109 protein-coding genes, 2 tRNA genes and 2 pseudogenes (2 of these 113 running past the window's edge) are annotated in these 112112 nt (G+C 61.5%); 59 read left to right on the forward strand and 54 right to left on the reverse strand.

Annotated elements, in window-relative coordinates; genetic code table 11:
• A protein-coding gene (locus MHAR_RS06175) for a bifunctional 5,10-methylenetetrahydrofolate dehydrogenase/5,10-methenyltetrahydrofolate cyclohydrolase (RefSeq protein WP_048144440.1) crosses the window boundary here: on the reverse strand, positions 1-275 show its 5' end (the start). The gene continues 577 nt to the left of window position 1, outside the view; the window shows 275 of its 852 coding nt (coding positions 1-275); the start codon lies at positions 273-275; its stop codon lies off the left edge, out of view.
• Positions 272-1516, reverse strand: coding sequence for a serine hydroxymethyltransferase (locus MHAR_RS06180; protein ID WP_014586757.1), 1245 nt, complete (start codon positions 1514-1516; stop codon positions 272-274). The genes MHAR_RS06175 and MHAR_RS06180 overlap by 4 nt, the downstream gene beginning before the upstream one ends.
• Positions 1517-1649: 133 nt before the next feature.
• Between MHAR_RS06180 and MHAR_RS06185 the strand changes: the two genes are divergently transcribed.
• Positions 1650-2105, forward strand: a complete 456-nt coding sequence (locus tag MHAR_RS06185; RefSeq protein WP_014586758.1) for a PUA domain-containing protein — start codon at positions 1650-1652, stop codon at positions 2103-2105.
• Between the two features lie 67 nt (positions 2106-2172).
• On the opposite strand, the gene MHAR_RS06190 is transcribed toward MHAR_RS06185, so the two are convergent.
• Positions 2173-3339 carry a cysteine desulfurase family protein gene (locus MHAR_RS06190; RefSeq protein ID WP_048144878.1) on the reverse strand — a complete coding sequence of 389 codons (1167 nt, stop codon included), beginning with the start codon at positions 3337-3339 and terminating at the stop codon, positions 2173-2175.
• A 349-nt stretch (positions 3340-3688) separates the two neighbouring features.
• On the opposite strand from MHAR_RS06190, the gene MHAR_RS13365 reads away from it, so the two are divergent.
• Positions 3689-6712 carry a TrlF family AAA-like ATPase gene (locus tag MHAR_RS13365; protein WP_143763316.1) on the forward strand — a complete coding sequence of 1008 codons (3024 nt, stop codon included), beginning with the start codon at positions 3689-3691 and terminating at the stop codon, positions 6710-6712.
• Between the two features lie 121 nt (positions 6713-6833).
• Here the strand turns inward: MHAR_RS13365 and MHAR_RS06200 are convergent, their stop codons facing one another.
• Both MHAR_RS06200 and MHAR_RS12890 read right to left on the reverse strand, forming a co-directional pair.
• Complete coding sequence (locus tag MHAR_RS06200; RefSeq protein ID WP_143763317.1) at positions 6834-7616, reverse strand: hypothetical protein; 783 nt, start codon at positions 7614-7616, stop codon at positions 6834-6836.
• 377 nt (positions 7617-7993) lie between these two features.
• A pseudogene (locus MHAR_RS12890) lies at positions 7994-8248 on the reverse strand (DUF3362 domain-containing protein); the annotation flags it as partial.
• A 185-nt stretch (positions 8249-8433) separates the two neighbouring features.
• On the opposite strand from MHAR_RS12890, the gene MHAR_RS06205 reads away from it, so the two are divergent.
• The 9 genes from MHAR_RS06205 (at position 8434) to MHAR_RS06245 (ending at position 15901) form a co-directional block, all read left to right on the forward strand.
• Positions 8434-8682, forward strand: coding sequence for a hypothetical protein (locus MHAR_RS06205; RefSeq protein WP_014586761.1), 249 nt, complete (start codon positions 8434-8436; stop codon positions 8680-8682).
• Between the two features lie 37 nt (positions 8683-8719).
• Positions 8720-8792 (forward strand) — tRNA-Pro (locus MHAR_RS06210).
• 364 nt (positions 8793-9156) lie between these two features.
• Complete coding sequence (locus MHAR_RS06215) at positions 9157-10383, forward strand: ABC transporter substrate-binding protein (RefSeq protein WP_228369511.1); 1227 nt, start codon at positions 9157-9159, stop codon at positions 10381-10383.
• A 163-nt stretch (positions 10384-10546) separates the two neighbouring features.
• Positions 10547-11311: a class I SAM-dependent methyltransferase gene (locus tag MHAR_RS06220; RefSeq protein ID WP_014586763.1), complete on the forward strand. Its 765-nt coding sequence runs from the start codon at positions 10547-10549 to the stop codon at positions 11309-11311.
• Positions 11312-11365: 54 nt separating this feature from the next.
• A complete protein-coding gene (locus MHAR_RS06225; protein WP_014586764.1) occupies positions 11366-12151 on the forward strand; it encodes a slipin family protein in 786 nt (261 codons plus the stop codon).
• A 14-nt stretch (positions 12152-12165) separates the two neighbouring features.
• Complete coding sequence (locus MHAR_RS06230; protein WP_014586765.1) at positions 12166-13263, forward strand: FecCD family ABC transporter permease; 1098 nt, start codon at positions 12166-12168, stop codon at positions 13261-13263.
• The gene (locus MHAR_RS06235; protein WP_014586766.1) at positions 13260-14141 is read left to right on the forward strand and encodes an ABC transporter ATP-binding protein; all 882 of its coding nucleotides are present in this window, start codon (positions 13260-13262) and stop codon (positions 14139-14141) included. The genes MHAR_RS06230 and MHAR_RS06235 overlap by 4 nt, the downstream gene beginning before the upstream one ends.
• A 12-nt stretch (positions 14142-14153) precedes the next feature.
• Positions 14154-15077 carry an ABC transporter ATP-binding protein gene (locus MHAR_RS06240; RefSeq protein ID WP_014586767.1) on the forward strand — a complete coding sequence of 308 codons (924 nt, stop codon included), beginning with the start codon at positions 14154-14156 and terminating at the stop codon, positions 15075-15077.
• On the forward strand, positions 15074-15901 hold the full coding sequence (locus MHAR_RS06245; protein WP_228369512.1) for an ABC transporter permease: 828 nt from the start codon (positions 15074-15076) through the stop codon (positions 15899-15901). The genes MHAR_RS06240 and MHAR_RS06245 overlap by 4 nt, the downstream gene beginning before the upstream one ends.
• 54 nt (positions 15902-15955) lie before the next feature.
• Here the strand turns inward: MHAR_RS06245 and MHAR_RS12465 are convergent, their stop codons facing one another.
• On the reverse strand, positions 15956-17653 hold the full coding sequence (locus tag MHAR_RS12465; RefSeq protein ID WP_014586769.1) for a HEAT repeat domain-containing protein: 1698 nt from the start codon (positions 17651-17653) through the stop codon (positions 15956-15958).
• A gap of 186 nt (positions 17654-17839) precedes the next feature.
• On the opposite strand from MHAR_RS12465, the gene MHAR_RS06255 reads away from it, so the two are divergent.
• Entirely contained in the window at positions 17840-18160 is a 321-nt protein-coding gene (locus tag MHAR_RS06255) for a nucleotidyltransferase domain-containing protein (RefSeq protein ID WP_014586770.1), read from the forward strand.
• 81 nt (positions 18161-18241) lie between these two features.
• On the opposite strand, the gene MHAR_RS06260 is transcribed toward MHAR_RS06255, so the two are convergent.
• Positions 18242-19114 carry a class I SAM-dependent methyltransferase gene (locus MHAR_RS06260; RefSeq protein ID WP_014586771.1) on the reverse strand — a complete coding sequence of 291 codons (873 nt, stop codon included), beginning with the start codon at positions 19112-19114 and terminating at the stop codon, positions 18242-18244.
• Between the two features lie 452 nt (positions 19115-19566).
• Between MHAR_RS06260 and MHAR_RS06265 the strand changes: the two genes are divergently transcribed.
• The 5 genes from MHAR_RS06265 (at position 19567) to MHAR_RS06290 (ending at position 25881) form a co-directional block, all read left to right on the forward strand.
• Positions 19567-21087: an ABC transporter substrate-binding protein gene (locus MHAR_RS06265; RefSeq protein WP_228369513.1), complete on the forward strand. Its 1521-nt coding sequence runs from the start codon at positions 19567-19569 to the stop codon at positions 21085-21087.
• Between the two features lie 123 nt (positions 21088-21210).
• The gene (locus tag MHAR_RS06275) at positions 21211-22014 is read left to right on the forward strand and encodes a YkgJ family cysteine cluster protein (protein ID WP_014586773.1); all 804 of its coding nucleotides are present in this window, start codon (positions 21211-21213) and stop codon (positions 22012-22014) included.
• A 231-nt stretch (positions 22015-22245) separates the two neighbouring features.
• A complete protein-coding gene (locus MHAR_RS06280; protein ID WP_014586774.1) occupies positions 22246-23301 on the forward strand; it encodes an ABC transporter permease in 1056 nt (351 codons plus the stop codon).
• Positions 23291-24154 (forward strand): ABC transporter permease, encoded by an 864-nt coding sequence (locus MHAR_RS06285; protein ID WP_014586775.1) that lies wholly within the window; start codon positions 23291-23293, stop codon positions 24152-24154. Before MHAR_RS06280 ends, MHAR_RS06285 begins: the two co-directional genes overlap by 11 nt.
• 2 nt (positions 24155-24156) lie before the next feature.
• Complete coding sequence (locus MHAR_RS06290; RefSeq protein ID WP_014586776.1) at positions 24157-25881, forward strand: ABC transporter ATP-binding protein; 1725 nt, start codon at positions 24157-24159, stop codon at positions 25879-25881.
• Positions 25882-25928: 47 nt separating this feature from the next.
• On the opposite strand, the gene MHAR_RS06295 is transcribed toward MHAR_RS06290, so the two are convergent.
• Positions 25929-26273: a hypothetical protein gene (locus MHAR_RS06295; RefSeq protein WP_048144445.1), complete on the reverse strand. Its 345-nt coding sequence runs from the start codon at positions 26271-26273 to the stop codon at positions 25929-25931.
• Positions 26274-26355: 82 nt separating this feature from the next.
• Between MHAR_RS06295 and MHAR_RS06300 the strand changes: the two genes are divergently transcribed.
• From MHAR_RS06300 to glgP, 4 genes are all read left to right on the forward strand, one after another.
• Entirely contained in the window at positions 26356-26712 is a 357-nt protein-coding gene (locus tag MHAR_RS06300; RefSeq protein WP_048144446.1) for a hypothetical protein, read from the forward strand.
• 21 nt (positions 26713-26733) lie between these two features.
• Positions 26734-28500, forward strand: a complete 1767-nt coding sequence (locus MHAR_RS06305; protein WP_014586778.1) for a SagB/ThcOx family dehydrogenase — start codon at positions 26734-26736, stop codon at positions 28498-28500.
• Positions 28501-28662: 162 nt separating this feature from the next.
• Positions 28663-29175 carry a rhodanese-like domain-containing protein gene (locus MHAR_RS12470; RefSeq protein WP_014586779.1) on the forward strand — a complete coding sequence of 171 codons (513 nt, stop codon included), beginning with the start codon at positions 28663-28665 and terminating at the stop codon, positions 29173-29175.
• A 249-nt stretch (positions 29176-29424) separates the two neighbouring features.
• Complete coding sequence (gene glgP / locus MHAR_RS06315) at positions 29425-31596, forward strand: alpha-glucan family phosphorylase (protein WP_014586780.1); 2172 nt, start codon at positions 29425-29427, stop codon at positions 31594-31596.
• Positions 31597-31649: 53 nt separating this feature from the next.
• Here glgP and thsA read toward each other — a convergent pair whose 3' ends face one another.
• Positions 31650-33290 carry a thermosome subunit alpha gene (thsA, locus tag MHAR_RS06320; protein ID WP_014586781.1) on the reverse strand — a complete coding sequence of 547 codons (1641 nt, stop codon included), beginning with the start codon at positions 33288-33290 and terminating at the stop codon, positions 31650-31652.
• 222 nt (positions 33291-33512) lie between these two features.
• On the opposite strand from thsA, the gene MHAR_RS06325 reads away from it, so the two are divergent.
• From MHAR_RS06325 to MHAR_RS06350, 6 genes are all read left to right on the forward strand, one after another.
• Complete coding sequence (locus tag MHAR_RS06325) at positions 33513-33974, forward strand: transcription elongation factor Spt5 (RefSeq protein WP_048144447.1); 462 nt, start codon at positions 33513-33515, stop codon at positions 33972-33974.
• Positions 33975-33979: 5 nt separating this feature from the next.
• Entirely contained in the window at positions 33980-34450 is a 471-nt protein-coding gene (locus MHAR_RS06330; protein WP_048144885.1) for a 50S ribosomal protein L11, read from the forward strand.
• 94 nt (positions 34451-34544) lie between these two features.
• Complete coding sequence (locus MHAR_RS06335; RefSeq protein ID WP_014586784.1) at positions 34545-35183, forward strand: 50S ribosomal protein L1; 639 nt, start codon at positions 34545-34547, stop codon at positions 35181-35183.
• Position 35184: 1 nt separating this feature from the next.
• A complete protein-coding gene (locus tag MHAR_RS06340; RefSeq protein ID WP_014586785.1) occupies positions 35185-36165 on the forward strand; it encodes a 50S ribosomal protein L10 in 981 nt (326 codons plus the stop codon).
• Positions 36166-36188: 23 nt separating this feature from the next.
• Entirely contained in the window at positions 36189-36494 is a 306-nt protein-coding gene (rpl12p, locus tag MHAR_RS06345; RefSeq protein ID WP_014586786.1) for a 50S ribosomal protein P1, read from the forward strand.
• A 171-nt stretch (positions 36495-36665) separates the two neighbouring features.
• Positions 36666-37448, forward strand: coding sequence for a cache domain-containing protein (locus tag MHAR_RS06350; protein WP_143763320.1), 783 nt, complete (start codon positions 36666-36668; stop codon positions 37446-37448).
• A 129-nt stretch (positions 37449-37577) separates the two neighbouring features.
• Here MHAR_RS06350 and MHAR_RS06355 read toward each other — a convergent pair whose 3' ends face one another.
• On the reverse strand, positions 37578-37850 hold the full coding sequence (locus tag MHAR_RS06355) for a non-histone chromosomal MC1 family protein (RefSeq protein ID WP_014586788.1): 273 nt from the start codon (positions 37848-37850) through the stop codon (positions 37578-37580).
• Between the two features lie 240 nt (positions 37851-38090).
• Between MHAR_RS06355 and MHAR_RS06360 the strand changes: the two genes are divergently transcribed.
• From MHAR_RS06360 to MHAR_RS12475, 4 genes are all read left to right on the forward strand, one after another.
• The gene (locus tag MHAR_RS06360) at positions 38091-38633 is read left to right on the forward strand and encodes an adenylyl-sulfate kinase (protein WP_048144449.1); all 543 of its coding nucleotides are present in this window, start codon (positions 38091-38093) and stop codon (positions 38631-38633) included.
• Between the two features lie 88 nt (positions 38634-38721).
• Positions 38722-39876, forward strand: coding sequence for a glyceraldehyde-3-phosphate dehydrogenase (locus MHAR_RS06365; protein WP_143763321.1), 1155 nt, complete (start codon positions 38722-38724; stop codon positions 39874-39876).
• Positions 39877-39889: 13 nt separating this feature from the next.
• Entirely contained in the window at positions 39890-40948 is a 1059-nt protein-coding gene (gene endA, locus MHAR_RS06370; RefSeq protein WP_014586791.1) for a tRNA-intron lyase, read from the forward strand.
• An 8-nt stretch (positions 40949-40956) separates the two neighbouring features.
• A complete protein-coding gene (locus MHAR_RS12475; RefSeq protein WP_014586792.1) occupies positions 40957-41439 on the forward strand; it encodes a tetratricopeptide repeat protein in 483 nt (160 codons plus the stop codon).
• 141 nt (positions 41440-41580) lie between these two features.
• Here MHAR_RS12475 and MHAR_RS06380 read toward each other — a convergent pair.
• The 4 genes from MHAR_RS06380 to MHAR_RS06390 form a co-directional block, all read right to left on the reverse strand.
• Positions 41581-41652: transfer RNA gene (locus tag MHAR_RS06380), tRNA-Ala, on the reverse strand.
• Positions 41653-41678: 26 nt separating this feature from the next.
• Positions 41679-41945, reverse strand: a complete 267-nt coding sequence (locus MHAR_RS06385) for an elongation factor 1-beta (RefSeq protein ID WP_014586793.1) — start codon at positions 41943-41945, stop codon at positions 41679-41681.
• A gap of 9 nt (positions 41946-41954) precedes the next feature.
• Complete coding sequence (locus tag MHAR_RS12895; protein WP_081472291.1) at positions 41955-42122, reverse strand: HVO_2753 family zinc finger protein; 168 nt, start codon at positions 42120-42122, stop codon at positions 41955-41957.
• A gap of 10 nt (positions 42123-42132) precedes the next feature.
• Positions 42133-42816, reverse strand: a complete 684-nt coding sequence (locus tag MHAR_RS06390) for an amino acid kinase family protein (protein WP_014586794.1) — start codon at positions 42814-42816, stop codon at positions 42133-42135.
• Positions 42817-43139: 323 nt separating this feature from the next.
• On the opposite strand from MHAR_RS06390, the gene MHAR_RS06395 reads away from it, so the two are divergent.
• Genes MHAR_RS06395 through MHAR_RS06405 form a run of 3 tightly spaced genes read left to right on the forward strand, consistent with a single transcriptional unit; the run spans position 43140 to position 45790 of the window.
• Positions 43140-43415 carry an NUDIX domain-containing protein gene (locus tag MHAR_RS06395; protein ID WP_014586795.1) on the forward strand — a complete coding sequence of 92 codons (276 nt, stop codon included), beginning with the start codon at positions 43140-43142 and terminating at the stop codon, positions 43413-43415.
• A 28-nt stretch (positions 43416-43443) separates the two neighbouring features.
• Positions 43444-45141, forward strand: coding sequence for a glutamate--tRNA ligase (locus tag MHAR_RS06400; RefSeq protein ID WP_014586796.1), 1698 nt, complete (start codon positions 43444-43446; stop codon positions 45139-45141).
• Positions 45142-45175: 34 nt separating this feature from the next.
• Positions 45176-45790: a hypothetical protein gene (locus MHAR_RS06405; protein WP_014586797.1), complete on the forward strand. Its 615-nt coding sequence runs from the start codon at positions 45176-45178 to the stop codon at positions 45788-45790.
• Between the two features lie 128 nt (positions 45791-45918).
• Here the strand turns inward: MHAR_RS06405 and MHAR_RS06410 are convergent, their stop codons facing one another.
• Positions 45919-46746, reverse strand: coding sequence for a geranylgeranylglycerol-phosphate geranylgeranyltransferase (locus MHAR_RS06410; RefSeq protein ID WP_014586798.1), 828 nt, complete (start codon positions 46744-46746; stop codon positions 45919-45921).
• 250 nt (positions 46747-46996) lie between these two features.
• Here MHAR_RS06410 and MHAR_RS06415 point away from each other — a divergent pair, with 250 nt between their 5' ends.
• Positions 46997-47545 (forward strand): hypothetical protein, encoded by a 549-nt coding sequence (locus MHAR_RS06415; RefSeq protein WP_014586799.1) that lies wholly within the window; start codon positions 46997-46999, stop codon positions 47543-47545.
• A 27-nt stretch (positions 47546-47572) separates the two neighbouring features.
• Here MHAR_RS06415 and trpD read toward each other — a convergent pair whose 3' ends face one another.
• The 7 genes from trpD to MHAR_RS06450 form a co-directional block, all read right to left on the reverse strand.
• The gene (gene trpD, locus MHAR_RS06420) at positions 47573-48688 is read right to left on the reverse strand and encodes an anthranilate phosphoribosyltransferase (RefSeq protein WP_048144451.1); all 1116 of its coding nucleotides are present in this window, start codon (positions 48686-48688) and stop codon (positions 47573-47575) included.
• Positions 48689-48691: 3 nt separating this feature from the next.
• Positions 48692-49729: an alcohol dehydrogenase catalytic domain-containing protein gene (locus MHAR_RS06425; RefSeq protein ID WP_014586801.1), complete on the reverse strand. Its 1038-nt coding sequence runs from the start codon at positions 49727-49729 to the stop codon at positions 48692-48694.
• 287 nt (positions 49730-50016) lie between these two features.
• The gene (locus MHAR_RS06430; protein WP_014586802.1) at positions 50017-50850 is read right to left on the reverse strand and encodes a D-aminoacyl-tRNA deacylase; all 834 of its coding nucleotides are present in this window, start codon (positions 50848-50850) and stop codon (positions 50017-50019) included.
• Positions 50847-51908: an Lrp/AsnC family transcriptional regulator gene (locus tag MHAR_RS06435; protein WP_014586803.1), complete on the reverse strand. Its 1062-nt coding sequence runs from the start codon at positions 51906-51908 to the stop codon at positions 50847-50849. The genes MHAR_RS06430 and MHAR_RS06435 overlap by 4 nt, the downstream gene beginning before the upstream one ends.
• Positions 51909-52034: 126 nt before the next feature.
• Positions 52035-52640 (reverse strand): MBL fold metallo-hydrolase, encoded by a 606-nt coding sequence (locus MHAR_RS06440; protein ID WP_048144888.1) that lies wholly within the window; start codon positions 52638-52640, stop codon positions 52035-52037.
• Positions 52641-52681: 41 nt separating this feature from the next.
• On the reverse strand, positions 52682-54022 hold the full coding sequence (purB, locus tag MHAR_RS06445; protein WP_014586805.1) for an adenylosuccinate lyase: 1341 nt from the start codon (positions 54020-54022) through the stop codon (positions 52682-52684).
• Between the two features lie 128 nt (positions 54023-54150).
• Entirely contained in the window at positions 54151-55938 is a 1788-nt protein-coding gene (locus tag MHAR_RS06450) for a bifunctional metallophosphatase/5'-nucleotidase (RefSeq protein WP_052300997.1), read from the reverse strand.
• Between the two features lie 244 nt (positions 55939-56182).
• On the opposite strand from MHAR_RS06450, the gene MHAR_RS06455 reads away from it, so the two are divergent.
• The 9 genes from MHAR_RS06455 to MHAR_RS06495 all read left to right on the forward strand — a co-directional run bounded on the left by MHAR_RS06455 (position 56183) and on the right by MHAR_RS06495 (position 61975).
• Positions 56183-57463 (forward strand): ArsB/NhaD family transporter, encoded by a 1281-nt coding sequence (locus MHAR_RS06455; protein WP_143763323.1) that lies wholly within the window; start codon positions 56183-56185, stop codon positions 57461-57463.
• A 185-nt stretch (positions 57464-57648) separates the two neighbouring features.
• Positions 57649-58869 (forward strand): YcaO-related McrA-glycine thioamidation protein, encoded by a 1221-nt coding sequence (locus MHAR_RS06460; protein ID WP_014586808.1) that lies wholly within the window; start codon positions 57649-57651, stop codon positions 58867-58869.
• Positions 58823-59476: a TfuA-related McrA-glycine thioamidation protein gene (locus tag MHAR_RS06465; protein WP_014586809.1), complete on the forward strand. Its 654-nt coding sequence runs from the start codon at positions 58823-58825 to the stop codon at positions 59474-59476. The genes MHAR_RS06460 and MHAR_RS06465 overlap by 47 nt, the downstream gene beginning before the upstream one ends.
• On the forward strand, positions 59470-59748 hold the full coding sequence (locus MHAR_RS06470) for a ubiquitin-like small modifier protein 1 (protein WP_014586810.1): 279 nt from the start codon (positions 59470-59472) through the stop codon (positions 59746-59748). The genes MHAR_RS06465 and MHAR_RS06470 overlap by 7 nt, the downstream gene beginning before the upstream one ends.
• A 38-nt stretch (positions 59749-59786) precedes the next feature.
• On the forward strand, positions 59787-60515 hold the full coding sequence (locus tag MHAR_RS06475) for a HesA/MoeB/ThiF family protein (protein ID WP_014586811.1): 729 nt from the start codon (positions 59787-59789) through the stop codon (positions 60513-60515).
• A gap of 23 nt (positions 60516-60538) precedes the next feature.
• On the forward strand, positions 60539-61006 hold the full coding sequence (locus MHAR_RS06480) for a DUF1890 domain-containing protein (RefSeq protein WP_014586812.1): 468 nt from the start codon (positions 60539-60541) through the stop codon (positions 61004-61006).
• Entirely contained in the window at positions 61007-61279 is a 273-nt protein-coding gene (locus MHAR_RS06485) for a DUF1894 domain-containing protein (RefSeq protein WP_014586813.1), read from the forward strand.
• Positions 61276-61554 (forward strand): MoaD/ThiS family protein, encoded by a 279-nt coding sequence (locus MHAR_RS06490; RefSeq protein WP_014586814.1) that lies wholly within the window; start codon positions 61276-61278, stop codon positions 61552-61554. Before MHAR_RS06485 ends, MHAR_RS06490 begins: the two co-directional genes overlap by 4 nt.
• Positions 61555-61582: 28 nt before the next feature.
• A complete protein-coding gene (locus MHAR_RS06495; protein WP_143763324.1) occupies positions 61583-61975 on the forward strand; it encodes a molybdenum cofactor biosynthesis protein MoaE in 393 nt (130 codons plus the stop codon).
• A gap of 57 nt (positions 61976-62032) precedes the next feature.
• Here the strand turns inward: MHAR_RS06495 and MHAR_RS06500 are convergent, their stop codons facing one another.
• A complete protein-coding gene (locus MHAR_RS06500; RefSeq protein WP_014586816.1) occupies positions 62033-63403 on the reverse strand; it encodes an RAD55 family ATPase in 1371 nt (456 codons plus the stop codon).
• A 75-nt stretch (positions 63404-63478) separates the two neighbouring features.
• Positions 63479-63892 carry a FaeA/PapI family transcriptional regulator gene (locus MHAR_RS06505; RefSeq protein ID WP_048144452.1) on the reverse strand — a complete coding sequence of 138 codons (414 nt, stop codon included), beginning with the start codon at positions 63890-63892 and terminating at the stop codon, positions 63479-63481.
• Between the two features lie 274 nt (positions 63893-64166).
• Here MHAR_RS06505 and MHAR_RS06510 point away from each other — a divergent pair, with 274 nt between their 5' ends.
• From MHAR_RS06510 to uvrB, 3 genes are all read left to right on the forward strand, one after another.
• Positions 64167-64736, forward strand: a complete 570-nt coding sequence (locus MHAR_RS06510) for a tetrahydromethanopterin S-methyltransferase subunit A (protein ID WP_394296394.1) — start codon at positions 64167-64169, stop codon at positions 64734-64736.
• A gap of 153 nt (positions 64737-64889) precedes the next feature.
• The gene (locus tag MHAR_RS06515; protein ID WP_014586819.1) at positions 64890-65675 is read left to right on the forward strand and encodes a tetratricopeptide repeat protein; all 786 of its coding nucleotides are present in this window, start codon (positions 64890-64892) and stop codon (positions 65673-65675) included.
• 64 nt (positions 65676-65739) lie between these two features.
• Entirely contained in the window at positions 65740-67731 is a 1992-nt protein-coding gene (uvrB, locus tag MHAR_RS06520; RefSeq protein WP_014586820.1) for an excinuclease ABC subunit UvrB, read from the forward strand.
• Between the two features lie 56 nt (positions 67732-67787).
• Here the strand turns inward: uvrB and MHAR_RS06525 are convergent, their stop codons facing one another.
• The 19 genes from MHAR_RS06525 to MHAR_RS06620 form a co-directional block, all read right to left on the reverse strand.
• A complete protein-coding gene (locus MHAR_RS06525) occupies positions 67788-68102 on the reverse strand; it encodes a carboxymuconolactone decarboxylase family protein (RefSeq protein WP_014586821.1) in 315 nt (104 codons plus the stop codon).
• Between the two features lie 108 nt (positions 68103-68210).
• Positions 68211-70349: a monovalent cation:proton antiporter family protein gene (locus tag MHAR_RS06530; RefSeq protein ID WP_014586822.1), complete on the reverse strand. Its 2139-nt coding sequence runs from the start codon at positions 70347-70349 to the stop codon at positions 68211-68213.
• A gap of 531 nt (positions 70350-70880) precedes the next feature.
• On the reverse strand, positions 70881-72050 hold the full coding sequence (locus tag MHAR_RS06535) for a radical SAM/SPASM domain-containing protein (protein ID WP_014586823.1): 1170 nt from the start codon (positions 72048-72050) through the stop codon (positions 70881-70883).
• Positions 72047-73519 (reverse strand): uroporphyrinogen-III C-methyltransferase, encoded by a 1473-nt coding sequence (gene cobA / locus MHAR_RS06540; protein WP_014586824.1) that lies wholly within the window; start codon positions 73517-73519, stop codon positions 72047-72049. Before cobA ends, MHAR_RS06535 begins: the two co-directional genes overlap by 4 nt.
• Positions 73506-74417: a hydroxymethylbilane synthase gene (hemC, locus tag MHAR_RS06545; RefSeq protein ID WP_048144453.1), complete on the reverse strand. Its 912-nt coding sequence runs from the start codon at positions 74415-74417 to the stop codon at positions 73506-73508. The genes cobA and hemC overlap by 14 nt, the downstream gene beginning before the upstream one ends.
• Positions 74414-75682, reverse strand: coding sequence for a glutamate-1-semialdehyde 2,1-aminomutase (gene hemL / locus MHAR_RS06550; RefSeq protein ID WP_014586826.1), 1269 nt, complete (start codon positions 75680-75682; stop codon positions 74414-74416). The genes hemC and hemL overlap by 4 nt, the downstream gene beginning before the upstream one ends.
• A 118-nt stretch (positions 75683-75800) precedes the next feature.
• On the reverse strand, positions 75801-77042 hold the full coding sequence (gene larC, locus MHAR_RS06555; RefSeq protein WP_014586827.1) for a nickel pincer cofactor biosynthesis protein LarC: 1242 nt from the start codon (positions 77040-77042) through the stop codon (positions 75801-75803).
• A 79-nt stretch (positions 77043-77121) separates the two neighbouring features.
• The gene (fdhF, locus tag MHAR_RS06560) at positions 77122-79878 is read right to left on the reverse strand and encodes a formate dehydrogenase subunit alpha (protein WP_014586828.1); all 2757 of its coding nucleotides are present in this window, start codon (positions 79876-79878) and stop codon (positions 77122-77124) included.
• Positions 79879-79941: 63 nt separating this feature from the next.
• On the reverse strand, positions 79942-80703 hold the full coding sequence (locus MHAR_RS06565) for a Rossmann-like domain-containing protein (RefSeq protein ID WP_143763325.1): 762 nt from the start codon (positions 80701-80703) through the stop codon (positions 79942-79944).
• A gap of 64 nt (positions 80704-80767) precedes the next feature.
• Positions 80768-81538, reverse strand: coding sequence for a formate dehydrogenase accessory sulfurtransferase FdhD (locus MHAR_RS06570; RefSeq protein WP_014586830.1), 771 nt, complete (start codon positions 81536-81538; stop codon positions 80768-80770).
• Between the two features lie 10 nt (positions 81539-81548).
• Positions 81549-83573, reverse strand: coding sequence for a formate dehydrogenase subunit alpha (gene fdhF / locus MHAR_RS06575; protein WP_228369641.1), 2025 nt, complete (start codon positions 83571-83573; stop codon positions 81549-81551).
• 45 nt (positions 83574-83618) lie between these two features.
• A complete protein-coding gene (locus MHAR_RS06580; RefSeq protein ID WP_014586832.1) occupies positions 83619-84938 on the reverse strand; it encodes a formylmethanofuran dehydrogenase subunit B in 1320 nt (439 codons plus the stop codon).
• Positions 84939-84940: 2 nt separating this feature from the next.
• Positions 84941-85333, reverse strand: a complete 393-nt coding sequence (locus MHAR_RS06585; RefSeq protein ID WP_014586833.1) for a molybdopterin dinucleotide binding domain-containing protein — start codon at positions 85331-85333, stop codon at positions 84941-84943.
• Positions 85330-86154: a formylmethanofuran dehydrogenase subunit C gene (locus MHAR_RS06590; protein ID WP_014586834.1), complete on the reverse strand. Its 825-nt coding sequence runs from the start codon at positions 86152-86154 to the stop codon at positions 85330-85332. The genes MHAR_RS06585 and MHAR_RS06590 overlap by 4 nt, the downstream gene beginning before the upstream one ends.
• A complete protein-coding gene (locus MHAR_RS06595) occupies positions 86148-87917 on the reverse strand; it encodes a formylmethanofuran dehydrogenase subunit A (RefSeq protein ID WP_014586835.1) in 1770 nt (589 codons plus the stop codon). Before MHAR_RS06595 ends, MHAR_RS06590 begins: the two co-directional genes overlap by 7 nt.
• On the reverse strand, positions 87917-88945 hold the full coding sequence (locus MHAR_RS06600) for a 4Fe-4S binding protein (RefSeq protein WP_014586836.1): 1029 nt from the start codon (positions 88943-88945) through the stop codon (positions 87917-87919). Before MHAR_RS06600 ends, MHAR_RS06595 begins: the two co-directional genes overlap by 1 nt.
• Positions 88942-89553 (reverse strand): FmdE family protein, encoded by a 612-nt coding sequence (locus tag MHAR_RS06605; RefSeq protein ID WP_014586837.1) that lies wholly within the window; start codon positions 89551-89553, stop codon positions 88942-88944. The genes MHAR_RS06600 and MHAR_RS06605 overlap by 4 nt, the downstream gene beginning before the upstream one ends.
• Before the next feature lie 423 nt (positions 89554-89976).
• Positions 89977-90546, reverse strand: a complete 570-nt coding sequence (locus MHAR_RS06615) for a type 1 glutamine amidotransferase (protein ID WP_014586838.1) — start codon at positions 90544-90546, stop codon at positions 89977-89979.
• The gene (locus MHAR_RS06620) at positions 90543-91223 is read right to left on the reverse strand and encodes a diphthine--ammonia ligase (RefSeq protein ID WP_014586839.1); all 681 of its coding nucleotides are present in this window, start codon (positions 91221-91223) and stop codon (positions 90543-90545) included. Before MHAR_RS06620 ends, MHAR_RS06615 begins: the two co-directional genes overlap by 4 nt.
• Before the next feature lie 360 nt (positions 91224-91583).
• Between MHAR_RS06620 and MHAR_RS06630 the strand changes: the two genes are divergently transcribed.
• Together MHAR_RS06630 and MHAR_RS06635 are read left to right on the forward strand one after the other, a co-directional pair.
• Complete coding sequence (locus MHAR_RS06630; protein ID WP_014586840.1) at positions 91584-93266, forward strand: AMP-binding protein; 1683 nt, start codon at positions 91584-91586, stop codon at positions 93264-93266.
• Between the two features lie 62 nt (positions 93267-93328).
• Entirely contained in the window at positions 93329-94309 is a 981-nt protein-coding gene (locus MHAR_RS06635) for an HPr kinase/phosphorylase (protein WP_014586841.1), read from the forward strand.
• A gap of 57 nt (positions 94310-94366) precedes the next feature.
• On the opposite strand, the gene MHAR_RS06640 is transcribed toward MHAR_RS06635, so the two are convergent.
• On the reverse strand, positions 94367-94708 hold the full coding sequence (locus MHAR_RS06640) for a DsrE family protein (protein WP_014586842.1): 342 nt from the start codon (positions 94706-94708) through the stop codon (positions 94367-94369).
• Positions 94709-94822: 114 nt separating this feature from the next.
• Between MHAR_RS06640 and MHAR_RS14070 the strand changes: the two genes are divergently transcribed.
• The 5 genes from MHAR_RS14070 (at position 94823) to MHAR_RS06660 (ending at position 98343) form a co-directional block, all read left to right on the forward strand.
• Positions 94823-94948: a hypothetical protein gene (locus MHAR_RS14070; protein ID WP_266335501.1), complete on the forward strand. Its 126-nt coding sequence runs from the start codon at positions 94823-94825 to the stop codon at positions 94946-94948.
• A 131-nt stretch (positions 94949-95079) separates the two neighbouring features.
• Positions 95080-95895: an HAD family hydrolase gene (locus MHAR_RS06645; RefSeq protein WP_048144458.1), complete on the forward strand. Its 816-nt coding sequence runs from the start codon at positions 95080-95082 to the stop codon at positions 95893-95895.
• A gap of 273 nt (positions 95896-96168) precedes the next feature.
• On the forward strand, positions 96169-96693 hold the full coding sequence (locus tag MHAR_RS06650) for a hypothetical protein (RefSeq protein WP_228369514.1): 525 nt from the start codon (positions 96169-96171) through the stop codon (positions 96691-96693).
• 316 nt (positions 96694-97009) lie between these two features.
• Positions 97010-97783, forward strand: coding sequence for a TIGR01458 family HAD-type hydrolase (locus MHAR_RS06655; protein ID WP_048144460.1), 774 nt, complete (start codon positions 97010-97012; stop codon positions 97781-97783).
• Positions 97780-98343, forward strand: a complete 564-nt coding sequence (locus tag MHAR_RS06660) for a M23 family metallopeptidase (protein WP_014586846.1) — start codon at positions 97780-97782, stop codon at positions 98341-98343. Before MHAR_RS06655 ends, MHAR_RS06660 begins: the two co-directional genes overlap by 4 nt.
• Before the next feature lie 47 nt (positions 98344-98390).
• Here the strand turns inward: MHAR_RS06660 and MHAR_RS06665 are convergent, their stop codons facing one another.
• From MHAR_RS06665 to MHAR_RS06675, 3 genes are all read right to left on the reverse strand, one after another.
• On the reverse strand, positions 98391-98990 hold the full coding sequence (locus MHAR_RS06665) for a DUF2284 domain-containing protein (RefSeq protein ID WP_014586847.1): 600 nt from the start codon (positions 98988-98990) through the stop codon (positions 98391-98393).
• Positions 98990-99406 carry a hypothetical protein gene (locus tag MHAR_RS06670; protein ID WP_048144461.1) on the reverse strand — a complete coding sequence of 139 codons (417 nt, stop codon included), beginning with the start codon at positions 99404-99406 and terminating at the stop codon, positions 98990-98992. Before MHAR_RS06670 ends, MHAR_RS06665 begins: the two co-directional genes overlap by 1 nt.
• Positions 99407-99518: 112 nt before the next feature.
• A complete protein-coding gene (locus MHAR_RS06675) occupies positions 99519-100034 on the reverse strand; it encodes a helix-turn-helix domain-containing protein (RefSeq protein ID WP_014586849.1) in 516 nt (171 codons plus the stop codon).
• Between the two features lie 106 nt (positions 100035-100140).
• On the opposite strand from MHAR_RS06675, the gene MHAR_RS06680 reads away from it, so the two are divergent.
• The 3 genes from MHAR_RS06680 (at position 100141) to MHAR_RS06690 (ending at position 102432) form a co-directional block, all read left to right on the forward strand.
• A complete protein-coding gene (locus tag MHAR_RS06680) occupies positions 100141-101133 on the forward strand; it encodes an ABC transporter substrate-binding protein (protein WP_014586850.1) in 993 nt (330 codons plus the stop codon).
• 42 nt (positions 101134-101175) lie between these two features.
• Positions 101176-101985, forward strand: a complete 810-nt coding sequence (locus MHAR_RS06685; RefSeq protein ID WP_014586851.1) for an ABC transporter permease — start codon at positions 101176-101178, stop codon at positions 101983-101985.
• Positions 101986-102111: 126 nt separating this feature from the next.
• Positions 102112-102432: a heavy metal-binding domain-containing protein gene (locus MHAR_RS06690; protein ID WP_048144462.1), complete on the forward strand. Its 321-nt coding sequence runs from the start codon at positions 102112-102114 to the stop codon at positions 102430-102432.
• 7 nt (positions 102433-102439) lie between these two features.
• Here MHAR_RS06690 and MHAR_RS06695 read toward each other — a convergent pair whose 3' ends face one another.
• The 6 genes and pseudogenes from MHAR_RS06695 to rimI form a co-directional block, all read right to left on the reverse strand.
• The gene (locus MHAR_RS06695) at positions 102440-103408 is read right to left on the reverse strand and encodes an EF-Tu/IF-2/RF-3 family GTPase (protein WP_048144463.1); all 969 of its coding nucleotides are present in this window, start codon (positions 103406-103408) and stop codon (positions 102440-102442) included.
• Between the two features lie 177 nt (positions 103409-103585).
• Positions 103586-105508 (reverse strand): threonine--tRNA ligase, encoded by a 1923-nt coding sequence (locus MHAR_RS06700; RefSeq protein WP_014586854.1) that lies wholly within the window; start codon positions 105506-105508, stop codon positions 103586-103588.
• 149 nt (positions 105509-105657) lie between these two features.
• Positions 105658-106749 carry a right-handed parallel beta-helix repeat-containing protein gene (locus MHAR_RS06705; RefSeq protein ID WP_048144464.1) on the reverse strand — a complete coding sequence of 364 codons (1092 nt, stop codon included), beginning with the start codon at positions 106747-106749 and terminating at the stop codon, positions 105658-105660.
• 296 nt (positions 106750-107045) lie between these two features.
• The gene (locus tag MHAR_RS06710) at positions 107046-107891 is read right to left on the reverse strand and encodes a hypothetical protein (RefSeq protein ID WP_014586856.1); all 846 of its coding nucleotides are present in this window, start codon (positions 107889-107891) and stop codon (positions 107046-107048) included.
• Between the two features lie 409 nt (positions 107892-108300).
• A pseudogene (locus MHAR_RS06715) lies at positions 108301-109192 on the reverse strand (hypothetical protein).
• 313 nt (positions 109193-109505) lie between these two features.
• Complete coding sequence (gene rimI / locus MHAR_RS06720) at positions 109506-109976, reverse strand: ribosomal protein S18-alanine N-acetyltransferase (protein ID WP_014586858.1); 471 nt, start codon at positions 109974-109976, stop codon at positions 109506-109508.
• A 171-nt stretch (positions 109977-110147) separates the two neighbouring features.
• On the opposite strand from rimI, the gene MHAR_RS06725 reads away from it, so the two are divergent.
• Both MHAR_RS06725 and MHAR_RS06730 read left to right on the forward strand, forming a co-directional pair.
• Positions 110148-110819 (forward strand): DUF5803 family protein, encoded by a 672-nt coding sequence (locus tag MHAR_RS06725; RefSeq protein WP_048144465.1) that lies wholly within the window; start codon positions 110148-110150, stop codon positions 110817-110819.
• Positions 110788-111561 carry an MBL fold metallo-hydrolase gene (locus MHAR_RS06730; RefSeq protein WP_014586860.1) on the forward strand — a complete coding sequence of 258 codons (774 nt, stop codon included), beginning with the start codon at positions 110788-110790 and terminating at the stop codon, positions 111559-111561. The genes MHAR_RS06725 and MHAR_RS06730 overlap by 32 nt, the downstream gene beginning before the upstream one ends.
• A gap of 45 nt (positions 111562-111606) precedes the next feature.
• Here MHAR_RS06730 and rtcA read toward each other — a convergent pair whose 3' ends face one another.
• A protein-coding gene (rtcA, locus tag MHAR_RS06735) for an RNA 3'-terminal phosphate cyclase (RefSeq protein ID WP_014586861.1) crosses the window boundary here: on the reverse strand, positions 111607-112112 show its 3' portion. It continues 490 nt past the right edge of the window; 506 of the gene's 996 nt are visible here — the last part of the coding sequence; its start codon lies off the right edge, out of view — the gene reads right to left on this strand; the stop codon is at positions 111607-111609.

Raw genomic sequence — 112112 nt, forward strand, 5'->3', positions numbered from 1 at the left:
AGGATGCCGCTGACGTCCTCCCTCTCGTTGAGGCCCCGGATCGTCTCCAAGATCTCATCGATCCCCGCGCCCTCCGGGAGGTTCACATTCTCGGACCTTATCCCGACCCGATCGCAGGCGGAGTGCTTGATCCTGACGTACATCGCGGAGGCGGGGTTATCGCCGACGATGATCGTCGCAAGCCCCGGCCTTCCGCCCAGGGCTGCGAGTTCATCGACCCTCACTTTCGTCTCGGCTTCCACCTCGGAGGCGAGGGCCTTGCCGTCGATGATCATCCCAGTTCCGGATATAGGGGGAACTTCAGACAAAGCTCAGCCACCTCGTCTTTCACCCTGGCTATGACCTTCTCGTCGCCTATGTTCCGGAGGACGGAGGCGATCATCTCAGCGATCTGGACCATCTCCGGCTCCTTCATCCCCCGGGTGGTGACGGCTGGGGTCCCGATCCTGATACCGCTGGTGATGAAGGGCGAGGTCGGATCGAAGGGGATGGTGTTCTTGTTGAGGGTGATCCCCCCCCGCTCCAGGGCCGCTTCGGCATCTTTTCCGGAGTAGGGCATCTTCAGGAGCTTGACCAGCATCAGGTGGTTGTCGGTCCCGCCGCTGACGAGCTCGAAGTCCCTCTCAAGGAGGGTCCTGGCGATGACGGCGGCGTTCCTCACGATCTGCTCCTGGTAGACCTTGAACTCGGGGGCCAGGGCCTCCTTGAAGGCGACGGCCTTCGCGGCGATGACGTGCATCAGGGGGCCGCCCTGGACCCCGGGGAAGACCGCCCTGTCGATGGCGGGGGCGATCTCCTGCCTGCACATGACCACGCCGCCCCTCGGGCCCCGGAGGGTCTTGTGGGTGGTGGTGGTGACGACGTCGGCGTGGGGTATCGGCGAGGGGTGGACCCCGGCGGCGACGAGACCTGCGATGTGGGCGATGTCCGCCATCAGGTAGGCTCCCACCTCGTCGGCCACCTCCCGGAGGGCAGCAAAGTCGATGGTCCGCGGGTATGCGGAGGCGCCGGTGACGATCATCTTCGGGGAGCATTCTTTTGCTATATCCAGCATCTCGCCGTAGTCGAGCATCTCGGTCTCTCTATTGACGCCGTAGTGGACGACGTTGTAGATCTTGCCGGAGAAGTTGACGGGGCTTCCGTGGGAGAGGTGGCCGCCGTGGTCGAGGGCCATCCCCATGACGGTGTCGCCGGGCTTGAGGAGGGCGAGGTAGACGGCCATGTTCGCCTGGGAGCCGCTGTGGGGCTGGACGTTGACGTGCTCGGCGCCGAAGAGGGCCCGGCACCGGTCCCTCGCCAGGTTCTCGGCGACGTCGACGAAGGTGCAGCCGCCGTAGTACCGTTTGCCAGGATAGCCCTCGGCGTATTTATTCGTCATCACGTTGTTGTAGGCCTCCATCACCGCGGGGCTGGTGAAGTTCTCGGCGGCGATCAGCTCCAGGCCGTTTCTCTGTCGCTCCAGCTCATCTCTTATGGCGGAGGCGATCTCGGGGTCCACATCATCGAGGAAGTTCAATTAAATCACCGATAAACGATCTTCTGGTGAGGATTGCCTCGGGGGCAAAATAGGTTATGGTGGGTGGGCGGTGCACCGGGGCCCCGGATCGGATCGGCAGCCTTTTTAGCCGGTGGGGCGAAACCCGGGAAGGATGCTAAAAAGGGCGAGGATGATAGCCGACCTCCAGTTCGGCCGCGGCTGCGGGCGGGCCCTCTTCGGGGAAGATACCACCTTCATGCTCTCGAATACCGGAAGGTTGCGGCACCTTCATCGGGACGGAGAGAGGATAGCGACGGTGAGGGCGAGAGACGGCCTTCTCACCTTGAGCGCCCTGGGCGCAAAGCTCCTCTACGACTTTCTTCCTCCCCCCCGGCAGAGGGTCGTGATCAGAAGGGATGTGGCCCCCTACGTGGCGAAGGGGGGGACCGCCTTCGCAAAGCACGTCGTCAGCGTCGACCCCGAGGTGAGGGCCGGAGAGGAGGTCCTGGTCGTAGACGAGGACGGAAGGCTCATCGCCACCGGGAGGGCGGTCCTCGCGCCGGAGGAGATGATGGCAATCCGCCGGGGCCCTGCCGTCCTCGTGAGGTCCGGCCAGGATGAGGACTGAGGGGCCCTTACCTCCCCCCCTCCGGCCGGAGATAATCCATCATTTTTTTATCCTCGGAAGATGGGAATCAAGCTTTTCTGAAGGGCGACATCGCCCGGAGGCTCTCGGCCACGGAGACGATCGCCTCTCCGACGCGGTCGACCTCCTCGTCGGTGTTCTCCCGCCCCAGGGTGATCCGCAGGGACCCGTGGGCCTCCTGGGGCCGCAGGCCGATGGCGGTGAGGACGTGGCTTGCCACCGTCTTCTTCGAGGAGCAGGCGGAGCCGGTGGAGACGGCGATGCCTTTCGCGTCTAGCCGCAGCAGCAGAGCCTCCCCCTCGATGTAAGAGAAGCCGAGGTTGAGGTTATTTGGGAGCCTCTTCGTCCGAGAGCCGTTGACCCAGGTCTCTTCGACCCGCTCCAGGACGTAGTCAGCAAGCCTGTCCCTCATCCCGCTGATCCTCACCATCTCCCCCTCCAGGTTCCTCCCGGCCAGCTCCGAGGCCGCGGCGAGGCCGACGATCCCGGGGACGTTCTCGGTCCCTGACCTCATCCCCCGCTCGTGGCCGCCGCCGAAGACGATCGGCTCGATCGGCGTTTTTTTCCGGATGTAGAGGGCGCCGACCCCCTTGGGGCCGTGGAGCTTGTGGGATGAGATCGAGAGGAGGTCCACCCCCAGGTCGTCGACCTTCGCCGGGATCTTGCCGACGGTCTGGACGGCGTCGGTGTGAAAGACGATCCCTCGATCGGAAGCCAGCTCCGCCGCCTCGGCGATCGGCTGGATCGTCCCGATCTCGTTATTTGCGTGCATGATGGAGATGAGGATCGTATCCTCCCGGATCGCCGCCTCCAGGGCCTCGACCTCCACCAGACCCTCCCGGTTCACCGGGAGATGAGTCACTTCGAACCCCTCCTCCTCCTCCTCCAGCTTCCTGCAGGGCTCGAGGACTGCGGGGTGCTCGATGGAGGTGGTGATGATGTGTCTTCCTCGGTCTCGGTTCGCCAGGGCGGCGCCCCTTATCGCCAGGTTGTCCGACTCGGTCCCGCCGCTGGTGAAGTAGACCTCTCCCGCCTCGGCTCCGATGAGCCGCGCCACCCGCTCTCGGGCCTCCTCCAGGGCGGCCCGGGCTGCTAGCCCCGGCTGGTGGAGGCTGGAGGCGTTGCCGAAGATCTCGACGAAGGCGGCATTCATCGCCTCGATCACCTCCGGGGCCATCGGGGTGGTGGCGGCGTGGTCCATGTAGATCCTCTTCATGGGAAAATCCGAGGAGCCCATAGGGTAAATAGGCGGCGAGGGTTCGGGGCGGGAAATCCCATCGCCTTCTTCTTCAGCGGCCTCCTCGTCCTGCGGCCTCGTGATGGTGGAGGTCGGCGCGAGGCGGGGGGCCATAGGGTAGCCTGGTATCCCACAGATAGGGGGTCCTGCGACCGGCGATCAAATCGCAGTGGCACCATCATTTTCTTATTGGTTAGCGTATTGAGGCTATAACAGCTGTTAGTGTACAGAAATATACCCTAGGATCTTAATTTAGAAGATGAAAATAAATCGAAATCTTATAAGGGGGCAGAACTTATAAATAACGATATAACATTTGACGAATTGGGTGAGCATAAGAATGAATGATCCACGGGGATCTTTATGGCGAAAATGGGATTTGCATGTCCATACCCCAGAATCATTAGTTCAAGGATATGGGGCAAATAATGACGAGACCTGGGAAAGATTCTTAACGGAGCTTGAAAGCCTCCCCCCTGAGTATAAGGTCATTGGAATAAATGATTACATCTTTATAGATGGATACAAGCGAGTTATTAAGGCTAAATCAGATGGCAGACTAAAAAACATAGATTTAATTCTACCAGTAATAGAGCTTAGATTGGATAAATTTGGAGGTACTGATAGTAACTTAAGTAAAATTAATTTCCATATAATATTCTCTAACGAGGTTAATCCTGACATAATTCATGAACAATTTTTAAATGCAATAAAACCAGGGTATCGTCTATCCCCCCAATATGAAGACATACAACAAGAATGGAGCGGACTCGTAACAAAAAATAGCTTAGAAGATTTAGGCAGATTAATAATTGAAAGTGTCCCACATGAGAAACGATCACAATACAGCCCTCCTCTGACGGAGGGATTTAATAATTTAAATTTTTCATATGATAAAATCCTAGATGCACTTAAATCTCCATATTTTAAAGACAGATATCTTACTGCGGTAGGTAAAACAGAATGGGCAGATATCAAATGGAATGACCATTCTATTGCAGAAAAAAAGACGATAATAAACGACTCCAATTTAGTGTTTATCTCTTCGGAGACTATTGAAGCATTTGATAAAGCTAAGCGCAATCTAACAACTTCAAAGGTAAACGATAGATTGCTTGATTGCAGTGATGCTCACTATTTCAATGACGCCTTGAGTAAAGACCGTATAGGAAAATGTTTTACCTGGATAAAAGCAGACACAACATTCGAAGGTTTAATGCATGTGCTCAGTGAATGGGAACGCAGGGTTTACATAGGCGATATTCCTAATAAATTAAATCTAGTCAAGAATCATAGAACAAAGTATATAAAGGGCATAAAAATAAACAAAAAAGCTAATTCACGACTAGATGAAATATGGTTTGAAAATTGTCAATTATCCTTCAATTTTGAATTGGTCGCAATAATCGGGAATAAAGGAATGGGTAAAAGCGCTTTAACAGATATGCTTGCATTGTTGGGAAATACATCGTCTAAAGATTTCAGTTTTTTAAATAAACAGAAATTCAGAGACCCTAAAAATAATAAATCGCTTGATTTTGAAGCTCAAATTATCTGGGAGTCTGGTGAAGAATCCTTAGCTAGATGTTTAGCAGAGGATGTACCAGAACATGAAGTGGAGTTGGTTAAATATATACCGCAGAAGTTTTTTGAAATGATCACCAATGAAAATGCAATTGAAGAAGGCAGTAAATTCGATAAAGAATTGAAAAAAGTTATATTTTCTCACGTAGATGAACCTAATAAGCTAGGTTGTGCTTCATTGGATGAGCTTATAGAGTATAGGACGGAAGAAATCAAAGATGTTATCAATAGTATGCGATCTGAGTTGAAGGATATAAATGAGAAAATTATTAAACTGGAGTATTTAACTTCCGAGGATCATAAGCAAGATCTAGGAAAGCAACTTGAAACAAAAAAACAGGAGTTGAGTGTCCATGATAGTAGTAGACCTACAGAGATTGACAAGCCAATAGTAAGTCCATCAATAGAAGAAGCCTTTAAGGACTTGCGATCTGAAATCGAGACTCTAACCTCTAATATCACAGAAGCAAAGAGCCAGTTAAATAGGTCTGTAAAAATTTTAGCCTCAATTTCTAAAATCAAAGGTAAAATAGAGAATCTTAGGCGAATGTATGACAACTTTGTAATAGAGTCATCTGAAGAGTTCGACAAAATTGGCGTAAAGATGGAGTCAATTGCTAGATTAGATATAAATGAATCGCTAATACAACAATACGAGAGAGAATATTCTAACAAGCAATCGCAATCGGAAGAATTAATAGATAGGTTGGAAAATAATAAAAAAGTGTCTGAAGAAAAGTTGTATTCGCTCCAATCCACATTAGATGAGGCAAACCGGAGTTATCAACATTATCTCGATGAAATTACAAATTGGGATCAATTACGAGAGGTAATTATAGGTAGCCCCGATCAACATGAATCAATTGAATATTATAAAAATGCACTTAACGAATCTAGTACTACTCTTGTTGATGATTTAAGTAAAGCTAAATTGGAGCGAAATAGTAAGGTTGAAGCCATTTTCTTGGAGATAAAAAAGCTTGTAAATATCTATATTGATCTTTATAAACCAGTTCAGGATTTTATAGATAATCATGAATTAATAGATCGATATCAACTGAATTTCAATGTATCGATTATACAGCAAGGATTCATAGACGCCTTTTTATCACATATAAACCAAAGTGCAAAAGGCACTTTTCATGGGACGCAAGATGGTAGAGATAAATTAAAAGAAATTATAGATAAATATGATTTCAATAGTATCTCTAATGTTATGCAATTTATTGCCGAAATTCAAGAGAGTATTGAAATAGATAAAAGAGATTCCATAAATCGAGTCAAAATAGAATCTCAGCTAAGGAAAAGCTTCAAGAAACAAGATTTATATGAGTTTTTATATTCACTCAAATATCTTGAACCTAGGTATATACTGCAGTTAGGCGGAAAAGAGCTGCTCCAGCTATCTCCTGGTGAACGTGGTGTATTACTTCTAATTTTTTACCTATTAGTAGATAAGGATGATTGCCCACTAATTATTGATCAACCAGAGGATAATCTAGATAATCAATCTGTATATGAGCTTATAGCTCCATGCATATCGGAAGCTAGGCTAAGGCGGCAAGTATTTATAATCACACATAATCCTAATTTGGCAGTAGTCTGTGATGCAGAACAAGTTATTGCTGCATCTATCAATAAATTGGATAAAGAAAGAGTCGAATATGTATCAGGCGCAATAGAAAATCCATCTATAAATAAAAAAATTATCGATATTCTAGAGGGAACAAAACCTGCATTCAAAAAACGCGAATCTAAATACTTTTGAATTTTAATGATCCTTTGATATCAATAATTTCCGGCTACACCTTCTCATTAATTCTACTCCCACCTCGCCATGGACGTGGACAGGCTATCCGGAAAAGGATTCGAGACCGCTAAGAAGCGTGTCATTTAAGAATGTTGACTATTTTCTTAATTATGCTAACAACACCCCAATTGAAGATAACTGAGATTATGAATAAAATATATTTTGGTAGTTGAATTGTTATCATTTCATTAACGCCAGGATTAGGCAATTCAATAAATATAAGTGAACCGATGGAAACAAATGTGAATACAAATCCTGAGAAAGTATTTAAGAATGCTAAATTGGCAAGAATAAATACTTTAATTTTTCCAGCGAGCCATGCTCCTGCGATAGCTATTAATATATCTTCTTTATATTTTGCTAAAATAGCTAATATTATAAACGCGAAAATAAGGATTGCCAATATACTCAAGATCAAACCGAAATATAAATAAATATAATAAATAATAAATATTAAACCAATAACGATCCCTGCAACGCCTGCTGCCGATAATGCTATTATAGTGATTACAAAAATTATTTCTATTGACTGTTTTATCTTTTCAGTAAGATATTCGCCTAAATACTTTATTAAAATATCTATTCTATATTGTATCAATATAGCGGCTATAATTAATGGAATTATAATAAAAAGTACTAAGCTCCTCCATAAACCTAACCAAGATAAGAGAAGATATGTGAAGTAAATAATTTCTAAGATGCCAATTACAATAATAATCACTATAAAAAATTGTTTTAAATAATAAATTGAAGTTGCACGTAACTTCATCTCAAAAAATATCCCTGCTAGTATAAAAAGTGACAGACTAAGAAGAAGGGCAAACATCCAATAAGATCCATCGTAACCCATCAGCTGCCACATATAGACAGGAAAGAACTACCTGGTTAAAAAACGTTGCTGTTTGCTTCTGTGGATTCGATGAAGCATTATAAATGTAAGGAGACGTAATCACGTGTCGCGAATATTCCAACTAAACACCCTTTTAGCTTTGTCTAATAGGAGTCTAAAGATATTACCCTTATCTTCAGCTTAGGCATCCGAGTCGTGTGGATCACGACATGATGGTACTTCATCGTTATCCTTTCACTTAATCTTCCGTTCAATGGAATCGCGATTGTTCTATGCCATCAAAGTTAGAGAACGTTCCTCGGTAAGCCATGTAATCTATCTTAGAATTGCAAAAGAACAACTTGCGCCCCCGAAAGGATGTCTCGGTGGTGACCATCATCGGATTAAAGCTATTTACAAGCAAAAGCGCGGGAAATTCTCGTATCAAGTCTCCCTACTCTCCTCGGCACCAGGCACCTCGGCCCGTCGCCGATCAGATCCTCCCGCCCGGCTATGCGGAGCCCCTCCCGGACCAGCCCCCAGTTCCTCCTATCTCGGTACTGGAGGAGCGCCCGCTGGATCTCCTTCTCCCGCCCCCTCGGTACGTTGACGGGCTTTTCTTAGAAGGAATCGAGGCCGGTGTGGTACATGCACGAGGAGACGGTTTGGCCGGGCCAGGGTCGCGAAGGGGGATAATTTCCGGGCCTGACTCCCTGGGCGGTCGGGCTTTCATGGGGAGGGGTGGGGAGGCCGATCGTTCGGGGATCCGGGACCGTGAGGTGGAGGGATATGGCGGCTACGAAGGGCGTCGACGAGAACTTATAAGTAAGCGGCCGCCCGATCTTCGGCCATGTTAGCCTACAACCCGCTGATCATGGCGGGGATCGTCCTCATCACCGTCGGGATCCTCTACACCCTGGTATCGGCCCGGGCGGGGGTCGTCCTGGCAGGCCTGGGGACGGTGGCGGCAGGGGTCTTCCTCTTCACCATCGTCCCAAACCCCCTGAACCCCATCGCCTTCTTCTTCAACGGCCTCCTCGTCCTATGCGGGCTCTGGATGGTGGCCGTCGGCGCTAGAGGCGACGGCGTGGAGCGATAACCTTTATATGGGTGGTATGCGTCCACCAATCCGCAGCGGGGCCATAGGGTAGCCTGGTATCCTACAGGACTGGGGGTCCTGTGACCGGCGTTCAAATCGCCGTGGCCCCACATTTCGCGTTTTCCATCCCGCGTTTCAGGGCTTCTTCATCTTCATTGGTAACGCTGCCTGAATATCTTTTCGATTCGACCGATCTCCAGCTATTCCAGGGAGTCTGACGGATCTTCCCTCTGCCGAAGGCCCGCCAAGAATGGCCGATGCCAGGCCTCACGGATCTCTCACCCTTTCACTTTCATATTCTTGCCACCGCTTCCCTAATACCCTATTTCATATCAATTTAACCAATAGTGATAAATAGAGCCTATTTATTCTATCTTCGTAGGACTAAATCATAAATCTGGAGGTATAAAAATGAGAGAAATATCCAAAAGAATGAGAAAAATCGCAAAATCGCCGTTTCTCCTTTTATTGGCGATGGCGATCTTCTCCGCGATGGTGCCGGCCTTCGGCTATGAGGTGGTGGTCCCAGGGGACGGGGACGGCGACCTGATCGTCTCGGACGGGGAGCTGGAGGCGGCCCAGGCCGCCCTCGCCGCCGGCGAGATCACCGACGAAGAGCTGGCGGAGATCGAGCACATCCACGAGAACTATCCGAGGACCGTCGTCGACACCGAGGGCCGGGAGGTCGTCTTCTACAAGCCCGTCGAGCGGATCATCACCCGGGAGCCCGACACCTGCCGTATAGTCATAGCCCTGGGAGAAGGCGAGAAGGTCGTCGCCTCGGAGCAGGCGGTGAAGTCCTGCCTCTGCCCCACCACCTTCGAGACCTTCGAAGAGGGGTGCCTTGAATGCTACAGTTCCATCCTCGGCGGAAGGCTCGCAGACCTCCCCGAGACGAGCACCCGCTACGACATCTACTACGAGCTGATCGCCTCCCTCAACCCCGACGTCATCATCACCTCGGGCGCCACCAACGTTCCGGACTTCGAGAGCAAAATCGGCTGTCCCGTGGTGGTCGCCGGAGGGGACGGCTGGAACTACACCCGGGATGACGGCCTCTACGGCATGATCGAGGTGATAGGCGACGTCCTGGAGAGGGAGGACGAGGCGGAGGAGCTGATCGGCTTCGTCGAGTCCAAGATCGAGATGGTAAGATCTGTCTCCGACGGCATCCCCGAGGACGAGAAGCCGCTGGTATACTTCGCCCCCCGGGGCGCGAAGCTCGGCTTCTACGACCCGAAAGAGGGGCGGGACTTCACCAGGACCTTCACATCCTATGACCCCCTGGATATCGCCGGCGGAAGGAACGTCGCCGAGGGGGCCGAAGGCTACGAGATAAACGTCGCCGTCGAGCAGATCATCGCCTGGAACCCCGACTACATCTTCGTCGCCTGCAGCACCCCAGAGGACGCCGAGGTGATCGACTGGATCAAGAGCTCACCAGACCTGCAGTCGATAGCCGCGGTCCAGAACGGGAACGTCTACAACTGCTTCTACCCCCACTGCCGGGGAAGGCCCGCCGATAGAAGCCTCATCAACATGATCTACCTGGCGAAGGTCCTCCACCCCGAGAAGTTCCAGGATGTGGACCTGGAGGCTGAGGGGAACGAGATCTTCAAGGCCTTCCTGGGGGTCGACGGCGTCTTCACCGAGTACGCCGACTACCTGGTCTGGCCGAGGGAGGAGCTGAAGACCGAGTAGACCGATCCTGGATGGAGGGTGGGGAAGAGATCGCCCTTCATCCTTTTTATATATTAAAATTAATGGAGGGAAGGCGCTGACCGGATTCATAAACTGGAATGAGCTTCGAAAGGCGATCATCTCCGAGGGGCGAAGGGGAAAGGGGCGCGAAAGCTCCGAAGAGATGTGGGATAAGAGGGCAGAAGAGTTCGACAGGTCTACGAAGGAGAGGAGCCATCGGACGGAGAGGCAGGTGGCAAGCCTCCAGCTCGATCCGGACTGCACCGTCCTGGACGTCGGCGCTGGCACCGGCCGCCTCTCGGTCCCCATCGCCAAGATGGTGAAAAAGGTTACGGCCGTCGATCAATCGAGAGGGATGCTCAATTATCTCGAAGAGAACATGGCCGAGGAGGGGCTCTCCAACTACCGGTGCATCCAGAAGAGGTGGGAGGACGTCCGGCTCGGAGAAGACATCGAGGCTCACGACGTCGTCATAGCGTCTCACTCCCTGGGGATGTTCGACCTCCAGGAGGCGTTGGCGAAGATGGATGCTGCAGCGAAGAGGCGAGTTTACATCTTCACCGCTGCCGGCAAGTGGTTCTTCGATGACTTCGAGGAGGAGCTCTGGGAGCGGATCTACGATAGGCCGCCGAGGCGAGGGCGAGGCGGAGGCTTTCGGTCAGATTACATGATCCTCTACAACATCCTCCACGACATGGGGATCTACGCCAACGTCGAGATAAGAGACGCAGAGCACGTCCAGCGGTACGAAAGCCTCGACGAGGCGGTCGAGCGGTGGAAGCTGAGTAGGGAGATCCCCGAGGAGAGCGAGCCACTTCTGAGGGAGTACCTCGCCAAAAATCTCGAAAGCGAAAACGGCGGAGGTCTGACATTCAGGCGGAGGACGAAGGGCGCCATGATATGGTGGTCCAAGTCGGAAAGCTCGTGATGCGTTGAAATTTATTGATATCAAGCGAGACGAAAATCCAGGGGGACAAAAAAAGTGGAATTTGACATCCGGCTCTTGGCAGGATCATTGGCCATAGGCCTGATACTATTTTCATCCATGAAGATCACAAGGCAGTACGAGCGGGCCGTCGTCTTTCGGTTCGGAAAGCTCCTCGGCGAGAAGGGCCCGGGCCTATTTCTTATAATACCGATCGTCGACAGGATCGTCAAGGTGGACCTGAGGGTCCGGGAGCTGGACGTCCCGAGACAGACGGTGATCTCCAGCGACAACGTCAGCGTCGAGGTGGACGCCGTCATCTACTACAAGGTGACGAGCTCGACGAAGGCGATAGTGGAGGTGGAGGACTACGAGGCGGCTACCGCTCTTCTCGCCCAGACGACCCTGAGGGACGTCCTCGGCCAGAACGAGCTCGACACCATCCTCTCCAACCGGGACGAGCTGAACAAGGAAGTTAAGACGATCCTCGACGAGATGACCGACCCCTGGGGGATAAAGGTCGTCACCGCCACCCTGAGGGACGTGGCCCTCCCCGAGAATATGCTCCGGGCGATAGCGAGGCAGGCGGAGGCGGAGCGAGAGAAGAGGGCGAGGATCATCCTCGCCGAGGGGGAGTATCAGGCCTCCCAGAGGATGAACGATGCCGCCACCCTATACGAGGAGAAGCCCTCCGCCATGAAGCTGAGGGAGTTTCAAACCCTCACCGAGATCGCGAAGGAGAAGAACCTGATCGTGGTATCGACCGGCTCCGACGCCCCCAGGTCTTCGGCCGGAGAGATCTCTGCTACCGTGGGTCTCGCAAAGGCCGTCGTCGATAGGTGATGCAGGGGGCAGATATGGCGAAGACGGTGAGGCGGATCACAAGTCGATCCGGTAAGAGAAGCAAGATGCAGGAGGCCCACGACTCTTTCGTATTCGCTAGATACTTCTTCATGGTGGCGATCATCGCCTCCATCGTCCTCCTTACGGGGGTGATCATAACCCTGGGGCCCCTGGACATCACCGTAGCCGACGCATACCGCGCCCTCATCTCCAAGTTCTATCCAGACTACTTCAACGTGGACCCGCTGACCTCGCGGGTCGTCTGGAACATAAGGTTTCCGAGGATCGTCGGCGGGATCCTCGCCGGGTTCGGCCTCGGGGTATGCGGATGCGTCATGCAGGCGGTCCTCAAAAACCCCCTCGCCAGCCCCTTCACCCTCGGAATATCGTCGGGGGCCCAGTTCGGCATATCCATCGCCGCCGTCCTGGGGGTCTCCGTCGTCGGCGGACCTTACCTCCTCATAGGAAACGCCTTCCTCTTCGCCCTCCTATGCTCTGGCTTCATCATAGGGCTGGCGGCCGTCAAGGGGGCGACCTCTGAGACCCTCATCCTCGCGGGGATCGCCGTCAACTACTTCTTCTCCGCCATGAGCCAGCTCTTCAAGTACTTCGCAAATGACGAGCAGCTCCGGCTGATGACCTCATGGGGGATGGGGGACCTCGCCGCCTTCTCCTGGAGCAAGATCTCAATCCTCCTCGGGGTCTTTGCGATCTGCATCCCCCTTCTGATGCTGAAGGCCTGGGATCTGAACATCATGACCTCGGGGGACGAGACCGCCAAGAGCATCGGCGTCAACGCCGAGCGGGTCAGGGTTTACATAATGCTGATATCGAGCCTGGTGGTGGCGACGGTCGTCTGCTTCACCGGGACGATCGGCTTCATAGGACTGGTGGCACCCCACATGGCCCGGCTGATCCTCGGCGGGGATCATCGGTTCTTGATCCCCGCCTCGGGGATCCTGGGGGCCTCGGTCCTCATCGCCGCCGACGGCGTCGCTATGAACCTCATCGCCCCGACGGTTATACCGACGGGGATCATGACATCGGTGATAGGAGTTCCGTTCTTCATGTATCTTATGTTGAAAGGGAGAAGGAGGGAGTTTTGGACATGATGATCCAGCTTCAGGCAAAGGGAATAGTATTTGGTTACAACAGCTCCCCGATCCTCAAAGACGTCAGCTTTGAGATCGGGCCGTCGAGGCTTGTGACGATAGTCGGGCCCAACGGCTCCGGAAAGTCGACCCTCATCAAGTGCATCGACCGGATCATCGCCCCGGAGAAGGGCAGCATCCTCATCGATAGAAAGGAGGTGACGAAGATGGATCGGATGGAGATCGCCAAAAACCTCTCCTACGTCCCCCAGAGCTCGGCCCGGACCTTCTCCTCCAACGTCTTCGACACCGTCCTGATGGGCAGAAGGCCCCACATCGGCTGGCTTTCCAGCTCCGACGACGAGGAGAGGGTCTGGGAGGTCTTGAGGCTCCTCGGGATCGAGGAGCTGGCCATGAGCGGCTTCGCCGAGCTGAGCGGCGGCCAGCAGCAGAAGGTCCTGATCGCAAGAGCCCTCGTCCAGGAGACGAAGGTGATGCTCCTCGACGAGCCGACGAGCAACCTGGACATCTGGCACCAGCTCGACGTCATGAACATAGTGAGCGACCTCGTGAAGAAGAGGCGGATGACCGTCCTGATGGCCCTCCACGACCTCAACCTCGCCTCGAGGTACTCCGACGGGATCATCATGATGAAGAGGGGAAGGATCATGGCTGCGGGAGACCCCGCCTCCGTCCTCACCCCCGAGAACATCGAGGCGATCTACAACGTCGAGGTGGCGGTCCGGTCCCAGTCGGAGGAGCCCTTCATCGTCCCCATAAAGCAGATCAAGCCGAACGGCCCGCGGCCGCACCCTGGGGGGAGGTTCTTTACGTCCGGGAAGAGGAGGTCCAGACTTCCCCGCACCCTCGCCGAGATGAAGGAGATCAGGCTGTCGTGATCCCGCCTCTTTATGCGGAGATCTTCTGGAGGCGGGATCATCGGAGAGGCGGCTATTGAGACCTGCAAGCTGACCAAGACCTTCGCCTCGCCTAGGGGCCTTCCCGACCTCCTCCGCCGGCGGCCCTCCGCCGGCGGGGTCACCCCCGTCGACGGGGTCGACCTATTGATCAGGAAGGGAGAGGTCTTCGGGATCCTCGGCCCCAACGGGGCGGGGAAGACGACCCTGATCAAGATCCTCTGCACCCTGATCCTCCCGACGGCTGGCAGAGCCAAAGTCAACGGATACGACGTCGAGAGGGAGAGCGGGCGGGTCCGGGAGTCGATTGGCCTGGTCACCACCGACGAACGGTCCTTCTACTGGCGTCTTACGGGGAGGGAGAACCTGGAGTTCTTCGCCTCCCTTCACAACTTCTACTCCGACGAGGCGAGAGATGTGGTCGATGACCTCCTGGGGGTCGTGGATCTGAAGTATGCCGCTGACGAGCGATTTCTCACCTACTCCGCGGGGATGAAGCAGAGGATGGCCATCGCCCGGGGGCTCCTCAACGATCCCGCCGTCCTCTTCATGGACGAGCCGACCAGAAGCCTCGATCCAGGAGCCGCCCAGGGGCTCCGGGATTTCATCAAGGGAGAGATCGTAAGGGAGCGGGGAAAGACGATCTTCATCTCGACCCACAACCTCGAGGAGGCAGAGGAGCTCTGCGATCGGATGGCCATCTTCGACGACGGCAGGATCAAGGTCATAGGAAGCCCCGCCGACTTGAAGGCGAGCCTGGGCGACGGATCGAAGCTCTCCGACGTCTTCCTGCACTACACCGGAAAGAAGTTTGAGGAGCGGGGCGGAGCCGGCGGTGCGGCTCCGGGATTCCGCCAGGACCGGCGGGGCTTTCCCCACCGGGTCGGCGGCCTCGGCCGGAGGAGGGGCGGGGTATGAAGGTGGGTAGTATGTTCGCGACCTATCGGAAGGCCCTCTCCTTCGTAAAGAGGAGCTACATCCTCCAGATGAGCTACAAGTTCGAGTTCTTCCTCCGGCTCTTCTTCATGTTCTTCAACATCCTCACCTACTACTTCGTCGCCAAGCTGATCGGGACCGCCGGGATGAAGTACCTCGAGCCCTACGGCGGCGACTACTTCTCCTTCGTCCTAATCGGGATCGCCTTCTCCGGGTACCTGATGGTATCGCTGCGGGGCTTCTCCGAGAGCGTCCGGGACGAGCAGATGATGGGGACCCTGGAGGCTATGCTCGTCACCCCCACCGACGCCTCGGCGATCATCACCCTCTCGACCCTCTGGAGCTTCATCTTCGCCTCCTTCCGGGTCCTCCTCTACCTCGTCATCGGGGTCCTCCTGGGGGTCAGCCTCGCCGGCGCCAACGTCCTTGCGGCGCTGATCATCCTCGGCCTCACCATCGTGTGCTTCTCCAGCATCGGGATCCTCTCGGCGAGCTTCATCATGATCTTCAAGAGGGGCGACCCCATCAACATGCTCTTCATGAGCACGTCGGAGCTATTCGGGGGGGTCTTCTTCCCCATCTCGGTCCTCCCCAGCTGGCTCCAGACCGTCTCCCACCTCCTCCCGATGACCTACTCCCTCAACGGGATGAGGCACGCCCTCCTCCAGGGGTACACCTTGCGGGAGCTCGCGCCGGAGATAGGAGCCCTCGTCCTCTTCTCCGCGATCCTGGTGCCGGCGAGCCTCCTCGCCTTCCGGTACGCGGTCCGGAAGGCGAAGATGGAGGGGACGCTGGTGCATTACTGAGAGAAAGAGAAAATGCCAGGTTTGGAATTCGGGTGGCTCCGCCGTTTGGCGGCCTTATTTTTTGCCTTTCGCCCGGCCCACCAACCGCCCCCAGGCGGTGCTCAGGTTCAAGCCTTTTTCAAGCGTGATTTCATGTTCGTATTGGAGAAGATAAGGTATGAGGGGTAAGGTGACTTTCAGCTTGTCAGCCGCCCTGAGCCTTGCGTCATCGACCACTTTCGATAAGTGCTCAACATCGTCGGGAGTTACAGGACCTCTGAGCTTTTGATGCTGAATTTTCGCTAATATTTGCTTCACCAGATCTAATATCTCTTCCATTTCCTTCTTTTCGCTATGATCGAGAATTGTGGCGATGATCGCTTTTTCATTTACGTCCAGACGATCGAGGATCTTTTGTTGGAGCTCTTTCATTTCGAGCTTAATCTCATCCAATTCTGATTTTATGTACTCGAACTGCTTGCCGTATCTCTCGATGTCAATCTTGGGTTGGATATAGTTTATAGCAGCTTCGAGCTTGATTATTCGATCTTCAAGGGTGCAACATTTGTATATCTCTTCGGCAAGCTCGCAAGCATGTTCTCTTTTTTTGGGTGGAAGAAAGTCGCACATATCTTCCAGAATCTCAGCAATTCTGAGGATGCTCTTTTCAGATCTTAGATAACTCTCGGGTGATATTTCCTTCGCCTGTTGGTTTACCTCTCGACCCAAAGGTTCGACTTCTGTGCCGACTGTCATCTTACACAGCTCTTTTGCGATCTCCTGAATCTCATCAATCTTCTCTTTTATCTGTTTTTCAACTCGTTTTCCGCCTATTCTGAGCAGCTTCACTGTTCTAGGAGCTTTTTCTTCCGTATCCTCCAGCAGCTCCGCAAAACGAACACAATATTGGCTATAAACTCTTAAATCACGTTGTATCTCATACAAATTCTTCTCTCGTAATCTTTGAGCTTCTTTTAGAGCATTTGACAGATTCTCCACCGCCTCTAGAAGGTCTTCTTTGCTCCTAGATCCTTCAGATGCGTCTTTCGCCTCTTTCAGATACTTTTCTACTTCTCCTTCAGAGATTTCACTCTTGCAGGTCAAGGAATAGAACGATCTGTAAAAAGGAAGGCAGAACTTAGCAGGGTTAGAATACTTAGCTTCTGCTGCGGATCTCTCGAAATATTGCAGTGCGTTTTCCAGCTCTTTTCTGAACTCTTCTTCGCCCTCGGCCTCTGTCGCCCTGAATATCGAGGCCCTGCCCAGAGAATGGTTTGCGGACACTCGCACATAGCTGTCCTCGTCGCCGGATAAACGATGAAGATCTTGCCAAGCGGCCTCTTTGTCGGGAATGGCGGAAAACGCGGCGCCAAGAGCGTCGGCAGCCTCGCTTCGCACATAGCTATCCTCGTCGCCGGTCAATCGATGAAGATCTTGCCAGGCGGACCCTTTGTCGGAAATGGCGGAGAACGCGGCGCCAAGAGCGTTTGCAGCCTCGCTTCGCACATAGCTGTCCTCGTCGCCGGTCAAGCGAATCAGATCTTGCCAAGCGGAATCTTTGTCGGGAACGGCGGAGAACGCGGCGCCAAGAGCGTCGGCAGCCCCGCTTCGCACAAAGCTGTCCTCGTCGCCGGTCAAGCGAATCAGATCTTGCCAGGCGGACTCTTTATTGGGAAGAATGGCAAAATTGGTGCTCAGTCGATCAACCGCCTCTTCGCGGTCTTCAACTTTATCGCTTATGGATTTTCGATGAATCTCCGCCTGGTCGACCAATTCCCTACACCACAGGCCCCTATAGCATTTCGGATTTATAATTGTTTTTCATATTTTTGCTTGAAGAATGTCGATGTTCTGCATCCGAACATATATTTATTTCATTGGCGATCACTATAAGATGCAGTTTCGGCGAGTTTCGAATGACGCCTGCAGACGAAAACACCGCGTTGGAGGAATGAAAGAATGGACCGCAAGGCAGTCCTGAAGCTCCTTGAAGAGCTGAAGGCCGAGATGAAAGAGTCGCTGGGAGATAAGCTGGTCGGGCTCCTCCTCTTCGGCTCCTATTCGAGAGGGGATTATTCGGCGTCCTCAGACGTGGACCTCGTGATCCTCGCCGAGGGGGTGCTGAGCCGGGCGGAGAGGGATCTGATAGACGATCTGATCGCGGAACGCTCCCTGAGGCACGACGTGGTGATCTCGGCCATCGTCTATCCCTCGAAGACCTTTCAGGAGTACAGCACCCCGTTCCTCTTGAGCGTGAAGGAGGATGGGATAGCGATATGATGTACCAGCGAGATATGAAGGCCCTGTTGGAGAAGGCCGCGAGGTCGCCCCCTGCCCTCACCTCATTCAGAAGCCTTTCCTTCATCTCTTGCCCATTCCATTCTCCCCCGACCCCGTCTCCCACCATATCTTCACCCTGATCGACGACGCGGGCAGGCTTAACCCGCCATTCTCCTCTACGAGAACCCGGCCCAGATGCTCCCGAACGATCGCCTCCTGCTCGGGGGTCGTTATGGCGTACTGGCTTCGGAAGTGGGCCATCGCCTCCTCCATGCTGGCGAACCGCTGGCTGTGCCGCAGCCGGAAGGTCCGGACGGAGGGGTAGATCCCCATCGAATAGAGGACGTTGTAGAGGACGTCGCTCTTGGGGCCGGGTTGGTACTCCCGGCCGTGGAGCCTCGGCCAGAGGTCGCGGCAGTCCCGGTCCCAGTGGGTCTCCCCGGCGAAGTGGTAGAGGTAGATGGTGCCGCCCTTTGCTGCGGAAGCGATCATCTTCTCGATCGCCCCCCGGATGTCGGCCATCCCCAGGGAGAAGGAGGCGATGACGACGTCGTAAGGGGTCTTGAGGTCGTCGGCCACGTTCACGTCCTCCCACCGCTTCTGGACTATCTCGATGTTTGAAACTTGCTCCTCGGCCATCTTCTCTTGGAGGACCAAGACCATTCCTTTCGCGGGCTCGACGGCGGTGACGTGTTTGACCCTTTGAGCGAAGGGGATGGCGAGGGTTCCGGGGCCGGCCCCGATGTCCAGGACCCTGGAGTCGGGGGTGATCTCCGTCCCCGCGATCGTCTCCTCGACGCGGTGGCTGTTCTCTTTTGACATATTCCAGAACTTGAGGGCGCTCTCCCTCTTCTCCCAGATCCGGGCGCAGTCCCGGGCGGTGCTCGCCTCCCGGCTTCGTCGCATCTGGTCATTCCATACCTCGTTCCAGTCGATCTCGGTAATCGGGTTCATGGTCAATTACACCTCAGAGGCCCCCGTCACGGAAATAGCAGATAAGCGATCAACCAGCAGATGGGCGAGCCGTCGCCAGGTCGGGGTGGGTGGGTGGGGCGGGGGCGATTGGCGGATTGTGGACGGTTCCATCTCCGGCTTTAAGTCCGATTTCACCTCCGGGTTTAAGAGGTTTACTGTTATTAGTATGACTAAAAGGTCTTATGACACCATAGGAGCCCCATCAGAGCTGTTATTGGGCAAATAATTTCAGTATTCGCCTTGATTTGATCCTGATATATCTAATGAGCAACACAATTTGATATTTAAATCTGTGAAAATTGACATTTAGATACTATAACGGACATTTCTAAAACGAATAAGTTCATAAATAAGCCGAATAGATCCCATCTACATAACATCAGATTCGACTGTTCAGGAAGAGGTGTTTCAAAGTGCTAAAACCGTGGATCTTGATCTCTGGGCTCGCCCTCGCCCTCCTGGCGCTCTTGGCGATCAGCCCCGCCGGAGTCGCCGGATACGAGGTGGCCGAGTACACCATCGCCGATGCGACGGGGGACTGGGGCTTTCCCTCCCCCTACGCCCACTACTCCCGGGGGCCGGGATACGTCAGGATGAGCTTCATCTTCGACACCCTGGTCTGGAAGGACGATGAGGGATATCTTCCGGCCCTCGCTGAGGGCTGGGAGTACCTCGAGGCGGAGAACGCCTACTCCTTCGAGCTTCAGGAGGGCGTCACCTGGCATGACGGCGAACCGTTCACCGCTGAAGACGTCGTCTTCACCGTCGAGTACATCCAGGACCACCCCTACCAGTGGGTCGACTCCAGCATCATCGAGTCGGCGGAGGCGGCCGGCGATTACACCGTTAAGCTCTACTTGACCGAGCCTTACGCCCCCTTCATGGACCTGGTCGCCTGCACCCTCCCCATCCTCCCCCGGCACATCTGGGAGGGGGTCTCCGACCCCGAGGGCGCGAGGGACGATGAGGCCCTGGTGGGGACCGGCCCCTTCAGGCTCGCTGACTACAATAAGGCCCACGGGACCTACCTCTACGAGGCTTACGACGGCTATTATATGGGCGCCCCGAAGGTCGGGCGGATCGTCTTCGTCAAGATCTCCGACCAGACCGCCCCCGCCGCCCTGAGGCAGGGGTCCGCCGCCGCCGCCTCCGTCCCGCCGGAGGCGGTCTCCTCCCTCGAGGGGGCTGGCCTTGAGGTCATCGAGGGGGCTTTCGACTGGAACGCGAAGCTGATGATCAACCACCAGAAGGAGCCCTTCTCCGACCCCGAGTTCAGGCGGGCCCTCGCCTACGCCATAGACCGCGAGGCCCTGGTCGAGATCGTCCTCCGCGGCGAGGGCCTTGCTGGGAGCCCCGGGATGGTGCCTCCAGACAGCGACTGGTACAACCCCGCCGTCGAGGCCTACGAATATGACCCGGACCTGGCGAGGGGGATGATCGAGGATCTCGGCTACTCCGGCACTGAGGTGGAGGTCCTGGTGGCGGAGAGGGGGATCGTCGGCTGGCCCGGCTCTCGGGCAGCAGAGCTGATCGAAGAGCAGCTGGAGGACGCGGGCCTTGAGGTGACCCTCCGGTCCCTCGACGGGGCCACCCTCGACACCTTGGTGATGGCGTGGGACTTCGACCTCGCCCTCCTCGGCCACGGCGGCCTCGGCGCCGACCCCGACTACCTCCGGAGGATGACCCTGGACGAGACCCTCAACAGCGTCCGGTACCGCGAAGACGACCGATTGACGGCCCTCCTGGAGGATCAGAGGACCGAGACCGACGGGGACGACCGGGCCGAGATTATCTCCGAAGCCCAGGTCCTCTACGCCGAGGCCCTCCCCGCCCTCACCCTCTACTACCCCCGCTGGTACTGGGCCCACAACGGGGAAGTCGCCCTCTACTTCACCCGGGGCGGGATCTCCATCGGGGTTCCGATACCCTTGAACAAGATGGCCTTCCTCTAGGCGTCGGGAACGATGCCCCCCTCCGGGGCATACCCCCCCCTTTTTTCGAAGCCGGGATCTTCAGGGATACCTACTTAGAGGACCTCCTCCCACGGGAGGCCATACCCGGGGGCGATCTCCAAGATGGCGGATAGGTTGTTGAAGCGGAGGATCGAGAGGTTCGTCAGCTCAGATAGGCATGTGACCTCGGCCAGGATAGCTAAAGCCTTCGGCGAAGACCCGGCGGGGGCGGTCACCTGCGCCGAGAACCTGGTGGTGGCCCCCGGCCTATCCCGGGAGGTGGCCGAGGCCCTCATCTCCCTGGGGGCCGAGGGGAGGATCCTCTGGTCCCCGATCTCCAGGACCGCCTACCACCTCGACGGCCTCTTTCTCGACCTGCCGGTATCCTACGTCCAGAGGGCCTGCGATCAGCCCACCTGGCTCCCGGCGGCCTTCAACGCTCCCCCGGTCCATCGACGGGTGATGGAGGCGGTCCGGCTGATGGGGGCGGTAGGCCTCTATCCCGGAGTCCCCGACCCGGATCTCGGCGCCCGGCTCTTCGAGGCTCACTCCCACCTCGAATGCAGGATGTGCGGTCTTTGCTGCACCCTCTCCACCCCCATAACCCTGGAGCCCCAGGACGTCGAGAGGCTCTCGGCCCATCTCGGGATCGGCATAAGGGAGACGGTCGAGGTCTACGCCCACCGGGTGGAGGTGGGGGGATATGAGGCCTGGGCCATGAAGACGACCCTCCCGTGCGGCTTCCTCGACGAGGCCGAAGGGCTCTGCAAGATCCATGGGGCCCGGCCGATGATCTGCAGGACCTTCCCCCACCTATCGCCCCTGACCCTCGGGGGGGACCCCCCAGGGGGGTGGTGCCCAGCGGCGGAAGACCGGCGGAGGGGCGGAAGGGGGAGGAGGGGAGCGCCCCCGAATTTGCCACCTTGAACGACGGGGCCGCCTGACCTTCCCCATCGTTCCCTCTTTCTTCCAGGCTCAATTGTTAAATTGGAGCAGATTCTGTGTTATAGATCATCATATCGATTGTTTGATTTACATACGATTCGGGAAAGTTTCATAAATAATGACCCGATTAGATAAACCCTTGAGAATTTGAGCGCTATAATAAGGAGAGTTTATTAAGACGGCCGGAATGAGGCGACGGAGGCGGATCGTTCGATGGAGGACCAGTATGGGCGCCCTCTGGAGGGGCCGAAGGTCGGATGGAGTATCCCGAAGGCGACGGCGCGAGCTTGGGCCCTCCTCCGGCGGGCCGCCTTCTTCACCAACTACGCCGTAGCCTTCCTCCTGATCCTGACCCTCAACTTCGTCCTGCCGAGGTTGATGCCCGGAGACCCCTTCCAGGCGATCTACGGTCAGGAGGCCCTCCTCGCCATGACCCCCCAGCTGAAGGCCCAGCTGATCGAGCGGCTCTCCCTCGACCAGTCGATGGGCTCGCAGTTCGTCGCCTACCTCCTCGCCCTGTTGAGGGGAGACCTCGGCTACTCCTACTACTACAACCAGCAGGTTATGACGGTGATCCTCGACTTCCTCCCCTGGACCCTTCTGCTGACGGGGACGGCGCTCCTCCTATCCACCCTGGGGGGGCTAGTCCTGGGGATCGAGTCCGGCTTCCGCCGTGGTCGCCGCCTCGACAAAGCCCTCCTCGGGGGCCTGATGTTCCTCAACGGCTTTCCCGACTTCTTCATGGGGATCGTCCTCCTCCTCCTCTTCGGGGTGTTGATGGGGGTCGTCCCCCTCTCCGGCGCCCTCACCCCTTACAGCGGCCTGGCGGGGCTGCCCCTGGCCCTGGACATCCTCCACCATCTGATGGCCCCCCTCGCCGCCCTGGTCCTGGTGAGGGTGACCTCCCCTTACCTCCTCACCAGGAACACCATGATCACCACCCTCCGGGAAAGCTTCGTCATGACGGCCAGGGCCAAAGGCTGCTCAGAAGGGAGGATCAAGTACCGGCACGCGGGCAGAAACTCCCTCCTCCCCGTCGTCACCTCCACGGGGATGATGATCCCCCATATGATCACAGGGGCCCTCTTCGTCGAGATCGTATTCTCCTACCCCGGGGTCGGTTGGCTCCTCTACAACTCCCTCCTGACCCGGGACTACCCCCTGATCCAGGGGATCCTTCTCATGGTGACGGTGGCGGTCCTGGCGGCGAACCTTCTGGTGGACCTCCTCTACTCAAGGCTCGATCCGAGGGTGAGCGATGCACGTTGACGTCTGGCGGGAGGTTCTGGGGAGCAACGTCGGGAGGATGGGGCTCCTCCTGATCGCCTTGATGCTCCTCCTCGCCATCTTCGCCCCCCTCCTCACCCCTTACTCCCCCCGGGAGAACACCAGCACCCCGGCCTTCAGCCGCCCATCGGCCGATCACTGGCTGGGGACGAACGACGCCCGCCAGGACATCTGGACCCAGCTCCTCTACGGCGCCAGGACCTCGTTATCCGTCGGCTTCGGAGTCGCCCTCCTCTCGGGTTTCATCAGCGTCCTCATCGGAGGAACGGCGGCGATCTTCGGAGGCCTCTACGACCGGTTCTGGATGAGGGTCGTCGACGCCACCATCGCCATCCCCGACGTGATCGTCATCATTCTGGTGGCGGCGTACCTCAGGCCGAACGTCCTCTTCATGATCCTCCTCCTCTCCGCCCTCTCCTGGCCCGGAGGGGCGAGGGTGATCCGGGCCCAGACCCTCACCCTGAAGGAGAGGATGCACGTCTCCGCCGCCAGGACCTTCGGCGCGGGCTGGCCTCACCTCCTATTCCGCCACATCGTCCCGGACCTGGCGCCGGTGCTGGTGGCCATAATGATCCAGGATGCCAGGAGGGCGGTCTTCATGGAGGCGGGGCTCTCTTTCCTGGGGATCTCCGACCCCTCGGTGATGAGCTGGGGGAAGATGATCCAGTATGCCAGGGTCTTCACCTTCCTGGAGGTCTGGAAGTGGTGGCTTCTGCCGACGGGGATCGCCCTCTCCGCCACCCTCATCGGTCTGAGCTTCACGGGGTACGCCCTGGAGTCGGCCCTCGACCCGCGCCTCCGGGATCGGGACGACCATCATGATGGAGGTATATGACGATGCTCAAGATCCAAGATTTGAAGGTCTCTTACGACGGTGATCTGATCCTGGCGGGGGTCGACCTCGACCTCCTCCGGGGCGACTCCCTCGCCATCATCGGCGAGTCAGGGGCGGGGAAGACGACCCTGGGGCTCGCCCTCATGGGCCTTTTGGAGGGGAAGGTCTCGGGGAGGATCCTCCTGGACGGGAAGGATCTCGTCCCCCTCGACGAGGTAGCCCGCCGGAGGATCCGGGGCAAGGAGATGGCCATGGTCTTCCAGAACGTCGAGGACGCCTTAAACCCCATCATGACCGTCTCCGACCAGGTGGGGGAGGCGATATACGTCCATCGAGAGAGGGCCGATCCCGGAGAGGTCGAGGGCCGGGTGAGCCGTCTCTTCAGGGCCGTGGGGCTGGGCGAGGCGAAGGGCCGATCCTACCCTCACCAGCTGAGCGGGGGGGAGAAGCAGAGGGCCCTCATCGCCATGGCTCTCGCAAACGACCCTCAGGTCCTGATCCTCGACGAGCCGACGGCCTCCCTCGACGCCGTCACCAAGGCCGAGATCACCCGCCTCCTTAAAGAGAGGATGGAGGATAAGATCGCCGTCGTCATAACCCACGACATCTCCACCGCCGCGAGGCTGACGGATAAGATGGCGGTCCTCTACGCCGGCCGGATCGTCGAGCTCGGCGATACCCAGGACCTTCTGGGCTCCCCCCGCCACCCCTACACCCGGGGGCTGATCAGGTCCTCCCCCAACATGACCACCACAAAAGACCTTCAGGGGATCCCGGGGAGGATGGTCCACGGCGTACCCGGCTGCCCCTTCAGCGATCGGTGCACCCAGAGGATAGAGATCTGCTCAGAGGTGGTCCCCCCCCTGGTGGAGGCGGACGGGCGGCAGATCGCCTGCCACCGGGGCGGGATCGTCCCCCTCCTGGAGATCTCGGGGGCGGTGACCAGGTTCGGGGGCCTGGCGGCCGTCGACGGCGTCGACCTCACCCTCTATGAGGGGGAGACGATCGCCCTCGTCGGCGAGAGCGGCTCGGGGAAGACGACTCTGGCGAAGACCGTCATCGGCCTCTTCGACCTCGCCGAGGGGGTGGTCCGGCTGGAGGGGGAGCCCCTCCTCCGGAGGGGGCGGGATTTCTATCAGAAGGTCCAGATGATATACCAGAACCCGAAGGAGTCGATCAGCCACAGGATGACGGTCCTCGAGGCGGTCACCGAGCCCCTCCTCGTCCAGAAGGTCGGAGGCGCCGCGGAGAGGATGAAGATCGCCAAAAAGGTCCTGGAGGAGGTGGAGCTCCCCTCCAACGACGCCTTCCTGAAGAAGTACCCTCACCAGATCAGCGGCGGCGAGGGGCAGAGGGTGGCGATCGCAAGAGCCCTCGTCCTCAACCCCAAGCTCCTCATAGCCGATGAGCCGACCTCGGCCCTCGACCCCTCCGTCCAGGCGAAGATCCTGAAGCTCCTCCTCAACATCCAGGAGGAGAGGGGCCTCGCCATCCTCTTCATAACCCACGACATAGCCCTGGCGAGGAAGGTCTCCGACAGGTTGGCGGTGATGCTGGGAGGGAAGATCGTCGAGGAGGGGCCGGCAGGCGAGGTGACGACGGCGCCCGTCCACCCCTACACCCGAAAACTTCTGGAGGCGGCTCCGGACCTCGACGAGAGGGGCTGGGGGGTCAGCCCCCCCTGGACCCTCCCGGAGGAGATTCCGATCCGGGCAAGGGAGCTATGATGGCGGGATCGGCGGCCGGGCTTTCGGCGTGACCCTCGATCCGGATCTCACGGTTCCTCTTCGATCTCGCCGAGGAGCCGCTCCATGATGACGGAGGCGGTCTTGCAGAGAAAATCGTCCGTCCTCCCCACCGCCGCCTCGCCGGCGAGCCTCCCGGTCACCATCTCCTCCAGGATCCCGTCGCACTCATTTCTGATATCGATAATCTCCTGGGAGGGGTCGAGGCTCCTCAGGCACTCGGAGAGGTCCAGGAGCTGGTCTACCTTCAGGTCCACCGCCCGCTCGACCCAGTCCTCTCCCTCCTCCGCCTCCCGCCCCCCCCGGAGCCTCCGGATCTCGGCGAGGAAGGGGTCGGAGTCATCCCCTGGTGAATCTGCCCTGGAGTTGGACATCTTTTCAGCTTCCGACGTGCTTCTGCTGGATGGATGGAGCTCTTCGGCTAAAACCCTTCTGCAGAAGATGGTTCGGCCGACATTGGGACTGGCCGGCGACCTGGGAGACGATGGCGTCCCAGGAGGCCGGACGGATACCGCCATCAATCCCTCCGCCGTCGGTTCCATCCCGTCGGATCTCGAGCCGGCGGAGCCGCCCTTCCGCGATGGGATAGGAGAGACCGCGGTGAGCGAAGGGTGCCGGGATGAGAGGAAGAGGTATGCCTGGCCCGCCAAGCCCGCCGGCCTCAACCTCGAGAGGATCGCGGAGCTGGAGGCCATCGAGCCGCCCCTCCGGGCGGGTCCGCCGGGTTCGTCGTGGAGGATCTTGCTCGGTTCGCCGACGAGGGCGAGGGGGGTTATCCCGGCGGATGGGTATATGGATATATCGAATGGATGAAAGAAGTGGATAGAAGGTTTGATGGAGGAACCAGTCCCATCACCCGACCCTGCCGCCCGACACGCCCAGGAGGATCTCGAATTGTCCGAAGAGCTCGAATTCGTTCTCGCCTACCACCAGGCGACAAAGCACAGCTTCACCCGGATGGCCCCGGGGCCGATGACGATGGACTGGGCAAACGAGCCCGCCCCCTTTCGGCGCTATCGGGGCGCGGAGCTTGTGGAGCTGGCCCGGCCCGAGCCCTCTCCCGACGAGGAGCCGGACTACGACCTCGCCCTCACCGAGGGGAGCGTCCCGCCCCGGCTTTTGAACTTTGAGACCGTCTCCCAGCTCCTCTTCGACTCCCTCGCCATTTCGGCCTGGAGGCGGGCCGGGGCTGGCGGCGCGGCCTGGGCGCTCCGGGTCAATCCCTCCAGCGGGAACCTCCACCCGACCGAGGGCTACCTCATCTCGGGGCCGGTGCCGGGGCTCTTCGACTTCCCGACCGTCGCCCACTACACCCCCCGGGAGCACGGCCTGGAGGTGAGGTCCCGGTTCTCGGAGGAGGCCTGGCGCGAGACGAGGTTGCCGGAGGGGACGGTCCTCGTCGGCCTAAACTCGATACCCTGGCGGGAGGCCTGGAAGTACGGCGAAAGGGCCTTCCGCTACCTTCATCTCAACGTCGGCCACGCCCTGGCAGCCTTGAGCATCGCCTCGGCGGCCCTGGGGTGGAGAGCGACCCTCCTCGACGGCGTCGGGACCGACGACCTGGCCCTCCTGCTGGGAGTGGCAGGCTCCAGCGGCGCCGAGGGGAGGGATCGGTCCCCGGGGGATGAGGGGGATGGAGAGGGCGAGACCGAGGCTGAGATCGAGGCCGAGATCCCCGACTGCCTCGTCGCGATCCATCCTCAGGTCGGCGGCTCCGGCCCGGATTTGTCAGACTTCGCCCTCCCGGAGAGGGTCCTGGCCGAGTTCGGGGAGGTGGAGTGGCTGGGCAGGCCGGACCGGCTCAGCAGGGGCCACGTCCACTGGCCCCTCCTCGCCGAAATGGCGAGGTCTACAGCAAAACCTCGGGGGGAGCTCGACCGGATGGAGCTGAAGGAGAATGGAACGCCGCCCGGGATCGCTTATCCGTCATCTTCCTTGCGCAATCTGATCCGAGAGCGGAGGAGCGCCATCGTCATGGACCCCGCCTCCGCCATGACCAGGGACGACCTATTCAGAGCCCTGGCCCGGACTCTGCCGGGACGAAGAAGGTTCCCCACCAACCTCCTCTCGTGGAGGCCCCAGGTACACCTCGCTATCTTCGTCCACCGGGTCCTGGGGCTCGATCGGGGGCTGTACTTTCTCGTCCGAAACCCCGACCACGAAGATCTCCTCCAGTCAGCCGCCAGGGAGAGCTTCGACTGGGAGAGGCCAAAAGGATCGCCTCCGGGATTCTACATGCTGGAAGGGGGCGACTTCCGCGACCTGTCTAGGGCCCTCTCCTGCGGCCAGAAGATCGCCTCCGACGGCTGCTTCTCCCTCGCCATGATCGCCAGGCTCCGGCCTTGCCTGGAGGAGCTCGGCCCCTGGTTCTACTGCCGGCTCCTCTGGGAATGTGGAATCGTCGGCCAGACCCTCTACCTGGAGGCGGAGGCCGCAGGGCTGAGGGGGTGCGGCATAGGCTGCTACTTCGACGACCCCCTCTCCTCCGCCCTGGGCCTCTCGGGGACGGAGCTTGCGCCCCTCTACTCCTTCGCCGCTGGAAGAGAGGTGCCTTTATCGAGGATTGAGACTTACCCAGCATATCCGATCCCGGACCGGTGACCGATCCTATTGAAAGTAAATCTATTTTGCATCTCCAGAATATCAGGGTTGGTCGAATCAATTGCATAAGATTAAATTTTAATTTTCGACGAATCATTTAATTCAATATGTCCGCAAACGATATATACCATTATAATAAAATATATACTCAGGTGGTACCGCATGAAGAACGAAACTCTGTTTCTTTTAGTCCTCCTGGGACTATTTGTGGCGGCATTCTCGGTTCAGGCTGGAGACGAGGATGGAGAGATGGCCGAGGTCGAAGAAATGGCTGAAACCGATGAGGCGGCAGAAGTCGACTACATGGCGGAGGCCGACGCCTTCTTTATGAGCCTCCCTGAGAACAACCTCCTCCTGATGGAGATGCAAGACCTTATTGACGCCGTCGACGCCGGTGACGAGAGCATCGTGATCGTGGATGTGAGGCCCGCCGCAGGCTATGACTCGGGTCACATACCAGCCTCGATCAACGTACCCTTCCCGGAGTTGATTCCAAATATGGATATGGTCCCGGAAGACAAGACCATCGCTGTTGTATGTACATTTGACACCAACTCTGCCTTTGCGGTAGCGGCTATGAGAATATTCGGCGACCGGGACGCGTGGGTAGTGGTAGGTGGAATTCCGGCATGGCTCGACGCTGGAAGGGAGCTCGTCCCCACTGAAGGGATGTAGATCTCAGTTTCTCAGCTTCGGTTGACGAAGAAAGACGGTGCTTGGGCTCGGGTGAACCATCGCCCGCCCATACCTATTTCGCGGCTCATCTTCTTCCCCGGTATTTTTTTGTCATGACCGAACTTTCAGGCCTGATCCGAGACTCCAAAGCGGTCGGGAGCCCTTCTCCTTGTTCTCTCCATGGTGGTGGAAAAGGTAAAATCATCCTAGGCCCATGGTAAGCGAGACCGGTGATGGGAAGGAGAGATCATGCACTATAGACCAAGAGACAAATTTCCGAACTTGCCGGCGAGGATCGCCAAGCTCGGCGACCTCGCTTATAACCTCTGGTGGACCTGGCACCCCGAGGGGAGGGAGCTGTTCATGATGCTGGGCGGCAGGGCCGCCTGGAGCCGAAACGGCCACAACCCCGTCAAGATGATGCATGAGCTGGACGACGGGGTTCTGAGGCTCGCCTCCCTCGACCCCCGTTTTTTGAGGTATTACGACGCCGTCATGGCGAGGTTTGAGGGGGACATGGACCCCACCAGCGGCTGGTTCTGTAACAACATAGGAGATCCCAAAGATAAGACGATAGCCTACTTCTCCGCTGAGTACGGCCTCCACCACGCCCTTCCCGTCTACGCCGGAGGCCTCGGGTTTCTCGCCGGCGACTACCTGAAGGAGTGCAGCGACCTGGGGGTACCCGCCGTCGGGGTCGGGTTCATGTACCCGGAGGGGTACCTCCTCCAGAGGATCACCCCCGACGGATGGCAGGCTGGGGCCTGCGAGAAGCTCGACCGAGAGAACGCCCCGATCCGGAGGCTCCGGGACGACGACGGCGAGCCCCTCCTGGTGGAGATACCCCTCCTGGACGGCGAGATCTTCGTCGAGGTCTGGAAGGTCCAGGTGGGAAGGACCGACCTCTACCTGATGGACACCGCCGTCGACGCCAACGACCCCTGGAACCGGACCGTCTCGGACCGGCTCTACACCGGCGACTCCGAGCAGAGGCTGAGGCAGGAGATCGTCCTGGGGATCGGCGGTGTGACGGTCCTGAGGGCGCTGGGGATAGACCCCGCCGTCCTCCACCTGAACGAGGGCCATCCGGCCTTCGCCATCCTGGAGCGGATCCGGGAGGGGGTCGAGAGGGGGATGAGCCTCGACGAGGCGGCCGAGGTGGTTAGGAGGTCGACGGTCTTCACCACCCACACCCCCGTCCCCGCAGGCCACGATAAGTTCCCCCTCTCTCTCATGGAAAAGTACTTCGGCTCGTACCTCGGTCGGCTGGGGATGAGCCGGGACGACTTCTTCCGGCTGGGCTTCGATCCCGGAGACCCCGCCAGCGGCTTCAACATGACCGCCTTCGCCCTGAGGATGTGCCACCACCGAAACTGCGTCAGCAGACGTCACCTGGAGGTGACGAAGGATATGTGGCACCACCTCTGGCCCGACCACTCCACAGAGGACGTACCGATAGATCACGTCACCAACGGCATCCACGTCCCCAGCTGGATCGACCGGCGGCTCGGCAACATCACCTTCAACCGGTACCTCGGCCGCGACTGGCTCGAAAAGCACGACAACCCCCTCATATGGGAGCTTCTCGACGAGATCCCCGACGACGTCCTCTGGGCGGACCACCTCAGGATGAAGCGATCCCTGATAAACAAGATAAAGGACCGGGCGAGGGATAAGTGGAGGGATCCCGAGTCCGAGTCCAGGACTATCATGGCCTTCGGAACCCTCCTCGACCCCACGACCCTGACCCTGGGCTTCGCCCGGAGGTTCGCCTCCTACAAGAGGGCGACTCTCCTCCTCAGAAACCCCGAACGGCTCCGGAGGATCCTCACAGACCCCCAGAGGCCGGTCCAGATCATCTTCGCGGGGAAGGCCCACCCCGACGACCAGCAGTCGAAGCTCCTCCTCCAGCAGGTATTCAACGCCGCCGCCGACAAGGGCTTCGAGGGGAGGATCGCCTTCGTAGAGGACTACGACCAGTACCTCGCCCAGTACCTCGTCCACGGCGTCGACGTCTGGGTTAACAACCCCCGGCCCCCCATGGAGGCCTCGGGGACGAGCGGCATGAAGGCCGCCCTAAACGGCGTACCCCAGCTCAGCGTCTTCGACGGCTGGTGGGTCGAGGGCTACAACGGCAAGAACGGGTGGGGCTTCGAGGGGGGTGAGGGTCCGAGCGAGGATCTCAGGGACGATCGGGATGCGGAGACGATCTACCAGATCCTCGAAGAGGAGGTGATCCCCCTATACTACCGGGTGGACGACAAGGGCGTCCCCCGGGGATGGGTCGGGGTGATGAAGGAGGCGATAAAGGTCACCGGACCCCAGTTCACCTCACGGAGGATGGTGAAGGAGTACACCGAGAAGTTTTACAGGCCTGCCATCGAGGAGGCTTATGAGACCAGAGCCTGCAGGGGGCTCTGAGGCTCATTTTTTAAAACAGACGGCTTATAAAAAATGGTGATTTAGGGAGGGGATCAGAAGTCCTCTCCCATGTCGCCCATGCCGCCCATGCCGCCGGGCATCCCGCCTTCGCCGCCGGGGCCGCCGGACTTGGAGGCGATGACGTCGTCGATCCTGAGGATCATGACGGCGGATTCGGCGGCGGAGTTGATCGCCTGGGTCTTGACCCTCATCGGCTCAACTACGCCCTTCTCCTGCATGTCGGAGGGCTTGCCGGTCTCCATGTCGAGGCCCGCGGTCTTGACCCCCTTCTCGTGGCTGCTCCGGAGGGCGACGAGGGTGTCGATCTGGTCGAAGCCGGCGTTCTCGGCGAGGGTCTTGGGTATGATCTCCAGGGCCTCGGCGAAGGCCTCGATGGCGAGCTGCTCCCGGCCGCCTACGGTGGCCGCGTACTCTCTCAGCCTGAGGGCCAGCTCGATCTCGGGGGCGCCGCCGCCGGGCATCAGCAGGGAGTCTTCCAGGGCCACCCCTACGACCCTGAGGGCGTCCTCCATGGCCCGGTCCAGCTCGTCGACGACGTGCTCGGTCCCGCCCCGGAGGATGATCGATACCGACTTGGGGTTCTCGCACTCCACGACGAAGGTCATGTCGTCGCCGGCGATCTTCTTCTCCTCGACGAGGCCAGCGCGGCCGAGCTCGCTCTCCGCGAGGTCGTGGATGCTGGTGACGATCCTGCCGCCGGTGGCTCGGGCGAGCTTCTCCATGTCGCTCTTCTTGATCCTCCGGATGGTGTAGACTCCGGCCTTGGCCAGGAAGTGCTGGGCGAGGTCGTCGATCCCCTTCTGGCAGAAGACGACGTTGGCCCCGGTGCTGACGATCTTGTTGACCATATCCTTCAGCATCGTCTCTTCCTGGTCCAGGAAGGCCTGGAGCTGGTCGGGGGAGGTGATCTCGATCTTCGCGTCGACCTCGGTCTTCTCGATCTCGATCGCAGTGTTCAGGAGGGCGATCTTGGCGTCCTTCACCTTCTTGGGCATGTTGGGGTGGAGCCTCTCCTTGTCGATGACCATGCCGTAGACGAGCTGAGAGTCGGTGATCCCGCCGCCGACCTTCTTCTCGACGGTGATGTTATCGACGTCCACGGTCCCGTCCTCGTCGACGATCGCCTTGACGGCCTTTACGGAGAGCTCCGCCAGCTCGTTTCGAGCGACGCCAGAGCCCTTCCCGGTCATGGCGGTGATGGCGATCTTCTTCAGAAGCTCGTCGTCGTTGGGGGAGACTTTGATCGCCATCTCCTTCAGGATGTCCATCGCCCTCTCGGCGGCGGCCCGGTATCCTGCGGCGATGACGGTGGGGTGAATCTCCTGGTCGAGGAGCTCTTCCGCCTTCTTGAGGAGCTCTCCCGCCAGGACCACGGCGGTGGTGGTGCCGTCGCCGACCTCGTCGTCCTGGGTCTTGGCGATCTCGACCATCATCTTCGCCGCCGGGTGCTCGATGTCCATCTCCTTGAGGATGGTGACGCCATCGTTGGTTATGACCACGTCGCCGAGGGTGTCGACGAGCATCTTGTCCATCCCCTTGGGGCCGAGGGTGGTCCTGACGGCGGTGGCCACGGCCTTGGCGGCCATGATGTTCGACTTCTGGGCCTCACGGCCGGCAGTCCTCTGACTGCCCTCTCTCAGTATGAGTACAGGGGTTCCCCCTAGTCCTGCCATCTTTTTTCTTCCTCCAGTTGATCTGATGGCTTGCGAGGTGTTTAAACTTCTATATGAACCTTTCGGGATTCCGGCCCCCGGGGTAGGCGGTACAATGGTGGCGGGGGCGGCCTCGTCGCGGCGGCCCTCCCCCCGCCTCCTCGGATTCGATAACGAGCATTCGGCTGTATCGGTGCTGGCTGAAAACCTATATATAGCCGGTTCGACTGTCATTTCGTCAGAATGGCCGAGACCAGCATATTCGTAGTTAAGACCACAGCAAATCAGGAACGGTCCGTGGCAAACCTCATCGCCCAGCTGGCGCGGAAGGAGAAGTACGACATTACAGCGCTTCTGGTTCCGGACGTCCTGAAGGGCTACGTCCTCGTGGAGGCGAAGGCCCCGGAGATCGTCGAGGAGGCGATCCAGGGGGTACCCCACGCCCGCTCTGTCATAAAGGGAGCCTCCAGCTTCGGAGAGGTGGAGCACTTTCTGACGCCCAAGCCCGCGGTGGTCGGGATCAACGAAGGCGCCATTGTGGAGCTGATCTCGGGACCTTTCAAGGGCGAGATGGCGAGGGTCAAGAGGGTGGACATCGGGAAGGAGGAGATCACTGTAGAGCTCTTCGAGGCGATGGTCCCCATCCCCATAACTGTCAGGGGCGACCACGTCCGCGTCCTCAGCAAAGATGAGATTCAGAGGTGAAGTTCTTGGCCAGTTTTGTTGAAGTATTGGTCCCCGGTGGAAAGGCCAGCGCAGGACCACCCCTGGGACCCGCCCTGGGACCTCTAGGGGTCAACGTGGCAGATGTGGTGAAGAAGATAAATGAGGCTACGGCGGATTTGAACGGGATGCAGGTCCCGGTCAAGGTTACGGTGAGGAGCAGGACGGATTACCAGGTGGAAGTGGGAACCCCTCCGACCTCGGCCTTGGTCCTCAAAGAGGTGGGGCTGGAGAAGGGATCCGGCAACGCTCTCCAGATCGTCGGCAACCTGACCATGGAACAGGTGGTCAAGGTCGCAGGGATCAAAAGGAAGAACCTGCTTTCCGTCTCCATGAAGAGCGCCGCGAAGGAGGTCATCGGGACCTGCGGGAGCATGGGCATCACCGTAGAGGGTATGCCCCGGAAGGAGGCCCAGGCGGCGGTTGACGAGGGAAGGTTCGACGAGATCCTCGCATAGACGAAAAGTTATTATAGAGGATTGCAGACGGAATCTGGACTCTCTTTTTGAGATGCCGTAGTAGACTGCAAGTCGCGGACTACGGAGGATTGAGATGAACAAGACGATAGAAGACGCCGTCAGAAAGGCGATCTCCGAGGCCCCCGAGAGGAGGTTCAGTGAGAGCGTCGATCTGGCGATCAACCTGCACAATATCGACATGAGCCAGCCGGCCAACCGGGTGGACGAGGAGATCATCCTCCCCCACGGCCGGGGCAGATCTGCCAAGGTCGCGGTCTTCGCCAGCGGCGAGACCGCCCTTATGGCTCAGCGGGCTGGGGCGGATCTGGTGATATCTCCAGACGAGCTCGGTGAGCTGGGCGACGACAAGAAGCGGGCGCGGAAGATCGCCGATGAGTACACCTACTTCATCGCCGAGACGAGCCTGATGCCGACGATCGGCAAAAAGCTGGGCCCCATCCTGGGAAAGAGGGGGAAGATGCCCCTGCCCCTGCCCCCTAACGTGGACATCACGCCCATAATCAAGAGGCAGAGGAACCTGGTGAGGGTCAGATCCCGGGACCGGCTCACCTTCCACATGGCCGTCGGCTCCAGGGAGATGGAAGTCCAGAAGATCGCAGAGAACGTGGAGGCGGTCACGACCAAGCTCGAGCAGGCTCTCAAGGACGGAAAGCAGAACCTGAAGTCCGTATACGTAAAGACTACCATGGGTCCAGCGATAAAGGTGATCTGAAATGTCCGTCCAGGTACGCCATACAGAGCACGTCCCGAAGTGGAAGATCGAAGAGGTCGAGGAGCTGGTCGAGAGGATAAACAGCACCCAAGTCGTGGGCCTGGTGGGCCTCGCGGAGATCCCGGCAAAGCAGCTCCAGGATCTGCGGTCGGAGCTGAGGGATGTGGCCACCATAAAGATGGTCAGGAACAACATCGCCCGCCGGGCGATAGAGAAGTGCTCCGAGAAGGTCTTCCCCCTGGCCGACGGGATAGACCGTCAGACGGCGTTCATATTCACCGACGTAAACCCCTTCAGGCTCTGTAAGATGCTGGAGGAGAAGAAGCAGCCGATGCCGATAAAGGCCGGCGGCAAGGCCCCCAAAGACATCGTCATCGAGAAGGGTGAGACCTCCTTCTCCCCCGGCCCCATGGTGGGGAAGCTCCAGGCGGCTGGCATCCCCGCCGCCATAAAGAGCGGCAAGGTGGTCATCAACGAGACGAAGGTGGTCGTCGAAGAGGGCGAGACGGTATCGGCCCAGCTCGCAGAAGTTCTCTCGCTGATGGAGATATTCCCGAGGAAGGTGGGGCTTGAGCTTCTGGCCGTCTACGAGGGAGGCCTAGTCTATAAGGCGGTAGATCTCACCATCGACGTCGATAGCATCCTCTCTCAGATGAGCACCGCATCATCCCAGGCCCTGGGCCTCGCCCTGGAGATAGGGTATGCGACGCCGACTACGATCGCTCCCCTCCTCCAGAGGGCTGCCTCTAAGGCCAGGAATCTGGTCCTGGAGTGCGCCATCCCCGTTCCCGGCATGATGGAGGCCCTCCTGGCGAGGGCGGCTGCCGATGCGTCAGTCCTGACGAACCTGGTCGAAGGCGGGCCGGCGGAGGCGCCGGCCGCTGGAGCCCCGGCGGAGAAGGAAGAGGAGAAGGCCGAAGAGGCCGAGAAGGAAGAGAATGAAGAGGCCGGACTTGGCGGACTTTCTGCCCTGTTTGGTTGATCGGAACGAAGAGGTGGATAAAGATGGAATACGTATATGCAGCATTATTGCTTCACAGCTCTGGTAAAGACGTGTCCGAAGAGGGCATAAAGACGATACTCGGCGCCGCAGGCGTCGCCGCCGACGAGGTAAGGATCAAGGCCCTCGTCTCCGCCCTCGAGGGCGTAGACATCGAGGACGTCCTCTCCAAGGCCCCCAGCGTCGCCGTGGCTGCCGCGCCCGCCGCGGCCGCCCCCGCAGCCGCCCCCGCAGCCGCCGAGGAGGCGGAGGAAGATAAGGAAGAGGCTGAGGAGAGCGGTATCGAGGGCCTCGGAGCCCTCTTCGGCTGAGCCCTCTCTCCTTCTCTTTTTTTTCATCCGGCTCCTTGGGGCCGATCTTCAGCCCTGGCGCCCCCTCGGAGGGGAAGGGTATATCCTTTCGGAGGAGATGGCCTTCCGTAATCTGGTGATGCTATGATGCCATCGAAGAATAGGACTTTCATGGGTATATCCTCTGAGAAGATGCGGAAGTTATCTGGAGTCGGGATGGTCTTGGCCCTCCTCCTCCCCGCCGCCATCGCCGGGGGGGAGCCGGTCTGGAACCTCGTCCTGGCGGCCGAGGCCGTCGGCGGGGAGCTTCTGGAGATCGACAGGGCCCTCCTGGGGGCGAGCCTCGCCCTCTCCGAGACGGGGATTGTGGGGGAGGAGGCCCGAAGGGTTCTGGAGGAGCTTGGTGGAGTCGGACCCTGGGTCGTCGACTGCATAACCATCGACCTCAACGGCACGATCCTGGAGGTGGCGCCGGAGGAGTACAGGTATGTGGTGGGCGAGAGGATAGACGACCAGGAGCATATCCAGGAGCTATTGGCCACCCGGCGGCCCGCGGGGCTCGCTTACATTATCTCCGTCGAGGGGATCCCCGCCATGGACTTCGCGTCGCCGGTCTTCGATGAGGATGGCAGGTTGATGGGGGCGGTGACGGTCCTCGTCAACGCGACGGAGCTCTTCGGCGAGGCCCTCGCCCCCCACCAGCCCGAAGGCCACGCCAAGATCTGGGCGATGCTCCCCGACGGGACGATAGTCTATGATGTAGACGGAGAGCAGATCGGTAGGAACACCTTCACTGACCCCCTCTTCGCCGAGTTCACCGAGCTTCTGGAGGTGGCCCGAAAGGTGGAGGTGGAGAGGTCGGGGACCGGAAAGTACGAGATATCCGGGACGGTGAGGGAGGTCCTATGGACCACCGTCGACCATCAGGGGAGGGAGGTGAGGCTCCTCCTCAGCCTCGACGCAGACGAGGCCTGAGGAGATGGATGATAATCGAGCCGAATCGCCTAAAAAAGTGAGCTGCACCGCCGGCCTGGACGGCCAATTTGGAGGATAAGATGGCGGCGGGCGGTCTACCGCCTGCCGCCCCCTGGAGGGACGAGATCCTCAGATCTGGTCCAGCTTCTCTATCCCCACCTTCTTGACGTTCGGCTTCCAGATCTCCTTGGGCATCCAGTCGGGGGCGTTGGAGGGCTTCACCACCAGCTTCCTCTCGCCCTTGAAGAGGTGGACCTTCTTTGTGCCCCTCTCCCGCAGCCTAATGTCGGTATATCCGCGGTTTGCAGCCTTCAAAGCCGCCTGTCTCGGCTGTTTTCCCGTGAAAACGCCGATCTCGGTCCCATCAGCGTCCCTCAACGCGAAGTTTCTTTTATTGGTCATATTTTTATACCTCTGATTATCCCTATGCAGAGATGGATATGTCCCGTTGCATCTCTATATATCGAGAACACTTATATTAATCTTTTGTTCGATCGAATATTTTCTTCGAAGTATTTGCCTTCTGAGGACGATCCTCTGGGGTCTGATGGACCGATATCGGCTCCGGAACGCGACCATCCCCTCAAACTTGTTGGAACCCGGGGGAATGATATTTATTCGCGGGGGGGCGTCTCCTCCTCCATGTCCTGGGTCATCTGGTTCACGGGGCTTCCCGGTTGCGGAAAGACCACCCTTGCCCGGGGGGTCAAGGCCAGGCTCGAAGGGCGGGGGATCAGGGTGAAGGTCCTGGAGCTGGACGAGATCCGCCGGGTCATCACCCCCGAGCCGACTTACACCGATCTCGAGAGGGAGGTGGTCTACGCCAGCCTCGCCTACATGGCCAAGCTCCTCTCGGAGGCGGGGACGAACGTCATCGTCGATGCTACCGCCAACCGCAGGAGGTACCGGGACCTGGCGCGGATGTTAGTCCCCACTTTCGCGGAGGTTTACGTCAAGGCCTCCCTCCCCGCCTGCATCGAGCGGGAGCGGGGGCGGAAGGCGGTCTACTCCCCCAGGGGGATCTACGCGAAGGCGGTGGATGATGGGGCGACGGTACCGGGGGTGAACGTCGCCTACGAGGAGCCGAAGAGCCCCGAGGTGGTGGTGGACGCCGAGGGTCTGGACCCCGATCAGAACGCGGATAAGGTCGTAGCCTGGATCATGGAGACCTTCGAGGGTTCTTGAAGGCCTCCCCCGGCAGGAGATCGAAGAGGGAGCTCAGCAGGAAAGGTTATATCGGGACACTTCTTTCATCAACCCAGGAGGAATGAGATTGAAATCCAATGCAGGCTTCGTCGGATTCGACGGGACGGAGAATAAGCGAACCGTGCTCGCCCTGGACGCGGTCAAGAAGGCCGCCGGGATCGGGGGAGATCTGAACGTCCTCCTCCGCCAGCCCCACGGCAGGGCTAAGAGCATCCTCAGCAAGCTGATCAGGATCTGTGACGTCAAAGCCTACGTCTCCGACGACGCCGATGGGGCGAAGTGGGAGAGGGCGGGCTTCTCGGTCCAGGGAGGATACGCCGACTTCTTCGAGGACTCCGACTTCATCATGATCGGGACCCCAGGGGATCAGGAGACGCCCTACGCCGAGGCGGGTCTCGCCGCCGGCTGCACCGTATCCCTCATGGGAGGTGCCCACCGGGATAAGATAATGGCGGCTCTCCGGGAGAAAGGCGTCGAGATCTCCGGCGACCTCGAGGCGGACTTCAAGAGGGAGTTCTTCTTCGGCCTTGAGAACTATGAGGCCTTCTCTAAGGCGAAGCCGAGGCTGATCCAGTGCACCAGCTGCAACACCACGGGGATCTGCAGGGCATCCCTCGCTGCCCGCCCCCTCGGCCTCAAGATGGTCCTCGGCAACATCGATCGAAGGCACGGCGACCCCCACACCGTCGTCCGGGCATCCCCCTCCGCCGTCTCCATCGGCAAGGGCGTCGGCCACCAGGGGACGGACGCGGGGACGGTCTTCGAGGAGGTCTCCTACAGCATCAGGGCTTCCAAGATCCCGACGACGGTCCCCCACACCAGCTTCCTCGAGTTCGTCTTCGAGGGCGACGTCGCTCCCGAAGACTTCGTAGAGAGCCTCGCGAAGACGAGGGAGGTCGTGGTGATCCCCTACAAGGACGAGGGAGGAAAGAAGCACGAGTGGACGAGCGAGATCATGGAGGCCTTCCTCTCCGGGTTCGAGCGGCCCATCAGCCCCGAGATCTTCGAGCTCCTCGTCTCCGACACCATAATCCCCGTCAAGCTCGGCGACTACACCATCCTCCAGACGGTCTTGATGGTCGAGCAGATGTCCATCGCCGTCCCCAACCACGTCGAGTCCTACCTCCTCAGCGTCGGGTATCCGGCAGAGAAGGTCCACAGCACCGTAGACGAGGCCCTTTCATGCGTCCACGGCGTCTGGCCTGACAGCCTCTCCACCTGAGACCGAACAGATCATGGCCGAAGACCCCATCCTGGGCGAGCTGTCGGGGGATAAGGTCCTCCTGGGCGGAGCGGCGACGGGGGAGCTCTACGAGCAGGGGAGCTTCGGGAGGCCCGTCCCCGGGGGCCTCCACCTCTCCCTGGTGGAGGCAGCCTACCTTCTGGACCGGGGTCGGATATCCGTCCGCGTCGGCGGAGAGGATCTCGACTTCCAGTCCTTCTTTGAGGCGGCGACGGCCCTGGAGGCGGGCTTTGAGTTCCGGTACGTCGTCTACAAGGACCTCCGGGAGAGGGGCTACTACGTCCAGCCGGGGGTCACCGACTTCCGGGTCTACCCCCGGGGGGGGAAGCCCGGGAAGACCCCCGCCGAGTTCTACGTCCACGTCGTATCGGAGAGGGAGCCCGTCCCCCTCAAAGAGCTGGTGGAGCCGGCAAAGATCGCAAGGCAGATGAGAAAGAGGCTGATGCTGGCGGTCGTCGACGAGGAGAGCGACATAACCTTCTACGAGGCGAAGGATAGGGATCTGAAGGGCGAGATGGAGGTCGAGGCCCCGGGCGGCACCGCCACCCTCCTGGAGGATCGGGTGATGCTCTGGGACCCCGAGGCCTCCGAGGCCCTCCACGAGGGGGGGTTCTACGGCAAGCCCGTGGGCGGGAGGCTCCAGCTCTCCCTGGTGGAGTCGGCGTACCTCCTGGAGAAGGGGGTCCTCAGGATCGTCGATCGGTCTGGAGCCCCCCTCACCCCCGAGGAGTTTTCGAGGCGGTCTAGGCTCGTCGAGGAGGAGTTCGATATGAAGAGGCTTGTCTATCGGGACCTCAGGGACCGGAGGCTGGTGGTGAAGACCGGGTTCAAGTTCGGAAGCCACTTCCGGGTCTATAAGAGGGTGGAGGGTTCAAAGAAGGTCCCCCACTCCGAGTACCTCGTCCACTCCGTCCCCGAGGGGCACATATTCCACCTCCCCGTCGTCTCCCGGGCCGTCAGGCTCGCCCATAGCGTCCGAAAGCAGATGGTCTTCGCCCGCCAGGAGGGGGACGAGGTGAAGTACCTGGAGATCAGGCGGCTGAAACCCTGATCCCCGGGATGACCCGAGGCATCATCGGCCTCGGTCGCCTTTTTTCATCCTTTTCGTTCCTCCTCCGGTCGAAGGACGGCCGGGACCGGAAGGTAAACCTCGAAGATCTGATCCTGGAGGGGGACTCACACCTCCGCGAGGGGAACCTCGATCTCGCCCTGAGGGCCTACTTGAGGGCTACAGAGAAGGACCCAGGCAACGCCGCGGCGAAGAGGGCGGCCCGGGTCTACGGGATGATGGGCCGGTACATGGAGGCCATCGCCTCCATCGACCGGGCGGCAGCGATCGATCCTGCCGATGCTGGCCCCTGGATGGGCCGGGGCTTCCTCCTCCTCCGCCTGGAGAGGCGGCGCGACGCCCTCGAATGCTTCGAGCGGGCGGCAGCCCTCGACCCTGAAGATCGGTACGCCCGCTACCTCATCGCCGAGACGGCGGAGGAGATGAGGAGGGCAAACCCGGCGGATGGCCTCGCTCATCGACGGAATAGATAGGAAGGGCCATACCAAGGCGGCAGCCTGTACCGACAAAACCGCCGATACCAAGGGGCGACGTATACCAACGGCCCGGTGTATACCAACGGGACCGACCGAGGGGGACGGCCAATACCGATATCGAAGAGAATAGGAGCCTTATGGACTCGGCGGGATTCGAACCCGCGGCCTCTACCTTGCGAAGGTAGCGATCTACCCCTGATCTACGAGCCCCATCAAAACGGCGAAGAGGGAGGTTTTCAGAGGAGTCCGACCTCTTCCACCTCTACCGACTGGACCCCGTCGACGCCGGCCACCGCCGCCTCCAGCCCCTCAGTCCCGGTGACCCCCTCTGCCAGGATCACGGCGACCATCAGGGCCTTCAGGCCGAAGGCTATCGGCACCTCGGCGAAGCCGTGGAGCCTCGCCCCCTCCGGAAGGGCGGCCTTGATTCCTGCCTTCATCTTCTCCATATCGGCGTCGGCGCCCTCGGGCATCACCTTAAGCTTGGCAGCAACTTCCCCCATCCTCTCACCTCACGGACCCAAAAACCCGCAGCTTGGACAGGTGTAGGGGTTGCTCTGCTTTCTGCACTTGTTGCACCTAATAATTATCTCCCCACAGTTGGGGCAGGGGAACCTGGCGCCACCCGGCCCGATCAGCGTCACTCCGCATGACATACATCTCTCTGATTTTTCCGTCATGTTCCTCTCTCTACCTGCTTTGATCGATCCCAGGGTATAAACTTTCCCTTACGTCAGGACCGCTCCGACCAACACCTCTCCCTCTTATAAGGGTTCCGCCCTCTCCCGCCATCAACTTCGCGATGAACCGGTCCGGGTCCGTGCCGTTCAGGACGAGGCAGCTCCTCCCAGACTCCATCAAAATCCGAAGGGATCCCTGGTCGATGCAGGTCTCGGTCCCGATGAGCTCCTCCGCCAGGACCTCGTCGGCGAGCCGGCCGTGAAGGAAGATCCCGTCGACGTCCGTCGCCTTGACCAGATCGACCTTGAGCCTGCTGGCCACCAGGGCGGCGACGGCGTCGGAGGTGTAATCCCAGCTTTTGCGGAGCTCCCGGTCGTCCTCCAGCAGGGGCCGGTAGGGGAGGAGGACCCAGACCCCCGAGGCGGGCCTGGATATCTCTGCGGTGAGGGCGGCGCCGGTCCCGTCCGCCAGAAGCCGGCCGTACTCCTCCATCGCCAGTATCGCCATCCAGTGGGCCGTCTCCTCCGATAAATGGTATTCATCGTAGAGCCCCCTCACCAGGTCGGCCATGGCCCCTCCCCCGGGCACGATGAGGAAGGGCTCGCCATCCCCCGATAGGGCTCCAAGCCCCCTGACGATATCTCTGGAGACGGAGATCAGGCTTCCGCCGATCTTGATGACGCAGAAGTTCATGGGCACCTCAAGGCCCCACCATGTATATCTCTAGTGGGGATTTGTCTGGAGAAGGTGAAGAGAAGGGCGCAAAAGCCGATATTGGATGTAGGGTAAAGGAGGGAGACTAAATTCCATCGACTTTTGCCAATCCAGCCTACGTCATTTGTCGAATATAAATCTTTCGGTAGGCCACTGCCTTTAAGTGTATAAATACGTTCTGGTCCCCATGGAGACGCCATTGCTGGCGGTGGACGCCCTCATCCTCTACGCCGATGGGATCGTCCTGATCAGGAGGGAGAACCCCCCCATACCAGGGGTTCTACGCCCTCCCCGGGGGCTTCGTGGAGCCGGGCGAGACCGTCGAGGAGGCGGTCCGGCGGGAGGCGAGGGAGGAGACGGGGCTGGATATCCTCCTCATAAAGCTGGTGGGGGTCTACTCCAGCCCCGATCGGGACCCCCGGGGGCACGTCGTCTCCGTCTCTTACCTCGCCTGGGGGCGGGGGGAGCTCGCGGCCGGCTCCGACGCGACCTCTGCAGAGGTCTTCCCCCTCGAAGCGCTCCCGCCCCTCGCCTTCGACCACGCCCTGATCGTCAGAGACGGTCTGGAGAAGCTTTAAGATCTGCGGGTGCAGGAGGGGGTCTTGCATGGCCGACGATATCAGGGAGATCATAGAGAAGTACGCCCTTCAGAACGCAGTGAAGTACAGGGCTATGCCCCAGGCGGGCGCGGTGATGGGAAAGCTGATGGGCGAGCACCCCGAGCTCCGGGGGAGGGCGAAGGAGGTGGCGCCCACGGTCGCCTCGGTCCTCTCGGAGGTGGCGGGGACTGGCCCCCAGGAGTGGGAGGCGAGGCTCGCCGAGATCGCGCCCGAGCTTCTGGCGGAGCTGGGGGCGAGGAAGGACCCGGAGAAGGGGCTCTCTTCCCTGGAGGGCGCAGAGGGGGGGGTCGTCATGAGGTTCGCCCCCAACCCCAACGGACCGCCTACTATCGGCTCAGCCCGGGGGATCATCATCAACTCCGAGTACGTCAGAAGGTACGGCGGAAGGTTCCTCCTCCGTTTCGACGACACCGACCCCGTCAACAAGAGGCCGATGCTGGAGGCCTACGGCTGGTACCTGGAGGACTGCCGGTGGCTCGGCGCCGTCCCCGACGAGGTGGTTGTCGCTAGCGACCGGCTCCCTCTCTACTACGAGGTGGCAGAGGAGCTGATCCGCAATGGAGGCGCCTACGTCTGCCGGTGCGAACAGGCGGCCTTCAAGGCTCTGAAGGACGCGGCGGCGGCGTGCCCTCACCGGAGCCAGAGCCCCCAGGAGAACATCTCCCTATGGCGGGAGATGATCGAAGGCCCCCTCGGACCGGGGGAGGCGGTCCTGAGGGTGAAGACGGAGATCGCCCACAAGGACCCCGCCCTCCGGGACTGGGCCGCCTTTCGGATCGTCACCGCCGACCATCCCCGGGCGGGGCATAAGTACCGGGTCTGGCCCCTCCTCGACTTCGAGTCGGCCGTCGAGGACCACCTTCTGGGGGTGACCCACATCCTCCGGGGAAAGGACCTGATGGACAGCGAGCGGAGGCAAAAGTACCTCTACGACCACATGGGATGGAAGTACCCGACGACGATCCACTGGGGGAGGATCAAGATCCACCAGTTCGGCTCCTTCAGCACCTCGGCTCTCCGGCGGGCCCTGGAGGCGGGGGAGTACTCGGGCTGGGACGACGCCCGGATGCCGACGGTCCGGGCCCTCCGGCGGCGGGGGATCCGCGCAGAAGCGCTCAGGAAGTTCATGATCGAGCTCGGGGTCGGGGAGACGGATATCAGCATCAGCATGGACTCGGTCTATGCCGAGAACCGGAAGATCATCGACCCATCAGCCCGGAGGCGGTTCTTCGTCAAGGACCCCGTACCGCTGGAGATTGATGGCGAGGTCCCCGAGGTGGCGACCGCCCCCTTCCACCCGACCCTGGACCTGGGCCTTCGCGAGATCCCCGCAGGGGCGAAGCTCCTCGTCTCCGCCGACGACCTCCCCGACCTGAAAGTGGGGGGAAAGCTCCGGCTCAAAGACCTCTGCAACCTTGAGTTCATCGCCACCGATCCCCTCCGGGCCCGCGTCATAGGGACCGACCCCCACCAGGCGAAGGAGATGAAGCTTCGGATCATCCACTGGGCCCCCCCCGACGGCGTCCCCGTCCGGGTGATGCGCCCCGACGACGTCGACGCCGGAATAGGCGAGGTAGGCATTCGGGAGGACGATGGAAAGGTCGTCCAGTTCGAGAGGTACGGCTTCGTCCGGATCGACTCCGTCTCGGAGGACGGGGTAGTCGCGTACTTCGCTCACCGGTGAGGTTTCCGGAGATTTGAGGACGAGGCGATTTAGGATGAACTCCAGGGAGGTAGCCCTCTGCGGCGGGTTGATCGCCCTATCGTGGACCGTTCATGGCCTGATGGGGTTTACGGAGCCGATCGCCGGAGATATCCAGTTCGGGATCGCGATATCCGTATACTGCCTCATGCCCCTTCTCTTACGGATCTCGCTAGTGGAGGCGAACGTCGTCGGCGTTGCGACGGGCCTCGCCCTGACGGCCGCCACCGCTTCCCCCTTCCCCCTGGCGAACGTCCCCGCTCACTGGGCGGGGCTCGTCTCCTGCAAGCTCGCCGCCGATAGGTGGCGGGGTGATGATGGCTCCCTCCGGCCGGCGGCGGCCTCGGCCGCTGTCGCCGTCGCCACGGCCGTCAGCTTCTCCGCCTTCGTCCTGGCGAGCTACTTCGGAATCCTCTCCTTTCCCGATCTGGCGAGGGGTGGCGGGGCCGTCGAGGCGATCGTCGATGGGAGGCTCACCTTCGGCAGCTTCGTCGCCGCGTCCCTCCTGAAGGCGGGGGTCCCCACCCTCGCCTCTAACGCCATCCTGGCGCCAATATTTTACTCGTTGGCGAGGTCCCTCCTCTCAAGGCGGAAAGGGGGCGGGAAAGGGCCGATGAGCCGAGGAGGATGAAGCTCCCCCGGAGGAGGGCGAGGGGACCCCTCCGTTTTTAGGGCCGGGGCTCCTCGTATCAAGATCGGGGCGACGGCGGGGCTCGAGTTCCTCCTGCCAGCTCGGCCGTATCCGGTAGGGTCCTCCCATCAGAGGAGGCCCATCCCCGAGGCCGCCGCCACCATGAACGCCACCAAGGCCGCTGCCATCCCCGCCTTCAGCATCTTCTGGGCCCGGGGGGCCTCCCCCCTCAATATGCTGGCCAGAGCCGCGAGGAATAGGAGATCTGCGACGGTGACGGCGGCGAGGTAAGCCCTCCCCAGGGGGGCGAGGTAGCTGAGGAGGATCGCGATGAGGACGAAGGAGGCGGCGAGGTGAGACGCCCGCCGCTCTCCGATGACGATCGGGAGGGTCCGGGCGCCGCTGGCTCGATCCCCGGGGACGTCCTCTATGTCCTTCTCGACCTCCCGGGCGAGGGTCGCCAGGGTCGCGAGGAGGAAGAGGAAGAGGGTGATCCCGACGTCCCCGCCGGCGGCCCCACCGAAGAGGAAGGTCGATCCCGTGAGGTACCCAACGGCGAGGTTTCCGAAGAAGGGCGTCACCTTCAGGTTCCGGGCGTAAAGGTATAAGAGGATCGAGTTCGCGACGGCTATGGCGAAGGCGACGGGGTTTATGAGGAGGGCGACCGCCGACCCTAGGAGGAAGAGGAGGATCGACCAGGCAAAGGCCCTTTCAGGGCTGATCCTTTTGCTCGGTATCGGCCGGCCGGGGCGGTTGACGGCGTCGATCTCCCGGTCGAAGTAGTCGTTGACGGCGTTTCCCGCCCCCGTCACCGCGAAGACCGCGATGAATACCAGGGCCGCCGTAACGGGGAGAGGGCCGCTATCCGCCACCATCAGCCCTATCAGGGCGGCGATCCCCGCCATCAGGCAGTTTCCCGGCCTCATGATCTCCAGAAAGACCCGCACCATCTTCATCAAACCCTCCTGACGACCAGGGCTTACGATCCGTCTTCGGATAAATTTATGCCCCCGAGGAGGCGGTCTCAAATAACTGGGGCCTTCCCGTCCGATGCCAAAGGTATTAAACTGCGAAGATATATAACTCCAAATATGAATGGGTCACGAACCTTCGGTCGGGCGGCTGGCGACGGTCCGAGGCCGCCGTATATGATCCTGGACCTTTGGACGGGGGCCTCCTACGCCTCCTCGGGGGAGGGGTGATGCGGTGGCCATAACCTTCGACCCGTCGACGAGGCTCGACCACATCGAGGAGTACCTGGGCAGGTTTCACCTCAACCTCACCTTTGAGGAGGGGAGGGTTCAGCTCCTCCGGCTCCGGCTGACGGGCTACAAGCTCGCGGCGGAGATCGGGGACGGCGAAGGGAGGGCGAGGGTCGACGCGATGATCAAGAAGGGCTACCAGAAGCTGGGGGAGCACTGGGAGAGAGAGTCCCCCGATCCTTACGACGACCCCTGCACCGCTCAGTACGAGCTCCTGGCGGAGCTCCGGTCCTACGTCTACCGGGACCTCTCCGAGCCGTTCATGGCCTTCATCCGGGCTGAGTTCAAGAAGATCTTCATCCCCACTCTTCGCCTCCTGACGGAGCTTTGCAGATCTCCGAACAAGTACACCTGGGAGCAGGTGAAGCGCCAGCTCCAGGAGATCATGGCGGAGGTCGAGGTCGACGTCGAGTGGGAGGTCTGCGACGCCTACATGAAGGGGTACCTAGCGAAGGTCTCGGGGATCCTCGAGATCGAGGCGGGGGAGGGGTGATCCCCCCATCCCTCTCCTTCCCGGCCTTCAATTTCCTACCCGATCGAGGAGGGCGTTGAGGATCTCGGCCCCGGCGAGGGGATCGGAGTTCTGGGCGGAGATCCACTCGCCGAGCTTCTTCAGGGCGTCTCCCGACCGGAGGATCTCCTTTGAGATCGAATACCCCTCCGGGAGGCTATCGGCCTTCCCGGATAGGAGGAGGATCGGGGCGGAGTTGATGCAGATGGCAGCCTCCCTCGGCCCCCCCTCCCGGCCGGCCAGGACCCGGAGGAGCACCGTCGCCTCCTCCGTTATATCTTCACGAGGGAGGAGATCTCTTTCGTCCACCGGGTCCGCCCCGAAGTCTCGGGGCAGCAGGTCGAAGGTCGCGATCCTGCCATCTCCCCGGAGCTCCGCGACGAGGGTCCTCCCCGAGGGGGATACCTCGTCCATCCCCCTCCGGCCGTCGGCGGAGAGGCCGCAGACGACCATCGCCCTGGAGTAGCCGATCATCCTCATCGCCTCCGCCGTGGGGACTACCAGCTCTTTTGAGTAAACTCCCCTCAGCCCCAGGCGGGGCATGGCGGGGTTGGCGAGGGAGCCGGCTATGTTCAGGACCGTCCCGAACCTGATCTTGGAGAGGATCCGGCCCAGGCCCAGGGGATGGACCAGGGGGCTCATCCCGTTGAAGATCCCTATCCCCGCCCTCTCGATGCTCCTTTTGACCAGGAGGGGGCCTGCCTCCACCTCCACCCCCAGCGCCTCCAGGATGTCGATCGTCCCGCAGCGGGAGGTGATCGCCCTCGCGCCGTGCTTGGCCATGGGGACCCCGGCGGCGGCGGCGACGATCGAAGCCGCCGTGCTGATGTTGAAGGTATCGACGCCGTCCATCCCCGTCCCGCAGTTCTCGAAGAGCTCCCCGGAGACCTGGGGATCGACCTTGACGGTGTCGAGGTCGTATATCGCCTCCCACCCCCCAGCGATCTCCTCGGGGGAAGGCCCCTTGGCGGTGATCGCCGCAAGGAAGGCCCCCTGATGGGCGTCGGTCTGCTCGTCTGACAGCACCGAAGAGAACATACCCTTCGCCTCCTTCCTGGTGAGGCTCTCCCCGGCTATCAGCCGGTTCAGCTTAGATCCAAACTCCTCCATCGAGTCTTTCAATATCCTTCACCTTCCAGATTCCGTCAACACCGCCTTCAGACCCCGGCGCCGCTCGGCGTGATCGAGGCCCGCCGATATCTTCCTGAGGGGGATCCTCATGGTGAATAAGCCGCGGACGTCCACGCCCCTGGAAGTGATCAGCTCCAGGGCCTCGCCGTTCTCGGCCCGGGTGCAGCCGTAGGCCCCGGCGATCAGATGCTCCCGGTAATGGAGCAGGTTCAGATCCAGCCTCGGCCGCTCGAAACTCGGAGGGAGCCCTGAGAAGAGGGAGATCCGGCCCCGGGGGGCGAGGAGAGCGAGGAGGGAGCCGTCGACGGGGCGATCCCGGCTCGCCAGGATCGCGACGTCAAAGCCCCTCCCGTCGGTCGCCTCCATCGCCCCATCCTGGAGATCCTCTCTCCCCGGCCGGAGGACCTGATCCGCCCAGCCCTTCGCGATGCGGGCCCGCTCCTCCAGAGGCTCGGCGATCGCCACCATCGAGGCACCCCTTTCCTGGGCCAGGATGGCGTGGAGGACCCCGGCGGGGCCTGCGCCGAAGATAATAACCGAGTCCCCCTCGGAGACCCCCACCCGGTCCTGGGCGTTGATGGAGCAGGCTAGGGGCTCGGCGAGGGCCGCCTCTTCGAAGGTGGCGGGTTCGGGGATGGGGAAGACGCCCCCATCCCTCACCGACTCCGCCGGGACGGCGAGCCGCTCCGCAAACCCGCCGTCGAGGCTGAACCCGAGGATCCGGACCTTCCCGCAGAGGTTTTCCGCCCCTCTCCTGCAGGAGGGGCACTTTGCGCAGGATACGCCGGGGTATATCTGGACCCGCTCGCCGACCCTGGGTCCGGCCCCGTCCCTCTCGGCGACGACCCCGGAGACCTCGTGGCCGAGGATCCGGGGGCATACCAGGTCCCGCTGCCCCTGCCTCACCATTTTCACGTCGGTGCTGCATATCGAGCAGGCCTCGACCTCCAGGACCAGTCCCCCCGGGGGGCAGGCCGGGTCGTCCACCTCCTGGAGGGAGATCTCTCCCGGCCCCTCCAGCACCGCCGCCATCATGGGAAAAATTCTCCTTTTGTTTTGAATGATCTCTCCATATCTTCCCCCTCTATCAGGGTGAATACCCTTATTGGGACGAGCTTAAAGGGGTCTATCGGGTATATAACATTTGTGTATTATTAGAAAAGATTGACCAAAGATCAAGGAAACTTTAGTTATTTCAATGAATATCTCTAAAAGTCGGAGGGTCGAGGAGAGGAAGGCGGCTGCCGAATCGGATTATAGGGGAGATCCAGCCACTGACCTCCGATGCCTGGGCTGGAGGAGGCCGGGCGGCTCCCCCTGGATTAAGAGGATAGGAGGGGCAGGGGGTACCTCTCCCTTATCTCCCCCTCCCTCAAAGCCTGAAGGCCGATCTCCTCCAGGGCTCCGGATATCTTCTCCCTCTCGGCGGACCGGAGAGACTTCCGGTCGAGGTAAGCTCCCACCGCCTCCGACTTCATCCTCGCCTCCTCGACGATCTCAAGATCGAGGTCTCTCGCCTGGTACTTCGAGAAGAGGTGTCCGAAGGCGATCTTCGTCTCCAGGAGGAGCCGGTTCTGCCTCGTCACGTAATGGCCGCCGCCGAATCCGAGGAAGGCGGGAGGATGAAGCTCCTCTAGGTCCAGGATCGACCTCGCCACCGCCTCGCCGGCGGCGGGGTCCGACCACTCCCGCTCACAGCTTCCGATCTCCGCGAAGAAGGATGGCACGGTCAAATTGGTGGGGCCGTGGTGGGTCGCCTCGAGGGTCACCTCAAACCCCTCTACGGGGTGGGCGACGAGGTTCGATATGAAGGACTTGAGGGCTCCGGGGGCGGCGACGGCCAGCTCCCTCGCCCTCCCTCCCAGGACCGCCTCTCCTGGGTTTCCCGAGAAGTGGCCGCAGAGGCGGGGCGCCCCATCCTTCGCCTGATGCCTCGAGGCGAAGACTATGAGGGCCGGGGAGAGGCCCATCCCCTCCAGCCTCTCCTCCAGCCCCTCGAGGCCGATCAGCCTCTCCTCCAGGAGGACGAGGCGAAAGTTTCGGAGCCGGCGGAAGGCTCCCCCCTCCTCCCAGGATCCTAGCCCCAAGAGATGGTCGGCGATGTTCAGGCTTGCGGGGTCGGCGGTGGTGGCGATGACGGCGATCTCATCATTCATACGTCCGTCTCAACTTCCAGCATAGACTTCACCATGGGGGCGTAGTCGGTCTTCCTAACCTTCAGATCCCGCAGAGGCATGATGACGTAGCTGGGCCTCTCTTCCACCAGCCCCACCTCGCTGAGGGCCTTCACCTCCAGGTCCATCCTCTCCTTCATCTCCACGTAGCACTGGGAGAGGAAGGAGCCGAAGATCTCCCCGGGCTGGATGTAGCTGTATACCGCTGCCCCGATCCGCCTGAAGGAGGAGTAGATCCTCATCATCTCCTCGGCCGTCGCCTTCGGCCGGACGTTTATGTGGTAGAAGATCATCAGCTCGCACCCGATCTTCTTCCAGTTGACGTTCGCCTGCCGGGCTAGGAGCCCGCTCTGGAAGAATTTGTTCCTCTTCCCCGATATGGTGGGCCGAGAGATCCCAGTCCTGCGGGAGAGCTCCAGGTCCGAGAGGGCAGGATACTTGACGAAGGCGAGGAGGGCCAGCCTATCCTTCTCGGTGAGCTTCACCTCCTCCTCGGGGGCCTCCTCCTCGATGGGAGGCTCGTCCAAAAGGTCGGTCCTCCCCAGGTTGAAGGTGTTGTTCACCGCCAGGGCCGAGTCCCAGGAGACCCGGGTCAGGGAGAAGGGATAGTGGTAGCACCGGATATCGTCGACGAAGCCCGCGTCCTTGTAGTCGTCCATGACGGGGTTGAAGACCCTCTTGAAGTCGGTGTAGCTCCTGGAGTAGACCATGGAGACCGAGTCGGAGTCGGTGGCGGAGTGGAAGACGCAGTGGGGATGGTCGACCCACTCACCGAACCCGAGCTTCTTCCCCCTCACCTCCACGGGGGCGTTGGGCCTGTATCGGGTGAAGACCGCGGTCATCATCTCCGCCCCCACCCCCATCCCGGAGGGGACGTTCAGAAGCTGGACCATCTCCCATTCCCTGAACTTCCTTTTGCTCTTGAAGATCGTCGATCGGTCCACCCCGATCTTGCCGGCGAGATCTATGTCGCTCAGGCCGGGGTACCGGGCAAGGCCGTAGAGGACCAGCTTCTCTTTTGATGTAAGTTTCAGAGGCATCTTGCCTCCAATCTACATTTTTTACTATTAATAGATTGCCTTTTTTGCTTTTTGGGTTGAATGTCGCTACATATCAGAGAAATCAGGATGACATTTTTAGCAGGAAAGGGGGAGGCCTCCGGCCCCTCAGTCGAGATCGGCCGTCCTCCTCCTCTCTCGAACGAGGAACGGCGAATCGTGGCCAGGCACCACCACCTCCGCCACCTCCACGATCCTCGCCATGGACCTCAGCGCCATCCCTCGGTCTACATGGAGGCGGGGGGGGACCCACTTCAGATAGTTTCCCATCAGGGGGAGGGCGTCCCCCGCCACCACGATCCGCCGGGGAGATTCGCAGACGACGGATATGCTGTCGGCGGTGTGGCCGGGGGTCTCCATGATCCAGACGCCGGGGGCGATGAGGTCCCCCTCCTCAAGCCCGCCCTTCCCTGAGAGGATCCGGGCTCTGGAGAAGAGGCGGTTATTTCCGGAGTGGTCCGGATGGTCGTGGGTGTTGACGACGATGTCAACATATTCGGGGGCGAGCCCCAGCTCCTTCAGCCGATTCGTGATCGGCTCGCCCTCGCCTTCGCATCCGGTGTCGACGACGATCTTCCTCGAACCTGCGAGGATCAGGGTCGCCGAGGACCGGGCCTCCAGGATCGTCCCATCCTCGTCCCTGACGAGGCGGCCTGGCTTCAGGAGGACCGCCCGAGGCGGGGCCGGGATCTGTGCCGTCACCTCTGCACCCATCAAATTCACCATCCTCCGAGTTTGAGCCTCGGAGAGGACCCTCACCTCAGGAGGGGCGCCAGCTTCGAGACGAGCCGGTCGACCTGCTCGACGGCGGTGCCGATGTACCGGTGGGGGTCGAGGAGCCGGTCGATCTCCTCGGAAGATAGGTGGGCCGCCACCGTCTCCTCCTCGGCCAGGACCGAGGCGAGGGTTCTATCCTCCTCAACGGCCCTCATGGAGGAGCTCCTCATGATCTCGTGGGCCTTCTGCCTTCCGACGCCCCTCTTTGCCAGCTCCACCATCACCGACTCCGCCATGTTCAGACCCCGGAGAAGCTGGAGGTTTCTCTCGACCTGCTCCTCGTTTATCGATAGCCCCTCCAGGATCCGGGCGGTGAGGGCGAGGATGTGGTCGGTGAAGATGAACGCCTCGGGGAAGAGGATCCTCTCGCAGCTGGAGTTGGTGAGGTCCCTCTCGTCCCAGAGGGGGATGTTCGCGAAGGCCGGCTCCATCTGGGCCCGGACGATCCGGGCGAGGCCGCAGACCTGCTCCGACTTGATGGGGTTTCTCTTGTGGGGCATGGTGCTCGATCCGACCTGTCTTTTGCCGAAGACCTCGGAGACCTCGGCGATCTCGGACCTCTGGAGGGTCCTGATCTCAACGCAGATCTTGTCCAGGGTCGAGGCGACCAGCCCCATCCAGCAGATCATCTCGGCGTGGCGGTCCCTCTGGACGACCTGGTTTGAGACGTCCACCTCGGTCAAGTCCAAAAGCTCCATCACCCTCGCCTGGATCTTCATGCCGTCGGCGCCGAAGGCGGCCTGGGTCCCCACGGCTCCGCTCATCTTCCCCACGGCGGCCCGGGGCTTCATCTGGGCGAGCCTCTCCAGGTGGCGGGCCATCTCCGAGGCCCAGACCGCAAACCGGAGGCCGTAGGTGGTGGGAACCCCGATCTGGCCGTGGGTCCTCCCGGCGCAGACGAGCCCCTTATGTTCCTCGGCCCGCGCCAGCAGGACCCTCAAGACCCGCTTCACCTTCTCCTCCAGGACGGCGAGGGAGGCCTTGATCTGAAGCCCCGTCGCCGTGTCCAGGATGTCGTTGGAGGTGGCGCCGAGGTGGACCCACTCCCCCGCCTCCTCGCAGGCCTCGGCGAGGGCGTGGACGACGGCCATCATGTCGTGGCCGATCTCGTCCTCTATCTCTTTCGCCCGCTCGGGGCTTGCCCCCTCGGCGGCCCGGCCGATGTCGTCCGCGGCACCCGGGGGGATCAGGCCCAGCTCCTCCTCGGCCCGGGCGAGGGCCGCCTCGACCCGGAAGAGGCAGCGGAACCTGTACTCCTCCGACCAGAGGTCCTTCATCTCCGGATTTCCGTAACGATACTCGATGGGATGGATCGCCATAAGTAAAGCTCCAGTTGGGGATGGCCGCGGGGATAGAAGGAGGTTTTGGTCGCCCCGACAGAGGTTTTGAAAGGGAGGAAGGAGATCCTGGAGGTCGCCGCCGGGAGGGCTCGCTCCCGGCCGATCAATCAGGCGGAAGCGGCCCGGGGGGCGAAGAGGAGCCTCTCCCTCTCCTGGACCGCGGCTATCCTCCCTTTTTGGGGCGGGGATGCCGGCGAATGCTCCCTCAAATATCCCACCAGAGCCTCCAGGTCGCCGACCCCTTCCACCCGATCTCTCCCTCTGGCGAAGGTGGCAAACCCGTCCCCACCCTCGGCGAGGAAGTGGTTTGCCGCCACCCGGTACGTCCCCTGGGGGTCGATGGGGACTCCGCCGATCTTGATGCTGGAGATATCAACCTTATCTCCCGGCGGAGCCGACCTCCTCCAGGCGTAGATGAGCCCCTCGGAGATATGGAGGATCCGGTTTCGTCCCGGCTCGGGGTTGTCGAACTGCTCCTCGAGGACGGCCTTGATCTCCTCCCCCGTCAGGTTGAGGACGATCAGCTTGTTGTCGAAGGGTTGGACGTTGAAGGCCTCCTGGCGGGTCACCTCCCCCGGCGCCTCCTCTCCCCCCGCCTGATCGAAGAGGAGGTCCGCTCGAATCCCCCCGGGGTTCATGAAGGCGACTACTGCTCCCATCCCATCCGCCTTGCCGCCACCCTCCCCTCCAGCAGAGGTGGCGAAGAGCTGAGCGTCGGCGATCAGGTTTCCCAGGGCCGACTCCCCCGATTCGGAGGCGTCCCTCGTTATGTCGGCGGTGACGGACCCGACGACCTCCTCGGCCAGGGGCCCCATGATCCTTCGGTATTTATCCAGAAGCTCGGATACTGCTCGGTCCTTGGGGACGTCCCTCGTCACCGGCACGTTCTTCGCCCTCGCCTCGACGACGTCGCCGGTCGCCGGGCTGACGACGAGGTCGATGTCGGTTACGAACTTTCCGTGGGATCCGGCCTGGGTGACGAGCCTTCCGTCCACCATAGATATGTAGGCCTGGTGGCTATGGCCGGTGATGAAGAGGTCCACATCTCCATCGGTCCGGCGGATGATATCCTCGAGCTCTTCGCAGGGCTCCATCCCCTCGTTCGGAAGCCCCGCCGAGAAGCCGCCGTCGTGGAGGAGGACGACGAAGATCTCGACCCCCTCCTCCTTCAGGGCTTCGACGCAGCCGTTGATGGCGTCGGCCTCGTCGATGAACTGGAGCCCCGCCACCCCCGAGGGGACGACTATAGCCGGGGTGCTCTTCAAAGAGGCGCCGATGAAGGCCACCGGGACCCCTCCGGCCTCCCTGACCGCGAAGGGCGGGAATATCGTCTCCCCGGTCTCCTCGTCGAGGACGTTGGCGGCGAGGTACCTGAAGCCCGCTCCGACGAACCGGTCGCCGTCCTGGCAGCCTTCCTCTGGATGGCAGCAGCCGTGCTGCATCCTGAAGAGCTCCCCAGCCCCCTCGTCGAACTCGTGGTTTCCGACGGCGGAGTAATCGAACCCCATCAGAGATAAGGCCTCGATCGTCGGCTCGTCGTGGAAGAGGGCGGAGAGGAGGGGGCTTGCTCCGATGTTGTCCCCCGCCGAGACGAGGATCGTATCGGGGTTGGTGGCGACGAGCCCCTTTATGGCGGTCGAGAGATATTCGGCACCCCCGACCTCCACCATCAGGGGCTCACATTTGCTGTCATATCCGACGGTCGCCCTCCCCTGGGGCGGCTCCAGCTGGCCGTGGAGATCGTTTATCGCCAGGATCTGGACCTCGAAGGTCTCGTTCTCCGACCCTCCCGAGGCTTGGCCCGCCAAGGTGAGGGCGATCAGGACCGATAGAAAGATGTCTGCAAATATGGATCGCGACGTTTTACATCCGGGTTTGAAGGCTGGCAGCGTCAAAACTCCTCCTCGAAAGAATCCAGGGGATGGATTATACATATATCTTTGTATCTTTTTAATTTGGCTTATAGTTTAACGGGCGAGCCCGGAGCTCCCCGGAGGGATGGCGGCGGGATCTTCGGGGCGGGCGGTCTTGTGGCCGAACCCCTGGTCTGAGGATGGAAAGGCGTATATAGTCCCCATCCGTCCAGGTAGCGACCCCTGGGCCGCCCCCTCGGGCCGAAGCGACTCGAGCCACCACCCCATGTCCGAAGTAGAAATCGCATCTCATTTCCCCCTCTCTCCCGGAGACCTCTCGATCCTCGTCCTGGCGGCGGTCCTCGCCGCCATCGCCGTCCGGCAGCTCCTCAGGACGAGGGTGATGATCTGGCAGATCATGCTGGCGGGGGCCGTCGCCGTCCTCGTCGCGGGCTCGATCTCCCCGGCCGCCGCCCTGGGGGCGATCAACATGGACGTGATGCTCTTCCTCTTCGGGATGTTCGTCGTCGGGGTGGCCCTGGAGGAGAGCGGCTACCTCGCGAGCCTCTCATACCGGCTCCTGCGGCGGACGAGGAACGTCGACCAGCTCGTCATCGCGGTCCTCTTCGGGGCGGGCCTCCTATCCGCCCTCCTGATGAACGACACCCTGGCGATCATCGGAACCCCCCTTCTGATCCACCTGGCGAATAAGTACGGGATCTCCCCCAGGCTCCTCCTCCTATCCCTCGCCTTCGGGGTGACGATCGGAAGCGTCGCCAGCCCCATCGGCAACCCCCAGAACCTCCTCATCGCCCTCGGCGGCAGCGTCCCAAACCCCTTCGTCACCTTCTTCCGCCACCTCGCCCTCCCGACGGCGGTAAACCTCCTCCTCGCCTACGGGGTTCTGAGGCTCCTCTGCAGGAGGGAGTTTGGCCGGGAGACCTTGAACCACATCCAGGATGCTGTAGTCGACCCGGACCTCGCCCGCCTCTCGAAGCTCTCCCTGGGGGTGGTGACGGCCCTGATCGCCTTCAAGATCGTCTCCGTCTCCTTGGGCCTCCCTTCCCCCCTAGGCCTGACGGAGATCGCCCTCCTCTCGGCCCTCCCCATCCTCCTCGCCAGCCCCCGGAGGCTGGAGCTCGCAAGGAAGGTGGACTGGAGGACCCTCGTCTTCTTCGCCTCCATGTTCGTCCTGATGGAGAGCGTCTGGAACTCCGGCCGCCTCCAGGCGGCGATGAACGGCTCGGGGTTTGAGGCGACCTCGGTCCCGGCGATCCTCGCGACGAGCGCCCTCGCCAGCCAGCTGGTATCGAACGTCCCCTTCGTCGCCCTCTACCTCCCCCTCCTCTCCACCCTCGACTCCTCGGTGGAGGCGATGATGGCCCTCGCCGCCGGCTCCACCATCGCCGGAAACCTGACGATCATCGGGGCGGCGTCGAACGTCATCATCGTCCAGAACGGGGAGCGGAGGGGGGCGGCCCTCACCTTCACCGACTTCATGAAGGTGGGGGCCCCCCTGACTGCCTTAAACCTCCTAGTCTACTGGATCTTTCTATCTCTCCTCTGAGTCTCCATCCATGCTATCGGGGGGCCGGGGAGAAGCCCGACATGTATTTAGGGGCAGAGGGATGAGTTCCCCGGGGCGCTGGCGCTCCCCCCGTCCCGGATCTGCCAGGAGGACCGGCCCCAAGACCACCAGGGCCAGGGGATTCGAAGGTCCAGAACGGTCCCAATCTCAAGAGTTGATACCGGATGATGCTCAGATCCTGCCTAAAGAAGTACAAGACCGACACCCATCGAGCTTTTTCTCCCGAGGAGACCCTCGAGCGGATAGCCCCCAAGATGGAGCTCGCAGGGATCACCAGGGTGGCAGATATAACCAACCTGGACCGGATCGGGATCCCGGTCTTCTCCAGCATCAGGCCCGCAGCGGAGAGGGGGGCGATATCCGTCTACAACGGCAAGGGCGCGACCCCCGCCGAGGCGAGGGTCTCGGCGATGATGGAGGGGATAGAGCGGTACTCCGCCGAGGTCCACGATAGGCAGCTCCTGGTGGAGAGCCATTCGAGGCTCTCAGCCGGGGTCGAGGCCGTCGACCCCAGGGACCTCGCCCTCCCCGATGGGGCGGACCCCGGGATGCCGATGCCCTGGGTCCTCGGCTACGACCTGATCGGCGAGGAGGAGGTGATGCTCCCGGCTAGCGCAGTCTTTCATCCGCTCCCGAGGGAGTACCCGCAGCTCTTCAGGACGAACACCAACGGCCTCGCCTCCGGGAACGTCCTGGAGGAGGCGGTCTTCCACGGCCTCTCCGAGGTGATAGAGCGGGACGCCTGGTCCCTCGCCGAGGCGGTGAAGAGGACGGGGCCCCTCGTCACGGAGGTGGAGGACGGCCTCGCCCGCTCCCTCCTGGATAGGTTTGCCCAGGCGGAGGTGGAGGTGAGGATCAAGGACATCACGAGCGACATTGGGGTCCCCACCATCGCCGCCGCCTCCGACGACCTGAAGCTGAAGGACCCCGCCCTCCTCACCATCGGGATGGGGACCCACACCAACGCCGGGGTGGCCGTCCTCCGGGCCCTGACGGAGGTCGCCCAGTCGAGGCTGACCCAGATCCACGGGGCTAGGGAGGACACGACGACGGCGGACTTCCGGAGGCAGATCGGGTACGAGAGGACGAAGAGGCTGAACCGCCACTGGTTTGAGTCCACCGGGACCGAGCCCTTCCGAGAGATCAGGTCCCAGGACTCCGACGACTTCCTCGACGACATCAACCTCATGCTGAAGCGGCTCGGAGATGCCGGTTTGGATAGAGCCATAGTCGTCGACCTCACCCGCCCGGAGATCGGAGTCCCGGTGGTCCGGGTCGTCGTCCCGGGCCTGGAGATGAGCGCCATGGACCCCGACAGGAGGGGGAGACGGTGGAGAGATGAGGTCAAGAGAAATCGTCGTCTTCCTCGGGCCGAGCCTCGATAGGGCCTCGGCCGAGATGGTCCTCCGGGCCGACTACCGGCCTCCCGCGGCGAGGGGCGACCTCTTGAGGGCGGCGGAGGAGGGGGCGAGGATCGTGGGGCTGATCGACGGGGTCTTCTTCCAGGAGAGCGCCGTCGCCCACAAGGAGGTCCTCCGGGCCCTGGAGATGGGGGTCGCCGTCGTCGGCGCCTCCAGCATGGGGGCGCTCCGGGCGGCGGAGCTCGCGAGCTTCGGGATGGAGGGGGTCGGGGAGATCTTCCGCCTCTACCGGGATGGGGTTCTCATCTCCGACGACGAGGTGGCCCTAATCTTCGATCCGATCAGCTTCGCTCCCTTATCCGAGCCCCTGGTGAACGTCAGGGAGAACGTCCGGGCCGCCAGGGAGAGGGGGTCGATCGACGCCGTCTCCGCGGAGAAGATCCTGGCGGCGGCCTCATCCCTCTACTTCCCCAAAAGGAGCTACGATCAGATCATATCGGCGGCGGACCTCGATGGAGGCAACCGGGAGGGGTTTTTGAGGTTCCTCCGCGACGAGAGGAGGGACCTCAAGAGGGAGGACGCCCTCCGGGCCCTGGAGAGGATCAAGGAGATGGCGGAGCGGTCATGCTGATCAGGATAAAGGCCTTTGCCCGGTATAGGGCCCTCCTCGGGTCGGAGTCGGAGGTCAAGCTTGCTGAGGGGGCCGCCGTCTCCGACCTTCTGGAGAGCCTCGCCTCCCGGTCCGGAGAGCTCCGGGGCCAGCTCTTCGACGACTCTGGAAGGGTCCGGGAGGACTTGAACGTCATGGTCAACGGGAGGCACTTTCTATCCCTGGCCGGGGAGGAGACGCCGCTGGCGGAGGGGGACGAGGTCGCCCTCTTCCCGGCGGTGGTGGGGGGCTGAAGCGGGCAGTCCCATCATCCATCAAGGAGGTGCGATAGTTGAAGGACGCGGCGAGGTACGACCGGCAGATCCCCCTCTTCGGGGAGGAGGGGCAGAGGAGGCTTGCGAGGTCGACGGCCCTCGTCGTCGGGGCGGGGGGGCTCGGCTCCGCCGTCTCGGTCTATCTGGCCGTCGCAGGGGTGGGGAGGATCGTCGTCGTCGACGGCGACGTCGTCGAGGTGAGCAACCTCAACCGGCAGATCCTCCACTGGCCGGAGGACCTGGGCCGTCCCAAGGCCGCCTCGGCAGCGGATACCCTCCGGGGGCTGAACCCCGAGGTGGAGGTGGAGGAGGTCCCCCTCTTCGCCGACGGGAGGAACCTGCCGGGGCTGGTGGCGAAGGCGGACGCAGTGGTGGACGCCCTCGACAACTTCTCCTCCAGGCACCTCCTCAACGGGGCGGCCCTCGACGCCGACGTCCCCCTATTTCACGGGGCGATCTCCGGCCTCGACGGCCAGGCGACGACGATCATCCCCGGCGCGACCCCATGCCTCCGGTGCATCTTCCCCCGGCCGCCGCCGGAGGAGAAGGTCCCCGCCCTCGGCGCCACCTGCGGCGTCATCGGCTCGATCCAGGCGACGGAGGTCGTCAAGCACCTGACGGGTCTGGGGGCTTCCCTGGCGGGGAGGCTCCTCCTCTGGGACGGCCTTCGGGGAGGTGCGACGAGATCCCCCTGGAGAGGAACCCCGGCTGCCCGGACTGCGGCCGACGAAGAGAGCTTTAAGTAGCCCCGGGGCGGATGGGGTCTAGCATGGATAGTTCTGGTGGAGTTTCGCCCGGGAGGAGGCGGTCCCTCATCCTCCTCGGCTGCCCCGAGGTCCCCGTCCAGACCAGCATCGCCCTCTACCTCGCTTATAGGCTGAGGGAGAGGGGGGACGAGGTGGTGGTGGCGGGGACCGGCGCCGCCCTCAAGCTTACGAAGCTCGCAGACCCCCTGGGCCACTACCTCGGGGAGACGACGAACATCGACCGGTGCATCGCCTCCATATCGGAGGGGAAGGCCGACTTCGACCAGTGCTTCGCCTTCGCCCACAGCGACGCCGGGATAACCTACGCCGGGACGATCAGCTACATCTCCAGGGCTCTGCTCTTCGTCCTGATCTTCGGGAGGTCCGCCGAGGAGCTGGCGGAGACGGTGGAGTTCGACTGCAGAAAGCTAGTCGCCAAGGCCGTCCATGACCCCCTGCCCCTGAAGAGGCTTTTAGATGAGGTGATCTGATTGGGCTGCCTAGAGGAGATGAAGTATGAGGTCCTCCTATCCCAGTGCTCCTTCAAAGAGGCGAGAGAGTACATAAAGAAGAACTTCAAGGATACCGTCGAGGTCCCTCCGGGGTACAGGATCCTGAACGTCCATCTGATCGGGGTCCCCCCCCTCCTCATCGGGATCGATGGGGATAGGGTGATCTTCCCCTATACCAAGCCCTGCTACGGGACCTTCGTCCTGAGGGTGGAGGCCGCGGACGAGATAGGGAGGCTGAGGTCGAAGGGATGAGGGTGGTGGTGAGGAGCTTCGCGAGGTTCCGGGAGGTGGTGGGGGAGGAGGCGGCCTTCGACCTCCCGGAGGGGTCCACCCTCGCCGACCTCCTGGAGGAGGTAGCCTCCGCCCACCCCGGCCTTGAGAGAGTCTTATCCGAGCTGGAGGGGGCAGGCGGCATAGGGGTGACGGTCCTCCTGAACCGGCGGGGAGCAGACCCCTCCGACCTCCGAAGGACGGTCCTGGAGGAGGGGGACGAGGTGGCGATCCTCCCCCCCTTCTCCGGCGGATGAGATTCTTCCGGCTCCATGGTGAGGTATTATGGTGATTGAGATAACCGACGGGGAGCTCTCCCTCGAGGATCTGGTGGCCGGGGCGAAGCGGCCCGACGCCGGGGCGGTCGTCGCCTTCCTCGGGACCGTCAGGGACGACGGGATATCCGGGGTCGAGGTGGAGGCCTACCGGGAGGTGGCGGAGGAGGAGCTGGCTAGGATCCGGGACGAGGCGATGGGGACCTTCGACCTCAAGTCCGTCGACGTCGTCCACCGGGTCGGCCGTCTCGGGGTCGGGGAGGATATAGTCCTCATCGTCGCCACCGCACCCCACCGGCAGGCCGCCTTCCGGGGGTGCGAGTTCGTCCTGGAGGAGATAAAGAGGAGGGCTCCGATCTGGAAGAAGGAGATCAGAATAGACGGCGGCGAGAGGTGGGTCTGAAGATTCGGGGTCTCCTGCCTTCCGGAGGCCAGAGCCTCAGAGAGGCCCACGCCAGCGTCAGACTATCGGAACGAGGCGGATGTTTCCTCTATCGTCTCTGACCATGTAGTGGGGCTCGGTCCGGGGTATCAGGCCGTAGAGGCAGAGCCCCCCGTTCAGCTCCTTGATGACGAAGTAGGTGTCGGCGATGTGGGAGGTCATCCGGATGCTCTTCTGCCCCGACTTCACCACCACCACGTTGACGTCGCTCGTCTCCTTCCACTTCTGGAACATCCGGCTGGTGGAGTTGAGCATCCTCTCGTAGCCGAAGGCGAACTCCATCGAGTCGAGCCCCAGGATGTTGAGGATAGGCCGGCCCGTCCTCTCCCGGAGGGAGTCCCAGTGTTTGAAGAGGGTCTCGTACCACTGGTCCCGGTCCCCCCCCGGCTCCAGGACCATCACGTTCGAGGGGACGAAGACGTCTCTGGGGGCGAGCTGGTAGCCTATGCTCGGAACGATGTGGACCGCTCTGCCGTTCTTGACGGAGTTGGACGCCAGGGCCGTCAGGACCTGGTAGTACCTCTTGCCGACGCCGTGATCGATCTCCAGGACGTTGCAGGAGCCGAAGTCGAGCCCCCCCGTGATCCTGTCGAAGTCGTCGATCCCGGTGGAGATGGAGTCCTCCCGGGGGTCGGCGATCCTCTCCAGGTCGCAGACGATCCCGATCTGGGGGCTGAGGTTCTCGAGGGCGGGCTCAAAGTAGCAGAACCTTCCGTCGTGGAGGGTGCAGGTGTATATCTTCTGCTTTATCTCCACCCCCCTCAGCTTGTCCAGCCTGATCTCCCGGGAGTACCGGGTCGTCATGCCTTCGGGGCGGTTATCCCCGGAGAGGGGGGCTGCCATCCTGACGTTCTTTAGGGTGACGACGCCGTCGACGATGTAGTCGAGGGGGAGGAGCTCCGCCGACTCGCTGACGAAGATCAGGTGGATCCCCATATCCCGGGCGAACTCGCAGATGTTCTGCTCCAGGCTGTGCTGGGCGCCGCCGAGGATGGCGGCGGTGTAGTTTATGATGGCGTCCCAGCTGTCGATGACTATCATGGGGTCGTCCATATCCCCGGCCTGGTCGAGGAAGGTCTTGAAGAAGTCGAGGACCGTCTCGTAGCTGGACCCCTCCCGGCCCACGTTCCTGAGGCTTTCGAGGAGCATCTTCTGGGTGGCGTTGACGACGTTGGCGGAAGGGATGATATCGCCGATCCAGGGGAACATGGCGTGGACCCGGCCGGGGCTGACCCGGGTGGAGATGTACATCCCGTTCTCCCTCTCGCAGACGGAGCTCATGATCTCCAGGGCCAGGGTCGTCTTCCCGGTGCCTGGCATCCCCTTGATGAGGAGGGTCTGCCCCTCCTCCACCCGGAAGAAGTCGTGGATCTCAGAAGGTATCCGCATAAATTGAATCCACCATTTTAGAGCTATTTGTTATCCCGTATCTTATATAAGGCTAATTTCCGGGTCCAGCAGGGGCTATAGCCCCTCCTTCTCGGGAAGGTCTCCTCTTATCAGGTCGATGAGGGCCTCGACCTTCTCGGGCCTGACCTTGAAGGAGAGGGAGACGGTCAGATCCTCGGAGATCTCCTCGAGGCGGGCTATGATCGACAGGTTCACCGGTGCCTCGGCGGCTCTGCCCCGCCTCAGGGCGGCCTCCAGGTTCTTCAGCCCTTCTCCGGCCTCGCTGAGATCTCCGGGCAGTTTTCTCCTCCTCCAGAGCTTGGAGGGGCCGACCTCAACAAACTCGCATTTCCCTTCGGACTTGAGGACTGAGAGGTACTTTATCGCCGTCGTCTTGCTCACCCCCGCCACCTTCGCCACGTCCACGGTGGTGAGCCCCACCTCCGAATCCTCTATCGCCTGGAGGATCCGCTCCTCGTAAGATGCCATATCTCTCAGCCCCTGCCTCGGCGACCGTCCATCCCGGTCCGCCGAACTTTCCCAATTAATCATCAGGTGAGCCCTTTTTGTATATAAGCCTCTTGTTGAGGTGCTCCCAAGCCGGCGTGCTACCCCGGTTCAAAGCTTTTAAACCCTGGAGTCCATCTCTCTTACGATGACCTGCGAACATCCCGTCGTTTCGGATGAAGATGACCGCGCCGAAGGGGCTAGGAGGGAGGAGAGGGGAGGGGGGAGGGCGGATGAAGCGGGAAGGTGGCCTCCGTTGAGGGGGGAGTACAGCCTCGGCGACCCCGGCTCGAGGATCGCGGTGGTGACCCTGGCGAGCAGCCTCCGGGCTCCGGGGGCGGCGATCTGGGGCCCCTGCAAGACTGAGAACCTGGGGGTCGAGAAGGTCGTCGGAAATCTCATCTCGAACTCCGAGATCCGGTTCCTCCTGGTCTGCGGAGAGGAGTCGAAGGGGCACCTCCCCGGCGACTCCATCGTCGCCCTCCACAGAAACGGGATCGACAAAGATGGGAGGATCGTGGGGTCGAGGGGAGCGATCCCCTTCATCGAGAACCTGTCGCCGGAGGCGATCGACCGGTTCCAGCGGCAGGTGGAGGTGATCGACCGGATCGGCCTCGTCGACGAGGATGAGATCGAGAGGATCGTCCGGGAGCATCGGTCCCTATCGGAGCCCTTCCCCGAGCCGCCGATGGAGGTGGTGAAGCGGAGGGCGAGGCGGGCGATGGACGAGGCCTCCTCGGGAGACGCCGTCTTCGGCAATGGGGTATACCTCGACGCCTCGGCGTGGCTGGTGGCGGAGGCGGGAGATGGAGCCCCACGAACCTAGATCGGAGGCTCCGGATGGTGGCGGGCGGCCGATAGCCCCGTCGGGCGGGGAAAGAGGCTTTTATAATATGGGTACAGACCGGATCTGTTTGAAGGATGCCGGAGGAGAAGTGGATGAGAAGGACTGAGGCAGGGCCACGGAGGGGCGAGCAGGATGGGAGAAGACAGGTTTGCTGAGGGCATCTTCCTGATGCACACGGACAGGTTCGAGGAGGCGGTGGAGTTCTTCAGGGAGATCGTCGAGGCCGACCCCTCCGACGTCGAGGGGTGGTACAAGCTGGCGGTGGCGTACCTGGGGGCGGGGAGGCTCGATGAGGGGCGAGCCAGCGCCGAGCGGGCCTTCGACCTCCGCCCCGAGGACCCGGAGATCCTCGACCTCCTCGGGGGGATATCCTCCCTCAAGAACGACGACGAGGGGGCCCTGGAGTACTTCGATAGGGCGATCGCAGCGAAGCCCGACCACCTGCGGGGCTGGATCTCGAAGATCATGACCTTGCGGAACCTCGACCGGGTCGAGGAGGCGAAGGAGGCATATCGGCAGGGCGTCGGCGTAGCCCTGACCCTCCGGGACCCCGAGGAGTGGAACGACCTGGCGGGGGCGATCTTCGACCGGGGGGACTGGCAGGCGACGATCGAGTTCCTCGACTTCCTCCTGGATCTGGAGCCGGAGGAGCCGAGCTACAAGTTCAACAAGCTCGGCCCCCTCTCCAAGCTGAAGAGGTACGACGCCGTCGCCGAACTCGCCGAGGAGCTCGTCGAGGCGATGCCCGACTTCGTCCCCGGCTGGATGGTGAGGGGGATCGCCCTCATCGGCCTGGAGAGGTACGATGAGGCGGTGGAGTCCTTCGACCGGGCGATCCTCCTGGACCCCACCGGCAATGAGGCTCGGGAGATGAAGAAGAGAACCCTGGAGTACCTTAAAGAGGCGAAAGGGGGGTGAGGCTGGGAGGCGGTAAACCCCTCCTTTCCACCTCTCCCCTGAAAGAATCTCCGACCCGGCAGCCATGACGAGACAGGCTCAATCTTCTGATCCACCTACAAAGCCAGAGTTTGCCATCGCCTCCGACTTCGAGCCGAAGGGCTCCCAGCCCGAGGCGATCGATAAGCTCGTCAGCGGCCTCGAATCCGGCCAGCGCCTCCAGACCCTCCTCGGAGTCACAGGCTCGGGGAAGACCTACACCGTCGCCAAGGTCATCGACGCCGTCAAGAAGCCGACCCTGGTCATCGCCCATAACAAGACCCTGGCGGCCCAGCTCTATAACGAGTTCCGGGAGTTCTTCCCCGAGAACCGGGTCGAGTACTTCGTCTCCTATTACGACTACTACCAGCCCGAGTCCTACATCCCCGCCAAAGACCAGTACATCGAGAAGGACTCCTCCATCAACCCCAAGATCGAGCAGATGCGGCTTGCGGCGACCGCCTCCCTCCTGTCGCGAAATGACGTCATCGTCGTCGCCTCCGTCTCCTGCATCTACGGTTTGGGTAACCCCGAGAACTTCATGAAGATGGGCTTTGAGCTGAAGGTCGGCGACCGCGTATCCCGCCGGGAGATCCTGGAGCGGCTCGTAGCGAGCCAGTACGAGAGAAACGAGATGGAGCTTGCGCCGGGCCGGTTTCGGGCCAAGGGGGAGACGATCGACCTCGTCCCCGGCTACTTCAACAACATCCTCCGGATCGAGCTCTTCGGCGACGAGGTGGAGCGGATATCCGAGATCGACCGGCAGACCGGCGTCCGTCGCGAGGATATGAGGTACTTCTACGTCTACCCCGCGAGACACTACGTCATCCCCGAGGAGGAGCAGAAGGGCGCCATCGGGTCGATCCTGGCGGAGCTGGAGGAGAGGCTGCCGGATCTCGATATGCTCGAAGCCCACCGCCTCCAGCAGAGGACCCTCTACGACCTCGAGATGATCGAGGAGACCGGCAGCTGCAAGGGGATCGAGAACTACTCCCGCCACTTCGACGGCAGGCGGCCTGGGGAACCGCCCTACTGCCTCCTCGACTACTTCCCCGAGGACTTCCTCCTGGTCATCGACGAGAGCCACCAGACGATCCCCCAGCTCCGCGCCATGTACAAGGGCGACCGGTCCCGAAAGAAGAGCCTCGTCGACTACGGTTTTAGATTACCAAGCGCCTTCGACAACCGGCCCCTGAGGTTCGAGGAGTTCGAGCGGTTCATGAGGAGCGTCATCTTCGTCTCGGCGACCCCCGGCCCCTACGAGCTGGAGCGGTCGGGCCAAGTGGTCGAGCAGATCATCCGGCCGACGGGGCTACTCGACCCCGTCGTCGAGGTCAGGCCCGCAGAGGGGCAGGTCCGGGACGTGATGCTGGAGATAGAACGGGTGGTCGCGGCTGGCGACCGGGCCCTGGTGACGACCCTGACGAAGAAGCTCGCCGAGGAGCTGACCGACTACCTTGCGAAGAACGGGATCCGGGCCCGCTACCTCCACTCTGAGATCCAGACGATCGAGAGGACCGAGATCATCCGCGAGCTCCGCCTGGGCAAGTTCGACGTCCTCGTCGGGATCAACCTCCTCCGGGAGGGGCTGGACATCCCCGAGGTGGGCTTCATCGGAATCCTCGACGCGGACAAGGAGGGCTTCCTCAGGGACGAAAGGAGCCTCATCCAGACCATCGGCCGGGCGTCGCGGAACGCGAGCTCCCGGGTCGTCCTCTACGCCGACAGGATGACCGACTCGGTCCGGGGCGCAGTCGCGAAGACCGAGGAGAGGCGGGCCCTCCAGATGCGGTATAACCAGGAGCACGGGATCGTCCCCCAGACGATCATAAAGCCGATCCGGGAGAAGGAGGTCGAGATCACCGAGACGAGGCATATACCAAAGTCGGATATCCCGAACGTGGTGATCGAGCTCGAAGCCGAGATGAGGGCGGCGGCTGACGCCCTCGACTTCGAGCGGGCTATTCAGCTGAGGGAGACGATAAAGAAGCTGGAGAAGGAGAGTAAGGTTGGAGAAGAGGAGATGAAAGTGGCTTGAGGGGAGCCTCCGCCTCTAGACTTTCCCCTCAAATTCGATCCTGTTAACGCCCTCTACTAAAGCTCGTAGAGGATCTTCATAGCCTTGGTGAAGGGGGGCATCCCCGACGTCAGAAGGACCACCCTCAGGACGTCGACGATCTCGTCTTTGGTGACCCCGAACTCCTTCTTCGCGCTCATCATCTGCTTCTTCGTCGCCCTCTCGTCGGAGGAGGCGGCGGCGATCCCCAGGGCGATCAGCTTCTGGGTTTTGTAGTCGAGAACCTTTCCCGTGTAAGTCGCCTCGTTCAGGCCGACGATCGCCTCGTAGAGGTCGGGGTAATCCTTCTTGACGCCGACCATCCCCTCGCCGAAGAAAACCTCTTCTTTCATCTTTGAGCCTCCTTCATCATCTCTGCTCTCTTATATTTTATAGCTTTCTCCGCCTCCTCCCGGCCTTCCAAAGCTCCCGGGTGGGGCGGCCGGGGGGGAGGATCGCCTTCAGAGCTCCTCCCCGCCCGGGAGTCCCCGGGAGGCTGGGGCCGCCTCGGCGGCGTCCTCGCCACCGGCTTTTGCCTTCCCTTCGCCCTCCATCTCTCTCTCCCTTTCGGCGGGGGCCTCCCGGTCCCTCAGGGGCCCCGACCCCGGCCGGGGGTACCTCATGGGGTCCCGGAAGATGTACCTCGTCTTGGCGATCTGCTCCGAGGTCCCGAGGAGGAGGAGGACGTCTCCGGCCTCGATCTCCGTCTCCCTGACGGGGTTCAGGATGTTCCCCGAGTCCCGGAGGATTCCGATGACGTTCACCCCCAGCTTCTTTCGCAGCTCCAATTCCTCCAGGGCCTTCCCGGAGGCGGGGGCCTTCTCCTCCACCTTGACGGTTACGACCTCGACGTTGGGGAGGTACCGCCTCAGGTCCGAGATTTTCGACGGCTCGATCTCGGCGTTCAGGAACATTTCGTAGCCGAGGGACCGGACCTCCACGATCATCTTCTCGATCTCGGTCCTGGGGACGAGGTACTTGGCGAGGACCCGGGAGAAGATCCCCACCGAGGTCTCGAACTCCTCGGGGACGACCTCGTCCGCCCCCAGGTCGTAGAGGGGCGCCGCCTCGGCGAGGTGGCGGACCCGGGCCATGATGTACACCTTGGGGTTGATCCTCCTCGCCAGCTCGACGATCCTCCGGGTCGCCATCTCGTCGGAGACGGCGACGACGACGACCCTCGCCGTATCGACGTCGGCGTGCCGGAGGACGATCTCCTGGGTGGCATCCCCGTAGTGGATCGGCACCCCGTTCGCCCTCTCCCCCCTCACCTTCTCCGGGTTCATCTCCAGGACCATGTAGGTGAGCTCTCCTACCCTCGCGGCCTTGGCCAGGGTCCTTCCGACGAAGCCGTAGCCGACGATCACCAGGTGGTTCTCCCTCTTCTCAGGGATCGCGGCGAAGGGGAGGCCCGACCTCAGCTTCTCCGGCATGGGGAGGCGATAAATGATCTCTGAGACCTTAGGCGAGGCGGCGATGACGAAGGGGGTTGCCGCCATCGTAAGAATCGAGACCGCCAGGAAGAGCTGGTACTCGCCCCGGCCCATGATCCCGGAGTCGAGGCCGGTCTTGGAGAGGATGAAGGAGAACTCCCCGATCTGGGCGAGGGCGAGCCCCGCCAGGACCCCCGTCCTGATGGGGTAGCCGAGGAGGACGGAGACCCCGCCGGCGACGGCGGCCTTCAACAGAACGACCCCCAGCGCCGCCCCCGCCACCAGCTCAAAACTCTCGAAGAAGAAGCCGACGTCCAGGAGCATCCCGATGGAGACGAAGAAGAAGCTGGTGAAGACGTCCTTGAAGGGGATGACGTTCCCCAGGGCATGATAGCTGTAATCCGACTCGGAGATGATCAGCCCCGCGAGGAACGCCCCCAGGGCAAGGGAGAGGCCGGCGGAGTAGGAGACCCAGGCGACGGCGAGGCAGATGAGGATCACCGTCAGGAGGAAGAGCTCGCTCGACCGGAGGCGGACGACCTGGTAGAGGAGGGCGGGGACCAAGAGCTTCGCGCTGACTATCACCAGGACGACTATTCCAGCGCCCTTCGCCAGCATCATCAGGAGGGCCACCGATAGGCCCGTCGACTCCTCCGCCGCCAGGAGGGGGACGAAGAGCATCATGGGGACGACGGCTATGTCCTGGAATATCAGTATCCCCAGGGTGTTTCCGCCGTGGGGGGTGTCCACCTCGTCCCGATCCTGGAGGATCTTGAGGACCACCGCGGTGCTGCTGAGGGCGATGAGGAATCCGGCGAAGATCGATTCGTTGACGGGGAGCCCAAGTTCGATGCCGATGAGGGTGGTCGCAAGAAGGGTTATGGCGACCTGGAGGGGCCCCCCCACCAGGGCCGCCCTTCTGATCCGCAGGAGCCTCTCGAAGGAGAACTCGATGCCGATGGCGAAGAGGAGGAGGACGACCCCCACCTCGGAGAAGAACTCTATCTGCTCCACCTCGTGGACGAGCCGGAGGCCGTGGGGGCCGGCGACGATCCCCGTCACCAGGAACCCCACCACCACCGGGACCCGAAGCCTCGCCCCTACGAAGATGGCGATGATCGAGATGAGGAAGATGATTATGATGTCGTTGAGGATGGGTATGGGCATCCTTCAGCCCATCATCATCATCCCCGTTAAAGCTTAGGGTCGGAGGATGGATGGGGACGCATATAAGCCGAAGAGAGAAGAAGTCAGGACCGAGGACGCCCCCCTCCAGGGAGGGCGCCACCGGGGCGGGGGACGGGGCCGCCGATAAGATCGATGGTCAGCGGCCGCCGTAACCCGATGTCGTCATCGAGATTATACGCAGCCGTCGAGGAGCCTCTTTCTTCCACCGCGCTTCTCGCTCGGCTTTATCGGGTCCACCTTTGCTACCTCTTCCTCTTTCTTCTCCTTCTTCTTCTCTTCCGCCATGGAAATCACCTCTGTCATTAATTCGGCTGTACTCGTTTATTAAACTTTCCGATACCGTGGCCCTTCTTTCTCGATCCTGAGGTTGGGATCGTCTCAGGCCATCCCGAAAGGGCGATTCTGGGTTTTAAATCCTGCCTCTATTCCGGCGATGGGGAGAGATCTCATATCCGGCCTTGAGATCAATAAAAAAATTGGGTGATGTCACAGGGACTATCCAGGAGGGTCTCACTTCCCCAACAGGTCCTTCACCACGCAGGTCGGATCCTCGCCGCAGATGTCCCCGCAGTAGTACCGAGCCTTCTGTCGGCAGCCGCCGCAGACGTCCAGGTACTCGCAGTCGCCGCAGGCCCCCGTGAGCTTCGACCTGATATCCCTCAGGGCCAGGAGCTCCGGGGACGGATCGTCCATCCAGATCTCCTTGAAGCTCCTCTCCCGGACGTTCCCGACGACCACCTCGGGCATGAAGTGGCAGGGGAGGACGTCCCCCCGATGGTTTATGTTGGCGACCTTCACCCCGGCGGTGCAGCCCCCGGAGTTCTTGAGGAGCTGGCGGACCCGCTCCCGCCTCTCCGGCTCGTCCTTCAGCATCTCCAGGAGGTACGCCCCGTCCATGGGGGAGTCGGTGGAGAGGATCTCGATCTCCCGGTCCTTCAGCTCGACGGCAGCCTCGGCGAGGAACCTGATGACGCTCCGCCTCTCCTCGGCGGAGACGTCCCGGTCGGAGATCTCCGCCCCCCTCCCCACGGGGACGAGGTGGTAGAGGCAGAACCTAGGGACCCCCAGCTCCAGGGCGAGGTCGAGGAGGGCGGGGACCTCGTGCCAGTTGTCCTTGGTGAGGGTGACCCTCAGGCCGGTCTTGAGGCCGGCTTCCCGGGCGTTTGCGAGCCCCTCGATCGCCCTATCGTAGGCGCCCTTCACGCCCCGGAATCTGTCGTGGGCCTCGGGCCTGCAGGAGTCGAGGGAGACCCCGACGTACCTCACCTCCGCCTCCCTGAGGAGGCGTGCCACCTCCGGGGTGATGAGGGTCCCGTTCGTCGAGATGACCGTCCGCAGGCCGACCTCTCTCGCATGAAATGCGTAGGCGTAGAAGTTTCTGCTCAGGAGGGGCTCCCCTCCGGTGAGGATCAGCATCGGTATCTTGAGGGCGGCGAGCTCGTCGATGAGCCTTATCCCCTCTTCGAGCTTCAGCTCCTCCGCCGCTGCCTCCGTAGCGTCGATGTAGCAGTGGTCACAATTGAGGTTGCAGTGGCGGGTGATGTTCCACATCACCACCGGCTTCTTCTCTCCCGAGAACCTGATCATCTCGTCGGGGACGGGCCCTTCCGCCCCTTCTGCTCTCCTGATGGAGTCCCAGACCGTCGCCTGGTCCGCCAGGGCCTTGGAGAATATTATCATCCTCTCCTCCTCAGCTCTTCCAGCATGGCACCGAAGGTGTACCTATCCGGCATCACATCCACCCTCACCCCGAGTTCCTCCAGAGCCGACCTGGTGGGGGGGCCGATCGCCACCACCTTCGCCTCGGAGAGCCTCTCCCGGAGGCGGCCCTCGGCGTCGAGCTCCTTCGCCCTCGCGAGAAGGTTTCTGGCGGTGGAGCCGCTGGTGAAGGCGAAGACGTCCGGGGTCCCCCGGAGGATCAGCCAGTCGAGCCTGGAGTCGCCGGAGGGGGCGATGTCGTAGAGGTGGACCTCGTCCACCTCCACCCCCGCCTCTTCGAGGATCTCCACCAGCTCGGGGCTTCCCTTGGCGCTCCGGAGGAGGAGGACCTTCTTGAACCGGGGCGCGAGAGCGAGGGCGAGCCCCCGGGAGCTGAAGCTCTCGGGGACGATGGACGCCGAGAGCCCCCGTTCCGCCAGAGCCTCCTCCGTCCGGGGTCCGATGGTGGCGAGGACCGACCTCCTCAGAAGGGCCGCGAGCCCCTCGTCCCGGAGGGCGATCTCCGCCCCGGTGGCGCTGGTGAAGACGACGCAGTCGGCCGCCTCGATCCTCTCGGGGAGGTCCTTAGGCAGGGGAAGCTCCAAGAAGGCTATGGAGGGGGCGAGGATCGGCCTGAAGCCGAGGGATATGGCGATCCTCTCGGACTCCTCCCCCCGGTTGTCCGGCCTCAGGATGGCGATCGTCGGCCGCCTCAGCTCCTCTGATAGGGCTACCACCTCCCCCACCACCAGGATCGCCGGGGCCTGGACGTCCTCCTCCTTCGCCCTCTCGACTACGTCTCCAAGGGTTCCGACGACGACCCTCTCCTCGGGGCTCCACCCCCTCTCGATGAGGGCGGCCGGGGTCTTTGGGTCGCGGCCACCCCGGAGGAGGGCGGAGACGTTCTCTGCGAGCCTCGATACCCCCATCAGGACGACGATGGTCCCGCCGACCCGGGCCAGGGCCTCCCAGTCCAGCTCCTCCTCCTTCCCCGGCTCCTCGTGGCCGGTGACGACGGTGAAGGCGGTGGCTACGCCCCGATGGGTGACGGGGATCCCCGCCCCCGCCGGGACGGATATCGCTGAGGTGACCCCCGGGACGACCTCGAAAGGCACCCTCGCCGCGGCGAGGGCTAGCCCCTCCTCCCCGCCCCTCCCGAAGACGAAGGGATCGCCCCCCTTCAGTCTGACGACGACCTTCCCCTCCCTCCCCTTCTCCACCAGGAGGGCATTGATCTCCTCCTGAGAGAGCTTGTGGCGGCCGGGGAGCTTTCCGACGTCGATCATCTCCGCCCCCTCCCCCGCCCATCCGAGGATCTCGGAGGATAGGAGCCGGTCGAACAAGATCACATCGGCCTCTTCAAGGAGCCTCCTCGCCTTCAGCGTCAACAGCTCCGGGTCCCCGGGGCCGGCGCCGACGAGCCATACCTTACCGCATTCAGTCCGATCCAACTTCCCTCACCGCCTCTTCTGCCAGATCCCGGCCGCCCATCGCCACCAGCCTTCGGGAGAGCTCCCTCGCCCCTTCCAGGTGGTCGGCGGCGGAGATCCGTCCCTCCGCCCTCACCGACCTCGCCCCATCCAGGGACAAGACCTCCGCCAGGACCGAGATCTCGTCCCCGGAGAGCCGGGCGAAGGCGGCCATGGGGACGACACAGGAGCCGCCTATCTCCTCCAGGAATACCCGCTCGCACTCCGCCTCCCTCCTCGTCGGGAGGTGGTCGATCCCACCGACGAGCTCCTCCGCCCACCCTTCCGTCGCCACCACGGCGATCGCCCCCTGGTTTGCGGAAGGTACGAACCTCTCGGGGTCCAGGACGGCGTAGTTGGGACTGTACCCCATCCTCTCGATCCCCGCCAGGGCGAGGACGATCGCCCGGTACCTCCCCTCCTCCAGCTTCCGGAGCCTCGTCTCCAGGTTTCCCCGGAGGGACTCGATGACGAGGTCGGGCCTCGCCCGCCGCAGCTGCGCCGCCCTCCTCATGCTGCAGGTCCCGACGACCGCCCCCTCCTCCAGCCCGTCGATGGAGACGCCGTCGTCGCTCACCAGGACGTCCAGGGGCGAGTCCCGGGGGAGGACGGCTCCGATGACGAGCCCCTCGGGCCTCTTGGAGGGGAGGTCCTTCATGCTGTGGACGGCGACGTCGATCTCCCCCGCCAGCATCAGGTCGTCGATCTCCTTGACGAAGAGCCCCCTCCCCGAGACCCGGTGGAGGGGGAGGTCCAGGACGTGGTCTCCCTTCGTCTTGACGACCTTCATCTCCGCCTCGATCCCCCTCGCCTCCAGGAGGGAGATGGCGGTCCTCGTCTGCCGCAGAGCGAGAGGGCTTCCGCGGCTTCCTACGATCAGCCTAGCAGGTTTGACTTGTAAGCCTCCAGAGTCTCGTTTATGACGTCGTCGGTGTGGGCGGCGGATATGAAGTTCGTCTCATACTGGCTCGGCGGCAGAAATACCCCGGCCTTCAGCATCCTCCGGAAGAAGGCGAGGTATCCCGCCTTGTCGCACCTCAGCGCCTCAGCGTAGTTCTTTGGAGCGGCGCCGAAGAAGATCTTGAAGATGGAGGCCGTCCCCACCACCGAGTAGCTGAGGCCGAGGTCCTCAACGATCTGGGCGAGGGCCTTCCGGAGATCCTCCCCCACGGAGTCCAGCCTCTCCAGGGTCCTCTCCCCCTCCAGGACGTCGAGGGTCGCCATCCCGGCGGCTAGAGAGACGGGGCTGCCGTTGAAGGTCCCCGCCTGGTAGATCCCGCCGCTGGGGGCGACCATCTCCATCAGCTCACGCCTCCCGCCCACCACCCCGATGGGGAAGCCTCCGCCGATGATCTTCCCCAGGGTGGTCATGTCCGGGACGACGCCGTACCGGGCCTGGGCGCCTCCGAGGCTGAGCCGGAAACCGGTTATCACCTCGTCGAAGATGAGAAGTACGCCGTGCTCCTCTGTGAGCCTTCTCGCCCCCTCCAGGTACCCCGGCTCGGGGAGGACGGGGCCGATGTTTCCCAGGACCGGCTCCATGATCACCGCCGCCACCTCGCCGTCGAAGCCCGTCAGGGCCGCCTCCATCGCCCCAAGGTCGTTGTAGGGGACCTGGATGGTGTTCTTGGCCGTATCCTTCGGCACCCCCAGGGAGTCGGGAACCCCCAGGGTCGTCGCCCCGGACCCCGCCTTCACCAGGACGGCGTCGTGGGCGCCGTGGAACCCCCCCTCCACCTTGACGATCCTATCTCTGCCGGTGTAGCCCCGGGCGATCCTGAGGGCGGCCATCGTCGCCTCCGTCCCGGTGCTGACGAACCTGAGCATATCGATGCTGGGGTAGTGGCCGACGATCCTTTTTGCGAGGGAGACCTCCAGCTCCGAGGGGGTGCCGTAGAGCCAGCCTTGCTCCAGCTGTTTCACGACTCGCTCCATCACCAGGGGGTGCCTGTGGCCGAGGATCATGGGTCCGTAGGCGAGGCAGTAGTCGATGAGCCTTTGGCCTTCCTTCGTCCAGAGGTGAGGGCCCTCGGCCCTGGAGACGTAGAAGGGGTAGGGGGATATAGCCCGGACGGGGCTGCTGACGCCCCCCGGCATCAGCCGCTTGGCGACCTCGAAGAGCTGGCTAGAGGCATCAGAAGTCATGAACCATCCACCGGATTGATGGACCCGCTATAGATAGAAGAACCTTGCGATTAGATCGGATCCTCGTAATAAGATCTGATTATCCCTTATGGGAAAGAGTATAACAATCCGGGATATGTCAGGGCCTCGACGGATGGGCCGGGGCCGGGGGCCGGCCGAGCTCTTCCCAGGCCGCCTCCTCCGCCCTCCTCGCCACCTCCCTCAGGGGAAGGCCGCTCTCTCGCGCGATCCGCCGGCAGTCGTCGTGCTCAGCCTTGATCCGGAGGATCTCCCCATCGATGAGGCTCACCTTCAATCTCACCCTGAAAGGCCGGCCTTCTATCTCGAAGCCGACCTCCCTCTCTTCCCTCTCGGCGACGAACCGGTGGAGGGACGGAAAGACCCTGACCCCGAGGCTTCCCGTCTCCTTCATCACGATCCGGGCGAGCCGCTCTGCCTCCTCCTTCTTCGCCAGGACCTGGATGAGGCTTGCGGGCCTTCCCTTCTTCATCAGAGCCGGGACGATGGTGACGTCCAGGGCCCCCGCCTCCATCAGGATCTCTAAAAGGCCGCCCAGGACCTCCCCGGTGACGTCGTCGACGTTCGTCTCCAGCTGGACGACCCGGTCGTGGTGAGGATGGGGATGGCTTTCGCCAGGGCCCTTCGGTGCCGCCGGCTCACCGATGACGGTCCGCAGGAGGTTTGGGACCGCCAAATCCTTCGATCCGGCTCCGTAGCCCGAGGCCCCGGCCCGGATCAGAGGATATTCGGCGGCGGCCTCGTCCGCGAACGCCGCCAGGATCGCCGCCCCCGTGGGGGTCAAGAGCTCCCCTTCGACGGGCCCGCCCCTCCAGAGGAGGGCCGACCCCTTCAGGATCTCCAGGGTCGCCGGCGCTGGGACCGGGAGGCGGCCGTGGGCGGCGACGACGGTTCCCGAGCCGACGGATATCGGGAGGACGACGACCCGATCGGCCCCCAGGCTCTCCCAGGCAGCGGCGCTTCCGGCGATGTCCGCGAGGGCGTCCAGGGCCCCGATCTCGTGGAACCGCACCTCCTCTCCGGAGACGCCGTGGACCCTCCCCTCCGCCTCGGCCAGGATCTCCATGATCTTCATCGAACGGTCGCGGGCCTGGGGGGCGAGGGCTGCCGCCGCCAGGACCGATCTCGCCTCCGCGAGGGTCCTGTACCTCTTCCCGCCGGCATGGATCCTCACCCTCGCGGCGGAGATGTGGTGCTTCTCCGCCCTGGAGATCTCAAGGGTGCAGCCGACCGACTCGACGGCTTTTCTTACCGCATCCGGGTCGGCCCCCAGGTCCAGGAGGGAGGCCATGATCATGTCGCCGGAGGCGCCCGAAGATGGGTCGAAGAGGAGGAGTCTCATGGGGTAGAGTAAGATGCCGCTTTTTTAAATATGATTGGTCCCCTGACGGGGACCATGGCAGAAGGGTCCCTTCCTCGTTTCACGAAGGGACCTTCTCTACGCGGATGGCGCAGGCCTTGTACTCCGGCGTCTTCGCTACAGGGTCCAGGGCGGCGTTGGTGAGGAGGTTCGTAAGAACGTTGGCGTAGTGGAAGGACAAGAAGGCGACGCCGCGGGACGACTTCTCGGTGACCCTCGCCTTCACCCTCACCTCGCCCCGCCTGGACCTGACGAGGACCGTCTCGCCGTCCTCGATTCCCAGATCCTCGGCGTCGGCGGGGCTGATCTCGATCGTCTCCTCCGGCCAGACCCACATTATCCCTTTTGAGCGGCGGGTCATGGAGCCGCAGTTGTAGTGCTCCCTTCTTCGGCCGGTGGTGAGGATCAACGGGTAGTCGGGATCGGTCTCCTCGGCGGGGGGCCTGTGCTCGACGGGGTTGAACTTTCCGAGCCCCCGGCTGAAGCAGCCGAGGTGCATCGTCTCCGTCCCCGGGTGGTCTATCGATGGGCAGGGCCACTGGAGGCCGAGGCCACCCAGCCGCGAGAAGCTCACTCCGGCGAAGATCGGCGCCAGAGACGATATCTCATCCATGATCTCGGAGGGGTCGGCATAGCTCATGGGATAGCCCATCTTCTGGGCGATGAGGCAGATCGTCTCCCAGTTAGCAAGGCCACCGAGAGGGGGGATCGCCCGGTTCACCCGCTGGATCCTCCGCTCCCCATTGGTGAAGGTACCGTCGCACTCGGCGAAGCTTGCGGCCGGAAGGATGACGTCAGCGTACTTGGTCGTCTCGGTGGGAAATATCTCCTGGACGACGAGGAACTCCAGGGCCTCCAGGGAGGAGCGGACGCGGTTGGTATCGGGGTCGGTCTGGGCGGGGTCCTCCCCCAGGATGTAGAGCCCCCGGATTCCCCTCCCCTCCGCCAGCCGCTCCAGCATCTCTGTAGAGGTGAGGCCGGGATCTGCCGGGAGCCGGACCCCCCAGGCCTCCTCGAACTTGGACCGAACCCTCGCGTCCGTCACCGGCTGATAGCCGACGTGGTTGTTGGGGAGGGCGCCCATGTCGCAGGCCCCCTGGACGTTGTTCTGACCCCGCAGCGGCATCACCCCCGTCGACCTGCGGCCGACGTTCCCCGTCAGCATGGCGAGGTTTCCCAGGGAGATGACGTTGGCGGTTCCAGTGACGTGCTCTGTCATCCCCAGGCTGTAGATGATCATCGCCTTCTCGGCGCTGGCGTAGAGGCGGGCGGCCTCGACGATATCGGCTGCTGGAACCCCGGTTATCTCGGCGGCCCTCTCGGGGGTATATCCATCGACCACCTTCCGGAACTCCTCGAACCCCTCGGTCCGGCTGGCGATGAACTCCCCATCCTCCAGCCCCTCCCGGAGGATGACGTTCATCATCCCGTTGAGGAGGGCGATGTTGGTTCCAGGCCGCAGGTTGAGCCAGACCTTCGCCCTATCGACGAGCTCGATTTTGCGGGGGTCGGCGACGATGATCTTTGTCCCCTTGTTGGCCGCCTTGATAACCTTCAGCCCCACAATGGGATGGGCCTCGGTGGTGTTGGAGCCGATGACGAAGAGGACGTCGGCGTCTTCGATCTGGTCGAAGGAGTTGGTGGCGGCACCGCTGCCGAAGCAGGCGGCAAGGCCGGTTACTGAAGGGGCGTGGCAGACCCGGGCGCAGTTGTCGACGTTGTTGGTGCCGAAGACCGCCCGGGCGAGCTTCTGGACGAGGTAGTTCTCCTCATTGGTGCACCGGGATGAGGAGAGGGCTCCCAGGGAGTCGGGTCCGTATTCATCTCTGATCTCGGAGAACCTTCTCGCGACGAGGTCGAGGGCCTCCTCGAGGGTCGCCTCCTCGAATCGCCCATTTCGTCTTATCAGGGGGGTGGTGATGCGGTCGGGATGATGGACGATCTCGTCGAGGCCGAAGCGGCCTTTTACACACAACTGCCCCCGATTCACCGGTCCCTCGCGATCAGGAGCTATGGAGACTATCCTCTCGTCTTCGACCCCGAGCTTCATCCGGCAGCCGACGCCGCAGTAGGGGCAGACGGTGGAGATCGTTTTCTCCGGCCGCGCCCATTTATCGGACCGGACGGATAGGGCGCCGGTGGGGCAGACGTCGACACAAGCGCCGCAGAACTTGCAATCGGAGTCCAAAAGAGATGGGGGCCCTATCCAGTGCATGCGGTGAAAGTCGGGGTTGCTCTTGAGGACCCCCTCCCCCCGGATCTCCGAGCATACTCGGACGCAGCGGCTGCACATGATGCAGAGGTTGTAGTTCCGATCGAAGAAGGGCTCTCTCAACACCGGCATATTCCTGAAGTGGAGCTGATATCTGACCTTCTCCAGGCCCACGAACTCCACCGCCTCCTGCAGCTCGCAGGAGCCATCCTGGGGGCAGAACTTGCAGCCCACAGTCACCGGAAACTTCCTCATGCACTCCCGCAGTTCGGTGCATTCGTTCTTTCGGTCGCAGAAGAGGCAGGAGGTGGGGTGGTTGGTGAGGGCCAGGAGCATCTCCAGGGTGTGCCTTCTCATCTCCTGCAGCTCCTCTGTCCGGGTCTTTACCACCATCCCCTCTTCGGCGAGGGTGTTGCAGGATGTGGGGTAGTGATCCAGGCCCTCTACTGCCACGATGCAGAGCTTGCAGGATCCTATGGGCTTCAAGTCGGGATGATGGCACAGCGCCGGCAGATAAGAGCCGGCTTTCCGGGCCGCATCGAGGATGGTAGCCCCTGAAAGGACCGTCACCTCTCGGCCGTCGATGGTAAGGGTTATCTCAGACATCTTCTCAACCGCTCCTGAGAGGGGTGGTATCAATTTTAAGAGGAGGTTTCTGGATGAGGAAGGTCACTCTGAACAGACGCACCACCTCTCCAGGCCCAGGAGGCGGGCGGCCCCTGCTACGGTCGTCCCGTAGAAGACGACCCGGTTTTCCAACCGAAAAGCCAGCTCCAGAAGGGCGTCTATGGTGCCGTTTACGAGGGTGGTGCCTGTGATCAGAACCAGGGGGCACCTCTCAAAGAGGGGCTCAGGCAGGGCTCCGTCCAGGATTTTGACCCCCGAACGGGTCTCACCGGCACTGGCGAGGTCTGAGACCATCACCCTCTCGGGGCCGAAGACCTCGACGAGAGACGAGAGGATGGCGGGCTGGAGCCCCACCAGCCCCACCCCGCAAGGCCTCTCTCCCCTCAAGAGCTGGGCCAGGCTTTCGGCACATTCCCGGGGGCCGGCATCCCTGCAGTGGACCGTCCCCTCCACGAGGCCGCAATATCTCATGACGGCGTTGATCGTCGATACGAGGACCGCCCGCTCGAAGGTGTTATCCAGGGAGAGCTCCAGCACCCCCTCCAGGGTTCCGGCGAAGACGCCCCGGGCGGAGGTGAAGGCCTGGCCGCAGGATCCCCGATAATTCGCCTGCATCAGAACCTCCTTTCCCCTCAGGAGGGGGAAGTCGTCCATCTCGGGGTTTCCGATCGCTTCAGCGCTGCTGAGGGGCCGGGTCGCTACCACCTGGTCATCCAGCTCATCTCTCGGAACGTCCCTCTGGTCGCACCAGCGGTCCAGCTCGGAGATGAACCGCAATCTTGCGACCTCTAATAGATCCGTCATCCCGGTATTTTCTCCCTTCATTCTCGCCCTCACTCCTTAAATTCAAAATAGCTCGATGCCATCGTCATAATATCCGCTCCTTGCCGGCGTAGACATAGAGATTTGGCCTCCGGGCGAAGGCGGCCAGGGTCATCCCCAACCTCTCGGCAAGCTCAATTCCGGCATTCAAGGGGCCTGCCCTGCTGACCAGGACGGGGATCCCGGCCATCCCCGCCTTGGAGACGATCGCCGATGAGAGCCTTCCCGTAGTTATAAGAACAGACCTCGACGGATCGGCTCCCGCCATGAGGGCAGACCCGACGGCCTTGTCCACCGCCGAGGATCTGCTGACGTCCTCGCAGAATGAGCTTAAGGCGCCCTCCTCTCCGAGGACCAGAGCTGAGTGGGTGCCCCCGGTCCTCCTCCAGACGAGAGCGGCGTCGTTGATCATGTCAAGGGCTTTAAAGACCACCTCGGGACGGATCCTCAGGTCTGAGGCCGTCGGACGAGCCTCCACCTTCATCCCGCCGCCTCTGCCCTCACAGAATATCTCTTTGCCAGCCACCCTCGCCGAGACGAGATCTTCGATCCCACGGAGGTGGCCTTCGCAGAGGAGATGGCCGACGGCCAGCTCTTCAAGCTGGGAAGGGAGGCAGAAGAGCTCCGCCACCATCATGCCATCCAGGATCAGGGCAACCCTCTCCTCGATGGCGACGTCCACCTCCAGGCTCCGCCTCTCGGACCCCGATATCTCAGTGCACCTCACCGTCTGAAAGGCTCCGCCCCGATCGAGCCGCTCGCCCCTCCAGAACTCTTCCGCCTCCTCAACCCTCTCGACGTGCCAGCTCTCCTTCATCCCTCGGGCCTCAAGGCTTCACCGATATTCTGCAGGCGGCCATCTTATACTCCGGAATCTTGGCTATGGGGTCGAGGGCGTCGGAGGTGATGATGTTGGTCGCCTGCCAGTGGAAGGGCATGAAGACCATCCCCGGCTTCACTCTTTTCGTCACCCGGGCCCGGGCCTCGGCCTCACCCCGGACCGTCTCCACCTTGACCATATCACCTTCGCAGATCAAGAGCCTCGCTGCATCCTCTGGATTGATCTCGACGTAGAGCTCAGGGTCTCTATCCAGGAGGGAGGGGCTCCGCCTCGTCATGGAGCCGCTGTTGTAGTGGACCACGATCCTTCCAGTGGAGAGGAGGATCGGATACTCAGGGCTCGTCTCCTCGGCGGGGGGCCTGTTATCCGCGGAGGCGATATTCGCCCTGCTGCTGGGGGTGGAGAACCTCTCCTGATGGAGGATCTCAGTCCCGGGATGGCCCTCGTCGGGGCAGGGCCAGAGGAGGCCACCCACCTTCGAGATCCGCTCCCGGGTCATCCCCCCGTATTGTGGGACGTTCCTGTTGATCTCTTTGAGGACCTGATCGGCGCTCTCCCCCTTCAGGTCCAGACCCATCCTCTTCCCGATCTCATTTATGACCCAGAGCCCCTCCTTCGCCTCGCCGACGGGGGGGACGGCCTGGTCGATCCACTGGACCCGCCGCTCCATGGAGGTATAGCTTCCGTCCTTCTCCGCCCAGGCGGCCGCCGGCAGGACGAGATCGGCCATCCTGGCGGTGGCGGTCATGAAGATCTCCTGGACGACGAGAAAGTCGAGGTTATCGAGGGCGGCCTTCGTCTTGTTGATGTTGGCATCGCAGGTGACGGGATCTTCTCCTATGATGTACATCGCCTTAATCTTCCCCTCCAGCGCCGCCTCCGTCATCTCTGTAGCTGTAAGCCCCGGCCCCAGGGGCAGGTCCTCTGCCTCCCAGGCAGCCTTGAAAAAGTCGATCGATTTGGGGTCTGATGCTCTCCTGTAGCCTGGATAAAACTCGGCCATGCCGCCCATATCGCAATTTCCCTGGACGTTGTTCTGTCCGCGCATCGGCCAGACGCCAGCCCCCGGCCTTCCCATCTGGCCGGCGACCAGGGCGAGGGTGGCGCAGGTCTTCACGTTGTCGGTGCCACAGATGTGCTGGGTTATGCCCATGGAGTAGAGGAGAGAGGAAGCGGGGGACCGGGCATAGATCCGGGCGGCCTGGGCGATCTCTTCAGCGGGAACCCCCGTCATCTCGGAGGCCTTCGCCAGGGAATAGCCTCTGAGGCTGGCAGCGAGGATCTCAAAGCCCTCAGTCCTCTCTTCGATGAACCTCTCATCGGCGAGCTCCTCATCCACGATCACCTTCATCATCCCCCTCAAGAGGTCGATGTCGCTTCCAGGGTTGATCCGCAGGTGGAGGTCCGCCATCCAGGAGGTGGAGGTGATCCGAGGATCGGCGACGATAACCTTAGCTCCGCTCTCCTTCGCCTTCTCTACCCAGCGCGAGACGACGGGATGAGCCTCGGCGAAGTTTGTGCCTATGGCAAAGATGCAGCTTGAGTTTTTGAGGTCTCCGAGGTTGTTGGTCATGGCTCCCGTCCCCAGAACCGCGCCGAGGCCGACGACGGTAGGCGAATGGCAGAGGCGGGCGCAGTTGTCTACGTTGGGCGAGCCGAGGAGGCGGGCTAGTTTCTGCATCAGGTAGTTCTCTTCGTTGTTGCAGCGGGATGAGGCCAAAAAGCCCAGGGATTCCGGGCCGTGGTCCTGTGCGCTGCCGGCCAGGCCCCTTGCTGCCAGATCCAGGGCCTCCTCCCAGGAGATCCTCACAAATTCGTCGCCATCCCTCTTCAGGGGATATTCGAGCCTGTCCCCGTTATTCAAGATCTCCAGGACGGCGTTGCCTTTGGGGCAGAGGGCTCCCTCACAGGCGGGGTGGCCTTTCATATACTCAACGCCCATGGCCTTGCCCCTCTCTACAACGAGGTAATAGCCGCAACCTACTGCACAGTAAGGGCAAAGAGATGGCACCAGTTTTGTAGACAATTCCTATCCTCCTGAAGTGAGCGATTAGTCTTAGGGCAGGGATGAAGGCCTTCTGCCCTCTTTTACACGATCGAATATCTGCCTCAGGGTGTCTTCGTTGCTCCCGGTGAAGGAGAAGGGGGAGGTGGTGAAGGGGGTGAAGTACACCGGGACGTCGTCGAGGCGGTAGAAGGTCCCGTCGCACTCCATGGCGTCGATCACTCCAGGCAGAACGACCTCGGAGATCATGGTGGTGGGACAGGGAGCGATATCGATACAGGCCACCGGGATCTCGGCTAGACGCTCCGCGCAAACCGCCGGAAAGTGGGAGACGAGGTCAGCGCAGACGACGAGGGCCGCATCTGCGTCCTTTTCTCTCAAAAGGTCCACGGCGGAGTACTCGCCAGGGTTGTATCGAGGGTAGCCCCGGGCGAAGTCCAGGGCGAAGGGGTAGCCGTAGAGGTAAGATGCCATCTGATTGAACCCGGCGACGTTGCAGTGGCCCCTCAGGGCACCGATGACGAACTTGGTGTGCCCGTTCAGCTCCTTGACCAGGTTGAAGGCGAGCTCGGCGTTCCGGTGCTTTCCGTAGGATGAGGCGATTCCCAGGCCGACGTAGATCGTGCCGAAGTTGCACCCCTTCATCATGTCCACCATCTCCTCCATTAAGGATATGGGAACGCCGGTCGTCTCCTCGACGGTTGGGTGAGGCCTTTTGCCGTGGAGAAGGGTGAGGAGGGCCGAGAGGAGCTCGTAATCGGAGTTGGGCTTCAGCTGGACGTGAAGGTCGGAGTTCTCGGCCGTAGGCGACCTCCGGGGGTCGACGGTGATCACCGTCCGATCAAACCTCCCCCGGCGGGTCCAGTGCCCCCTCGGGTATATCGCATACCTGGACATGTGCCGGGGCATCGACTCCAGGGGGTTGGAACCCCAGTATACGGCGAGGTCGCCTCTGATCTTGCTGTTTCCCGCCGTCGCCCCGACCCTTCCCGCTTCCTGGATCCCCATGGCCGTCGGGCCGTGGCATACTGTGGAGTTGGAGTCGACGGCGGCGCCGAGAAATTCGCCCAGGTGGAGGCCGACCTCCATCGCCTCGCAGCTGGTCTCGCTCCCCATGAAGATTAGGGGTCGTTTCGATTCGATCAGGATCTCGGCCGCCCTCTCGATCGCCTCAGCCCAGGGGACGGCCCTCTGCTCGCCGTCCACGGTCATCATAGGCTCTCGAATCCTGTGGGCGCTCACCAGCTCCTGGAACTTGGCGTTTCCCATCTTGCAGGCGTTCTTGACCGTCAGGCGATCCCCATCCAGCTCCACCTGGATGTCGTCGCAGGAGGCGCCGCAGACCGGACATATAACGTTCTTATAGACCACGTTCACCCCCTCCTCATAATCATCTTTGTGATCTCCTTAGCGCTCAACACCTCATCCTCGGTGGGCTCGATCAACACCTGTGCCCCCTTGTAGAGGGGCGAGCCCGTCGAGAAGGTCTCGGGATCGACTACGACGTTCGCCCAGATCGCTCGCGGCATGAAGACCTGCCCCGGCGGGATAGACCCGTCCTCTCTGGCATGGACTGCCACGCTCCGGCTTCCATCCACCTCCGCGACCCTGACCCTATTGGGCCGCCCCAGGACCTCGAAGTCTGCGGGATTAATGGAGCATACGGCGCATTCCATCTTGTAGGCCTCGGTGAACTTGTCTCCGCCCTTGGCGAGCCTCCCCTCGTTTATGGTGCTCCCGCTGTTCAGCAGGACGACCAGGCTCATATCATCGCCTCCCTGGCGTAGAGGACCCCCTTCGGGCTCTTGCTTATGGCGTAATCTCCGGTGAACTTTGCGAAAATCCCCTCGACCCTCCGGCCTCCGATCGTCGGGTCGACCTCGGAGCCCGCGGCAACAAAGCCGGGGGTGAACTGTTGGATCCTGCCTAGGACGACGATCGATCCCCCGACCATCTCGGCCCCGACTCCCCTGACAGCGTCTTTTCCCACCACGATCAGGCCGCCATTCTGCCGGATGCCGCAGAAGTTCTCAACGCTGCCTCCGACGACGATCTCGCCTCCGGCCATCCCCCCACCGAGCTGGCTTCTCGCATTCCCGCAGATGAGGATCTTCCCGCCGGTCATGCCGCGCCAGCTGCCCCGGTAGGCAGAGCCCGCGTGATCTCCGACGTCTCCTCCGACCTCCAGGAGGCCTCCGGTCATGTTCATCCCCGCCCAGGGGCCGGCGTTCCCCCTCACTCGGATCTCGCCTCCGGCCATCTCAGACCCGAGGTGCATCCCAGCCGAGCCGCGGATCTCGATCCTGCCGGAGGTCATCCTCTGGCCGATCCTCTTGACCCGTGACGCGTCGCCGTCGATCAGGATATCGACCGCCGATACCCCATCTACCGTCTTCTCATCCGTCACATCAATATCAAAGAATTCCGAAATATGTGCCCCTCTCGGCCCCTGCCAGACCGCAAGTCTGCCGATCTCTCTCTCAGACCTTCCGGCGAAGATGTCCGGTGAGATCGACTCCGCCTCGATCATTATCTCGATCTCGCCCTTTGGGGAGAGCCTCACTTTCCTGGTCAGAACCATCACCATCCCCCCTCAGCGCCGTTGACGACGATCGCCTCCGGGTTCCTCAGATACTTGTCCGGCACCGGGTAGTTCGCAAAGCCGATGGTGTAGTACTTGAACCACTCACGAACGTCAGCCATCATATCTTTCGTAAGACTCTCGTCGACCTCGGGCTTGCAGTAGAACCTCCTCCCGTCGGGGATGTTGACGATCTCCCCGTCCCTGACGACGACCTTTCCGTCCTTTATGGTTAGATCGGCCCGGCTGAAGGCCCTTATCACTTCATCGGAGTCGGCGGGGTTGAAATTCTCGGGGTCGATGTCGTAGACGGCGACGTCCCCGTCAGCCCCCGCCCCCAGGTGGCCCTTCCGATACGCCATGCCGATGGTCCTGGCAGCGTTGGCCCTGGTTAAGATGGCGATCTCAAAGAGGGTCATCTCCCTCTCGACCCCGCCGAGGCTGGACCGATCGTACCCCCACTTATGGCACTCGGCGGCGGTCGCATCCCTCGCCCGCCTCGACATCAGCCAGGCTATCACCTGGGGGTACTTGGTGAATACCCCGCCGTTGGGGTGGTCTGTCGTCATGATCGTCTTCCAGGGGTCGTCCACCATGAGGAGCATCTCCAGGCCTATCGCCCACTGGATGGCGCTGATGGGGTTACCCTTCAGGTAGGTGAAGGGTAGTACCCCCGAGCCACACTCCAGCTCCACGTCGGTGTTCGACCACTTCTGCCCCCCGATCCCGGCGAGGACGTAGAGGTCGTGGATCGAGGGGCCGTCGCCGGTCATGCAGGTGGCTGGCCCAAAGGGGACTGCCCCGTTGTCGATCACCACGTGGTCGGCCTTGTTGACGTACCTGGCGAGACCTTCGGCCCCGGACTCGAAGTCCCTCCAGCTCGTGCCGCCGAAGGCGTTGAACTGGGCGTGGGCGAGGTAGACGCTCTGGGCTCGATGGGGGTCCATTTTCGTCTCGGCCCACTCTACCCCCATCTTCTGAACGGGGGCGAAGTCCGAGGGGATGGCGAGGGAGTCTTTTGTGATCTCGGCGTTTCCGGGGTGGCCGAGGTTGTTTGCGTGCAGGTGGAGCGAGATCGGCATCCCCAGCCTCTCGTTCACCTCGGCGAGGCCGTGGATCACCTCTCTTGCCGTCACCTCGAAGTGGATGTTCGGCTCGTCGAGGGAGTGGACATTTTTGCCCCAGCCCCAGTTCTCGACCCCAGCGGGGTTGACGCACTTGATCCCGTAGGCCTTGTGGGTCTTCATCATCCAGGCGACGTAGGCGGCGGCCTTTTCGATCTCTCCCTGGTGGAGGTAGCGCATCAAAAACCAGTTGTTTCCAAGGACGAGGTAGGCTCCCATGTCGAGCATGGGGGTTGACCTCATCTCCTCGTGGGTGTGCCGGGCCTCCAGGGGAGGCATCGCCGCCTCAAAGACGGTGGTGTAGCCCATCGCCGAGTATTCGTACCCCTGCTTGTAGACGCTGGGAACGGTGTAGCCGGAGCCCGAGTGGGCGATCTCGGTCCTATGCCTCACGGAGCCGATGTGGTCTTCGGGGCGCATCAGCCTTCCGGCGTTCACCTTCGCTCCGGCGACGTGGGCGTGGGAGTCGACGCCCCCCGGCATCACCGTCTTTCCCCTGGCGTCGATAGTCTCCGCCCACGCGAGATCGGCTCCGGATAGGTCATTTACTACTTTTCCGTCCTTTATGAAGACGTCCATCACCTCGCCGTCGATCCCGTTGAGGGGGTCGAAGACGTGACCGTTCTTGATAAACATCGTCGGCATCAGACCACCTCCCTCTTCTCAAGCCATATCGCCTCCGTCGGGCAGATCAGGCTGCAGGTGGCGCAGGAGCCGCAGACATCCTGGTCGACCACCACGATCGCCCCGTTCTCCACCTCCAGGAGGGGCTTCTTCTCCAGCTCGTTGAGGTGGCCCGCTGCAAGATACGGGTCGGAGAGGGCGTTGACGGGACAGACGATGACGCAGTTTCCGCAGCCGAGGCAGGCGTCCCGGTCGGTCTTCAAGATGGAGGTGAGGGTCGGCCGGGGCGCGGCCTCGGAGAGCTTCTTCTCGAAGGCCTTCTTCCCCTTCATCTCCGGAACGATCGCCGTCTTTCTGACGGAGATCGCGGCCACCGGGCAGGCCTGGGCGCAGGCTCCACAGTAGATGCAGGCGTCCCTCCGGTGGGTCACCTTCTCCACGATCTCGCCCTGCCGCCAGGAGCGGTTGAAGAGGGCGTTGGCGGGACAGGTGTCGACGCAGGTTCTGCAGGCCTGGCAGATCTGATCGTCCCGGAAGAATTCTCCGGCGAAGGGCTTCTGAAAAGTGATGGCATCTTTCGGACAGACGGCGGCACACCAGCCACAGTGGACGCATCGATCGAGGTCTATCTGAATCTTTCCTTCCAGTCTCAAGCTGCCATCTTCGGCGAGCCGTCTATCCTCGAGCTCGATGCAGCCTTGGGGGCAGACCTCGGCGCAGAGGCCGCAGTGGACGCATCGTTCATTCACCAGGGTGGGACTAAGGGCGAAGTTGAGGTAGGAATCGTCCTTCTCCGCCTTGCCGGAAACTCTAACCTCCAGAGCCCCGGTAGGGCAGACCCGGGCGCATAAAGCACAGAAGACGCATCCCCCGCTATTTCGCTTCTCGAGGAACTCCTTATCGATCAGCCCCCGGGCGACGGCCCCCACAGAGCCTATCACCAGCTCTCCTTTGGGACATATCTGGACGCAGGTCCCGCAACCTATGCACTTCTCGGGAAGATAGACCTGGGCCTTCTCCCCCCTCTCTTCCAGAAGCACCTCTCTCATCTAATCCCCGCAGAACCGATCTCAATATTGCTCTTCGATCGTTGAGCGCAGCTTTTGCAGCTCCTCTCATCTCCCTGAAGGACGAAGCTCTCGCCGCAGGAGTTGCAGACGGCGATCCTCTTCTCCGGCTTTTCTAAAACCTCGAGGTCCACCATCCCCCAGGTGTAAACCGCCTCTTCGGCCCTGATCAGGTCCGAGATCGCCTCCTCATGAGGAACCTTATCGATCTTCATCTGCCAGGAGTGAAGCCTCGGATAGGAGGCGGTCTTGGCCGGGTCGAGGACGGTCCTTTTGCCATTGACCCTCTCCGCACCTCGGGGAGCCCGCCTGGAGATCGTCGCCGCCATCTTCCCCAGGTTCTCGATTCTGAGCCCCTTATTTCCGATGGTGCAACCCCCCAGCACCTGAAAGGCGTCGGGCAGGCAGCTCGAAGTCTCGCAGGTGACAAAGAGCCTATCTCCTTCCGAAAATCCCAGCGTCCTTCGGGCTATGTCATAGATCTGGATGCCGACGAAGACGCCGGTGCTGAGGTAGCCGTGAAAGGGGACGACCCTCTCGATCTGCGAAAGGATCTCCGGGTCGGTTATCGATCTTATGACCTCCTCCAAGGAAGAAAACCTCCTCCCTCCCTTCAAGTATCAGAAGGTTTAAGAAGGTTTGTATATTCGCTTACTTGAAGGCGGATATGACGGCTTCTGCATTTACTGATGGCCAGGGGCAGGTCCTCTTCAGGATGGGATATCCGGGGGGTGATAACGCGGACCGTTCCGAGATCCTCATAGAAGGCAGGCAGGTGGATTCGATTGCTACGGTCCCGAATCCCTCAGCAGGAGAGGCTCTGGAAGAGGCTTCCACGGCCTTCAAGAAGCGGCCAGGTCCTTTCCATAATCGGTGAAGGGAAGACCGCCCAGATCTGGGACATCTCGGAGGCGACCGCCTCTGAGGATTGGCCCGTCTCCGATGGCTGCCATGATCTCCGGGAAGGCTCCTTTTTGCCATCGGACCTCCACCGGCTTTGTTCACCCGGAGGTTCAACGGATCTCATTCAGAGGGAGAGCATCAAATCTCTCCACTATCCACCGGTTCCTCACCTCGGGGTGGAATATGATCCCGTAGACGGGCCTATCTGCGTGCTTGATGGCCTCCACCTCTCCGGGCCGCCCCGCCACCAGGTCGAAGCCCTGAGGCAGGGTAACGCCAAAGTTATGGAGGTGGTAGCCCTCGATCCGCCGGGGCGTCCCGAGGAGGGGGGTCTCCTCGACGATATCGATAGCTTCGAGGCCGATCTTCGGCTGGGGGACGACCTCGCCGCCGAAGAGGGCGGCTATGACCTGCATCCCGGCACAGATCCCGAGGACGGGCTTATCGAGATCTCCGATCCAGGAGAACAGGTCTATCCTTCGAAGGTAGAGGTCGTCTTTGAGGGCGGTGCCGCAGAGGACGATCCGGTCGGCCCTCAGGATTTCGTCTTCGGTCACCTCGGTGAAGTGGACGACCTCAAACTCGGACCCGGCCCGGCTCACGATGCGGGCGATGGGATCGACGAACTCGCGCCTCGAGAGGGACCGGGGCCTGAAGCAGAGGTCGACGAGGAGGATCACCTCTCCACCAGCCTCGCCTCTTTGATTATGAGACGTCCTCTATAATTATCGTACTCCTTCACCGCCTTCAGGACCTCGACCCGCCTCTTGAAGACGGGGCCGTCGAGGACTATCGTCTCGATCTCCCCCCCCTCCCCGGAGGGGTTGATGGCGTACCGGTCCCGGAGGTCTTCGAGCTTCTCGATCCGTGGACCGTCGATCCTGGCGCCGACGAAGGACTCGTCCAGGGGGTAGGCGAAGACCCCGGTGATGATCACCTCGAACCCCTCGGAGACGAGGAGGCGGAGGTACTCCAGCTGGTCGATCTGCCAGAGGGGGTTATAGCACCAGAGGTCCAGCTCCCGGCAGATCCGCTGGACCCGGGCCGCCTGGTAGACCGACTCGATCGCCCCGGTGACGATCCCTTCGACCCCGTATTCGTCCACCGCGGCGGCGATGGCGTCGGAGAGGTCGGAGAGCTCCGCTTCCTCTTCACCCGCCGTCGGCCAATTGAGCTGAGGGACTCCGACCGCCTCGGCTATGAGCCCCGCCCAGGCGATGTTGGGGGTGTGGAACATGTAGCTGTCGGGGTTTGCGGATACCATCGTTATGAGGCAGGCGACCGAATCGGTCTCCATCGCCCTCCTGCATGCGTAGACCGAGTCCTTCCCTCCGGAGAATAGGACGCCCAGTATCACACCTCGATCTCGGCATAGCCTTTTAAAAAAGGTGTTGGTGACCGGGCGGCGGCACCACTCTCAGGATTAATCATTTATATCAAAGCCCCTTCTAGTCGGGAGGCGATGCGGGGCCGGATCCTTGGATCATCTCCCCCCAAAGGTCGGTCGCGAGATCCGCGGCCCGGGGGAGAGGCGGCGGAGATTCGGCTGGAGGGAGCCGTTCTCGGAGGCGGATAATGAGCCATCGGCCTCGGAGCTCTGGCAAATGAGGTCGACCGCTCCCGGGGATGCGATGATTCGCCCCTCCACCGGGGTCTGACGATCAAGGAGGGCCGGTGGTAAGGGTGTCCACGAGCCCCAGCGCCAGGAAGGGTCTATATGTCGTCATTGGTTTCCAGGTTCGTATCAGGGACGGAATTCGAGGCTTACGAAGAATTTAAAAATAATATGAAGATAAATGTGCCGGAGAGGTTCAACTTCGCCTTCGACGTGGTGGACGTCTACGCCGAAATGGCACCTGATAAAAAAGCCCTCGTCTGGTGCAACGACCGGGGCGACGAGCTTATCCTCACCTTCGGGGAGCTGAAGCGGAGGAGCGACCAGGCGGCAAACTTATTTAAAAAGTGCGGCATAAGAAAGGGGGACTCGGTCATGCTGACCCTGAAGGGGCGGTACGACTTCTGGATATGCATGGTGGGGCTCCATAAGGTAGGGGCGGTGGCGATCCCGGCGACCCACATGTTGAGGGCGAAGGACATCGCCTATCGGATCAGCAAGGCGGACCTCAAGATGATCGTCTCCATCGCAGAGGACGGCGTCCCCGACGAGGTCGACGGAGCCTGCCGGGATCTCGAGGGGGCGAAGCCCGTCAGGGCCCTAGTCGGCGACGGCGTCGATAGGCCCGGCTGGCTCGACTTCCGCCGGGAGCTGGCGGCGGCTTCGCCGGAGTTTGAGCGGCCCCCGGGGCGAGAGGCGACGGAGAACGGGGACGTCCTCCTCGCCTACTTCACCTCCGGGACCACCGGCTACCCCAAGATGGTGAAGCACGACCAGACATATCCCCTGGGCCACATCCTGACGGCGAAGTTCTGGCAGAACGTCGTCGAGGACGGCCTCCACTACACCGTCGCCGACACCGGCTGGGCGAAGTGCGTCTGGGGCCAGATCTACGGCCAGTGGATCGCGGGCTCGGGGGTCTTCGCCTACGACTACGACAGGTTCGACGCCGGCAGGATGATGGAGATGGCGACCAAGCATGGTGTCACCACCTTCTGCGCCCCGCCGACGATCTATCGTTTCATGATCAAGGGGGATATGTCGAGGTACGACTTCTCCTCCCTCAAGTACGCCGTCACCGCCGGCGAGCCCCTCAACCCCACCGTCTACGACCTATTCTTCGAGGCGACGGGGCTGCGGCTGATGGAGGGGTACGGCCAGACGGAGACGGTCGTGGCCATCGCCAACTTTCCGATGATGAACCCGAAGCCCGGATCGATGGGGAAGCCGTCGCCCGGTTACGACATAGTCCTCGTCGACAAGGACGACCGGATCTGCGATGTGGGGGAGGAGGGGGAGATCGTCATCAGGACCGACGAGGGAAAGCCCCCGGGGCTCTTTATCGACTACCACCTCGACCCCGATAGGATGAGAAACACCTGGCACGACGACTACTATCATACCGGGGACACCGCCTGGATGGACGAGGACGGCTACCTCTGGTTCATCGGGAGGACCGACGACATGATCAAGAGCTCCGGCTATCGGGTCGGCCCCTTCGAGGTGGAGAACGCCCTCATGTCCCACCCGGCGGTGATGGAGTGCGCCGTCACCGGCGTCGCCGACCCCCTCCGGGGACAGGTGGTGAAGGCGACGGTCGTCCTGACGAAGGGTCACACCCCATCGGAGGAGCTGGAGGTCGAGCTCCAAAACCACGTCAAGAAGGTGACCGCCCCCTACAAGTACCCTCGGATCATAGAGTTCGTGGAGGCCCTCCCCAAGACGATCAGCGGCAAGATAAGAAGGATCGAGATCAGGGAGAGGGACGAGACGAGGGGCGGATGAATCCCCGATCGTTGAATGGGGCCCATTAGGGGATGGCGGCGCAATCCAGGGAGGCGCAGGATATGGCATACCAGGTGAAGCTGATATCGAAGGAGGAGAAGGGGGACCTGGCGGAGCGGTACGGTCTCCAGGTGAGGTATGAGGTGAAGTCGGAGATCTATGGCTGCTGCATCAAGCTGCTCACTGGATCGGAGGAGGTGAGGGACCGGTGGGAAGAGAACTTCTACAACATATCCCAGAACATAAGGTCCCACGCGAGGCTATACGTCGTCAGCGACCCCGAGATGGGGGAGGACCGGGTCTTCTACGACCCCCAGTCCAAGACCGCCTTCCTCGTCAACGTCACCTACTACGGCTGGATCAAGTCCCTGGCCCTCAGCGCCGCCGGGGACGTCCTGGAGGACCAGCACGGGATCTACTCCGTCCACGGCGCCTGCCTCGACCTCCGGGGCCGCGGGATCTGCCTCCTGGGCGGGTCGGGGGCGGGAAAGACGACCCACACCTACGGCCTCCTGAGGAGGCCCGAGACCCGGGTCGTCTCCGACGACTGGTTCTTCGCCCGGATCTACGGCGACGACGTCCTGGCCTTTGGCTCGGAGAAGAACTTCTACATCAGGGCGGAGCTCTCGGAGATCTGGAGGGAGTTTGGCGGGCTCATCGAGAAGGCAGAGTTCGATGAGGAGGGGAGGGGGGTCGTCGACCTCCGTCTCGCCATCGGCAAGGGCAGGATCCTCCCCCTCACCACCCTCTCGGCGGTGATAATCCTGAAGCGCGACCCCGAGGATGAGGTGATAAAGAGGAGGCTCTCCCCCGGTGAGGCCCTCTCGATCCTGGAGGAGAACGGCTACTATAACCCCCACCTCCTGGTGAAGGACGAGTTCAAGGGGGCCCTCCGGAGCGGATTCTTCCGGGAGCTCTTCACGAGGGTCCCCGTCTTCATGGTCAACACCGTCAGGACCCCCGAGGAGAGCCAGAGGGCGATTGGAGATCTGATATCCGAAGCCCTCCGGCAGGAGGGCGGCCTCATGGGAGGGGAGCGGTGATCAGATCCGGAGGATCGGGCGGAGGTCTATCTATCCCCCAATACGGCCTTTGGCCGGCTAGGGCCTGACGTAGGCCCACCCTTCCGACTGCCTCTTCACCAGCTCCCCCGTCCCCGTGGGGACGACCTCGGCGACGGCCATCACCTCCTCCTCTCCGATCCCCATGGCTCGGAGGGTCCTGGAGCAGACGGCGAACCGGACTCCCCGGGCGGCCAGCTCTTCGACCCTCTCGCCGAGGGGGGAGGCCTTGAGGAGGGCGGCCACCCCCTCGGAGTTGGCCAGGATCTCCGCCTCCACCAGATCGTCCCCCAGATCTGCCAGGAGGTTATTTACGTTGTTCAGGGCAAGGCTCGCCCGATCCTTCTCTGCAAGATGTAAGATGGCTCGATACCTCTTCAAGGCTGACTCCTCACCGACTCTTTTCTCCTGACTATGGAAGTAATCCTTATTCTAGCCTCCCCCTAAACCACCTCAAGACGGGAGCCCCGGGACGACGACCCTTTGAGGTGATGTATGGGGGCCTCGAAGATGGTCTTGGAGCTGGTCAGGATGAAAAAGGAAAAAAATGGAGGGAGGTATAGGAGGGAGGACTGGCAGCCGACAACTGCCGTATCCTACTACGTCATTTGTCTTATTTAAGGGCTTCGGTCCCCGGGACGAGGGCTCCAGTCTCTGGCAATGCGGCCGATCAAGACGGATGAAGGTCGGGGCCTTCCCCATCTCCTCCGGGACCGACAGTTTGATCTCTCCATCAATTCACAGCCCCTCCGATGTCCGGAGATCTGGCGGTGATATTCGACGTTGCTGGCACCATGCTGGAGATGTACCGGGTGGCGAAGGAGATCTCCCAGGAGGGGCTCTTGGAGGGGATCGTCACAATGGAGCTGGTGATGGAGGGGGGTAGGAGGGCCCTGGTGATCCCCCAGCTCCATCCCGAGGAGGTCCTGGGGGCGCCGCCCCAGATGCCCCTCGCTGTCTTCTTCCGGGGGAGGGAGAGGAATGTAAAGGTGAGCTGCTCCAGGCTTCCCGTTTCCGATGAGGAGGCTCTCTCGGTCCTCCTCCGCTCCGGGGCGGAGGTGGCGAACCTTCAGGAGACCCTGGCCGCGGTCTCCGCCAGATGCCCCGATTTCTACTGCACTGCGGGGCTGATTGTGGACGTCGAGGCGGGGGTGGTGACCCACTCCGTCAGCACCGGAGGTAGGCCCTTTCCTGCCCTGGAGGAGGCATTGGCGGAGCTGGAGGGGATGGGGGCCGATATCTACGTCGCCTCCGGCGACAGCATGCGGAGCCTCTCGGTCCTCACCAGGTGCCGGGGGATAAAGAGGGAGCGGATATACCCCGCCTCCAAGCCCCGCCGCAAAGAGGAGATCGTCGAGGGGCTGAAGGACGATTATAAGCTGGTCGTCATGGTGGGAGACGGCCTCAACGATCGGTACGCCCTGAAGGCGGCAGACCTGGGGGTCCTGACGGTCCAGCAGGAGAGCCGCCCGCCTAAGGAGCTGATGGAGGCGGCGGACGAGGTGATCGACGACATCGGGAAGCTTCCGGGGCTGGTGAGGGAGAGGCTCTCGAGGACGGTGGGATAGAAGCCCCGGGGGCCCATCCCATCGGCCTCCATCCTCTTCCGGAGATCGGCAATCATCCCGTACATTGACAATATTGTGGTCCGATGAATAGGCTGGAAGAATCTCATCCCCAATATTAAAGAAAGCTATTTATACTTGGATTGTGACCACGTTACCTTAAAGTATTTTCGACGCCTCAGGAGAGGGGGACTAGATTGAGAACAAGATGTACGGGGAGATATAAGGGGAATGGAAGTAATGTTTGAAGAACTTTTGGAAGTTTACAAAAACAAAGTGTCAGACAGTGAGCGGGAGCTGGAAGAGAACCGGGCTATGATGGGCCTCATTCTGGCGGTGGAGAACATCTCCAACATGCTGACCGCAAAGCAGCAGGACGTCGATCTCCTGGGGAGGCTCATCGACCAGGTGGACCACCTCTCAAAGGAGGTGGCAGATCTCAAAAGCCAGATGAAGACCAGACATGCGAAGTCCTCCGTCGGCAGGGCTCCCAAGGTCTCCGAAGGAAACGCCCTCGACGGCCACACCGAGACCCTGATAGACCTTTTGAGGGAGCGGCCCGGGAGGTACACCACCAGTGAGCTGGTGGAGATGCTCGGCCTGAATAAGACGACGGTGATAACGGTGATGAAGCGGGCTGTGGATATGGACCCAGCCCACGTCAAGCTCACCCAGGGAAAGAGGAGGAAGCTCTACCTCTCCTACATCCCCGAGGACGATGAGCCGGGGGAGAGGAGGGAGGCGGAGTCCCCCACCGAAGAGGAGGACCGGGTCCGCCTCGAGCTGATGTCCATGACCTGAAGCCCCCTTGCGACCTTCCGACCTGGCATCTCCATCGCCCTCGACGAGGGTAAAAACCCCTCTCTACCGGTTGAGCCGCCTGCTCCCTTCCCTTATCAAGGTCTCCCCTCATCGCCTCCCTCCGAGGAGGATTCATGGGTGGAGAGGCTCTCCCTCCCGCGGCGGCGACGATGGGGAGGGGCCTGCAGCATCTCCCTTCTCCCATCTCTTCTTGTCGCCCCCGGGAGTCTGCCTCCCCTCCTTCGATGGGATAGTTTCTTAGTTCTCGACCGGTCCCTTGAAGAGGGATGAAGGATCACCTCAGATTCCAGGAGGGATGGGAACGATCGATGCTGAGGCCTTTCTGATCGACCTGGACGGGGTCCTCTACGTGGACAAGACCCCCATCCCCGGGGCTAAAGAGGCCCTCGCCCAGCTGGAGGAGAGGGGGTATCGCCGCAGGTTCGTCTCCAACACCACCTCGAAGTCCAGAAGGGGGCTGGCGGGCTTCCTCGGAGCCCTCGGGTTTGAGATCTCCGCCGAGGAGATCTTCACCCCCGCCGTCGCCGCCGCCGGGCGGCTCCGGTCTCGGAATGAGCGGTGCTTCCTCGTTGCGGGGCCGAGCCTCCGGGAGGATTTCGATGAGGCCGGGGTCGGCGTAGCCGAGGAGGGGGTGGATTGCGTGGTGGTGGGGGACGCCGAGGCGGATTTCACCTACGACCGGCTGAACCGGGCCTTCCGGATGGTGATGGAGGGGTCCCGGATCATCGCCCTCGAGAAGGACAGGTACTGGATGGGGGCTGGCGGCCTCACCCTCGCTGCGGGCCCCTTCGTCGCCGCCCTGGAGTACGCCTCGGGGAGAAAGGCGGAGTTGGTGGGGAAGCCCTCCCCCGATTTCTTCGCCCTCGCCCTCCGGGACCTGGGCGCCTCCCCCGAAGAGGCGGCGATGATCGGCGACGACATAAACTCCGACGTCGGCGGGGCAAAGAACGTCGGGATGAAGGGGATTTTGGTGAGGACTGGAAAGTACCGGGAGGAGGCGGTGGCTCCCTCGGGGATCTCTCCCGACCTGATCCTGGGCTCGATCGCGGAGCTCGGGGACCATCTATGAGGCGGATCTCGGCGGCGGAGGGCGGGGCCTGGCCCCTCCCCGGAGTCGAGAGGCTGGTCCCGGCCCCGGGGTCGCCGGGCTCCTTCTGGGAGGATCGGGGAGACCGGCGCCACTGCGGCGTCGACCTCTACGCTCCGGCCGGGTCAAAGGTCGCCTCCATCGGCGAGGCGACCGTCCTGGAGGTGGGGCCCTTCACCAACCCCCGGTCCGTCCCCTACTGGAACGAGACCCTCTACCTCCTCGTCGAGGACGAGGGGGGCCGTTTCTTCAAGCTGGCGGAGCTCGCCAGTGCAGAGGTGAGGGTCGGCGACCGCATAGAATCAGGCCAGATCCTGGGGCGGGTGGGATCGGTGCTGAACCCCATGAAGATCGACGATCGAGCCCCCGCCTACATAAGAGGACTGGAGGACCGGGGGAGGACGGCCATGCTCCACCTGGAGCTCTATGCATCGCGGCCGGAATCCTCGGAGAGGTACCGGGGAGGAAACTGGTTTGGTCCCGGAAGGCCCCGGGGGCTCCTCGACCCCACCGACCTCCTCATCGCCTCCTCCAGAGGATGAGATGAGATAGGAGGGGATGGCCGGCGGGCTCTCCCTGGGATCAGCCTTCAGTCGAGGAGGACGAGGCCGAAGAGGGCGACCCCCTTCGAGTAGGAGTCGAGGACCGCAAGGTCGCATCCTGCCCGCTCCAGGGTGGCGAAGACGTCGATCCCGGAGGCCTCCATGGAGGGGCGGACCTTGTTCTTGTGCCTGCAGCTCCTGACTTCGGTGAGATCGATAGCTCCCTCCCTCTCCTCGGGGATGCAGGTCTCGCAGAAGGTGCAGGGAAGGGCGTTGAACCCGAAGGCCTTGTAGTAGCCTGCGAGGAAGGCGGACCTCTCCAGCTGGAATATCGTCTCGTGGACGGCGTTGATCGACCCCCAGAGGTGGTGGTGGAGGCGTTGGGGCGGGAAGGCGGGGTCCGCCACCGCCTCAAACCTGGCTATGACCCCGACTCTGTACTCCTCCAGCACCCGTTGGGTCTCCTCCGGCGTCGGCGAGTAGGGGGGGCATCCCAGGTGCCTTCCGTAGGCCTGGCAGCCGTACCTGCACTTCAGCCTAACCCAGTTCGCCACCACCACGTCCCCCGCGGATATCTCTCTGAGGTCGGGGTGGACCTCCTGCAGTCTGCTGAAGAGAGCCGCTATGCTGATCTTCTTAACAGCCATTAGGAGTACCACGGGGGCAATGGAAGGCCCAGGAAGCCGACCCAGCCGTCGGAGGTATGATTATATCTTATCATCTGGCTCAGAAGAGTCGTCTGAACCTTTCCCGTAAGCTGGGCCTCGATCCATGGGTCGTCAGAATGACCGCTGCTGCCGTAGGTGCCGGGGTACAGGTAATCCACGGCGTTCGACGATTGATTGACCTTCTCCAGGGTTCCGTTGGCGATGGTCATCCAACGGGGCGTTCCGCCCCAGCTCCATAGGCCGTCCTTTTCGTCGGTAGCCGCCGTGGGCTGGTACGGGAGGTTCTTCAGCCATGCCGCCCCGAAATCTCCTCCGACGCTCACCGGCTCCGCGCCTATGGCGGCGAAGCTGAGAGCGACGAGGGCCAGAAATGCCAATATGCTAACCGTTCTCATAAATAAACCCCACAATACCCTTTATATCGGCTTTTCGGCGCCCCATCGATAAAAGCCTTACGAGATGGATCGGGGGCTTCGACCCTTCCCGCCGTCCGAATAAGACCCCGTCTCATTCGATCTTTCTAGCCGCCACCTCGATGGCCCGGACGAGGCTCTCCCTTGGGATTATCGTCGCCACGGGGATCGATAGGAGCTTCTCCACCGTCGGGCTGACGATTGGAGCACAGACGAGGGCGGCGGCCCCGTCCCTCTCGGCCCGGACGGCGGCGACGATCGCCTCCTCGATGTTCGTCGCCGAGTACTCCCGGAGGACGAGGAGGCGATCGCCGATCCTCGTCCTCTTCTCCTTGATCTCGTCGAGGACCGGCCTGGCGGCGATGACGGCTATGAAGCCGGTCTCGGCCCCTTCGAGATCCCTGATCGTCTTCACTATCTGTCGGAGGGTGGTGATGTTCGGCTCCCGGTGGCCGGACATGATCTTGTAGAGGGTGGACTGGGGTATCGAGGAGACGGCGCTGAACTCCCGGGCGGAGAGCCCCAGCTCCGCCAGGACCTCCTTCATAGCCTCCCGGAGCTTCTCGTCGGAGGCGAAGGCCGCCCTCATCAACTTCTCGGCGTATGTCATCTAATTGTAGAATAATTTCTAAATATTAGTACTTTTGGGATGAAATATCGGCCATGCCGGAAAATGCTATATATTTACCCCCTCCTCCCTCCTCTGGTGATGACCTTTGAGGAGAGATCTTATTCTCGCAGCCCTGGCGGTGGGCCTCGTCGCCCTCATCGCCCTCGGCTGCCTAGGCACCGATTCGGATAAGGCAAAGATTACGACTTTGCGGATCGGCTACCAGCCCAGCACCCATCAGGTCGCTGAGATGGTGGCGATGGAGGAGGGATGGTGGCTTGCGGACCTGAAGCCCTTCGGGATCGAGGAGGTGAAGGACTTCGAGTTCCCCTCAGGCCCTCCTGAGATGCAGGCGATGCTCGGAGGAAGCCTGGACATAGCCTACGTAGGCGCCGCCCCGCCCATCAGCGCCATAGCCCAGGGGCTCGACGCCAAGATCGTCGCCGCCGTCCAGAAGAACGGGTCTGACCTGGTGGTGAGGCCTGAGGTGGCGTACGATGGTCCGAAGTCCCTGGTCGGTCGGACGGTCGCCACCTTCCCGCCGGGGTCGATCCAGGATACCGTCTTCAGGAAATGGCTCCTGGATAACGGGGTCGATCCAGACGGACTGGACATAAAGTCGATGGACCCTGGGGCCGCCGTCACCGCCATCTCGGCTAAAAGGGTCGACGCCGTCTTCCTCCCCCACCCTGCGCCCTCGATCATCGAGCTGGCCGGCAATGGCAAAGCCGTCGTTGCCTCGGGAGAGATGTGGCCCGACCACGCCTGCTGTTGCCTCGTCGTCAGCGGCAAATTGATGAGGGAGGAGCCGGAGCTGGTGGAGCAGATCATCAAAACCCACATCAGGGCCACGGAGTTCATCAACGAGAACCCCGAGAGGGCTGCTGCGATATACACCGCCAAGACCAATCAGAACCTGACGGTGATAGAGCACTCCATCAGGAGCTGGGACGGAGCCTGGATCAGCGATCCTCACCAGATCATCCCGTCGGTGACGGAGTTTGCCCGGGTCAACTACGAGCTGGGCTACACCGGGGGCAAGCTCCTCGGTGTGGACGACCTCTTCGACACCACCTTCTACGACCGGGTGGCGAGCTGAGGAGGAGAGATGGGACGATTGGCACCTGGTAGGAGAGAGGATGTGGATAGATCGGATTCGCCCCTGGTTGAGAGGGTGAGGGATGGGATCGCAGATCACGGGGTTGAAGCCCTATCGGTGATGGGGCTCATCGTCGTCTGGCAGCTTTTGGCCGCCGCCATAGCAAACCCCCTCAAGCTCCCGAGCTTCTTCCAGGTAGTCGACGCCCTCCTCCGCCAGTGGGAGACGATCCTCTGGGTGGACCTCCGGGTGAGCCTCATTCACTTCTCCATGGGGATGGCGGCTGGGCTTCTGGTGGCGCTCCCCATAGGGATGGCCATGGGATGGTCCCGGGTCGCCGACCGGGTCTTCGACCCCATCGTCGAGCTGATCCGGCCGATCCCGCCCCTCGCCTGGATCCCCTTTGCCATCATCTGGTTCGGCCTGACGCCCCAGGCGGCGGGGTTCATAGTCTTCGTGGGGGCGGTCTTCCCGATCCTGATCAACTCCTACGTCGGCTTTAGAAGCGTCCCCAGGATCTACGTCGAGTCGGCGATGGTCCTGGGGGCTACCCGGAACCGGGACCTCATCAGGTACGTCGCCATCCCCTCGGCCCTGCCGTCGATAGCAGCCGGCATCAGGATCGCCATGGGGATCGCCTGGATGTGCATCGTCGCCGCCGAGATGTTCGGGGCTTCGACGAGGAGCGGCCTCGGCTACCGGCTCTGGGACTACTACTCCCTCCACATGATGGATCTGGTATTCCTCTACATGATCGTCCTCGGCCTTTTGGGCCTCCTCATCGATCGGACCTTCAGGTTCGTCGTCCAGGAGAGGCTCCTCCGCTGGCAGGAGGGGCTCCGGCAGAACTGAGGGGAGGGTCCGATCCCTCCCCCCTTCAGCCCTTTTTTTATACCATACCTCGATAGAGCCCTCGAAGGGGGATGATCCCGGCCTCCATCGTCAGGATGATTAACAACGAGGTAGTCAGGGGATGTCATGTTGATATCAACCACCCCCAGCGTAGATGGCAAGCGAGTTGTCAAGTACTTCGGCATCGTCAGCGGCGAGGCGATCCTCGGCGCCAACATCTTCAAGGACCTCTTCGCCGGGATCAGGGACATCGTCGGCGGAAGGTCCGGGGCTTATGAGAAGGAGCTCCGGCGGGCGAAGGAGATCGCCCTCTCGGAGATGGAGGAGGAGGCGGCGAGGCTCGGCGCCAACGCCGTCCTCTCCGTAGACCTCGACTATGAGACCCTCGGCCAGAACGGCGGGATGCTGATGGTCTCCGCCAGCGGGACCGCCGTCCTGGTGGAGTGAGCCGCCTTTAAGGAAGCTCCAGGATCCCGGCGATCCGGAGCTTGCTCCCCTCCAGCGGGCAGATGACGGCCCGGTCGCCGGGCCGGTATACCAGGGGCTTCTCCAGCTCCAGCTTCAGAAGGGGCCTCCTCCAGTCCTCCCCCGCCTCGACGGAGGCCACCCTCGCCGGGAGGAACTGCATCCAGTGGCCGATGTGAAGGACCATCCCCTCCTTGAGGGGGGCGGGCCAGTAGCGGATCAGCTCGGCCCTGGCGGATAGGCTCGATTCCGATCTGAGGGCCTCGTCGCTGGCGAGGACGTCGCCCCGGTCCAGCTCATCGGCCTCTATGTTCTTGAGGGCGATCCCCGCCCTGTCGCCGGCCCGGGCCCAGTCGAAGTCGTCGTCGTGCTTCTGGATCGACCGGACCTGAGCGGTCCTATCGCCCGGGAGGACCCGGAGGGTCTCGTGCTTTCTGATGACCCCCTCGGCCATGGTGCCGAGGACGACGGTCCCTATCCCCCGGACGTTGAAGAAGTGGTCGACGGGGATCGCGCCCCCCCGCTCCTCCGGGGACGGGGTAGCCTCCTGGAGCTTGTCCGCCTCGTCGAGGAGCCTCTCCCGGAGGGCGATGGGGTCGTCATCGATCTGCTCGTACTCCGCCAGGACCGTCCCCTTGATGACGGGGTTGACCCTCCCCGGGTCGAGGTAGTTTCGGAGGATGATGTACCCCTCCCTTATCCCGAGGGCCTGGAGCATGATTACGCCCTCGCCGAAGGCGGCGTCGATCGCATCGACGACTAGAACCGCTTTTTTGGCGAGGGATGCCGCAAAGAAGAGGGGGGCGAGCCTTTCGGGGTAGCGCGTCGGCTCGACGATGGTGACGGTGCTCTCGCCCCGCTTCAGGTTGTAGAAGGTGATGTCGGTGGAGGTTCCCTTCTTCCCGACCTCTTTGGCGTAGCCCTGGGGACCGAGGATCGCCACGTTCAGATTTGCCATAGATCGCCCGAAATATGCTGGATGATAATAGGCTTTGCGGTGGGTTCCAGGAGACCCCCCGGCCGAAGGCCCCTCTTCCTTCAGAGGAGGAGGGTGGGTGGGGGGGTCGAGGCCTCCGATTTCAGGCCAGAACCTTTTGAGAGATTCTAGAGGAGGAGGGCGGGGCCCCACCACCCTTCAGATGAACCGGGGCCTCTCCGAGAGCTTCACCGGGAGGGGTAGCCTCTTGGTGGGCTTTCCCGCCGTCTCGGCCGCAATCCTCGCCCGGAGGTCGTCGATGGTCATCTCGACTTTGAAAGGCTTCTTCGGCTCCGACTCGGCCCGAACGGTGACCGCGAGCCTTCCCGACTCGAGTTCATCGTCTCCGATGACGACGACGTAGGGCACCCACTCCCGGCCCGCGTCCCGGATCTTCTTTCCGACGGTCTCGTCCCGGTCGTCGACGTCCGTCCTGAAGCCTATCGCCCCAGCGACCTCTTCGGCCCGGGGCTGGTGGCGCTCCGCCACGGGGATCACCCTCACCTGGGTCGGCGATAGCCAGGTCGCCAGCATCGGGACCTTCCCCTCGGTGGAGACCCGATGGGCCTTCTCCAGGAGGGCGTACATCAGCCGCTCGATGGCTCCGGAGGGGGAGCAGTGGAGGATGATCGGCCGCCGGAGGGCGCCCTCGGGATCGGTGTAGTCGATCTCGTAACGGTCGGCGTTCTCGACGTCGATCTGGACCGTCGAGAGGGCGGAGGCCTTGTCGAGGGCGTCGACGAAGTTGAACTCGAACTTGAGGACGAAGTAGAAGAACCGCTCCTCCCACATCTCGATGAGGACGGGCTTGTTTACGATCCCGACGAGCCCCTCGACGAACTCCCGGTTCTCCTCGTAGAACTCCTTTGTGAACCTGATCGCCACCTCGTAGTCGTCGAGGTCGAGGCCCGCCTCTTTGAGGACCGAGATCGAGGTCCGATACTGATTCTCAAACTCTCGGGTCGCTTCCGCCATGTCGGCGCAGAGGGTGTGCATGTCGGGCATGGTGAAGGCCCGGAGCCGCCGGAGGCCCACCAGCTCTCCGCGCTGCTCCCGCCGGAAGGAGTAGCGGGTCATCTCGATCATCTTGAGGGGGAGGGACCTGTAGGAGAGGGTCATGTCGTGGCTCATCAGAAACTGGCCGAAGCAGGCGGCAAACCGAAGGAAGAAGCTCCTCTTCTCTGCCTCGATGGAGTACTGCCTCGCCGGGAACCTGTCCAGGTACTTCTTGAGGGTGGGGTGGAACATGTCGTACATGATGGGGGTCTCCACCTCCATCGCCCCCATCTCCGCCGCCCTCTCCAGGACGTAAGACTCCAGAAGGGACTTGACGAGCCTCCCCTTGGGGTAGTACCTCATGTTCCCCGAGTCGGAGCCGGGCTCGTAGTCGACCAGTTCGAGCCGTCTCATCAGCTCCACGTGGGGCGGGACGGCCTCGACGGCCCTGCTCTTGGATATCTCGTAGTTGACGAACTTCTTCAGGTTCTCATGTCCCGAGAAGTCGAAATTATCGGGCTCGAAGATCTTCCCGCCAGGGGTCATTACCCTCCAGATGGAGACGGCCTTCTCCTCGGCCTTGAGCGCCTCCGAGACGACCTCCTCCCTCTCCTGGGGCCTAGCTCCCACGGCGGTCCCCGGCGGCGCCGCGCCGCTGGCCCCTTCGCCGATCCTGATGGACCGGGATAGCTCCGAGAGGGGATGGCCCTTGCAGCTGAGCCTGAAGGCCTTGTACCAGCCGAAGGGCGCCCTCGCCACCTCGCGATCCTGCCGGAGGGCTTCCTCCAGCCCCCGGAGGACCTCGACGGCGGCCTTGGGGGCGGAGAGCTGGGAGCTGAGGTGGGCGTAGGGGTAGAGCATGATCCTCTCCGCCTTGACCTGTTCAGCGACGGAGGCGATCTCCTTTGCGCCCGCGGCGATCGCCGCCGGGATATCGATCTCGTCCATCTTCTCGACGGCGATGAAGGCGCAGAGGGCCTCCTCCAGCCGTCCCGACTTCTCCCTCTCTTCCACCTTCTCGGCGACGGGGGTCGGCCTCTTCGCCTCAAACTCTATGTAATCGGAATGGATCAACAGCAGCTGCAACGAGAACCACCTTCGTTCAGCCAGCTACAGAAGGGGCCATCTAGTTCAACCTTTCGACAGGGGTTGGAGAGATGAGGTAAGTTATCCAGTGAGGGCAAATTGGACAAGGTGCTCGCCCCCTTAACCAGCTTTGAACCTGATCCGTTCTTTCAGACGGCAGGCACCCCGATCGAACCGAAGATTTCATCAGGTTCTCCTCCTGTGCAGGAGTAGTTCTCGCAGCGGCCTATCAGCGGAAATCGGTCCTCTCCACCCTCGAAGCGGTGAGGTGAATCCCCGATTCCATCGCCTTCGGCGTCGTGTCCGGAGTAAACTGACCAGAAGTTTCCAAGGTAGGCCGTGAAGTTATTTCCCCCATATCTGTAGACTATCGGCTCGGGAGAATGCCAGAAGGATGTTGAATTCCTCGAAAAGGGGTCATTCTTGTTCTCATCGAAGTTGTTCAAGTAGATCAAATTGCCGCTGGAATGATATATCTTGAGCCCCGAATCTGCGTTGTCGGTCAGGTTGTTCTGCACAATCTTATTTTTATTGGATCTAAATAGGGCAATGCTGCAACCCTCCGGCCCTCCCGTGGCGGTGTTACCTTTAACAAAGTTGCAGTTGCTGGAATCAAGGTAGATGCCCCTCCCCAACCATGAGCGGTCTTGGGCGACGTTTCCGACTATGACGTTGTTGTCTGACTCCAGAAGATGGATGCCATTTCCACCCCATCCGCCCCTTAAGCAGTTGTCTTTGAGTATGTTGTTCTCACAGATGTTGAAGAAAACGGCCGTCCCCATAAAACCGCTGCATTCGACATGGTTCTGGGATATGTTGTTCTCTTTTGACCGTGTCAGACAAATCCCAAATCCAGAGTTGCGGATTACGTTCTCCCGGATTATGTTCCCGTCAGAGATCACATCTATTCCAAGATCCGTCAACCTGAACCCCTCAAAAGTTATCCCGTCTTCGATCAAGGTTATTGCGCCGTAGCTTCCATCTGACAACAAGAGCGGTTTCCCTTCGCCGGAATCTACGCCCCGCAAAGTGAGCCGCTTGTCGATGACGAGATCTTCGTTATAGGTGCCGCTCATCACTTCTATGACGTCTCCAGGCAGAGCCTCGCGAATAGCGGCCTGGATGTTCTCCCCCGGCCCGACGGTGATGTTCGCTGCCCCAGCCAATCCGAAGAGATATAAAATAACCGCCAATACGCCCAGAAGGGCAAAGGTTATTGGATGATGCATACTGATCTTCATTCAGATCAGCTTTCCATTGTTATATAGTTAAAATTTACGCTGTAAAGGAACGTTCAACGTTTTAAGGATTCGATAAATCCAATTTAAAGCTATCTTTATTTCAACTATATTTTAATGACTTAAACACATAGATATGTATGATCAAAGCTCCTCGTCCTCCCGATTTGAGCTACATGATGTATCAACTCCCCAAGAATCAGATGGCAGAAATCCGGGCAATTTTATGAGGGGTAGCCAAAAAGGAAGGTGGGAGCCGCCCCGATATTCGTTTCGGGGCAGCTTAACGAGTCCTTAATTTAGATGCAGGGCAGCCAGTCGACCTTGACTTCGCCGCAGGTTCCGTTGCCCCAGAGCTGGATGAACTTCTCGATGGAGAAGACGCCCGTCAGATCCTCGACGGAGCGGCCCCACTCGTAGTGCCTCCCCTTGCAGTTGACGCTGACGTCCTTGGAGAGCCAGCCGATGTGGGCGACGCCGATGACGTTGGAGTTGAAGTTCGCCTCCAGGGCTCCGGTGCAGTCGCCGCAGCCGTAGCAGCCGTCCTCGCCACAGTATGGCACCCCATTTGTGGGGTCAGAGTTCAATACCCTCCCCCTCCACCAAGGCCATATACCACAGTCGCGCCTGGTCTTCACCTCGGTGTTCTTCTGGAGGTGCTCGGCGTGGGTGTACATCTCGACGACTACGGCTCCGATGTAGTAGTTCTGGACGCAGAGCTTCTCGATCCACTTCTGGTCGTAGGTGCCGGTCTGGTAGCTGACAGGCATGTACTCAAACTCGGCCTCCTTGTTGAAGTTGATGTAGTCGACGCAGCAGCAGGGATCGTTCCACCCCTCGATGATGCAGGGGTCGGGTCGACAGGCCCAATAGGGGTTTCCGCACGGGCAGTCCCAGCAGCACCAGGGTCCGAAGGGGTCCCTCTCGGCCTCGATCTCGGTCCTCTCGGTGATGACGTTTCCGCTTCCAGACTCCTTCTCGACCAGCTTGTTTCCGTTGAGGCCGGGCTGGGTCTGGATTATGGTCTCTACGTTCTTGTAGCCAACGCCCTTGATGTTGGCCTTCTCGTACATGTAGTTGGCAGCGCCTGCCATGCCGACAACCGCCATGCAGAGGAGGAGCAGTACCGCTAGTTTTCTCTTCAATTAATCCCTCCAAAAAACTCTCAGAGATCTCAATATAAATAGATTAACATCATGGAATTTTCGCATTGGGGATCGAACATATAATTTTATCAAGATATGATCATCGCTTATAAAGTCTCGATGCTAACGATAATCAGTCAGTAAATACAATAACTTATAATAAAATTATCTCAACTGCCGGATGTATCGCGATTGATCGGCGCAGAATAACTGGATATGTTTGTGGTGCAGCATGATGAAAACCAATACCCCTCAGCCCAAAGTCTTTTGTAGACCACAGATATGCCAAAGTTTTGCGCGACGGCTGGATCGGCCGGACGATCTGCTTTAACTATATCGATCGGTCAAAATAAAGAGGTGGGTGGCCGCCCCGGTCGGCTATCGAGGCAGCCTAACGAGTTCTTCGAATTCAGATGCAGGGCAGCCAGTCGACCCTGACTTCGCCGCAGGTTCCGTTGCCCCAGAGCTGGATGAACTTCTCGATGGAGAAGACGCCCGTCAGGTCCTCGACGGAGCGGCCCCACTCGTAGTGCCTCCCCTTGCAGTTGACGCTGACGTCCTTGGATAGCCAGCCGATGTGGGCGACGCCGATGACGTTGGAGTTGAAGTTCGCCTCCAGGGCTCCGGTGCAGTCGCCGCAGCCGTAGCAGCCGTCAGCGCCGCAGTATGCTATATGATTTATTCTCGCCTTGAGGCTCCGGAGGCAGTGGAGGCAGTGGAGGGTCCGGAGGCAGTGGAGGCAGTGGAGGCTGCGGAGGCAGAGGAAGCCACGAGTTGCAATCGCGCCTGGTCTTCACCTCGGTGTTCTTCTGGAGGTGCTCGGCATGGGTATACATCTCGACGACTACGGCTCCGATGTAGTAGTTCTGGACGCAGAGCTTCTCGATCCACTTCTGGTCGTAGGTGCCGGTCTGGTAGCTGACAGGCATGTACTCAAACTCGGCCTCCTTGTTGAAGTTGATGTAGTCGACGCAGCAGCAGGGATCGTTCCAGCCCTCGATGATGCATTCGCCAGGTGGACAGGCAAAATAGTCAGATCCACACTCGTCCCAGCAACACCATGGTCCGAAGGGGTCCCTCTCGGCCTCGATCTCGGTCCTCTCGGTGATGACGTTTCCGCTTCCAGACTCCTTCTCGACCAGCTTGTTTCCGTTGAGGCCGGGCTGGGTCTGGATTATGGTCTCTACGTTCTTGTAGCCAACGCCCTTGACGTTGGCCTTCTCGTACATGTAGTTGGCAGCGCCTGCCATGCCGACAACCGCCATGCAGAGGAGGAGCAGTACCGCTAGTTCTCTCTTCAATCAATTCCTCCAATCGTTCCTGCTGATGAAGAATATAAAAACTTTTACCTAGCCTCCTCAATTTTGATCGGAGCTTGAGTTGGGGCATCTTCGTTATGCCCCCAAATTATCCTCGCCTCAGAAGTCTGCCACGGCCTCGAAAAGCATTAAATTAAAAAATATAACTTTATAATATATATTTATCCGGAAGCTCTTCCGCCATAAGAAGGCCGAATGAATGTAAGAATTTACAAAACTTCCTACGACAAAAGAAACTGAAATAGTATCGGGTCTCCTCTCGACCCTTTAACTCGGTGGAATATCTGCGCGACGACTATAGCGACCTCCTCATGATGATCGCCCCCTCGCCGTCGGGGTAGTAGTTCTTGGCGGTGGTGAAGATCTCAAACCCCAGGTCGACGTAAAGCCCCTGGGCCCGCTTGTTCGTCGCCCTCACCTCCAGGATGACATCGACGACCCCGAGCCTCCGGAAGATCTCCAGAAGCTCCATCAAGAGGCGTCTGCCGACCCCCCGCCCCCGGTATCCGGACCTCACCGCTATCCAGAAGACCCTCCCCTCCAGGGGCGACTGCCTGAACCCCAGGACCATCCCTACGATCCTGCCGCCCTCCTCCGCCACCAGGAAGGATGTGGGGTAGTTCTCGTAGAAGTAGGTGAGAAGGTACGGGTCGTGCCCTCCCCCCGCCTCGGCGTCCAAGGCGACCGCCTCGGAGTAGTCGGGAGGCTCAAACCTCCTGATCTTTACTCCGCCCTTTATCTTCCCACCAACTTCCATCTCTTTCATACCGGGCAACTCAGCCCTGGGCCTCAAGATAAAAATAGCTTACCGACGGGGAGGTTTTTATCCCATCCGGTGATGGTTGGACGGAGAGGCGATCCTGGAGGCGGCCGCCTCCTCTCGCCGATATGGAGCCCTCCGGGAAGGGATCGGGGGCTATTGGGAGACGGTGTCGATATGAACCTGGATGCGGGTCTTGGGATTCTGGCGGTTCTGATCCTCACCTTCGGTCAGGGAGAGGCGGCTCTCTCACCGGGGCTGGAGGCCGTCAGCTTCAACGGCACCACCTACCTCCTCGCGAAGTCCGAGGCGGAGGTGATCGTCCCCGCAAACGGCAGCAGCTTCAACTTCACCCTTCCCATCAGGGCTGATATCAGGCTCTTCAACTCCTCGGGGGGGGAGGTTCCCGCGGAGACGAGGGTCGATTTCTGGCGGGGGTACTACAACTATCAGGTCGTCGCCGGGGAGGAGGTGGACGGGCACCTAAACTACACCCTCCCCATCGCAGACCAGAGGTTCGTCGTCCTCGCCGAGGAGGGCTCCAGCGTCCGGGTCGTCCTTCCCCCGGGGTACGCCACCGGCGATCGGCTCCTGGGGAGGGCTAGGCCCACCCCCGACCGAATAGAGTCCCTGGATAACAGGACGGTCCTCATCTGGCCGGTCCTCGAAGGGAGGGTGATCGACGTCAGCTTCTATGCGGAGGATGCGCCCCGGGCCTTCAGGCTCTTCCTCCTTCTCCTCGCCTTCCTTGCCGGGGTCCTCGCCCTGGAGCATCGGGCGAGCATGAGGAGGCTCAGGTCCATCAGGCGGGACGCAGATGAGGATCTCGAAGGCCGGGGCCGGGCCTAGGCCTAAAAGCCCCCGGATCGAGGTCAGATCTAAGTATCAGGGGATTATCCCCCTCACCATGGTGCCGGAAGAGATCGGGAAGGGCGTATACGTGGTGGGGGGTCCGGGGATATCCCATCCCGCGGACTGCTCCGTCTACCTCGTCGATGCAGGATCGGAGCTGGTGATGATCGACGCTGGAGCAGGCCCCGGGGCGGAGGCGATCCTGAGAAATGTCCGGTCCCTCGGCTTTGACCCCTCCCGGATCGGTTACCTCATCGCCACTCACTGCCACATCGACCACATCGGAGGGATAGCCAGGATCCGGGATGAGACGGGATGCCTGGTGATCTGCTCCGAAGCAGATCGGGAAGGGATCGAGCTCGGGGAGCCGAGGCTCACCGCCGCCGACCTATACGGAATCGAGTACTGGCCCGTCCGGGTCGACCTCCCCCTCGATGGGGAGGAGGAGGACCTGAGGCTGGGGGAGCGGGAGTTTCGGATCATCGCCATCCCCGGCCATACCCCTGGGAGCATCGCCGTCGTCGTCGACCTGGAGGGGCTGAGGTTCCTCTTCGGCCAGGACGTCCACGGCCCCTTCAGCGACGCCTGGGGATCGGACGTTTCCCGGTGGAGGAGGTCGATGGAGCGGCTCCTCGATCTGGAGGCGGACCTCCTCTGCGAGGGGCACGCCGGGGTCTTCAGGGGCCCGGAGGTGAGAATCTACATCCAGTCCCAGTTGAGACGATATCGGCACCTCTGAGCGGGATCGGAGAAAAACGAGCGGCGAGAACGGCGGATGCCAGATTCAGAGGCCGGCCCTGAAGGTGGCCGGATCCCCCTCCTCGACGGAGATAACCCTGTCGAGGAACCTGGACGCGGTCCAGATGTTCGTCGAGGCGTGGCTCGTCACCTCCGGGGCTGTGTAGGATCCGCCCGCCAGGGCGAGGTAGGGGACGAGCTGGTCGGCGAGGTGGCGGTCGACGGCGGCCTTCGAAGCCAGCTGTGCCACCAGCTCCTCCGCCGCCAGGGAGCCTACCCTCTCCGCCGGAAGGCCCCGCTCCCCCAGGGCGCTACCTCCCTTCCACCCCGACCAGAGGGTGATACCGCTCCCGGTGGACGGGAGAGCCCTCGCCTCGGCGGCGATCTCGGCGTCAAAACCCGCCCGCCTCAGAACCCCGATCGCCGCCTCCGCCTGCCTCCGGACGACGTGCTCGGGGAGGTTCGACGAGTGGGACACGCCCTCCACCGCCCCTGCCACTGGGGCGGAGAGGTCGGCCCTCACCAGCTCCCCGGGGACCGTCTCCAGGGTGA

The organism is Methanothrix harundinacea 6Ac (genome assembly GCF_000235565.1).
GTDB lineage: Archaea > Halobacteriota > Methanosarcinia > Methanotrichales > Methanotrichaceae > Methanocrinis > Methanocrinis harundinaceus.

What these genes read in the sequence shown, in the direction of transcription:
- MHAR_RS06185 (WP_014586758.1), top strand. Translation starts at nt 1,650, where the DNA reads ATGCTAAAAAGGGCGAGGATGATAGCCGACCTCCAGTTCGGCCGCGGC.
- MHAR_RS06190 (WP_048144878.1), bottom strand. Translation starts at nt 3,339, where the DNA reads ATGAAGAGGATCTACATGGACCACGCCGCCACCACCCCGATGGCCCCG.
- MHAR_RS06200 (WP_143763317.1), bottom strand. Translation starts at nt 7,616, where the DNA reads ATGTGGCAGCTGATGGGTTACGATGGATCTTATTGGATGTTTGCCCTT.
- MHAR_RS06205 (WP_014586761.1), top strand. Translation starts at nt 8,434, where the DNA reads ATGTTAGCCTACAACCCGCTGATCATGGCGGGGATCGTCCTCATCACC.
- MHAR_RS06215 (WP_228369511.1), top strand. Translation starts at nt 9,157, where the DNA reads ATGGCGATCTTCTCCGCGATGGTGCCGGCCTTCGGCTATGAGGTGGTG.
- MHAR_RS06220 (WP_014586763.1), top strand. Translation starts at nt 10,547, where the DNA reads ATGTGGGATAAGAGGGCAGAAGAGTTCGACAGGTCTACGAAGGAGAGG.
- MHAR_RS06230 (WP_014586765.1), top strand. Translation starts at nt 12,166, where the DNA reads ATGGCGAAGACGGTGAGGCGGATCACAAGTCGATCCGGTAAGAGAAGC.
- MHAR_RS06235 (WP_014586766.1), top strand. Translation starts at nt 13,260, where the DNA reads ATGATGATCCAGCTTCAGGCAAAGGGAATAGTATTTGGTTACAACAGC.
- MHAR_RS06240 (WP_014586767.1), top strand. Translation starts at nt 14,154, where the DNA reads ATGCGGAGATCTTCTGGAGGCGGGATCATCGGAGAGGCGGCTATTGAG.
- MHAR_RS06245 (WP_228369512.1), top strand. Translation starts at nt 15,074, where the DNA reads ATGAAGGTGGGTAGTATGTTCGCGACCTATCGGAAGGCCCTCTCCTTC.
- MHAR_RS06255 (WP_014586770.1), top strand. Translation starts at nt 17,840, where the DNA reads ATGGACCGCAAGGCAGTCCTGAAGCTCCTTGAAGAGCTGAAGGCCGAG.
- MHAR_RS06260 (WP_014586771.1), bottom strand. Translation starts at nt 19,114, where the DNA reads ATGAACCCGATTACCGAGATCGACTGGAACGAGGTATGGAATGACCAG.
- MHAR_RS06275 (WP_014586773.1), top strand. Translation starts at nt 21,211, where the DNA reads ATGGCGGATAGGTTGTTGAAGCGGAGGATCGAGAGGTTCGTCAGCTCA.
- MHAR_RS06280 (WP_014586774.1), top strand. Translation starts at nt 22,246, where the DNA reads ATGGAGGACCAGTATGGGCGCCCTCTGGAGGGGCCGAAGGTCGGATGG.
- MHAR_RS06285 (WP_014586775.1), top strand. Translation starts at nt 23,291, where the DNA reads ATGCACGTTGACGTCTGGCGGGAGGTTCTGGGGAGCAACGTCGGGAGG.
- MHAR_RS06290 (WP_014586776.1), top strand. Translation starts at nt 24,157, where the DNA reads ATGCTCAAGATCCAAGATTTGAAGGTCTCTTACGACGGTGATCTGATC.
- MHAR_RS06295 (WP_048144445.1), bottom strand. Translation starts at nt 26,273, where the DNA reads ATGTCCAACTCCAGGGCAGATTCACCAGGGGATGACTCCGACCCCTTC.
- MHAR_RS06305 (WP_014586778.1), top strand. Translation starts at nt 26,734, where the DNA reads ATGGAGGAACCAGTCCCATCACCCGACCCTGCCGCCCGACACGCCCAG.
- MHAR_RS12470 (WP_014586779.1), top strand. Translation starts at nt 28,663, where the DNA reads ATGAAGAACGAAACTCTGTTTCTTTTAGTCCTCCTGGGACTATTTGTG.
- glgP (WP_014586780.1), top strand. Translation starts at nt 29,425, where the DNA reads ATGCACTATAGACCAAGAGACAAATTTCCGAACTTGCCGGCGAGGATC.
- thsA (WP_014586781.1), bottom strand. Translation starts at nt 33,290, where the DNA reads ATGGCAGGACTAGGGGGAACCCCTGTACTCATACTGAGAGAGGGCAGT.
- MHAR_RS06325 (WP_048144447.1), top strand. Translation starts at nt 33,513, where the DNA reads ATGGCCGAGACCAGCATATTCGTAGTTAAGACCACAGCAAATCAGGAA.
- MHAR_RS06335 (WP_014586784.1), top strand. Translation starts at nt 34,545, where the DNA reads ATGAACAAGACGATAGAAGACGCCGTCAGAAAGGCGATCTCCGAGGCC.
- MHAR_RS06340 (WP_014586785.1), top strand. Translation starts at nt 35,185, where the DNA reads ATGTCCGTCCAGGTACGCCATACAGAGCACGTCCCGAAGTGGAAGATC.
- rpl12p (WP_014586786.1), top strand. Translation starts at nt 36,189, where the DNA reads ATGGAATACGTATATGCAGCATTATTGCTTCACAGCTCTGGTAAAGAC.
- MHAR_RS06350 (WP_143763320.1), top strand. Translation starts at nt 36,666, where the DNA reads ATGCGGAAGTTATCTGGAGTCGGGATGGTCTTGGCCCTCCTCCTCCCC.
- MHAR_RS06355 (WP_014586788.1), bottom strand. Translation starts at nt 37,850, where the DNA reads ATGACCAATAAAAGAAACTTCGCGTTGAGGGACGCTGATGGGACCGAG.
- MHAR_RS06360 (WP_048144449.1), top strand. Translation starts at nt 38,091, where the DNA reads ATGTCCTGGGTCATCTGGTTCACGGGGCTTCCCGGTTGCGGAAAGACC.
- endA (WP_014586791.1), top strand. Translation starts at nt 39,890, where the DNA reads ATGGCCGAAGACCCCATCCTGGGCGAGCTGTCGGGGGATAAGGTCCTC.
- MHAR_RS12475 (WP_014586792.1), top strand. Translation starts at nt 40,957, where the DNA reads ATGACCCGAGGCATCATCGGCCTCGGTCGCCTTTTTTCATCCTTTTCG.
- MHAR_RS06385 (WP_014586793.1), bottom strand. Translation starts at nt 41,945, where the DNA reads ATGGGGGAAGTTGCTGCCAAGCTTAAGGTGATGCCCGAGGGCGCCGAC.
- MHAR_RS12895 (WP_081472291.1), bottom strand. Translation starts at nt 42,122, where the DNA reads ATGACGGAAAAATCAGAGAGATGTATGTCATGCGGAGTGACGCTGATC.
- MHAR_RS06390 (WP_014586794.1), bottom strand. Translation starts at nt 42,816, where the DNA reads ATGAACTTCTGCGTCATCAAGATCGGCGGAAGCCTGATCTCCGTCTCC.
- MHAR_RS06400 (WP_014586796.1), top strand. Translation starts at nt 43,444, where the DNA reads ATGGCCGACGATATCAGGGAGATCATAGAGAAGTACGCCCTTCAGAAC.
- MHAR_RS06405 (WP_014586797.1), top strand. Translation starts at nt 45,176, where the DNA reads ATGAACTCCAGGGAGGTAGCCCTCTGCGGCGGGTTGATCGCCCTATCG.
- MHAR_RS06410 (WP_014586798.1), bottom strand. Translation starts at nt 46,746, where the DNA reads ATGAAGATGGTGCGGGTCTTTCTGGAGATCATGAGGCCGGGAAACTGC.
- MHAR_RS06425 (WP_014586801.1), bottom strand. Translation starts at nt 49,729, where the DNA reads ATGATGGCGGCGGTGCTGGAGGGGCCGGGAGAGATCTCCCTCCAGGAG.
- MHAR_RS06430 (WP_014586802.1), bottom strand. Translation starts at nt 50,850, where the DNA reads ATGAATGATGAGATCGCCGTCATCGCCACCACCGCCGACCCCGCAAGC.
- MHAR_RS06435 (WP_014586803.1), bottom strand. Translation starts at nt 51,908, where the DNA reads ATGCCTCTGAAACTTACATCAAAAGAGAAGCTGGTCCTCTACGGCCTT.
- MHAR_RS06440 (WP_048144888.1), bottom strand. Translation starts at nt 52,640, where the DNA reads ATGGGTGCAGAGGTGACGGCACAGATCCCGGCCCCGCCTCGGGCGGTC.
- purB (WP_014586805.1), bottom strand. Translation starts at nt 54,022, where the DNA reads ATGGCGATCCATCCCATCGAGTATCGTTACGGAAATCCGGAGATGAAG.
- MHAR_RS06455 (WP_143763323.1), top strand. Translation starts at nt 56,183, where the DNA reads ATGTCCGAAGTAGAAATCGCATCTCATTTCCCCCTCTCTCCCGGAGAC.
- MHAR_RS06460 (WP_014586808.1), top strand. Translation starts at nt 57,649, where the DNA reads ATGATGCTCAGATCCTGCCTAAAGAAGTACAAGACCGACACCCATCGA.
- MHAR_RS06465 (WP_014586809.1), top strand. Translation starts at nt 58,823, where the DNA reads ATGAGGTCAAGAGAAATCGTCGTCTTCCTCGGGCCGAGCCTCGATAGG.
- MHAR_RS06470 (WP_014586810.1), top strand. Translation starts at nt 59,470, where the DNA reads ATGCTGATCAGGATAAAGGCCTTTGCCCGGTATAGGGCCCTCCTCGGG.
- MHAR_RS06480 (WP_014586812.1), top strand. Translation starts at nt 60,539, where the DNA reads ATGGATAGTTCTGGTGGAGTTTCGCCCGGGAGGAGGCGGTCCCTCATC.
- MHAR_RS06490 (WP_014586814.1), top strand. Translation starts at nt 61,276, where the DNA reads ATGAGGGTGGTGGTGAGGAGCTTCGCGAGGTTCCGGGAGGTGGTGGGG.
- MHAR_RS06495 (WP_143763324.1), top strand. Translation starts at nt 61,583, where the DNA reads ATGGTGATTGAGATAACCGACGGGGAGCTCTCCCTCGAGGATCTGGTG.
- MHAR_RS06500 (WP_014586816.1), bottom strand. Translation starts at nt 63,403, where the DNA reads ATGCGGATACCTTCTGAGATCCACGACTTCTTCCGGGTGGAGGAGGGG.
- MHAR_RS06505 (WP_048144452.1), bottom strand. Translation starts at nt 63,892, where the DNA reads ATGGCATCTTACGAGGAGCGGATCCTCCAGGCGATAGAGGATTCGGAG.
- MHAR_RS06515 (WP_014586819.1), top strand. Translation starts at nt 64,890, where the DNA reads ATGGGAGAAGACAGGTTTGCTGAGGGCATCTTCCTGATGCACACGGAC.
- uvrB (WP_014586820.1), top strand. Translation starts at nt 65,740, where the DNA reads ATGACGAGACAGGCTCAATCTTCTGATCCACCTACAAAGCCAGAGTTT.
- MHAR_RS06525 (WP_014586821.1), bottom strand. Translation starts at nt 68,102, where the DNA reads ATGAAAGAAGAGGTTTTCTTCGGCGAGGGGATGGTCGGCGTCAAGAAG.
- MHAR_RS06530 (WP_014586822.1), bottom strand. Translation starts at nt 70,349, where the DNA reads ATGCCCATACCCATCCTCAACGACATCATAATCATCTTCCTCATCTCG.
- MHAR_RS06535 (WP_014586823.1), bottom strand. Translation starts at nt 72,050, where the DNA reads ATGATAATATTCTCCAAGGCCCTGGCGGACCAGGCGACGGTCTGGGAC.
- hemL (WP_014586826.1), bottom strand. Translation starts at nt 75,682, where the DNA reads ATGACTTCTGATGCCTCTAGCCAGCTCTTCGAGGTCGCCAAGCGGCTG.
- larC (WP_014586827.1), bottom strand. Translation starts at nt 77,042, where the DNA reads ATGAGACTCCTCCTCTTCGACCCATCTTCGGGCGCCTCCGGCGACATG.
- fdhF (WP_014586828.1), bottom strand. Translation starts at nt 79,878, where the DNA reads ATGTCTGAGATAACCCTTACCATCGACGGCCGAGAGGTGACGGTCCTT.
- MHAR_RS06565 (WP_143763325.1), bottom strand. Translation starts at nt 80,703, where the DNA reads ATGACGGATCTATTAGAGGTCGCAAGATTGCGGTTCATCTCCGAGCTG.
- MHAR_RS06570 (WP_014586830.1), bottom strand. Translation starts at nt 81,538, where the DNA reads ATGAAGGAGAGCTGGCACGTCGAGAGGGTTGAGGAGGCGGAAGAGTTC.
- MHAR_RS06585 (WP_014586833.1), bottom strand. Translation starts at nt 85,333, where the DNA reads ATGAGCCTGGTCGTCCTGCTGAACAGCGGGAGCACCATAAACGAGGGG.
- MHAR_RS06590 (WP_014586834.1), bottom strand. Translation starts at nt 86,154, where the DNA reads ATGGTGATGGTTCTGACCAGGAAAGTGAGGCTCTCCCCAAAGGGCGAG.
- MHAR_RS06595 (WP_014586835.1), bottom strand. Translation starts at nt 87,917, where the DNA reads ATGCCGACGATGTTTATCAAGAACGGTCACGTCTTCGACCCCCTCAAC.
- MHAR_RS06600 (WP_014586836.1), bottom strand. Translation starts at nt 88,945, where the DNA reads ATGAGAGAGGTGCTTCTGGAAGAGAGGGGGGAGAAGGCCCAGGTCTAT.
- MHAR_RS06630 (WP_014586840.1), top strand. Translation starts at nt 91,584, where the DNA reads ATGTCGTCATTGGTTTCCAGGTTCGTATCAGGGACGGAATTCGAGGCT.
- MHAR_RS06635 (WP_014586841.1), top strand. Translation starts at nt 93,329, where the DNA reads ATGGCATACCAGGTGAAGCTGATATCGAAGGAGGAGAAGGGGGACCTG.
- MHAR_RS14070 (WP_266335501.1), top strand. Translation starts at nt 94,823, where the DNA reads ATGGGGGCCTCGAAGATGGTCTTGGAGCTGGTCAGGATGAAAAAGGAA.
- MHAR_RS06645 (WP_048144458.1), top strand. Translation starts at nt 95,080, where the DNA reads ATGTCCGGAGATCTGGCGGTGATATTCGACGTTGCTGGCACCATGCTG.
- MHAR_RS06655 (WP_048144460.1), top strand. Translation starts at nt 97,010, where the DNA reads ATGGGAACGATCGATGCTGAGGCCTTTCTGATCGACCTGGACGGGGTC.
- MHAR_RS06660 (WP_014586846.1), top strand. Translation starts at nt 97,780, where the DNA reads ATGAGGCGGATCTCGGCGGCGGAGGGCGGGGCCTGGCCCCTCCCCGGA.
- MHAR_RS06665 (WP_014586847.1), bottom strand. Translation starts at nt 98,990, where the DNA reads ATGGCTGTTAAGAAGATCAGCATAGCGGCTCTCTTCAGCAGACTGCAG.
- MHAR_RS06670 (WP_048144461.1), bottom strand. Translation starts at nt 99,406, where the DNA reads ATGAGAACGGTTAGCATATTGGCATTTCTGGCCCTCGTCGCTCTCAGC.
- MHAR_RS06675 (WP_014586849.1), bottom strand. Translation starts at nt 100,034, where the DNA reads ATGACATACGCCGAGAAGTTGATGAGGGCGGCCTTCGCCTCCGACGAG.
- MHAR_RS06690 (WP_048144462.1), top strand. Translation starts at nt 102,112, where the DNA reads ATGTTGATATCAACCACCCCCAGCGTAGATGGCAAGCGAGTTGTCAAG.
- MHAR_RS06695 (WP_048144463.1), bottom strand. Translation starts at nt 103,408, where the DNA reads ATGGCAAATCTGAACGTGGCGATCCTCGGTCCCCAGGGCTACGCCAAA.
- MHAR_RS06705 (WP_048144464.1), bottom strand. Translation starts at nt 106,749, where the DNA reads ATGAAGATCAGTATGCATCATCCAATAACCTTTGCCCTTCTGGGCGTA.
- rimI (WP_014586858.1), bottom strand. Translation starts at nt 109,976, where the DNA reads ATGAAAGAGATGGAAGTTGGTGGGAAGATAAAGGGCGGAGTAAAGATC.
- MHAR_RS06725 (WP_048144465.1), top strand. Translation starts at nt 110,148, where the DNA reads ATGAACCTGGATGCGGGTCTTGGGATTCTGGCGGTTCTGATCCTCACC.
- MHAR_RS06730 (WP_014586860.1), top strand. Translation starts at nt 110,788, where the DNA reads ATGAGGATCTCGAAGGCCGGGGCCGGGCCTAGGCCTAAAAGCCCCCGG.